This is a genomic window from Vibrio sp. RM-41-2B (assembly GCF_024744415.1).
Taxonomy (GTDB): domain Bacteria; phylum Pseudomonadota; class Gammaproteobacteria; order Enterobacterales; family Vibrionaceae; genus Vibrio; species Vibrio diabolicus.
This window is the reverse complement of the sequence record NZ_JAMQWD010000005.1, coordinates 173,015-288,357: the sequence shown is the minus strand read 5'-3', so window position 1 is coordinate 288,357 and position 115,343 is coordinate 173,015. Positions and strand designations below refer to the sequence as shown.

Genomic DNA, 115,343 nt, shown 5'->3' with positions numbered 1-115,343 from the left:
CAGCCGCGTGGATCATGGTGTTCGCTGTGTTGAGGATGAAGCATTAGTCGAGTCGTTAATTGAAAGCAAAATGCCACTGACGGTATGTCCATTATCGAACCTTAAATTGTGTGTATTTGACGATATGAACGATCACAATATTGTCGAGCTACTGCGCAAAGGGGTCGCTGTGACAATTAATTCGGACGATCCGGTATACTTTGGTGGTTACATGACAGATAACTTTTTAGCCGTCAACAACGCACACCCAATGAGTAAGAATGAACTAGCTCAATTCACAATGAATGCGATTGATGCTAGCTTCATCGATAATGAGTTGAAAGCGAAGTATCGCCATCTCGTTAGTCAATACGTAAGTCAGCATGAAGCGTTGTAATAAAGCCATCAGTGCTACATCTTGGGTCAAACACTTAGGTGCTAAAACCTTACAAAAGCTCTGTGGTTAACCGCATTTATAAGCGCTAGACTGAGAAAGCTAAACTAGCACACAAAAAGGAATAAAATCATGATTCAACAAGGCCAAGCTCTACCAGTTGCGACTCTAAGCGAATTGACTGCCGATGGTATGGTTAACCACGACGTGACTGAGCTGTTTGCAAACAAGAAAGTCGTACTCTTCGCTGTACCTGGCGCATTCACCCCAACGTGCTCGGAAGCTCACCTACCAGGCTATGTGGTATTAGCCGACGAGTTGAAGGCAAAAGGTGTTGATTTAATTGCGTGTGTTTCTGTAAACGATGCATTTGTGATGCAAGCTTGGGGCGAAGCTCAAAACGCTTCAGAAATCCTGATGTTGGGTGATGGCGACGCAAGCTTTACTAAAGCATTAGGTCTTGAAATGGATACCGGCGGCTTTGGTGGTATTCGCTCACAACGCTACGCTATGATCATTGAAAACGGCATTGTGACCAAACTTAACGTTGAAGAACCAAAAGAGTTTGAAGCAAGCAAAGCAGAAACGATTTTAGCGGCGCTTTAAGCTTACCCTTAGATACAAAAAACGGAAGCCATTGCTTCCGTTTTTTGTTGGCTAACGCATTCTCACAACACTCGTTTGTTGCTTACGCTGCATTTCCGCAAAAGTCAGCACAAATGGGGATGACTGCTTTACGCGGCTCGGCAGTGAAGAAAGCGCATTGTAGGCATCCTGTTTCGTTTTAAAATCGCCAACAGTTACCGTATACCAACGCGTGCCTCGGCTGTTTTTCCAGTTAACCCAAACCGGATGCTTAGGATCGATATAACGAATGTAATCTTTCACATCTTTTTCTTGCTTTAGCGCGAGTACCTGCATCGTGTAATGGTTTGGGTTTAAATAACCATACGCATCCTGAGAGGTCATTACTCCAACACATTGGCCACTATCGACCTGCTGCTGGTAAGGCATAGCGCAGCCCATGAGCGATAAAATCAATGTCAAAGATAAAATCTTGTGCACGTGTCACTCCATTTTTGTTCTAGTTTCTTTTTTCTCGCACTCAAAAACACAAAAACGCTTCTAATTAGGCGAAAATAGACCCACACGAGAAGATTCGATGTTTTAGCGCAACGAGTATTCCAAAAAAGTAAGGCGACCACGTTGGCCGCCTTAGTAAATTGATTTAATAGAACAATAACAAGATAGAGTGATAATGGCAGAAGTTAGCTGTTTTTTAGAGCCAACTCGCGACCAATTGCTTAAACCAGTCTAAAATTCGCTTGAATAAGCTGCCTTCTTCCACCGATTCCAACGCTACAAGTTCGGCTTCATTCACAACTTTACCTTCGACTTTGTAAAGCACTTTACCAACCACTTGTTGCTCAGAAATTGGCGCTACCAAATCGCCATTATATTCAACTTCAGCTTGTAGCTTTTTCACATCCCCTTTTGGTAAAGTGAGATAAACGTCATTGGCAACGCCTACTTTAAGCTCATCTTGTTCGCCCATCCAAATTCGAGCGTTCGCAACTTCCGTTCCTGCCTCGGTTGGCATTACCGTATCGTAAAAGCGGAAGCCATAACTTAACAATTGCTTGCTTTCGGATTCACGGATATTCTCACTTTTCGCTCCCATTACAACAGCAATCAAACGCATATCACCTTGAGTCGCTGAAGTCGCTAGACTATAACCAGCACCGCTCGTATAACCAGTTTTCATGCCATCAACATTCATACTGCGATCACGAAGCAAGCCATTGCGGTTATATTGCGTAATACCGTTGTAGGTAAACGAGGTTTCGCTATACAGTGGGTAGATGTCAGGTAAGTCACGAATAATAGCCTGACCCAACTTGGCAATGTCATAAGGTGTTGAATATAAACCGTCACTGTCTAGACCATGAGGGTTGGTGAAAGCCGTGTTAGTTAATTCAAGCTTAGCAGCCCAACTATTCATCAAGCTTACAAACCCTGATTCACTACCTGCGACATGTTCAGCAATGGCCACACTAGCATCATTACCTGATTGAACAACCAGGCCACGGTATAAGTCAGATAGAGAAACGGAAGTATTGACTTCAATAAACATCTTTGAGGAATCTGGGAAGTTTTTTGCCCAAGCATTTCGGCTAATGACGACCTCATCATCCAAAGTAATATTACCTGCGTTAATTTCTTGACCAGCCACATAAGCCGTCATTAACTTCGTTAAGCTCGCAGGATTTAGCCGTTTATGTGCATCACGTTCAACCAGCACTTTCCCAGTGTGAAAGTCCATCAAAACATAGCCACGAGAACTGAGTTCCGGTGCATTTGGCACAACCGTTGGTGCTGCATAAGCCAACGAAGATACAGCAGCGAACCCTGTAATTAACACTGTGTTTAATATAGTACTTTTTCTCATCATGACATCTTATCTTAGTAGCATTTAAGGCTTACAAACGGTACCCGAATGAATTCAAAGCGCAGGGTTACCTAGGTAAAGAGCGAGTATATTGAAACGGCGCTCAGTTACAGCCACCTTGTTACGATTAGTTACTTTTACTCAATGTTTGTCGAGAATAATGAGAGGTAGGTAGAGCTTTCGTCTAGAAAGATGAGACAAGAGGCGAGAAATCATGCCGTTATGCGATGTAATTAGTGTTAAGAGAAAAAACCGTACAAGCCAGATCTAAAACTAAGCTTGTACGGGAACAGATAGCTAAAAATTTTATCACTATCTAACTAGGGGCAACTAAGAAAATCTACAATTCAACTAATAATCCGAACTAATAATTTACTAATTAATACTTCATCTCGGTCATAACAACATAATAATTTATTGTCAGAATTTCAGATAAAAATAAAAATTTAATTTATATATAACCTAAATATTATCTATTACTAAACAGGAGAAAAGTATAATTTCCCTTTCTTAAAACTAAGGGAGGCTTTTTTCGATGCCTTTGAGTTTGTATCGTCATCAGTAAACTGAGTGTAACAATGAGGGATAAGGCATCCGGCTTTAGCGCGAAAAGATAAGCCACTGTTATTTAAGTTCACTCTCTGCTTTTTTATCACTAAAGACTTTAAATTTCGGTTACCTTCAGTTTGTATAGCAATTCTTTCACGTACCCCAACCCAGTACGACTCAAACGACGACATTATACATATCCTCTTTCATGGTATAAGCAGTTGTAATTAAACATTGCTCAAAGCTAGATGTAGAATTCAGTAAATTATTTAAATTTTATTTATCTATAAATTTTGATTTAAATAGATTAACCCGCACATTCCACACAAAATAAAAGGTTATGTCAAAGATTAATTATCATTAAGTTTATTTATATTAGATATAAAATTAAGTTATAAATTTAAGGTTATCTAAAGTATAAATTTTTAGAATGTCATCAGCTAATAGTTAATAGAAATACAGAGGGCTTGTTGAATATGAAAACGACAAATAGAAGCAAAGAACCATCTATAGATTGAATAATCTTCAACGGGGTTACAATTCAAATAAAAGTAGCGCATCTAGTAAGATGCGCTATGGATTTGATCAGTTTTGGAGTATGAGTTCGGATGAAAACAAACTTACTTGAAGTGACTGAGCCAAGTTTGCTTATGGTTTAAGCTTCAATACCTTATCAATATCTTCTGCGCTGTGACGTTCAGGTAACTGCTCCCACTCTTCTCCCCATGAGCGATTCACAATACGACCACGCTGGACAGCTTCTCGCTCATCAATCGCTTTCGCCCAACGCACAACGTTTTTATAGCTTTCTACGTCTAAGAATTCAGCCGCATCGTAAGCACGACCCAGTACAAGGTTGCCGTACCATGGCCATGTTGCGATATCAGCGATACTGTACTCATCGCCACCTAGGAATTCATTGTTTGCGAGGCGCTTGTCTAATACATCTAACTGACGTTTTGCTTCCATTGTAAAACGGTTGATTGGGTACTCGAACTTCTCTGGTGCGTACGCGTAGAAGTGACCAAAACCACCGCCTAGGTATGGCGCAGAACCTTGCAGCCAGAATAACCAGTTCATTACCTCAGCACGCTTAGCGCCTTCTTTTGGTAAGAAATGATCAAACTTCTCTGCTAGATAAAACAAGATGTTGCCAGATTCAAACACGTTCACTGGCTCAGAACCCGAACGGTCAACCAATGCCGGAATTTTAGAGTTTGGGTTAACAGCTACAAAGCCAGAACCAAACTGGTCGCCGTCACCAATCTTGATCAGGTATGCATCATATTCTGCTTCTTTTACGCCTGCCGCCAGAAGCTCTTCAAACATGATCGTTACTTTCTGGCCGTTTGGAGTCCCCATGGAATAAAGTTGGAATGGGTGTTCCCCAATAGGCAATTCTTGCTCATGACGAGCGCCTGAGTCCGGGCGGTTAATGCTCGCCCACTGGCCACCGTTTTCGTTATCGTTTGTCCAAACTTTTGGTGGAATGTATTCGTTAGCCATTGTTATCCCTTATTGTGTTTGAATGCATTATCAAACTGGCAAACTCAGTGCGCCAGCAAGCATGATGAAGTAACCCACCGCATTCGATAAATGGGCATACCCAAGATATTAGGCCGGAATCTTCAAATAAAAGCCCTGACCTTTCACTTAATTAGAACCTTTGGTTATGGGATTTTCTTTCACGCTATAAGGAAAAACGTTGTGTTAATGTGAGTTAGGTTCGAGATGCTAACAATAATGAGTAAGCCCAACTCGGCGGCGAACCTCTATTTGGGGATTTAGAACAACCGCTAAACTTTAGAATTACCAAGAGCGAAGTGGTGTTAGACACCTTAGTTCAAACAACTTACGTGCGTGATAGGCAGTTAAGTTAGATAGTTAGAAAGAAAAACGCCCTTCACTAAATCAATGAAGGGCGTTTTAATGTATTCGAAACCGTTACTTAGCTGATTCAAACAAACCAGTGATGCCTTTCAAAGGGAAAAGCCTTGCTTGCTCCAACCCTTTCAACGTTACCTTATTGAGGTCATCAATAAAGAAACGACTGGTCATCGTGTGTTTGCCACCATTAATAAAAATCTCGATGACAGAGTTGTCGATATATATATCAATCGTCTGCTTAGCGTCCAATCTTGGTGCTTTTCGAATGCCACCAAATTCTTCTGCGTACAAATGAGACATGTGACGACGGTCCAGCATAAACTCGTGCTCTGTCGCACTAAAGACGATGTTGTCACCTTTGAGGTTACTCAGCTCAAGTTCAAAGCCATCGCCCACAAGGTCTAATTGGATCAAACAACTGGTGCTTTCCAGTGTATGGGATTGTGCAAAGACCACCTCTTCTTTTCTCAAACTCTTCAGCTCAGGGAGTGGAGTTTGAACAAGAAAACCATCTTTCAACGTTAGTTCTCTAGGAAGAGACAACATTCCTGCCCACTGGTGTGTGACCGATGGCGTGTCGATTTCTGGCAACCCTATCCATGCAATAAGAATGCGACGCCCACTCTCATCTAAATAGGTTTGTGGGGCGTAGAAATCAAACCCATAATCTGGCTGTAAAATATCTTGGTGGTTTTCTAAAGTCATCGACTCTAGGTTCAACTGATCACCCACGATATACGCGACAGAATAGATGTTTTTGAAATCATAAGGATTACTACTGCTCACGCCCTGTGGCGAAAACAACATCACCGACTGACCATTAATCTCAAAGAAATCAGGACACTCCCACATGTACCCAAGGTCAGAAAACTTGGTCTTGATAGGACCTTTATGCTGCCACGTTTTCAAATCTTTGCTTTGATAGAGCGCCATTGAGCCATGCTCGGTTTTGGTTTGAGCACCCACCACCATCAAATAGTCGTCGCCTTTCTTCCAAACTTTTGGGTCACGAAAGTGCTCCGTGTAATGTTCGTTCTCAATGACTACACCGTGCTTTTCAATGCTGCCGTCTGAATCCATGGTGGCAAAACACTGTGTTGGGATTCGATTCCAGTTTTGGTCACGCTTGTTGCCAGTAAAAAATAGCAAAACCTGGTTGTTTTCCACCAAAGCGCCGCCCGAATAGACACCATGTGAATCGTAGTCTTGGTCAGGATGAAGACCCACGCCATGATCAGTAAAATGGATGAAGTCTTTAGTAGAAAGGTGATACCAATACTTCATTCCATGGACTGGTCCCACAGGCGTCCACTGGTAAAAGATGTGGTGCTCACCATTGAAATAGCACAGCCCATTTGGGTCATTTAACAGCCCAAATTTAGGGGCGATATGAAAACTAGGAAAGCCTTTATCTTGCTGACGTGAAAGTGTCATTTCTTCGATATCACACTGAGGGATTTGCTCAAGTCGGCGATATCTTTGCTCTACAGTCCAACGGTTGTTTAAGCTCATAATTTTTCTCAACTGAAATTGGATCTGAAGATCATTGCCCAATAAATCGCAGCAATTCTGTCTGGGTCGGAAGCGCGGTCATTGCGCCTTTTTGCGTCGTCGCTAATGCACCACAGCCATTTGCCCATTGAATCGCAGAGCTAACAACAGGATGATTTTTCCAATCGGCATGCCGAGACAGACATGCAAGTAGCCCTCCGACAAAAGCATCACCCGCACCTGTGGTATCAATCGGACTAACGACTTGACCAGTGATCAGCTCACTCTGGCTTTCAAAGACGCGCCAAACGCCTTTCGCACCTTGTGTCACCAAGACCAAAGCAATATTCAAAGCGGCTATTTGTTGTAAACCCTGTGCTATCGAAGTTGAGTCAGTTAAGAACAAAAGCTCTTCTTCAGAGAACTTAACCACGTCAGCCATCGCTACAGCCTTCATCACGACAGCTTGGATTTCTGATTGATCTTGCCACACTTCATCACGCAAGTTAGGGTCAAAGCTAATGAAACCACCAGCGGCTTTTGCTCTTTTGATCGCCTCAAATGTGCTGCTTCGACTTGGCTCATTTGCCAGTGAAATCGAGCAAACATGTAGCCAGTCACCTTGCTTAAAGTTTGGGATGTCTTCAACAGACATAAACTGATCAGCGCTCGGTTTTACCATAAACGTAAAGCTGCGCTCACCTTGATCGTCTAAATCCACCACCACTGTTGATGTTCTTTGCTCAGGATCTTTAACGAGAAACTCCGTGCACACGCCCTCTTGATCCAGCGTCGATTGCATGAAGCGACCAAATGAGTCATCCCCCACACGTCCAAAAAACGCACTCTTACCAGATAGACGAGCAATTGCTACGGCGACATTCGCTGGTGCACCACCGGGACATTTGAGTAAAGAAGTCTCAGATTCCGGTATTAGATCGACAACAGCATCACCAGTTACCCACACTTGATTCATCTTGCTTACCTTAAAATTAAAGCCCTGATAGTCCAACGTGTTGAACACCTTCACTACCAAGTAAAAATTGAAAAAGGCTAGCCAAGCCATTAGTGCTTGGCTAGCACCCCAAACATTTAGGAAAAGAAGTGGATTTTGGGGGACTCCACCCTTAAGGAGTTCAGATTAAGCCGTTGCTTTTTTACCGACTTTAGCGCGGTCACGCATACCAAGAACAATGGTGAGAACAAATGCGGTCAAGAACGCGATCACCATACCCGCGATGTAGTAACCAATCTTATCCGGCGTGATGGAAATGATGCCTGGAAGACCAGCTGCCCCTAATGCCTGAGCTTTCACATTAAACATTGTGATGAACGCACTTGATAACGCCGCAGCGCAAACTGCCGCAATAAATGGGTAACGTAGTTTTAAGTTAACACCAAACATGGCTGGTTCTGTAATACCCAGCAAACCCGTGACACCCGATGGAATCGCAATACCTTTCATCTTCTTATCTTTACTCATCACGCCCACCGCCAACGCTGCAGCACCTTGAGAAACGTTAGACATCGCCGCAATAGGAAAGATAAAGGTGCCGCCTGTTGTCGCAATATCCGCAAGAAGTTGCGTTTCAATCGCAATGAAACTGTGATGCATACCGGTAATAACAAACGGAGCATAGATAAGACCAAATACCGCACCACCAACAAAGCCAGCTGTGTTGTATAGCCAGTTCAGACCATCACCCAATAGGAAACCGATATCACGCGTGAATGGACCGACGACAGTAAACGTCAATAAACCCGTGATGAAAATCGCAAGTAGCGGCGTTAAAAGGTTATCTAAAACAGAAGGAATAACCTTGCGCAGACCCAACTCAACCTTCGCAAGAATGAATGCCGATACCAAAACCGGTAACACTGAACCTTGGTAGCCCACTTTTTGAATTTCAAAGCCAAGAATATTCCAAACCGGAATGTTGCCAGATACCGCAGCCCCCCCGAAGCCCCACCCGTTAAGTAATTCTGGGTGGACCATCAACATACCTAACGCCGCCCCTAAATATGGGTTACCGCCAAACTTCTTACTGGCTGAAAATGCCAGCAGAATAGGCAGGTAAACAAACGGAGCGTTCGCAAACGTGTTGATCATGTTCGCCAAGTCTGTCAGTCCTGGGTTGGCATCAATCAAAGATTTGCCATCAATAAACAAGCCTTGAGCAGTCAATAGGTTATAGATACCCATCAACAAACCGCCAGCGACGATTGCTGGAATGATTGGGACGAAAATATCAGACAGCCCTTTCACCGCGCGCTGAACGATGTTTTGTTTCTCTGCGCCAGCAGACGCAACGTCGTTGGTGGACATTTCACTCATCCCCGTCAACTTCGCCATTTCTGCATAAACTTGGTTTACGATGCCTGATCCAAAAATGATTTGGTACTGACCCGCAACTTTGAACTGCCCTTTTACCCCTTCAAGGCTATCAATCGCTTGTTCATCTATTTTTTGCTCATCTGCAACGGCAAGGCGTAAGCGTGTCGCACAATGCGCAAGTGCGGTGATGTTGCTTTTACCACCTAATAGAGTTAACAACTCTTTTGCTACTGCCGGATAATTCATTTCATACCCCATTGGATTATTATCTGAGCTTGCGAAATTTTCGGGAACGTTTGCAAAACAGATTTTTGCTCAATAAAACCAAATGATCAAAGATAAAGCAGAAAGAATGTGAGAATGATCGTCAAATTCTCTCCCTAAGAGCAGTATAGGAGGTTAGAATCGCTACTTATCAAAGAGCTTTTCATCTTCTCTTTGCAAACAATCCCAAAAACGAAAAACAGAATGGATAGGAATAATGGCGAGTCTGCATGATGTCGCCCGTCTGGCTGGCGTATCAAAATCAACAGTGTCACGGGTTATAAACGATGAGTATGGCGTAAAAGAAGCGACAAAACAGAAGGTCCGCCAAGCAGTAGCGGAGTGTGGCTATGTGCCGAACCAAGTCGCTAAAGATCTAAAATCTCAAAAGACCAATCTGGTTGGTGTCATCGTTCCTCGGGTTTCCTCTCATGCCACATCCCAAGGTGTCGATGGATTAACCGATGTCCTTGAAAAAGCTGGGAAACATGTCTTACTTGCTAGCACTCACCAAGCCCACGAAAAAGAACTAGAATATATTCAGATCTTTAACCAAAAACGGGTTGAAGGGATCATTCTTTACGCCACCCACCTCGATTCCAAGCTGGTCAAAGCAATTCAAAACTCAGCGGTCCCAGTTGTGCTCGTCGGTCAAGATGGTTCCATGTTTAATATTCCAAGCATCATTCATGATGACGCACGAGTAGGGTTTGAAGCGGGAAATAGACTGGTTGCAAAAGGTTGCCAAACCATGGGCTTTATTGGCGTACAAGGTGACGATATCGCGGTAGATAAGCAACGCTCTGAAGGATTTGTTCAAGCGCTGCAACACCATGGTTTTGAGCTCGCCTTCCATGCTCGTGGTGACTTTACCATCGACTCTGGCTATTCATTGGCAAAACAACACTTAACAGAGAACCGTAATCTAGATGGCTTGTTCTGTGCGACAGACCGTATTGCTATCGGTGCGATGAGAGCGATTCAAGAGCTCGGGTTAACACCGGGTAAAGACGTTTTAGTGCTAGGAGTTGGTGATGATGAGCTCGCATCAGTGTGCACCCCAACCTTATCAACATTTAACTATGCATTTGATAAAGCAGGTGAAAATGGTGCGAAACTGTTGCTAGATAGAATTGCCAACAGAAGTTTTGAAATGAGTAAGATGGTGCTAACCTTCAAAACAATTGAGCGTCAGTCCTGTTAATGAAAAAGCGCCAACTGAAATCAGTTAGCGCTTTTCTTATTACTCTTTGTCGGTTAGAGCCCTTTAGAACCAAGTTTCCATTTGCAGTGCAAACAGAACTTCACCACCATCACCCATCGTTGCAACGCCCGCATCCTGGCTAATCGAGTAGCCATTCAAGTCTTCGCTCCAATCAACGTAGCTAACAGCAAAACGTAGCTCCGGACGGTCAAAGAAACCTGCTGCGGTAGACATCTTAAGCGTTGGTGCAATTGTCGCTTTGTAAAAACTGCCACTTGCTTTATCAATCGCATTGTCTAGGTCCATGTATTGGTATGAGCCTTCATAAACCATCTCAAAGTTTTGCGTAAACTCTTGCGCTAAGCGGATGTTGAACGATGCCCACGTGAATTCATCATTTTTAGCAAAGCGATCTTGGCTGTGTTCTGCTAGCAACGCAGGTGCTACACGCCAGTTGTCGCCGATGCGTGTTACACCATAACTGAACAAACGTACGGCTTTTGCGTCTTCTAGCAAATCACCGTTTGAACCAATGCCTTTAAGTTCCGCACCCAGTCCATCACCCATCAAAATACCAGTTTTAGAGAAGCCTTCACTCATGCCAAAGAAGGTATCGCCATGGTAGGCAAACATCGCATGTAAACCTTTGTCCGCTGCACCTTCTACGCGATCATTGTTATCAGCAGACGTCATGCCGCTCAGCATCAATTGCCAATTACCAAAGCGGTTGTTCATTGTCGCGATATAGTTTTCAACATCCGTTGACGAGCTATCAATCTCACCAAAATCACGACCATAGATCGAGAAGTTTGCTTTCCACGAATCGCTCATTTGGACGTCATACACGCCAGCACCAGTACCAGATAAGAAAACGATATCCGAGTCAAAGAAGTGAATGTCAAAGTTATCACGGTCAAATCGTTTACCTGCCCAAAAAGTTGCGTCAGCAAACGCACTTGATTCAGAGAACATGCTCAACTTGTTTAGCTCAGCATATACCTGACGAACGTTTAATTGACTCTCGCTCGCCGTCCATTCGTTATTGGTTTCCGTACTATCTGCCAACATGATTCGGAACAAAGCGCTGGAGCCATCATCTGCAAAGCGTTTGTGAATAAGGTTTGCTTCCACATAATGATCATCCTCAACCCCTAATCGTCCAATTGGAGCGCCAATAGCACCAGCTGCCGTCATGTAAGGACCAGTACCCACTGCACCATTCAGATCATCATTAATGAGCAGCCCGGAACGAGCGTAGCCATGAAACTCAAAGCTTGAGGCTTTCTCATTTGCTTCTGTGGATACTTTTTCTGTCTGTTCAAGTCTCTGTTCTAATTCATTAATTCGCTTTTCAAGAGCGTCAACATCTGTTGTTGCGAATGCAGGTGCAGTAACCAGCCCAAGCGCTACTGCCATCGTCAAAGTGTGTAGTTTCATTTCCATAGTCTCACGTAAATTTATACTTAGGTTATTTGCAAACGTTCCCAATAAAAATTGCAAACTTATGGTGACTTTAAATGTCCATCTAAAGCCTGAATTTCAGAGCGCTCAGATACAGAGCGTCTCTACCACTTTTGTCAATGGGGCGATAATATATAAAATTTTCGGGAACGTTACCGCAAGGAAGCGAATTTGTTACTTCTATCACGTTCAATTGTGTTACTTACATAAAAATCATTAACCAGCGCACAGTTAAATTATTCGTTCTAGCGGAATTAGTTTGAAGATATCAGGTTGTGAATGGGAATTTGATGTTCGCGTGAGGGAATGATAATCACTCACTTCCCCAATCTACTTGGTGACGACGCACCTCTAGAAGATCAGCGGCTAAGCTTGAAAGTGACTAAGAGCGAAGCGGATCTCGATACCTTGGTTCAAACGACATAAAAGGCTTTTAACGCCCTGTTGAGGTGATCAACGCAATACTGATGCTGCCGCATAACACCTCAACCACTAAAACCAATGTATAGTGAAAATGCCACGCGTTGCAAATCACTCTAAATGCTTTGTTATGTGCTAATTTAATGCAGCCACTTGTTATTTAGTACCTTATAACTTGAACTAATTAGTAGCATTGTTGGTGGCATTGTGCTGTCTGTAGGTACAGGAAAAATCACATCGTATACCGCAACTTCTACTGGCTCCATTTGGTTTGCCTTCATGTAATCTTCAGCAGCCCCGTCTTCAACCTCTTTACGATCGTTAGAGTCAAACGCCCTAACGTGAAGAAACTTCTCTTACTCTACTAAGGCCTTTGAAACATCTTTCTTTATTGAATACTCCAACAAGACTGCCGTTTCAATCAATTTTTCTCTCTAAAACAACGTGTTAAAATAGCTGATTATACAACGCATTAATTATGGGGATGAAATGAAAATATTTGTTATTCTGGGTTTAATTGCAGTAGCGTTCTACTTTTACACCAGTGGCGATGAAGACAAAATTAATAATCTTAGATCTGTAGAGTTCAGCGCCAAAAATAGGATTCTGACGATAGCAATAGATGATGATAGAGACTTGCAAACAAAAATCAGAGTGGACGATAAAATAGAAGAAGCAGTGCTCCTTAATCAGGTGATAGATAAAGGCAAGTCAATCTACGCCGACGGTAACTATCTTTACCAAGGCCGATGCCAACACGTTCAATTAGAATGGCAAAAAGGTGAGTTGTTCTTACCGAAATACTACAAGGTACTTTTGAATGAAACCTGTTAAAAAAGTTAGTGTTAACACACCCACTTTTTCCTAGTTTGTTAACCAAAGATATATGCTGTTGTCAGAGGGCTTTGATATGACTGATTTGCTAGGTAAGTTAGCGTAGGATTCAGAACATCATTTGGTTCTCAATTTCTTGCATGGCAATAGCGCGGCCAACTTCGAGAATCCATCGAATCATGCTCGTTGGACCACCGCCAACTGCGTACTCTAGACTAGCGTTAAAAAACGCTTCTAGAAGGCTCAAAGCTTCGAATACCTTAAGAGCACCCTCATACATGTGATAGTAAGTATAAGCTACTTCATCGGTAAATCTAAAGCCTGAAGGCGGTCTAAATATAGTACAGTTGTTGCCATAAATATTACGATTCCCGATCTTACGGAATAGCTCCATAAGGCGCAAAAACTCTGCATCTGCCTCTTCACCTGAAACTGAGCTCTTAGCTTTCACCATCTCTACTTTTCAGCAAAGCTAATACTAATACCAATCACATCATCGTATTTCAGATAGGTCATTTTTAACGGTTTTAAAAACTTCTTCGAGCATTTTTATTCCTTATTTTTGTGGGTTAAGTTGTTCTAGAAAGTTAAAACCAATTACGTCGAGACTTGTAACAAGCACTGTCTGCATATACAGTAATTTTATAAAGAAAGTTGCGATAAAACGAGCTAAATTGGAATGGGGCAAAAACGCGCCAGCAGCGCAATTAACGTTACCCAACAAAACGCCCTTCACATAAGTAAAGGGCGTTTGTTATTTGATGTTTTGATTAGCGAGTTATAACACCAACCCACCATCAATCTTGAGCACTTGTCCGGTTATAAACGCACTTTTATCAGACGCTAGAAACGCAACGCCATTCGCAATGTCTTGCGCCGAGCCCATGCGTCCCAGAGGCGTTTTACTTTCCATCATTTGAATGACTTTTTCAGGCAAGCTCTTTGTCATGTCGGTAGCGATAAAACCTGGAGCAACACAGTTGACTCGGATTTGAGCGCCTTTTCTTGCTAACTCTTTCGCCCAGCCTTTGCTCATCGCTATCACGCCACCTTTACTCGCGCCATAATTACTTTGACCAATATTGCCATCCGTTCCCACGATAGACGAAATACTGACAATACTGCCTGCGCCTTGCTCTAGCATGACAGGTGCAACGCGCTGGGTGAGTAAAAACACCGCTTTTAGGTTCACGTCGATAACGCTGTCCCAGTCTTGCTCTAACATGTCTGGCAGCAGTGCATCTCTCGTTATCCCGGCGTTGTTGACCAGAACATCAATGCGTTGATGTTTCGCGACGATGCGGTCGACCACTTCACTTACCGCTGCGGCCTCACAGAGATTCACTTGATAACTTGAAAGGTTTGGCGACTGACTCCACTCCACAGGCGAGATATCTAGTCCCACGACGTGGAATCCATCTTCGAGTAATTGATCGCAAATGGCCTGCCCTATACCGCGAGCAGCTCCTGTAACGACGGCGACTTTTTCGTCTTTCATCTTGGTCTTCCTTAAATGTTGAGAGTACAAATTCGCTTGTATCCCTAGCGTTTTTTGTTTTTATGCCTAGTCGCGCTACAGCTGCGCTTCTCATACGCAGGGTCTTTTATATCTTATAAAAACTATAGAAACAGTCTGGGAGTCGGATGTGAACTAATCAAGGCAACTTGATGACTATGGCAAGCTCAACTTAAGAAAGTGTGTTGGAAGGAGCAAAGTTACACGATTGGAGGACTTGGATAGAAAAGTATTGATCTGATGACTCAAATACTACTTCATCAGACCAATATTACTTGTCTCTTAATCTCTTACAAAAGCTGGTTTTGTTATTTTCACCAGAAAAGGTTGAAGCAAAAGATTAAACAACATTCCAGTAATAAACAGGGTGATCACAATACTCGCACCACTTGGTAAGTCGTAGCGAGCCGATGCGGCAATACCCGATAAAATCCCAACAATACCGATGCTGATACTGGCGACAAAGAATCGAGTTCCCTTCAATGCTGCCGCACATAAAGCTGGAATAACCAACAAAGCAAATTCTAAATAAATGCCGGTTAACTTGACCGTAATGGGCATCAGGATAGCAAAGATCAGATAAAAACCACTACCACACATAAACGCAGGTTTTAACCAAACCAATAGCAACATCGCAGCGGTAATGAGTGCCAAAGGCCAAACGTCTGCCCAAGTCGCCCATAACAGTTGCCCATTAAGAATGCCTTGAATAAAGTCTCCGCCGTGTGGGTCTTTGCTCACCAGCAGGATCGCCAGCGATGCAGACACCACAAACAAGCTGCCAATCATGGGCTCTAAATGTTGCTGGTATCGTTTCTCCATTAAGGCAATCAAACCGCAAAGCATCAAAGACATAACCCAAGGGCCAATCATTTCACCAAAGAATGAGCCTGAGAACAGCGCGTATTGGCTCAACCAGTAGTGGCTTAGTGCTGCCCCCAATGCCGCAACTTGCGCCACCGCCAAATCTATAAAGATGATCTGACGATTAAGAACTTGTTGCCCCAGAACGATGTTGCCAACTAACGCAATTAAGCCACACAAAACCGCAGGTAAAAGCCATGCATAATCTGCCATGACTTAGATCTTCACTGGAACGGGTGGCACTAACACATCCAGTAAATCATCAATGACCTGATCGTACATCTCATCCAAGCTTTCACCCTCAGAAACGGTCAATGGCAGTTGAATCACAGGTTTGTCAGTATGCTCCTGCAACCAGTTCGCTGGACGCTGATCCTGATGAGAGGAGTAAACAATCGCATCAAAACTGTCGGCATCTAACTTGGTAAGTGATTGCAGGTGAGATGTGGTCGGTGAAATGCCCGGTTTAGGTTCGAGATCGGCAATCTGCTTCATTCCGAGCCAATCGTACAAATAACGATACATCGCGTGATAACCGACAACTTGCTTACCCTTTAAAGCCGCACCTTTCTCATTCCATTCATTGAGCTTTTTTTGCCACTGCGCGCGAAACTTCATACCATTAACTTGGTAACTTTGCGCGTTGTCGGGATCAATCGCTTTTAAGCGCTCCGTTACTTTGCGAGATAATGGAATCATGTCATTTGCCGCAAATTGAACATGTGGGTTTCCGTGCGCATGGATATCCCCCATGCTGCGGTCAACATGCTCATGAGGGTCCAACATACGCACGAAATCGGTCGCATAAATCATGCTTTGAGCACCATTTTGAACAGCACTATTGCCACTTCTATTTTGAAGCATCGGCAACCAACCTACCTCCAACTCAGCGCCAGAGCACATCGCCATGTCAGCTTGGCGCATCTTGGCAATTAAAGACGGACGAGCTTGAACATAATGCGGATCTTGCTTAGCCGTGGTTGCTGAGTAAATGGTGGCGTTTGGGGCATGACTTTCAAGAAAAGCTTTCCATTCAGGCTCACAAACGAAAATGTTGAGAGCCAAAGCAGGCGAAGAGATGATGGCAGATCCCGCCGCCATCATCACTAAACTGCATTTACTTATCGCAAGTTTAGAACGCATGTGCACCGTGCGCTCCAAATGTCATCACGTATTGCAGAGTAAACACATTGTCTGTTTCGCTGTCTTGGTTATCAATGCGAGTGTATTGCGCACGGATCGTACCGAAATGAGAAGAATCCCATGCGATCATCGCATCCATCTCTTTATCATTCAGTGCTGTGAAATGCATATGATCGCCGTGTGCGTGGCCATCATAGCTTTCTGCTTCGCCGTAGCGTAGGCCTGCAGACCAACTTGGGTTGAAGCGGTAAACGCCCGAAACATAGTATGCGCTTAGGTTGTCTGGTGACTCTGCATCGTTCTTGTATTTGCTGTCTACTACACCGTCTAACAACATGTATTCCGCAGATAGCGTGAAGTTGCTGTACTTGTAGTTACCATCTGGTGCCCACTTCCACACAAAATCTGCGCCGTATAGGTTCGCACCCGTTACAGCCGCAGCGTGGCTGTGGTCATGTTCTTCTTCGTGACCATGACCATGGTCGTGATCTTCGAATTCTTTAATTTTGCCATTTTCGTTACGCAGGTAGCTTAAACCAAACTGCCAACTTGAAGATTCAGAGAAATCATTACCAAGCTTCATCGTTGTCGTGTAAACACCAACTTTAGAGCCATCTTCAACAGAAGACATCTTGTTGCCGCTTAATGCTTCTACACCAAACTTCACGTAAAGATCGGTTGGCAGAACGATGTTTGCGCGTACACCGTCATCATAGTAATGCGAACCAAGGAAAGTACGATAAGCAATTGGGCGTTCAACGAAACTGTCAGTGTGCATGTGTTGATTGTTGAGGTAACCGAAGTCAGATAGGAATCGGCCCGCGCGCACGTTTACACCGTATGGCAATGCCAAAGTTTCGATGAATGCTTCTTCAAGCTCTAATTCTGTCTCTTCGCCATGACTTTCAAGAACAGCGGTCAACGCACCGTGAAACTTGTCGTCAATATTTGATGATAAGTTCAATTCCGTATGGCCTAGACCAAAGCCTTCTTCGCGCTCAGAATTATGACGTTGACCATCTTGGTAGTAGCCATCAACAACAACACCAATCTGTGGGTTCGATAATGTATCGGCAAAAACAGGGGACGCCAAAATGCTACCGATCGCGAGAGAAACCAATTTCTTATTCACTACTTCTTTCCTTTTGTTATGTTATAACATTTAATTTTGAGATGTTATAATATAACAATTATCATTACACAAGCAGAAATTTAACTCGGTTCCGACTGCTAGCTCGTATTCAATCCCTGATTTTGACTATCCACAAGTGAATCAATTGATGTTTTTTATACGTATACTATTGAGAGTCAATCATTAGATAAGTAACGGAATTTCAGTATGTTGAATATGGATTTCTCGAAAAGAATCGTGATAGAAACGGGTGGACAGAAGTGGATCGCCAGCCCTTCCAAAGGCGTGTGGCGTAAACCTTTGGAAAGAGAAGCCAAAGAATCAGGACACACCACCAGCGTAGTGAAGTATGAGCCAAACTCGCACTTTTCGACTCATCCTCATCCTCACGGAGAAGAAATATTAGTGCTCGAAGGAGTGTTCTCTGACGAACATGGTAACTACCCTGCTGGAACCTACTTGCGTAACCCTCCTGGAAGTCAACATGCGCCCTATAGCAAAGAAGGCTGTGTGATTTTAGTTAAACTAAATCAATTCAATTCTGATGATCTTGAAACAGTTCGCATCAACACGAACGAAGCGAATTGGTTACCTGGCATTGGTGGGCTGAAAGTCATGCCATTGCATGATTTTGAGCATGAACATGTCGCATTGGTTAAATGGCCGAAAGACGAGAAGTTTCAACCACACCGTCACTTTGGTGGTGAAGAAATTTTTGTGTTATCGGGGGAATTTAAGGACGAGCTAGGAACCTATCCTCCCTACTCTTGGATACGCAGTCCGCATATGAGTGAGCACTTTCCTTTTGTAGAGCAAGAAACGATCATTTGGGTAAAGACAGGCCACCTGCCACTCCAAGCTCCTGCTCAGCAATCCTAATGTTGGAATACTTGGCATCATCCCTTGAAACTAAAATCGGCTCGTAGATTACGAGCCGATGATCATTGCGTCGCTAAGAGCCCATAATTCTCGAGTGGAGCCAATCCTTGAGCTCAGCTCGATTATGTTTTAACACGTTCATTTCGTGATCATCAATCGGGCTTCCTTGCAGTTCTAGTACGCGGATTTCCTTATCTAAAGCATTGTAGTTTTTAACGGTTTCAGCAAATGATGCATCGTTTTCGGCAAGCTGAGTAATGGTATCCAAATGTTCTGGGAATTCATGAGTTAATGAGTGATTTTCACCTAACATAGAGACCTCTTGGCTAGAGTTATTGATGTATATCTCCGCTCATTTTTTGAGCGACACATTCTTAACCATAGCACTTCATTGAGCACAATATCGTCGATTTGAGCACACTTTTACTGAACGTCTTAATGATGGTTCGTCACTGTTTTCGACCCGGTAACTCCGCTCATTGTTATTCTGTATTTTGTCAATAATCAGCTACATTTAATACACTTCTCATAAAAAGGTACATCTAATGAACAGCATGAAAATTGGCCTAATCAGTGCATCAATAGCCGTTGCACTTATTGGCTGTAATTCAGACAGTGACTCTGTCAGTACAATGACTCCTGTTACTTTGTCTGTATCAGATGCCCCTATTGATGACGTATCAGAAGTGGTGATCACATATAACAAAGTTGCATTTCTTCCTCTTGATGGTGGCACACCACAAGTATTCGATGTGTATAAAACAAACGAAGAAGGCAATTTGGTCGACGAAGATGGTAACCCCCTTCCCGATGGTGAAGATCCACTCCCACTAAGTGTTAACTTACTCAACTTCCAAGGCAGTGACGCGCAGGAATTGGTAGATGATGAACCGATACCAACTGGTAATTATAAACTCTGCGTGTTTGCTAATGATGGCGATCATCCAAACTACCCATCGTATGTGATTGACGAAGCGACAGGAAATCAAATCCCACTGACCGTCAAAGGTGATGGTGCTTGCCCACAAGGTGTCGGAAAGGATCCTGACTCTGGAGTACTGTTCTTTAACAACACCTTTGTAGTCAACCCTGACAATAATGAGTTCGTAGTTGAATTTGATCTGCGCCGTGGCTTAAAAGACGGAACAGGCCAAAACGAAGGCTACAGCATTCAACGCACCTCCGTCACTTTAATTAACACGGTTACAACGGGGGAGATTCTGGGTGATGTCGCAACATTGACCTATCAAAGCTGCGAAACGGATACCCCAAGTGCAAATGGATATTCGCACGCGGTCTACTTATATCAAGGAAATATCGCCGAAGAAAACATGGGGCCATTTGCCGGCGCAGAAGGCCAAGCAATGCCAATCGCAGCAGCGAACGTGGTTCAAGACGTTGATGATGCAAATTACGAGTACGAATTCGGTTTTGTAGAACCTGGTACTTACTCGGTCGGTTATACCTGTACGGCAAATGACGATTCTGAAGAAGGTATTGTCGCTGGCGAAACTTTCAGCATTTATCAATCAACTAGCGGACTTAACGTATCCGTTGGTACTGATACAGACGCAAACTTTTAAGATCCCCTAGAAATGGCAGAGTCAGCACAAGCTCTGCCTTTTCTTCATGGCGCTCTTGGTCAGTTCTTTGCTCACCATAAACCGACTCACACGATAATACGTTCATTTTCATCCTTAGAAGAAGCTAATGGGCAGATAGAAATCCAGCTCAAACGCCTCATCATGGCTGAGAAAGTGATTTTTATGATAATGGACATAAGCGGGTGTAGAACGCTGTTTAAAGCCAGAGTTAGGCAACCACTTCTCTAGTACCATACTCAGTTGAGGAAGAAGCTCACCATATACGCCCGTTAAGCGAAAGACGGCATGTAAACCGCCTGGGATGGTCATTTGATTCACGACGCCGCGCACTTTGAGCGGCGTATCAATCGCCATACAAGCCACATAACGACACTTGTCGAGTTCGACCCAAGCAGGATTGGAGTGATGCAAGCCGTATTGAACCGAAAAGTCCCGATTCTCAGAACTTGCCCACGCTTTCAAAATCAGCCACGCGTTGCGAATGGAACGGCTATAACCCTCATGCCGTACATACGCCGCAAAGCGTTGTGGAACCTCCATAATTTTAGGTTCTGGCAACTCGCGTTTAGCAACACGATGATAACCCGCTGCTACTTCCGGATCCTTCAAATACGGTTTTTCTGCGACTTGTAAATCATGCTTTCTCCACGCACCAGGTGACATAGCGAACGTCGCTTTAAACGCTCGGCTAAAAGAAGATACCGAGCTAAAGCCGCACTTGTTAGCAATGTCTAACACCGATGAGCTGGTATCAAACATCAGTTGGTTGGCGGCGTATTCCATTCTTGTACGGCGGATATATTGATGGATGGACTCCCCCACTACATCTTTAAAAATACGATGGAAGTGTTGTTCAGAATAGGCTGCTACATCTGCTAGCTCTTTAGCCGATAACTCTCTGCTAATGTCCTGATGAATGTAAAACAACACGTCATTGATTCTGGAAACTTGTTGATGGCTCACGGAGTAAACTTTCGCTCAAATAGCATAAATGGACATATTTAACAGCATAAATGGACACACTAAGCTTGGCAATTTACCTATACTATTTCTGACATAAAAAAAGACAATTACGAGAAGCACAGCACATGGAAATCGCACAGTCATTACAACAAACTAAGTCATCCTACATTCGAGAGATCCTCGCAGCAGCGAGCGATAAGAACGTCATTTCTCTTGCGGGTGGCTTACCGGACGAAAAAACCTTCCCGATCGACTTAATGAAACCGACGCTCGAAAACCTCGCGAACATGCCAGAGGTATTTCAATACGGCGCAACAGCAGGCTACGCACCGCTACTTAACTTTTTGACCGATTATTACCAGCTACCAGAATCTCATTTGGCGATGATCACAACGGGTTCTCAGCAAGGGCTAGATTTGATTGCGCGTGCGTACGTGAATCCGGGCGATAAAGTGGTGATGGAAGCACCAAGCTACCTTGGTGCTATGCAAGTATTCGGTTTAGTGCAAGCCAACATCGTGACCGTTTCACAAACCGAGTGTGGCCCAAACCTTGAAGAACTTGAGCAATGCTTTGCTACGCAGCAACCGAAAATGTTCTACGCCGTGCCCGATTTTCACAACCCAACGGGCGTATGCTGGGCGCTAGAGACTCGCCAAAAAGTTGCCGAGCTTTGTATCCAATACGACGTGGCATTCATTGAAGACGCACCATACCGCGAGCTGCGTTTTTCTGGTGAAGCGCTTCCACTGGTTTCGGACTTCTGCCCACAGCACTCCATCGTATTGCGCTCTTTCTCCAAAATAGCTTCACCAGGCTTGCGTATTGGTGTAGTTACGGGCAAAAGCAGCTACCTTGAGCCACTCATCAAAATTAAACAAGGTGCCGATCTGCACTCTAGTATTCCTATGCAAGCTTTGCTGCATGGTCTGCTGCAACATGACAACTTCGAAACGCACATTTCAACCATCTGTGCGCTTTACAAATCACGTTACGATGTCATGTTTGCTGAGCTGCAAAAACAGCTGCCAGAAAGTTGCGTACTCAAACCCGTCGATGGTGGCATGTTCGTTTGGGTCGAGATTCCAGAATGCGACACCTTCGAACTGGCGAAGACCCTTCTCGCAAACTGGGTTGCCGTAGTGCCGAGCCCGGTATTTTATCCGGAAGGTTCAAAGGTAAAAGCCGCTCTGCGTCTTAACTTTACCAATGCCACACCAGAAGAGCTGACGACTGCTGTCACTCGACTTGCGGATGTACTCAACGCTTTGTAATTGAGCGCATACGTTAGAATCTGCCTTTGAGATTCGAAAAAGTCTCAAAGGCAACATCAAAAAAGTTCCCAAAAAAAATTTATATTTTTCTCTCAAATCAACTCTCTACAGTAAGTGCCTGTTTTCTCTTGATCCTCTCTCTCATATAAAAATGAGAACCTAATCACGTATTTGATGGTTAGAAAAGTTACGTCTATCTTTCAAACAAAAGACATCAACTTCGCAGCATTAATGTTCTCAATTTCAGACACTTTACTCAGTCGTGGCTTAGCGATTGAGTAAACGACTAGAAAGCATCTGCGGGCATACCCACTACGAAGGATTGACCAGAACCATTCTGAATGTCGCGAGCCAGTCTTTTGATTGGCAATTACGTCAGTGAATCGCACCAAATGACAGAGGGGTTATCAGGATGAACACTCGAACCACGACAGGACTCGTCACCACTGGCTGGTCCGTTATCTTTTCACTTTTTACCGCATTCGCCGCGTATGCGAATACGTCTCCAAACTGTAGTGATGTTTTAGCGGGCAACACAACTGCCGTATCGCAAAAAATGATGGTTTTACTGGGCGAAGACATCACTAAATCCAACCGCATCACCACAGTGATTCCAGCCGAAAACAATCCATTTGTGACCGAAGCACTGGTCTCGGTTTCCAACGATGTGTCACCCAATGGACGTTTGCCACAAAAGACATTGGAAGAGATCAGAAAAGTACGCTCAGATTTAGAAAAAGCCGCACAGGAAGTGAGTCGATTACAAGGTACTTTTGAAGTCGCATTTGTTAGCTTGATTGATGGTTACTGCCAGTTCTCGAACCACGAACTTACTCAGCATGCCAAAATCGACTTTGACCATTTGGAAGGTCTCACGTTGTATTCAATCCCCGCTTTGCTAGCAATGGTGGATCAATCTTACGCCATGGCAGAAAATAGAATTGCTAGCGAGCAGGAACAGTTAAGCAACATTGAGAAAAAACAACAGAGACAGAAACAGCAAGCCAGTGCTGCCGCAGCAGCGCGTTACCAAGACGGTAACGTGTTGGTGAAAGTCGAGAATTTTGATGGCTCTAATGTGACGTTTTCCGTCACTAACGTCGGTTCACAAGGTTCATTACAGCCAAACTTCAACACGTTTAATGCCTATCGCACCGAAAGCGGAGAGCTAGTGTATAAATCGGAGTCTTTGTTGAACTTAGCAGATACTGCGGGTAATACGCTTGAAACCATGGGAATCGCAGAGCTCTCATCACGAGGGGGAAACAACTTGTCAATCTCTCCGGGTGAAACCCGAAAATTCGTCACCAGTATCGCGTCAGAAGTCGCACCACACGCACAGTTAAGCTTAGAGTTCCCGGCCAAAGTATTAAATACCGAACAAGACTTCACGCTGTCATTTTCTGACACGACGGCTGTGGCTACAGCGAACGTAAATTAACTGAAAAGTGCTCATCACAACGCGCACAGACGTAAACTTGTTGTTTGGCAGCAAACTCAAAGACAGGCACATTTCGCCTGTCTTTGCTTTCGGAAAAGTAAAATTATGGCTGTTTGCACTTATAAGCATTGGCAAACATAGTAACCGATGTGGAGAAGTCCAACGGCTCATATAAATACAATGTATCTGCGCCCAAATCTGCCGCTTTGATGCGCATTTGGTTTAACGTACCCCAAACCATGTCTTTATCTGCGTGCAGCCAATAATCATAAAAGTGCCCTTCCGAGCCAATTACCGTTCCCATTAGCTCGCAGTTTTCAATCGCATTCACGTTGTCCCAAAGCACTTGGACTTGCTCAGATTCTTGGGTCGGGAACGTCACACATCCCGTCAATGATGCCGCTAACGCAAGACACATCACTCGCTTTTTCATAGTCATATCGCCTAAAAATTATTTAGATGGCGGATTTTATGAATTGCTTATGTGATGACCAACAAAATATTTCTATCGCCCCTTTAAATAGAAATAATGGAAGCGCAGAAAACTCTAAAGGCAGCGTATACCGCTAGTAATTACATGGTATCTAAGATAAAACAGTAGCGATAATATACGGATGAGGGATAGAGCTTGGTTTCTAAAAATAAGCTAATTCGCTATACGGCTACGGAAGTCGCTGATGCATTTGAAAAAGAAGATGAGCTCATTAAACAAGTTCAGTCCAACCAACTCTCGCAAGTGCTATTACTTTGGCAAGTAAAAAGCCCGACGCTCGTGCTTCCCGCAGGTAAAAAGTGGCCTATTTCTAACGAGTTAGAACATGCGTTAAATGCGTCTGGCTGGAAACTCTTTTCCCGTAAAACTGGCGGTGCCCCCGTCCCTCAAGTACCGGGTATTATTAATCTATCACACATCTATCACTGGCCAGACGGTGAGCCTTACGACATCAAGAAAGCGTATCTCGATTTGTGTGCGATTTTGACAGTTTTCTTTGAGCAACTGGGCGTGAAAGTAGATGTCCATGCTACGCCTTATTCCTACTGCGATGGCGAGTACAACCTCAACATTGGCGGGCAAAAAGTCGTGGGAACCGCGCAGCGTGTTTTACTTAAAAAAGGCGGTGGACAAGTGGTATTGTCACAAGCATGCATTCTGATTGATGCCGACGTCGAGAAGATTGTCGAACCAGTGCGAATGTGTAATCAGCTTTGTGGTCATGACGATGATATTCGTGGTGATGTCCACACACCGCTCTTCCATCATATATCTGACCGCCCCTCGATAGATTCACTCTTTCAGCAACTGACTAGCGCGTTTTTAATGCATGCTAAAGGCAACTAAAGGCGCGTTAACAACCAAAATAAAAGGAGCTTTTCGCTCCTTTCCTACTCAATCAACCAACGTTAAAAGCGAACTTCCACTTCGACCCCTTCAATCCATCGACTTTTTTCCAACGGCTCATCAAAGCTCAGTGTGACTTTTAAATAGGCAGGCTGCCCTTCAAATGGGCTTTGAAGTTCTGAAGGCAATTTGTTCACAACCTCAACCGGCTTCGATACCGTCGCATTAAACTTTCGACCATCAGGAAATACGACTTTTGCTTTGGTTTCCATATTGCTGTATTCGAGGTATTTAGGATTTAGAAAAGCCGTAATTTCAGGTGTCACGTTGCGAGCAATCGTGAGCAATGGCGTATTTTCCGATACATTTTGCCCCTCATGCACATGAATATCGAGTACACGACCGTTCATAGGAGAACGGAAGGTGAGATCTTCTTGTTGAGCACGCTTTACTACCAGCTCACGCATTAAAGAACGATACTCTTGTGTCACTGGACCAGCCAACTCTAACTCTTCCAAGTTACGCATCGCATCCACATAAGCAATTTTCTGACTGCTTAACTGATTACTCAGTGAGTTATTCACACTCACAATAGCCGCGTAATCCACCTCAGACACTTGCCCTTTCTTTCTGTAAAGGTCGTATTTTTTCTGAATATCACGAACCTTCTTCAAGCCTTCGGCTGAGCTTTCAATAGCACTTTTGTATAGCTCATCAGTACTTTGCACCTGATTTTTAGACAGTTTCACCAGCTCATCTTTAATGAAATCAATCTCTTTATTCAACGCATTATCTTTTAACAACAGCAGCGCTTGATCCTGAGTCACTTCCGTACCGACATTCACAGGCACTGGCCCAACAATGGCAGAGCGAGTTGCCGTCACCGTAAGTGGATGTGACGTGATAATGGCAGGCGCCGTCACTAACACTTGCGTTCTAAACAAGTAATAAGCCATAAACAAAAGCGGACTGATTACAATCGCTAAAATCAAGTACCAACGGAGACGATAACCGCCACGCTTTGCCTGTCCGTAGACGACTTTCATCCCGTTCTCAGACTGCGGTTTGTTTTTCTTATCTAAGTGAAAGTTAACTTTCATACTAAAACTTTTTACCTCGCTTCAATACCCACCAAGGTGCCATACTCGACTCTTCATGACTTCTCCTCACAACTTCATTAACCATTGAGAAAGCGGTAATCAAACGCATGAAAAACTGGTAGACAGGGTAAAGAAATAACCATTTCGCTGACTTCAAATCCTCTTTTTTTCTCTCTGATACAAGCCCAATGTAGACAACAAAAATCAGAGCAGATAAGAAGAGGTAGACAAAATAGAGCATTAGCATCAACGCCAATACAAATTTAAGTGGATAGACAATCACCATGTACACGCTAAATATCACCACAAGCAGCGGCAATAAAACGTTTTGAATCACGCCATAAGCCAAAGTGAATAAGAAGTTTCCCCAACCAAGTAACCGTGGAGACAACCCTTCATTGTGTTTACGCAAAAACAAAAACAATAAATCGCCATCCCAACGCAGCCGCTGCAATACCAAACCTTTCAACGTATCTGGCACATCAGTATGGCCGATGGAGTGCGTCGAAAAGGCCAATTTATTATCAGGGTAACGACGTTTGTATTGCTTCAAGCGCATGGTTAAGTCGAGATCTTCTGCGGTATGCGTATCCCAGCCCCCCACTTGCTTAAGCAAGTTCTTCCGAAACGCTCCGAAGGCGCCAGAAATGTTATTGAGCACTCCCCATGTCGCCATCCCCGTTTTACCGGCTTGCATCGACAGCATGTACTCCAAGGATTGCATTTTGGTCAACAAGTTGGCGTTGTGGTTGCGAACTCTTAACGCACCACCGCTCGCAATCACATTTTTATCCGCAAACTGTTTCATCATGGTGAAGACCATGTCGTTATCGAAAGACGTATCTCCATCCACGTTAATGACGATTTCACCACTAGCCATTGATAAGCCGGCATTCAGTGTTGAAACCCGGCCTCCTCGTTGCCATTTGGGCAACACGCGCACTTTACGATTACGAACGCCTGCATGCCTTTTCTCACCATTTAACGCGGCTTGATAGGTATCTTGGTTTTGTACCGCCCCATCAACCACAGCAAGTACTTCAATATGACCTGGGTAAACTTGCTCAACTAACGTATCGATAGTGATCCCAATCGCATCACCTTCACCATAACAAGTAATAACGAAACTCACTGAAGGAAACCGCTTTAATTCTGGGTCTTCTTGCGCATATGACCAACGAAATATCCCTGTTAGCACCAGCAAATATAGAGGTAGCTCGATAATGATCATGACGGGAAACAGCAATAGCCATAACTCTTCGTTGTGAAGTAGCATACCTCGAAGATAGTAGAGCAGAACGAGACTATCTTGCAGCATAAATCTCACCCATCAGCGATTCCATCCAAACAGAAACACCGTCTTCAATGATCGGATCGGGCAGGTCCCAAGCAAAGACATCCAACTCAAACTCTTCGTCTTCAACAAGTTCACCCAGATCCGATAATTTTTGCTGTAAAATGGACAGGCTCGCGTTGGTCGTATTTGGCATTAGGACAAGCAACACATCCTGTTTGTACTGACAACAGATATCGGTATCTCTAAACAAGCTGCTAAGACGACGCGTCAGTTGATCCATCAATGAGAACAATTTTGCATCGCCATATTGCTTACCGTATTCATCGATCGTCGGTAAATGCAGTCCAAGTAGAAGGTGCTGTTCTTTGTGTCTCAGCGCGACTTTATTTAACCATGCAAGCAAATTTTGGAAAAAGCTGACTTCCACTTTGCCTTTGATCGAGAGTTCAGGAGCTTGAATGGACTTACCGTGTTGGAAAATGTATTCACCCACTTCACCAAGTCGATATTGGTAAATTTTACGGACAACAAGCTCTTCAACTTTGATCTTTGAGTCACAACTTAAACATTGACTGATCGTCGCCGCTTCAACAAATAAACTGGAGCAACTATTACAAACGTGGTTTTCAAGCGGGCGATCATAATCAACGCCGATATGGCGCAGCTGAGTCAAACATTTGGGGCACTCGAGCTTTCCACGGCGCTGAAAGCTGTGTTGTTCACCAACATGGCCACAAGTGAAGCAGTGCAAAGAGCTTTGAGAGTCGATATCGATGCTGCTGCAATCCGGGCACACCTCTACATAATTCAAGTGCCCGCTATTACATTGAGAACAAACACGAATTCTGTCGATCAGTACTTCCGCTTCTAATACTCCGCGACCTTGCTCTGAGAGCACGTATCGATAAGTCGAATAAATATCAGGAAAGAACATATCGATGATTGGGTACGAATAAACCGACATAGACTCTAAGCTTTTTAAAGCAGTCACTCTTCGCTGACGATTGACCCCAAGCCAACCAATCAAAGGGTCTAACACTTCCGGTTCATCAATGGCATCGAGCTTATTTTGAATAGATCGCCAAATTTTTATTGATTCTCTAACTTCAAATACACCGTCGGTAACGCATCGAGAATAAGGGGTTTCCACGGAGACATAAACCGCCCAAGACCAACGCCCTTTCTGCTGATAAAACGCTTTCAGAGCAGTATCTATTTGGTGTGGATCTTGATAAGCAATACACACCATGCCACCGAGTCCCGTTGCCACCTCATCAATATGATTAACCAAAACCATATCTTCAGCTAACTCACTGACAGGCTGTTCACCAACCCAGTAGAAATTGTTATTTATTGACGACATTTTATTAGTTCTCACAACCACAAAATTAATTCATAACATCAGAAATATAGAACTTGCAGTAACAAAGCACTCTAGGTAGACAAGCCTTGCCACCGTCAAATACAACAATAGAACAAATATTTAGAGAGCTTTAACTCAGGCAGTAAAAGCAGAAAGATCTCTGAATAGAGTGTGAAGGAGGCCGTGAGTAGAGAAATCGGATAGCAAAGCGCATAGTACAACCTTTTGTTAGCAAGCTGGGATAATAGTGCGATTTGATGCTGAATGAGATCCTTGCATTCACATCAAGCTCATTGTTTTATATCAGTCGATTCCTTTCTGCTCAGCATTTAACCACACCGACATGTATCAAATCTGAGACTTGGTAATACTTTACTAATTAATTTCCATTAAAATTGAGTGGCAAAACACTGAATAACATTCAATCATTCTGATTATTTATCAAACAAGTATTTTTAAGCCGTTTGAGTGATTAATAATCACCATTTGTCTCGCTGTTTTTTCCGAAAGAACACGTAACACATTCAAACTACAGAATGAATCTACGTCACTTTTCTATGCTCTTTTTTGTTCAAAAAAGAAATGAGATCCAGTTCAAATATTTATCCATAACAGAATTAGTTGAAGCCAGCGCGTAAAAGCCTCAGAATGTCGCACTTTTCGTACCGATTTGTTTTCGGCGCGTTGTTATCTAACTCTACAATTGAGAATCATACATATGGGTTTTACCTCTTTAGGTCTATCTGCTCCAATCCTTAAAGCTATTCAAGAAAAAGGCTACGACACCCCTTCGCCAATTCAGGCAAGAGCAATTCCTGCTATTTTGGAAGGGAAAGACGTAATGGCAGCAGCGCAGACTGGTACAGGTAAAACTGCAGGCTTTACGCTACCGATTCTTGAGCGTTTATCGAACGGCCCTCGCGTTCGTGCTAACCAAGTTCGTGCACTTATCCTAACGCCAACACGTGAGCTTGCGGCTCAGGTGCAAGAAAACGTGTTTATGTACAGCCGTCACCTTCCACTAAGCAGTGCAGTTGTTTTTGGTGGTGTGAAGATCAACCCGCAAATGCAGCGTCTTCGCAAAGGTGCGGATGTGTTGGTCGCGACACCAGGCCGCCTGATGGATTTGTACAACCAAAATGCAGTGAAGTTCGACCAACTGGAAGTGCTAGTACTGGACGAAGCAGACCGCATGCTGGATATGGGCTTTATCCGCGATATTCGCAAAATCCTAGCCCTGCTACCAAAACAGCGTCAGAACCTACTTTTCTCGGCGACTTTCTCGGATGAAATCCGCGACCTTGCGAAAGGCTTGGTGAACAACCCGGTTGAGATTTCCGTTAACCCGGCAAACTCGACGGCGAGAACGGTTGAGCAAAGCATCTACCCAGCAGACGTGAAGAAGAAAGCACCGATGTTGGTTAAACTGATCAAAGACGGCGATTGGAAGCAAGTGCTGGTGTTTACGAAAACGAAACACGGCGCAAACCGTCTGGCGAAGTTCCTGATCGAACAAAACCTACCGGCTGCTGCCATCCACGGCAACAAGAGCCAAGGCGCGCGTACCAAAGCACTGGCGGATTTTAAATCGGGTGAAATTCGTGTGTTGGTCGCGACGGACATTGCTGCGCGCGGTATCGATATTCCTCAATTACCGCAAGTGGTGAACTTTGAGCTACCTAAAGTGGCAGAAGACTACGTTCACCGTATTGGTCGTACTGGCCGCGCGGGCGAAGTAGGTAAAGCGATTTCACTCGTGTGTGCGCTAGAAGCATCTGAGCTGTTTGCGATTGAACGTTTGATTCAAGAAGTGCTACCACGTAAAGAGTTGGAAGGTTTTGCGCCAACCAATGTAGTGCCAGAATCTAAACTGGATACTCGCCCAATCAAACCGAAAAAACCTAAGAAGCCGAAAAAACCAAAAGCACCAAATGCTGCAAGTGAAAACGCCCCAGTAACCGAAAAGAAAGCAGGCAATGGTGCAAACAAACCTAAACGTCGCTTCAACGGTGGTAACAACGGCAACAAAAACAGCACCAACCAAGGCGGTGCGGGTAAGCCTAAAGGCAACCGTGAAGGCCAAGGTCGCGCAAACAGCAAGCCAAATGGCAATAAACCGAGTGGAAATAAACCAAACGGTAATATGAGTGGCAACGCTGGTAAACCGTCTGGTAACCGCAAGCCAAACAATACTAAGCCTGCAGGAAACAAACCATCAGGTCAGCGCCGTAAACCTCGTCCGCAGGCGGCAAACTAATCTGTAAACGGCCCCGATAGCAAATACAACAAAGCCGCTGATAATCTCAGCGGCTTTTTTTCTTAGAACACAGTTTTTTAGAACACAGCTTTATTAAAACAGCCTACATTATAGGTGTGATTCGAATATCTGCGATTTGCGCTTCGTTCTTTTCACCCTCAATACCACCAGCGTAGATGTAGGTTTCATTCGATGTGAGGTAACTCATATTGAAGTGATCCTTCAGCGCGATCTGATAGGTTTTCCCCTGCTCCAACGCCACTTCAATTGGCGTTGAGTAACGCATACCTTGGTTTTCACCAATATGGCCCATCTGCAAATAACCTTGACCAACCACTTTGCCTGCATCATCCAATACCTCTAACAATTTCAAGGTATTAGTGATGCCAGTATTAAGTTGCCCTAGGTTATTGTTGTACCAAGCATCGAACTGGTAAGTACCCGTTACAGGAGCTGTAAACGACTCTGCACCTTTTACGATGCCACTCTCTTTGCTCACCGTAACCACTGAGACATTGTCTTTGAGTGGCTGATATTCGCCATCAAGTTTGATGCGGATCTCTTCACCGACACAAACCGGCTGGCTTGGGTTAGAACGGAAGCCTTTATCGTTAATGCTTTCAGCCAAATAACAAGCAAAACCTGTTGGCGTATCGGAATAAGATTGAGCAATCACGTTCTTTTGAATCAGCTCGCCATTGCGATACAAGTTCACGTTGTACTTGCTCGTCACATCAATCGAAACCGAATTATCAACGCTTGTTACCACCAATGTTGGCTCTTGCGGAGAATAAACGCGGCTATCTTCACTCACATACGGTTTCACACCAGAAACTAAAGTAATGCTGCTATCTGCATTCACAAGCGCGCCCAGTGTCACGTGGAAATGCCCCTCTTCGTCCATCGTGACATTTTCAACTGGGTAGTAGCCTGTTTCATCTTTGCTTACTTCAGGCAAGTCAATCGTTACCGAGTAGTTCTTTCCTTTGAAGGCAAAGTTTTCCAACGTGATTTGTTCAGACTGAGCCAACAAGTTATTGCTCACCCAACTTGTGATAAATGGCTTCACTTCCAACTTACCTGTTTCGGTATGGATGCCGAATAGGGTCTCTACCACCATGTTCAAGTAGCCACCCACAGACCAAAGCTGACGCTGAGAGTTAATCACTGGGCCATCCAAGCTCGGATCTTCGCCATGATCACTATGGATGATGAATGACTTACCAGAAAGCCACTCTAAGTTTTCCATGTTGGATAAATTGGTCGCCGTACCACGAACCAACGATTGAATGGCATTGTTCGCTGCAGCTACGTTTTGTGTTTGATGCGCGGCACGCAAGCTGTACGCGGTAACAAATGGCCAAATTGCGCGGTTATGGTACACAGGCACGTCCGGTTGTTGAGGGAAATAAACCGGCACGCCAAACTCACTGTGTGGGTAATTGGCCATGATTTGTTTCGCCTGCGCATCACTTGCCACACCACTGATGATCGCAAGTGCTTCGCCCAACATGTCATATTTGTCGACCGCGATGTCTTTGCCATTATCAAACAAATAACTTACGTACATACCGCGTTCGGCATTCCAAAACTGCTCGTTGATAGCGTTTTTTAACTGCGCAGCCCATTCAGTGTATTTGACCGCGTTGGTTGAATCGTACTTCTCTGCCAACTTAGCCGCGAGCTGAATCGCGCGGTAGTGAACCACGTTTGTCGATAACGCTTTGCTGCTACCAATCGCATTGACATCGTTTGGCGTCCACGTTGAGTAAGTTTGCTCACGCCAATCGAGGAATGATTGCTCACCAGTGTATAAACCGGATTTCGCATCAAAAGCCGCCAGGCGATCGGCTTCAAGTGTATTACTGATAGCTTTATATGCGCGCTCAGCAAACTGGTTGTACTCTTCTCCATCCAATGCCGAAAGTAAGCGTTCTGCACCAAGCGCCCAAGTCGTGCGGTCGGTACTGATTGGCCAGCTACCGCCAGTGCCCGTGTCTTGCACAATCTGCTCGCCATCGTATTGCTGATCGGTCGTATCGCGGAAAGCGGACAATTTGAAATTCAAACCATTTCGCACGCGAGTTGGATTCATCAATGCAAGCGAAAGGTCTGCTGCGTACGCCAAATCACGCGTCCACACGTAATGCCACTTCGCGCCCGTCTCAAAAACTTCCGCTTTGATTGGGTTGTTGTAGTTGTAATTGCCGTCTTTGATTTCAGAAACGGCAAGCTGGTCTAGCTCTTTCATCGTCAACGCAAACAACGCGTCAAACGCGACATCACCCGACACCACTCGCGGCCCTGTTTGTTCATTAATCACTAAGCCTTGGTCGAGCGCATCACGCAATTCTGTCGTCGTTGAAATACCAAATTCACGCAGCTCAGCTTTAGGATCTTTCACCGAAAAAATCACGGTATCACTCGAGTCATCGTAATTGGCGAACAGTTTCACTTCTTTGCTCTGATGCCCCTCATGCACCATTGCAGGGTCGAGAATCGCATCAGAGTAGTATTTTTCCGCTTCTTCTTGTGTTGCTTTCGTCACAGTCATTGTCGCGCGACTTTCATCGGCAAAGCTCACAGAAAACTTGTAATACCCTTTGTCTTCAAACGTGATCTCAGAGTTGCAATCATCGTTCATACACGCTTCATTCGTGTCTGGTTTTGGCAGGTACTCCTGAGCTTTATCGAACGCCGCGGGCTCCTCAATGTAGGTGTATTGGATCTGCCAACCCGGATCAGCAATCTTGAACTGATTACTACCTCGAGCGACGCGCAGTACGGTTTCGTACTCGTTATTCCCCAAATAGTTTAGCTTGGCATGCTCTGCCGTGCCCCAATCCCCATTTAAACCACGTAAATATAAGTCGGCTGAAATAATTGGTTTGTCGACCGGCACAGGCGCATCAGAGGAATCTGACCCACATCCAGCAAGACCAATACAAGACGCGACAGCAAGCGCAATAAAACTCGGTTTCATGTTCATCCCTTAGATTGTTGTTTTGGCGACAGTCTAAAGAACACCCTTTTGAGGGGAAAATAGGAAGTCAGGAGCGAGCTATAGATAACATCTATACGTCAGACCCCAACAGTGATGTAGATCTATGAAATGCGCATAATTTCAATCAAATGAGATTACAGATTTGTGATTTATAAATGAAATTGTGCAAAATACCCCTCGTTCTTAGAGGGGAAGAAAATGGACAAATCTCTGCAGCAATTTTTACTGGTTGCACGCTGCCAAAGCATCAGCGCTGCGGCAAGAATGGCAGGGTTAAGCCAGCCAACGGTAACAAGCAATTTAAAGAAGCTGGAAGAGAATCTCGGCGTGACGCTGTTTGAACGTCACCCTAATGGCATGGTGTTGACCGAATACGGGCGCATCCTCTATCGCCATAGCAACGCGATGCAGCATGAATACAACCAAATGATGCAAAGCATTGATGAACGGAAACAATACCAAGTCGGAAAAATTAAAATGGGTACTGGCGATGCGTGGTGGCCACTGTTCGTCAAACAAGCACTCAATGAACATCTGACCAAGCAGCCTTCGGCATCTACGCACGTCGAATTTGGCAATCACTTAGGCTTGATGGATTCATTAATCAACGAACAGATTGAATTCTTCATCGGCCACGAGATTGTCGGCTTGTCGTCTAAATGCGATGTTACGTTTATTCCGCTATTTCAAACGGTTGATGCCTATTTTGTTTCCCCAAACCATCCACTGCTAGGGAAAACCGTCACCGAAGAGATGCTGCACGAATACCCCGCTCTTTCGGTCACTTATGACGCTAAGAAATTCGCTCACGTCATCGATAACCCAATCCCGAAACAAAATGAACGCGAAAGGCAGCAACTGGATGACCGACCGACTTACGAAGTGGATTCTCTGCTCGCCAGTATTGATGTACTGAAAGAAAGCGTCGCGGTGATGTCTTATACCCGCCATCTGCAACCGTATTTGGAATCTTTTGGCTTACGATGCTTAACCATGGAAAACGAACCAAACCCTGGCACCGTCGGGATTTATCGCCACCGCCGAGAAACCTCGGAATCGCATCTAGATCTGATTGCTGGCATTACTCAGCGCGCTAAGTTGCTCAACTAGAAAGTCCAAAAACAGGCGAACTCTTTTCGGTTGATATTGGCGGCTTTGATAAATGACATGCAGATCCGCTTCAGCGCCTTGCGAAAAGGCGCTGAAGTTTTTCATATACCCATCCAAAACCGTTACTAAACGTTGTTGTTTTAGGTCTTGCTGAATATCTAAAATCGATTTCAACGCAATCCCCGCACCGTCCAACGCCCATTGTCGAATCACTTCACCATCATCAGAAAAGCGCTTTGGCGTGACCGTGATCGTTTGGTGAGACTCTTCATCTTTAAAGTGCCACGTTTTTAATTCTTCATTGCTGCGCACCATGGCTAAGCAGCGATGATCCGCGAGATCTTGAGGACAGTTTGGGATACCTTGCTTCGACAAATAATCAGGTGACGCGCACAGCACGCGTTGACTCGATGCCAGCTTGCGCGAAATGAGATTACTGTCCGCTAACTCGCCGTAACGAATCACTAAATCGAGCCCCGATTCAGCCAAGTTCGACAAATTGTCATTAAGATAAAGATAAGGCGTCACATCTGGATATCGCTCAGAAAAAGCCGACACCATCGGCGAAATAATTTGTTTGCCAATATCTCGTGGAGCTGAAATTTTCAACGTTCCGCGCACTTGCGAAATACCCGTTTGCAGCAAGTTTTCCGTCTCTTTCACGCTATCAATGATGTTCAGACAAGCTTGATGGTACATTGCCCCGGCGTCCGTGAGTGATACATGGCGGGTACTTCGATTGAGCAGCTTTACGCCATAGCGTTCTTCTATCGCTTGCAGCCTTGCCGTTACCGTCGCCGGAGATAAACCTAACTCCCTTCCCGCCGCTGCCAGACCTTGATGTTTAACGATGCTGACAAACAACGTCATATCCGAAAACTTATCCATCTTCGCGCCCTTATTATTTGGAAAAACTGAACAATCAATTCAGATATTACCCAATTATCAAATTAAGTCGAATCCATATACTGACCCTATCGACATTGTTTAGACCCAGAACGTTATGTGGCAGGGAAAAGTTAAACGCCGTAACGCTGTTCAACGCACAACAACACGCCCTGCCCAGCCAAGAGATAGGAAACAAAAAATGAAACTGTACATTTATGAACATTGCCCCTTTAGCGCCCGCGTCCGTTTTGTTGCAGGCATGCTGAATATTCAGCTCGACGTCATCAACATTGCTTATGACGACGAGAGCACCACCACAAACATCATCGGCGCAAAACAAGTTCCTCTTTTGATCAAAGACGATGGTGAAGCCATGGCGGAAAGCTTAGACATCATCAACTACTTCCTTGAATTGGCATCTTCCAATGAAAGCAGCCAACCCTCAGCACCGGTTTTAGACTGGCAAAAACAAGCGTTTTTACCGCTACAAAAAGTCGGGTATCCGCGTTGGTCAAACATGACGTTACCGGAATTTGCAACAGAAACCGCTAAACAAGCATGGCGTGCAAAAAAGGAAACCGAAGCGTTAAATTTTGAAGCTTTGATTAACGATACACCTGCGATTGCGAAAGAAGTCGCCGCTTTGATAGAACAAACCAAACCCTTGCTCAACCTAAGTTCAGAAAAGCAAACGTCATTGGTTGATCAAGCCATTATGTTCTCCATTCTACGCGGTTTTTTCAGTGCGCCCGAAGTGCAATGGGATCCAGCCGTACTTCACTGGATGGCAACCGCTCGTAAAGCGACCAACGTGCCAGTACTTATCTAAGGAGCGCAACATGAAACAAAGACCAAATAAGCTGTTTGAACCAGCTCAACTGAAATCGTTGTCACTACAAAACCGTATTGTCATGGCACCAATGACTCGCGCACGCACCACTCAGCCGGGCAACATCCCGAATGAGATGATGGCAACGTATTATCAACAGCGCGCTTCTGCCGGGCTGATCATTTCCGAAGCCACACAAATTTCGGACGATTCTCAAGGCTATTCGTTCACACCTGGCGTTTACACCGATGCGCAAGTGGCGGGCTGGCAAGGTGTGACCCAAACGGTCAAATCACATGGCGCAGCGATGTTTTGTCAGCTATGGCATGTGGGCAGAGTGTCTCACCCAACATTCCAAAATGGTGAACAGCCTATCGCGCCATCTGCGCTCGCTCCGGTAGAGACGCAAGTTTGGATTGCGGATGAACAAGGCAACGGCAATATGGTCGACTGTGTTGAGCCACGCGCCATGACACAAGCGGATATCAACCGAGTTGTCGGTGATTTCGCGAACGCAGCCAAACGCGCCATTGAATCGGGTTTTGATGGTGTAGAGATCCACGGCGGGAATGGGTATCTGATCGATCAGTTCTTAAGAACCAACTCAAACCATCGAACAGACAACTACGGCGGTTCACGAGAAAATCGTATCCGTTTTCTTATCGAAGTAGTGGAGGCAGTTATCGCCGCTGTTGGTGCGCATCGAGTTGGAGTGAGATTGGCACCATTTATTACGTTTAAAGATATGGACTGCCCAGATATCGTGCCAACAATCTTGGAAGCATCAAAACAACTGCAGGATCGTGACATCGCCTACTTGCACTTGTCCGAGGCTGATTGGGCCGATGCACCAACGATCCCAGAGACGTTCCGAATCGAACTTAGAAAGCGCTTTCGCAACGCTATCATTGTCGCAGGTCGCTACGATCCTCAACGAGCAAACGAAGTGTTAGAGAAAGGTTACGCGGATCTTGTCGCATTCGGACGGCCGTTCGTAGCAAACCCAGACTTAGTCTCTCGCTTGCAACATCACCATCCGTTGGCAGAACTCGATGGCTCAACGTTGTTTGGCGGAAACGAACGAGGCTACACCGATTACCCTGCTCTGCAACAGGAATGCGCAGAACAGGCCTAACAAAAAAGCCCCAACCTAGCAGCTACGGTTGGGGCTGTCACCAAACTAAAATTGGTTTTAGCTAGCTTAATCTGGCTAAGAGTTAAATCACTTCTAACGCGCCGCGGCGCCAAGGTTCGATAACGACTTTGATGTGGTCATTTGGCGTCATTAACTGTCTAAACGCATCTTCCACACCATCGATTCCCACTTTGGCGGTGAGCATTTTCTGCCAAGGCAACTTATGTTCGGCAATCGCTTGTAGGCATTGCTCAAACTCGTGCGGTTGGTAGTAGTAAGAGAATCTCAAATCGAGCTCTTTTACCGTAGCGTACGCGTAGTTAATGATTGCGGGTGTCGTATGGATACCCGAGATGACGATTCGCGCTCGGGCAGGAGCGCGGCGCATAAAATCGTCAATCAAGGTATGCTTGCCCACACACTCATAAATGACCAGACGTGAGTTCATCGCGTACTGCTCACCAACGGCGATCTCGTCTTCCTTGGTCGGGTTGATCAATCGATTTGCGCCAAACTCGCTAGCAAGTTGCAGCTTCTCTTCCTGAAGGTCGACCGCAAGAATATTGCTCACACCGCGTTGTTTCAGTGCAGCAATCACCGCCAGCCCTATAGGGCCGCAACCGACAACCAGCGCTGTGTCTTCCGTTTCGATTTCACTGCGATTGACCGCGTGCAAACCGACCGCCAGTGGTTCGGTCAATGCCGCCGCCTCGGACGGCATTTCGTCGGGCACTGGCAGTAGGAGAGCTTCATCAAGAAGGAAATACTCAGAGTAAGCGCCGTAAGTACCCGGAGTGACACCAACGCCTGCGCCATTTTGGCTGAGCAACATCGGCACAGAGGTGACTCGGCTACCGACAGGCAACGTTTGCTGCGTATCGGCACCGTATTCGACAATTTCCGCACAGAATTCATGTCCCAACATCACTTGAGCGTGCTCACCTACTTTATCAGGCATCAACCCGAGCTGGTAGAATACATCAAACACCTCATCCGCGTGTCGAGTAATGTGTAGGTCGGAGCCATAAATCCCACAGGCGAGACTACGAACCAACACTTGTCCCGCTGCGGGTTTGGGGATTTCGACTTGCTTCAGGCGGACACTACCATCCTGCATTACGATACTGTTCATCTGTTGCATGGGGTTACTCCGCTAGCTCATCACTCAGGGCAGCAATCGCACCCGGTTTGATATAGCGCGCAGTGAAGCCTTGCGCTTTGGCAGCGGCAACCACCACTTGCTCAATCCAACCTGCATCCATGATGTTGATAAAGTTACCCTCTTCGTCAAAGTTAATGTTCGCACCTTGGATCACCATAAAGCCATCTGCGCCACCCGACTCTTCTGGACAGTGAAAGGTATGAATCGAACCGCCCGGCTCATATAAGTAGCTACCAGCGGTTTGGACTTGGTCTGGATACTCGATGTAGTGCCACGCGCCACTCAGTGTATAGAAATGCACCACACCAGTATGGAAGTGCTTAGGCAGAGTCACGCCCGGTTTGAACTTGGCGCGAATCACCCACGTACCATTTTCTGGGTCAAGAAACAGCGGGTAAACATCAACACCCGGTAGCGCGTCTTTAATGATCGACTCTTCATTAGTATTAAGAGTTAATAGGAAATCTTGATGCTGAATAACTTCTGGTAATGACATAACTTACATCCTCACTATTGCTGTAATTTGGCGTGCTCGCCTATTCCATCTATCCCATGAGCGGGTACTTAAAATTCTCGAAACCGTCAGATGCGCTAATGGTGCAGCCGTTGATACAGTTGGCTTTCTCGCTGACAAGAAACGCTACCACGTTGGCAATCTCTTCTGGTTGCGTGAAGTTTTGGCGCATCTGTTCTTTGCGGATGTGGTTCCACAAGCCGATCTCTTCGTATTGCCTTAACATCGGAGTATCGACACGTCCCGGAGCGACGGCACACACACGAATATCCAGAGGCGCTAACTCTAGAGCGGCGCATTTGGTCATCATATCGACTGCGGCTTTACTGACGTTGTAGGTAAACGTCATCTCGGAGGCCATTTGGGCGTAAACGGAAGAGGTATTGAGGATCACGCCCGGTGTCCCTTGCGCTTGGAATTGTCGTCCAGCGGCGAGAATGCCATAGTAAACGCCGTTTTGGTTGACTTTAGAGATAGGCTCAAAGTCGGCGATAGGATCATGTTCAAGCAGAGGTTTCGGTGCGCCGATACCTGCATTGTTGACCATGATGTCAAGTGAGCCAAATTGTTCGACCGCGTACCTCACCATGGCTTCGACTTGTTGGTAATCGGTGACGTCCGCAACAAAGGTTTCCAACTGCTTAGAGCCAAAACTTGCGTACATTTGCAGTGATTGATCTGAAATATCGACAGCAAGCACTTTGGCTCCTTGCTCTCTTAGCTTTGCAATAATAGCTTGCCCAATTCCACCCGCAGCGCCAGTCACGATGGCAGTTTTATTGATAAGTTCCATACAGCTTCTCATCCATGCGTTGTTGTTATCGAAATGTAACTTAGATCAACTCACTGGCACTCACTTGACCCTTTACGAAGTAAATTTGATACATTGCGATTTACAACCTGTTAACATTTAAAAATCGAGACATGTATATCGTACGAAGTGGCGCTGCCGATAAATTTGATAGCTTGGTTTCAGAATTAGGTCAGAATCCGCAAGAGATAATGGCCGCTGTTGGCCTGTCTGCCGCGCAGTTTCGCGATCCCGATACCTATCTCGCCTACCCTAGGTTGGCTGAATTACTGGAAGAAGCGGCTGCTCGTTGTAAGCAACCGTTGTTTGGTGCGTTACTCGCCGAGCGCCAAAACCTGCAAAGTTTAGGCGATTTGCCGATGCTGGTTTCTCGTGCTGAAACGGTCGGTGATGCATTGGCGCGGGTGAATGATTATCTCTATTTGCATTCGTCAGGCGTTACTCTCAACATGACGCCACAAGATGATTGGGTACGATTGTCGCTCAATATTGATGTGAATAGTGACCGCGGTATTGCGCAGTTGATGCAGCTAAGTGTGTCACACTTAGCCATGTTTATCGCCAGTTTGCTCGATATTGAAGCAAGCCACTTCGCGCTACATTTGACTCAACACGCAACATTGGAAGTAGAGCAAAGCAAGTTTGCCCAACAGAACAAACTGCGTTTTGGTGATAAGTTTGACGGTGTATTGCTCAAAGCCAACCTGCTCAACGCTAAGAATCACCAAGACGAAGACGCACTGGATCGCCACTTTCAACAGCACCTCAAGTATTTGCAAACCCGCTATCCTAACAATCTGAGTGATCAAGCAGCGAATATGATTGGTCGTTTGTTGTCGACCGGAGAATGCAGCGTGGAGCGCGTTGCAAGAGCATTAGACCTGCATCCGAGAATGCTGCAAAACAAGTTGAAACAGCAGGAAACAAGTTATCGACAGTTGTTACAACAAGTACGACAGGATTTCGCCGAGCAGCGTTTAAGTGAGAATATTCAGAGTATTACCGATATCGCATTGCAACTGGGCTATGCAGAAACTGCGGTATTCAGCCGCCACTTTCGCAGTTGGACAGGAAAGTCGCCCAGCCAATGGAGACTGGAGAACAGGATAAGTTGAACAGTTTGAGAGCATAGATAAAAAGCCGCTGATATTCAGCGGCTTTGAGCGTTTAGTCGATACTATCGAAACGCTAGATCACGTAAGAAAAGTGAAATCGAAGGGAAGAAAATCAGCATCACGGAGACCAAAAGCAAGATGAAGACAAACGGTGGCGTGCCGCGAATCACTTCCACATAAGGGCGTTTAAACACGGCAATCGCGGTAAAGATATCGCAGCCAAACGGTGGTGTTGCAGAACCTATCGCAGCTTGCAAGGTCACGATGGTGCCGACCAGTACTGGGTCAATGCCAGAGGACTTAATCACAGGTGCAAAGATAGGGATCAAAATCAGCATCACTACGATTGGATCAACGAACATACAACCAATAAAGAACGCAATTGAAATAACGACCAGTAACTCGGTCTGCGAAAGATCATTAATCCCGATCATACCCAACAATTCTTGCGGGATCTGGGCAAATGAAATTACCCAAGAAAAAGCAGCCCCTGCTGCGACTAAGATAAATACCACCGCGGTAACCATGCCCGTAGAAAGCGCGATTTCGCCAAGCTCCTTCCATTTCACTTTACGGAAGATAACCATTTCTAATAACACAGCGTACAACACCGAAACCGACGCCGCTTCGGTAGGGCTAAATACTCCAGCATAAATACCGCCAACAGTAATGATCGGAAAACCAAATGGTAAAACCGCTTTACGTATTGTGGTCCAACGTTCTTTCCAGCTGGCTCGCGGGGCATTTTCTACAGAGCTTTTACCTGCATAAAAATAACAGTAGGCAGAAAACATCAATAAAATCACGATCGCCGGTCCAATACCAGCAATAAACAGCTCAGCAACCGATGTTCCAGACACCACACCATAGATGATCATACCGATACTCGGTGGAATAAGGAGCGCTAAGTCAGAGGCGTTAATAATCAAAGCCAGAGCAAAACTGTCTTTGTAACCATACTCCAACATTTTCGGTCGCATAATAGAGCCAACAGAAACAACGGTGGCTTGTGTAGACCCCGATACCGCACCAAACATCGCACAGCTAAGCGATGAGGTGATCGCCAGACCGCCACGAACGTGCCCAACAAACGCCATTGCGACATCTAGCAAGCGCGTTGCTGCGACGCCTCGGGTAATAATTTCTGCCGCGAGAATAAACATCGGTACTGCGATCAACGCAGCGGGTTTGATGCCAGCAAGCATTTGCTGGATCATAAAATCTGGCCCCAAGCCAAGAAAAACAATAAATCCCAACATGGTCGCCGCTAATAGCGGTACCAACATCGGAAAGCCAAAAGCCAACAACGTGATCATCGTTGCAACAAGAGCGGTCGTCATAGCGCTTTCTCCTGCTTAGTGGCAGAGCCGATGCCATCTGGTCGAGATGAGCGTGAAAGCTTTGTCAGCGTTATGAAACGTTTGATATGGCGACCACCCACACGCGCGAACTGAACCGTGCTAAAGAAAAGGCCAATCGGTGCGATTAAGTACACCCAACTCAAAGGTACTTGCATTGCAGGAGAAAGACGCCCCATTTGGCTCACCTTGCCAATGTATTGCCACGAATACCAAGTTAGCACCGCCACCAATGCGGCGGTGAGTAAATAAATAATGCCGTTGGCTAAAGTTTGTATACGCTTTGGAAGCATATCGGTAAATGCCGTCATACGGATATGGCGAGATTGGCGGGCAGCATAACTGCAACCAATAAACGTGACGGCGATAATGAGGAAATAATTGAGTTCTTCTGAAAAGTAGATGCTTTGGCTAAAGAGGTAGCGCCCTAACACGTTAGCAATTGAGTTCAACGCAATAAGAAGCACCGAGCCAATGAGCAGTGCCGCCTCCGATTTCTGTATATATTTATCTAGCCACTGAAAAATCCCTTTCATCCGCGCTGCTCCTGATCAACAAAAATGTTAATGAAACGTTATCTTTTTCATGACAATCAAGTCAATCAGGTGAATAAGAAAGATTTTCTGAACTTGGCGCTTTCGCAGAAAAAATTGGTCAGAGCATACTGCTCAGACCAAAAAGTGAGAGGTTGGAGGGTTTGTATCGAGAATTTCTGCAATCACAGATAACCCATGCTTAATGTAGCCTCGATTAGTCTCTGCTCCCAAACTGATTCGCACGTAAGGCATTGGCTGATTAGTATCGAGAACAAAAGGTTTATACCCCGTGATCTGCACCCCAGAACGCTTAGCCGAAGCGACCAGATCATCACTGCTCCACTGCTCGGGTAACCTCAACCAAATGTGCTGACCATTCGGGTGTGAGCTATAAACATGCCCTTCTAAAGTGGCTTTTGCTATTCGCTGGCGCTTGGCAAATTCATTGACTTGAAATCGAATAAGTCGATTTAATGTACCGTTCTCGATCCACAAATGAGCGACTTCAAACGGTAGCGGGGTCGCAGACCAACTCGTCGCAGCTAAACGGCCAATCGCATGCTGCAAAAAATGACGTGGGACCGTTAAATAGCCCGTACGCATACCTGGCGCTACGACTTTGGTTAAACTGGTGACATAAAAAGCCTGCTCGGGTAACAGTGCAGCGAGAGGTGGGACACGATTGGGCTCTAGTGCCCCATACACGTCATCTTCAATCACGTAGATATCATACTGTTTCGCAATATTTGCTATCGCCTCTCGGCGCACAATATCCATATGCGCACTATTCGGATTGGCCATGCTCGGTGTGCAACACAGCGCCTTGATTGGTTTGTGTTTACATGCCCATTCAAATGCATCCGGCGTGATACCAAACTCATCCATCTCAAGCGGCTGTAACTTAAATCCAAGCATTCTCGAGCGAGAGATCAAGCCATGATCGACTAAGTGGCCACAAGCGACTAAATCACCGTGTTCAACAACGGTGCTTAAAGCCAAGGTCAAGCCATGGCATGCACCATTTGTGAGTAATATTTGATCGGTACCAACGTCTAACCCTTGGCTACTGAGAAATCGCGCTCCGGACTCAATATGATGAGGCTGACCTGTTACTGGCTTTGCTTTACTGATCAAACTGCGATTGTTTGTTTGCCCAGCAATTTCCATTAACGCCTGATTAAAAAGCGTAATGTGCCGATCGGTTACTACCGGATGAGCGATCGACATATCAATTTCATCCGGCGTTTCTTTCATCTCTTGCGTCAGCATGAACTCCGTGTCCGTGCTTTCATCCACAAAGCCTGATTTTACAAACGTACCGTTTCCCACCCAAGACTCGAGCGCACCTTTTTTCTCTGCATAACCATATGCATGACTGACGGTTTGTACGCTCACGCCAATTTGCTCCGCAAACTCACGATGTGTGGGTAGTCGAGTACCGGGTTTTAGGTAACCACTGCGGACACATTCGACAAGATAATTGCCAATGGAGATGTACTTAGCGGTGCCTGGGCGAATGATCGGGTTCAAAGAAATTGTCATGACACAATATTTTAATTGATTCATTTTTAATGCTCATTGTAACTTCAATTTAACAAATGGCGAGTTTTTAGCCATCAAATGCGGTGTAATGCACAAAAATGAGCCACAATTGTAATGATTGACATGAGAAATATAGATTCAACAAACATGTTAAATGGCATCGTTTAATCCAAACCCAGCCGCAGTGGTGAGTTGCAATAGTTTTTAAACGCAGGTCTGGCTGACCTGGTGGAAGGTAGAAATACCTCAACGTCTCCGAAGGCCCATAAGGCGTCGGATTTTTAACAAGGAGAAAATATGAGAGGCGTTGCTTTGCATTTTACACTGGATGAATTCCAGGACCGATTAACAAAAGTTCGGCAGTCGATGGAAGAACGAGAGTTGGATGTCCTTATCATTCACGATCCTTCTAACATGGCATGGCTGACTGGTTATGACGGTTGGTCTTTTTATGTCCCACAATGTGTCGTTGTAGGATCATCTGGCGAGCCTGTTTGGTTTGGGCGCTGCCAAGATGCCAATGGGGCATACAGAACTGCGTATATGTCGGCAGAAAATATCACCTACTACCCAGACCATTATGTAATGAATCCACCATTACACCCAATGGATTTTCTGGTAGAAGCGGTACTCGCCCCGCGTCTTTGGGATCGCGGCCGTATCGGGGTGGAAAAAGATAACTATTACTTTAGTGCCACCGCTTACGAGTCACTCACCACGCACTTGCCGAATGCTCAACTTCTCGATGCAACCGGGCTAGTCAATTGGTGTCGCGCCGTTAAATCTGATCAAGAACTAGCTTATATGTACCGCGCAGCTCGCATTGTTGAAAACATGCATCGCGTCGCGTTCGATATGATCGAGCCAGGATTGCCGAAACATCACCTTGTCGCCGAGATTAACCGCCAAGCAGTACTTGGGCATGAAGATCACTTTGGCGATTACACCGCGATCGTACCGCTTTTGCCATCTGGTTCTGATGCTTCTGCACCTCACCTAACGTGGGACGATAGACCTTTCAAAAAAGGCGAAGGTACTTTTTTCGAAATCGCTGGCGCGCATCGCCGTTACCATTGCCCACTCTCTCGCACTATTTTTCTTGGAGAACCGGACGACAAATTCAAACGTGCAGATGAAGCATTAACTTTAGGTCTCGAAGCAGGCTTAGAAGTCGCAAGACCAGGCAATACTTGCGCCGACATCGCCAACGCATTGAACCAAGTCCTCGATAAAGCAGGATTCTCACGTGAAGGCGCCCGCTGTGGTTACCCAATTGGTCTGAGCTACCCTCCTGATTGGGGCGAACGAACCATGAGCTTGCGAGACACCGATAAAACCGTATTAAAAGAAGGCATGACATTCCACTTTATGCCGGGGCTATGGTTTGAAGATTGGGGGTTAGAAACCACCGAAAGCATTGTGATCACCCGTGATGGTGCAAAAACACTGTGTGATTTTCCACGCCACTTATTTGTTAAACACTAATTTTTCAAACCGTAAGTTCTGTTGAACTAGGCTTAAGAACAAAAAGGACTCGATATGCAAAAGAACTCGATCACAGCCACCGTAGACTTTGACCGAGAAGGCGTGCAGCACGGCTTTTTAGCGCTGCCCTATTCCCATGATGACTCCGCTTGGGGAAGCATCATGATACCTATCACCGTGATAAAAAATGGTCACGGGCCAACGGCGCTGCTTACTGGCGGTAATCATGGTGATGAATACGAAGGTATTACCAGCCTGCTTAAATTGGCAAACTCGCTTCAAGCAGAGCAAATCCAAGGTCGCGTCATTATTGTGCCAATGATGAACTTACCTGCGGTACAAAATGCCTCGCGCACATCGTCTATCGATAAAGGGAATTTAAATCGCAGCTTTCCCGGAAACCCTGTAGGCTCAGTGACCGAAAAAATCGCGGATTACTTTACTCGTTACTTAGTACCCATGTGCGATTTTGCGTTAGACATTCATTCAGGTGGTAAAACGTTAGACATCGTGCCTTTCGCCGCAGCCCATCGCCTCGACAACCTCGATCAAGAAGAAGCATGCATCTTAGGTGCAAAGCTGTTTGGCGCACCTTACACCATGATCTTGCTCGAAATGGACGCCACCAGCCTGTACGACACCGCAGTGGAATCTCAAGGCAAAATTTTCGTCACCACAGAGCTCAGAGGTGGCGGAACCAGCACTCCAGAAACCATCGCTTATGCCGACCGTGGTATTCGTAACTTCTTGCGTTTTTCGGGCAACTTATCAGGTGATTACGAAAAACCAACCCTGCCAACTAGGTTGCTTGATATGCCCGATGCAAGTTGCTACGTGCAAAGCCAGCACAACGGTATCACCGAATACTTATTTGAGCTTGGCGATACCATCAAACAAGACGATGTACTGGCAAGAATCTATTCAACCGAGCGTACAGGGAGCGACCCTATCGAATACAAAGCGCAGCGCAGTGGGATTTTTGCTGCACGTCGTTTCCCAGCCATGGTCAACATTGGTGACACGGTCGCCGTAATTGCCGAAGACTGTGGCGAATTAAACTAACTCTTATTAGGGCGTATTGACCTTTCGCGGTTAAATTTTGTTCGAGGTAAAATCGTTTTAGGCGCGGCGAAGACTATGCAGCCTAGTCATTCTAAGCAAATGGTCTTCAACAAAGCATAAAACGATTTTTGCGGGGGCGCCTAGCTCGAACCCTTCGGGCAGCCTTTGTGGTTCATTTCTACTGCGTTATCGGCTTTTTATGTAGGCCACCCACAAATCGCTGCAAAAATCAGCTCGAAAGGTCAACACGCCCTAAACACGACACAACATCGGGTCTGGTGTATCACCTGCCGTTGGTGAATTGACTCACAAACTGATTAAGGAAGAAATGGATGAATCCGATGAAACACAGCTACCTAACGAGTGCCGTACTGATCGCAGCCAGCTTTGCCACCAGCAATGTTTATGCAGAAACGTGGAAATTCGCTCTAGAAGAAGTCAAAGGCTCGGTGCAAGATGCTTATGCGCAAGAGTTTAAAAAGCGCATCGAAAATGCAACCGATGGCGACGTCACAGTGGAAGTCTATCCATACGGCACATTAGGTCAGTCAGAAGATCTTACCGAGCTTACTGCGAACGGTATTATCCAATTTACCAACGCATCGCCAGGTATTTTTGGTTCATTCGTGCCCGAAATGCAGGTTTTCTCCATCCCTTACCTTTTGTCGCAAGACAATGATGTGAATAAAAAAGTGCTGAGTTCAAGCCCTACTATCTATGACACACTCGGCGGAAAGCTAGAACAGAAAAACCTCAAACTTCTCACTATGTATCCAGAAGGTGAAATGGTGTGGACGACCAACCGTGAGATTCGTTCTCCAAAAGATTTTGATAACTTCAAAATACGCGTGATGGCATCGCCAATGCTGGTTGAGGCTTATAAATCGTTTGGAGCCGACCCTACGCCTTTACCCTACTCAGAAGTCTATGGTGCTCTGCAACTTAAAATGATCGATGGTCAAGTAAACCCCGTTTTTGCTATCGAAGAAATGAAGTTCTACGAAGTGAACGACTACATGATCTGGGCAGGACAACAACAATTTACTACGACTGTCATTACCAACAACAGTTGGTTCGAAACCCTTCCACAAGACCGCCAAGATCAGGTCAATAAAGTCATCGCTGGTATGACTGACTTTATATTTGAAAAACAGGATGAGTTTAACCAAAAACGTCTTGAGCAAATTAAGCAAGCAAAACCAGATATGCAGATGATCAAACTCGACAGTGACGAACGTGCAGCATTTAAACAAGCCTCTATGCCAATGCGGGACAAATACATCGAGCTTACAGGCGACAGCGGTAAAGCGGTGCTGAGCTCACTGGAACAAGAGTTCAATCAATAACAGAAAAAGGAGTGGCCTTCGGGCCACCTTATAGCGGTTGACCAGTCATCAACTATTCTGAACTGATTGGTATTTTACAGGGAGACCAATTATGCGCCTCGATCGCTACGACGTAAAAATTCTACAAATACTTCATGACAATGGCCGTATTACCAAATCTCACCTTGCCGAGGCCATTAACCTATCCGTGAGCCCTTGCTGGGAGCGTGTCAAAAAACTGGAAGAAGCAGGCATCATTGAAGGCTACGGGGCAAAAGTAAATACCGATGTTTTGTTCAAACGAACGTCGGTCATGGTTGAAGTTACACTCAAAGAGCACAGCGCCCAAGCGTTCAAACGTTTCGAGCAACTGGTTCAACACTCACCAGAAGTCACTGATTGTTATGCCACAGGCGGCGGTGTCGATTACATCCTCAAAATTCAGTCGGAAGATATTGATCAATATCAGCGGCTTATCGACAACTGGTTAGAGTCAGAAGTGGGCATTGAGCGCTACTTTACTTACATCGTGACGAAAACAATCAAACGTGATGCAGGCACATTAGAAGTGAACCAAAACGCCTTGTTCTAAAAGGGAAAACACGCTTAAAAGACGACCAGAAAAATCACCATATCTGACGGTGTGGAAAAGAAAGTTTTGATAGTTTAAACCTCGGCATCAGAAATTATTTCGCTCACTTCTCCATTACAGTTTAACTATGGACAACGACGCTGGGAGAAGGACTCATGACAGCACTGCACAGCTTACATGCTGAGGAATTAAAAGCCTCGCACGACATGATGGCGATAATGAAAGACGTACGTTTGGTGAGAGGTTTAGCGTACGTAAATGGCAAATGGGTAAGTGGTGACCAATTTCATCCGGTGGATAATCCAGCGGATGGGACGGTCATAGGCTACATCACCAAGCTATCTCAGCAACAACTCTATCAAGCGATTGATGAAGCCGACCAAGCCTTTCGTCAATGGCGAAAAATGCAAGCAGAAGAACGCGCTGAAATTCTCATGCGTTGGCACGATCTGATTTTAGAATCAAAACAAGATCTTGCTCGTTTGATGGTTATGGAACAAGGCAAAACATTAGGTGATGCTTTGGGTGAAATCGACTACGGCGCATCCTTTGTTCGTTGGTTTGCAGAGGAAGCACGCCGCAGTTATGGCGAAACCATCCCAAGTCATATTCCGAATGCGCAGCTATCGACGGTACGCGAACCGATTGGTGTCGCAGCACTGATTACACCATGGAATTTTCCTAATGCAATGGTCACCCGTAAAGCCGCCGCAGCATTAGCGATAGGCTGTCCGGTGCTCATCAAACCTGCCAGTGAAACGCCTTTCTCCGCATTGGCCTTGGCAGAATTAGCAGACCGAGCCGGCTTTCCACCTGGTGTATTTAACGTGATTACTGGCGATGCGTTGATAGTGTCACAAACCTTGTGTCACTCCGATAAAGTCAAAGCGCTCTCGTTCACAGGTTCAACTCGAGTGGGTAAGTTGCTGCTGCGCGACGCGGCACAAACCGTGAAGAAATGCAGTATGGAGCTCGGTGGTAATGCCCCTTTCATCGTGCTGCCAGATATGGATGTCGAGCAAGCAGCCAAAGCCGCCGTCGATGCCAAGTTTCAAACCGCAGGACAAGACTGCTTGGCCGCAAACCGTATTTTCGTCCCTGAAGATAAGTACGAAGCGTTTTTGGAAGCGTTTGCCAAAGAAATGAGCCACATCGTTTTAGGCAATGGTTTAGATAAAAAAACCACCATGGGGCCGCTGATCAATCGCGCTGCGGTGGATAAAGCGCATGATTTGGTGCGTGACGCACTCGACAAAGGCGCGCGATTGGTAGCGGGATACCACCAGCCCGTACCAGGCGAAAACTTCTTCGCGCCGACATTGCTGGCCGATGTCACCCCTGATATGGCGGTGTATCGCGAAGAGAATTTTTGTCCTGTGGCAGGCGTGTTGCCTTACCAAGACTTAGATACCGTGATTGAAATGAGCAACGACACTGAGTACGGCTTAGCTGCCTATGTTTATGGTCACGATATTCACCAAATTTGGCGCTGCATGCGTGGTTTGGAGTTTGGCATGGTGAGCGTGAACTCCGTCAAGATGACTGGCCACCCTATCCCATTTGGCGGTGTTAAACAGTCAGGGCTTGGACGAGAAGGCAGTCGTCACGGCTTTGAAGAATACAGTGAAATCAAATACTGCTGCTTAGGCGCTTTACCAACCGTCAGTGGCAGTTAAGGCACGAAATATGGATATCCAATTATTCGAGGAGAAGGATCATGAGCAACAAAACCAAACAACTTTTAGAGATCGACCGTCAGAGAGTATTTCATGCCTCAACCCACCTGAAGCAGTATGCGGCTGGGGAGCTTTCGGGAAGAATTATCTCGAGCGGAAGCGGAATACGCATCACCGATTCAGAAGGCATCGAGCTGATAGACGGCTTTGCCGGGTTGTATTGTGTGAACATTGGCTATGGCAGGACTGAAATGGCCGATGCTATTTATGAACAAGCCAAAGAGCTGGCGTACTACCATACTTACGTCGGTCATACCAACGAAGCACTGGTGACACTGTCAGATCGCATCATCAAAATGGCGCCTGAAGGCATGAGTAAAGTCTACTACGGCATGTCAGGCAGTGATGCGAACGAAACTCAACTTAAGTTGGTGTGGTATTACAACAATGCTCGTGGTCTATCAGAGAAGAAAAAAATTATCTCCCGTGATCGCGGCTACCATGGTTCAAGTATCGCTTCGGGTTCAATGACAGGGTTGCCTCTGTTCCACGCACATTTTGATTTACCGCTTGAGCGCATCAAGCACACCATGGCGCCGTATTACTATCGTCGTGAAGACGAGAGCATGTCTGAGCTTGAATTCTCTCAATATTGTGCGGATCAACTCGAAGCGATGATCTTGGAAGAAGGCCCTGAAACGGTGGCAGCGATGATTGCAGAACCAGTGCTCGGTACTGGTGGTATTGTGCCACCACCAGAAGGATACTGGCAGGCGATTCGCAAAGTACTCGACAAATACGATGTACTCTTGATTGCGGATGAAGTGGTCTGTGGCTTTGGCCGCCTCGGCTCCGATTTTGGTTCGCTGCACTACGACATGAAACCGGATCTCATCACGGTAGCGAAAGGGTTAACCTCTGCGTATCAACCGCTATCTGGCGTGATCGTCGGTGAACGAGTTTGGAGTGTGCTAGAAAACGGCACCGACCAATGGGGCGCTATCGGACACGGTTATACCTACTCCGGTCACCCAATGGGAGCGGCAGCAGCGAACTGCAACCTCGATATAATTGAACGTGAAGGCTTGGTGCAAAACGCAGCCGAGGTCGGCGCTTACCTGCAGCAACGTATGGCGGAGACGTTTAACGATCATCCATTGGTCGGTGATACTCGTGGCGTTGGCTTGTTGCATGCGTTGGAGTTTTCTTCAGACAAACTCCGCCGAGCACACTTTGATCCAAACTTGAAAGTGGGTCCGCAAATCGCGGCGGCCTGTTTAGAGCAAGGCTTAATCGCTCGCGCCATGCCACATGGTGACATCCTCGGCTTTGCTCCACCGCTTATCGCGAATCGTAATGACATCGACACTATTGTCGACAAAGCGCACCAAGCGGTCAATAAAGTGATGGATAACCTCGTCACGTCTAAACAGTGGCAGCCAAAATAGCCGCGAATTAACCAACTCACAAACCTACCAATGATTACCGCCCCCTCTGACCAAATTAGAGGGGGCGGTCCTAAGAGACGTACTAGATGGAAACACAAGCAATCTTTGCCGCAAAGAAAGCGATTAACGGATTAGTCAGTCGCACACCATTACTTCACTCACCACTGTTATCGCAACAATATCAATGTGAAATTTGGTTAAAACTGGAAACACTACAACCTATTGGTGCTTTTAAATTGCGTGGAGCGACTCATGCCATGAACAAACTGAGTGAGGAACAAAAACAACATGGCGTCGTCACTTGCTCTACTGGTAATCACGGCCGTGCCGTGGCTTATGCTGGGCAACGACTAGGAGTCCGCACCGTGATTTGTATGTCCAATTTAGTGCCACAAAACAAAGTCGACGCAATTAAAGCATTAGGCGCAGAAGTTCGAATAGTTGGTCAAGCACAAGACGACGCGGAGCGAGAAGCATTGAGGCTAACAGAAGAAGAGTCGATGACCTATCTCTCACCATTCGAACACCCAGACATCATCGCCGGACAAGGGACCATTGGGCTAGAAATCATTGAAGATCTTCCTGATGTCGACGTCATTTTCGCCGGGCTATCTGGCGGCGGATTGATTGGTGGTATTGGCTTAGCCGCAAAATCAAACAGCAGCAAAGTGAACGTGTATGGCGTTTCCATGGACAAAGGCGCTGCGATGGTAGAAAGCATTAAAGCAGGAAAACCAGTACAAGTTGAAGAGCACGAATCGTTTGCTGACAGCTTAGGTGGCGGCATAGGTTTAGACAATCGCTATACCTTCAAACTCGTGCAAGAAGTCATGGATAAAGCGTTTTTAGTCAGTGAACACAACATCGCCAAAGGCATGGCAGATATTTTCGATGCAGAAAAATTTGCCGTAGAAGGCGCGGCCGCAGTGGGGCTTGCCGCCATTCACCAGCATCAACTGGACTTACGCGGTAAGAAAGTCGTTTTGGTGCTCAGTGGAAAAAACGTCTCTTCAGACACTTTTGAGACGGCATTAAAAATTGGCCGCCAAGTCAAAGAATAACCGAGGTCGTGCGAATGAAAATCTATAATAAATCTCAGATAGAGCAAGCAACTCAGTTAGATCTTAATGCGTTAGCGGCCGTGGAAAATGGCTTCAAAGCGCTTGGGCAAGGCAACGTCACTATGCCTCCGATTCTTAGTATGGCAATCGAAGAGCATAACGGCGAAGTGGATGTAAAAACGGCGCATATCAAAGGTAATGAGCGCTTCGCGATAAAAATCAGCCCAGGTTTTTTTGATAACCCAAAACTGGGACTACCCAGCCTAAATGGTTTGATGGTCCTCTTTAGTGCGAAAACAGGGCTGGTTGATAGCGTATTGTTTGACGAAGGGTATCTAACCGACATTCGTACTGCTCTCGCCGGCGCTATCTCCGCGAAATACCTGTCGAACTCAGAAGCATCCAAAATTACGGTTATTGGCAGTGGGCTTCAAGCAGAACTCCAAGTCGCTGCGATAAAATTAGTTAGGCCAATCTCCCAAGTGAACATCTGGGCAAGAGACAACACAAAATCGCAGGCTTACAAACAACGCATGGAGCAACGATACGATCTATCCGTATCCGTACACTCCTCTATCCAGCAAGCATGCCAAGAAGCCGACATTATTGTCACGACAACACCATCAAAAGAACCTTTGCTGAATTGGGAAGATATCCCATCAGGAGCACACGTGATCGCTATGGGTTCAGACAGCCCTCATAAACGTGAACTTGCCACGTCAGTCATTCTAAATGCTGAGCATCTGGTGGTTGATCGAATTAGTCAGTCAGAGTCGCTTGGCGAGTTACGCAGTGTAAATAAACCGCTCACCCGTAGCCTAGTCGAACTTGGCGACATCATTTGCGGCAAACACCCCTACTCAAGGCGTGTTGACGATGTTTCGGTATGTGATTTAACAGGGACTGGCGTTCAAGACACCGCAATCGCTGACTATACCGCTCAACAACTCACCAGCATTCAATCCACGATGTAACTTATTCCCTGTGACTTTGGCGGTGGGCAACCACCGCACTTTTTGAGGGCCGTAACATGCCAGAGCTCTGTACGTTTCAATCTTTAACCACTCAGTTTGATTTTTCGGCGGATGTATCCGCTTATCAACGTTCAATCGGACTCATTCAACTCGCGACCGACTATGTGCTAGAAAACGAATGGCGCGAGCATTTACCCGCAGATGTTCGCTTATACACTTCACGCTTTCTCACCACAGGTACTGTTGATCCTCTGCACTTAACAGACATGCAAAACAGTATCCGCGAGTGTGTACGCACCATCGTGCCAATGTGGCCAATCAACATCATGGCGTTTGGCTGTACGTCAGCTACTGTGCTCATTGGCTCCGATCAAATCACTGATTTAATTCGTCAAGAGAGACCCGAAGCCATAACAACTAACCCTTGGCAAGCCGCACTGAGAGCGCTTGAACACCATCAAGCTCAAAGAATCGTTATGCTGACGCCGTATACTAATGACGTCAATCACCCACTTTATGAGTCCATGACCGAACATGGCATTGACGTTCTGGCCTTTGGGTATTTCAATCTCGACTACGATCCCCATATCCCAACCATTGGAGGACAAGACGTAGAAAATGCCTTAGCGCAGCTGCTTGAGTCGATTGATTGCACTGTGGACGCGGTATTTATTTCATGCACGAACATGCGAGTCATGCATCTACTGCCTTATTTCTCAAGCCGCTTTGGTATTCCTGTACTAAGCTCCAACCAAGTGATGCTTTGGGACGCATTGCGTTTGCTTGAGTCCGATAATTTCTCCGACGTGTCATCATCGCCCTTTCCTTGCTGATAAGGACTCGCTAAAATGCACAAAATTGCGCACTAACTGGATGAAACATGGCAAAACTTACCCTTCAAGAACAAATGCTGAAAGCTGGCTTAGTTAATGAAAAGAAACTAAAGAAAGCGAAGAAAGGCTCTAAAAAATCACGCGTTCAAGCACGCGAAGTAAAAGCGGCGGTTGAAGAGAATAAACGCCAACAGTTAGAGCGTGATAAACAATTGAGCGAACAGCAAAATGCCGAGCGTTTGAATAAAGAGATCAAAGCGCAAATCAATCAATTGATTGAGATGAACAAGATCGACTTAAAAGATGGCGATATTAAGTATAACTTCACCCATGGCACCTTGGTTAAGTCACTGTATGTTGATGCTCTCATCCGCGAACAGTTGATTAAAGGCATTCTAGCCATTGCGATTGTCGGTGAAAGCTACGTTGTCATTCCACGCGGAGTAGCGAATAAAATTGCTCAACGTGATGAGTCCGTCATCATCGAACAGAAAGAACCAGAATCGGACATTCCAGCAGAAGACGACCCATACGCAGATTTCGTCGTGCCAGATGACTTGATGTGGTAACAACAAACAATAGATGCATCAACGAAAAGAGCCGCTGATATAACATCAGCGGCTCTTTTTTTAATAGAAAAAATACGCTTCAGAAATGATGTGCGTTATTGCTTACTTAGTAGTAAATTCACACCAGATGCGGCTAAAAACAGCGAACATCCCCGATTAAAACGTTTCGCCATTTTTGGATTTGAAAACCAATGTCTAAGGTACAAACCAAAAATCGCGTAAATTGAAATGGCGACCATTTCTAAAATCAAAAACGTGGAGCCAAGGGCAAAAAACTGCTCTTGAACGTTGGCGTTCACGTCAACAAACTGCGGCAAAAATGCAGTAAAAATAAGAATCGCCTTCGGGTTACCGGCGGCAAGCGTAAACTCTTGTTTCGCAAGCCCTGCATAGTTGCGTGAGTTAGTTAACTCAGAGATCGGGCTCGAGTCAGAACGCCAAAGGTTGAATGCAATCCACAATAGATACAACGCACCCACCAGCTTTAACGCTAAAAACAGCATTTCTGATGTGTACAAAATCACTGCCAGCCCAGAGGCAGACAACGCGATCATGCCAGAAAATGCGGTAATACGCCCTAAACTAGCGACAAACGCGGCACGAAAACCGTAACAACGCGCATTATTCATTGCCAATAAGTTGTTTGGGCCTGGAGTCATATTCAGAGCAAAGCAAGCGGGAATAAAAAGGAGGAGCTTCCAAATATCCATGATAAAAAATGGCCTTAATTTTTAGTAATAGCCCGCACCGTAACATTGGCTGCTAGAATGAGTAAATAAAAATTCTACGCTAGAGCATTTCCGCTTCAAACCGAGCTGCTCTGGCTTGCGCAATCGTACAGTGCGTTTCTGTCATCAACTCCGCCAAGGTGATATTTGGGTTTTGCACCACCAACCGAATCAGTTTTTCTTCTAACGGTTCCAGTTTGTCCTGATGAACGGATAACCCTTTCTCCAACTTATTCATCACAAACCTTAGCTCTTCACACTGCCCTGCTTTTAGCTGATCAAGTAACGCTTTTAAGTTCAAAGCTTCTCCAGAAACTTGCCAATGACGAGAGCGCCTAACTCGCTTAACGTCACACCCGCAATCCGCCGCAATGACTTTAATGCGTTTAGCATTCTCACCGCCAATGCGATGAATCAGAGAGGGCAGCGAAACAATAATGTTGTCATCGTTCATCCGTTACTCTCCCACCACTGACACATTATCTCCAACCCAAGTGAGTAGCTGTTTGGCGGCTTTGGAGAGTACCTGATTTTGGCGCACAATGTAGCCGAAATCGGTGTTTGGAAAACTAGGCAAAGGCGTGATCTCTCGGGAAAGCGTTAACCTCGGATCAAGAGAGAAATCCGGCACAATGGCGGTCCCAAATCCTGCTTCTGCCCAATCGATTTGTGCTTCCACACTGCCCACTTCCATCACACGATGCTTAGGCAGATTTAACTCAGGTAAAGATGCATCTATCAGCTCACGGGTTCGCGTGTCGTGCCCTAGTAGAATCAGCGTCTGGCTCTCTTTTCGATTGTCCTGCCACTCAAAAATGTTATCGCCAAACGCACACCAGTGAATTTGAGTGAGAGGCGTAAAATGCAGCGGTTGACTCTCTTTTTGTGCGATAACAAAGCCGATATCGGCACGCGCACTTTTCACCAAATCCACCGCTTGAGAAGACGTGGTATTGAACAATGCCAAGTCGATACCCGGGTATTCACTTTTGAATTGCTGGAACGGTTTGATAAGCAGTAAACGTGAAACGATATCGCTCGCCGCAATAGAAAGCGTCCCCTGCGTAAGATCGTTGATGGCATTGAGATCCGATTGGCAAATTTGCAGCTCATTGAGCATTCGCTGCGCCGTATCTAACAAACGCTTCCCCGCCTGCGTCAGCTGTACAGGATTTCGCTCAATCAATTTCGTGCGCGTGGCCTGCTCCAACTGCTTGATATGCAAACTTACGTTCGGCTGCGTCATGTGCAGTTCCGTCGCTGTTTTGCCGAAATGTTTTACCTCTGCAAGAGTTACGAAGGTTCGCAGCCAGTTCAAATCTAACATTGTCAATTCCGATATGGGATTCTTATCAAGTTAATGAGTATAATTAATTTCTCTTATTATGGCGAACGCCTTAAGATTTTTGCATCTGTTTTTGGAGATTAAATTATGTCGTCTATCGTTGTTGTGGGTGCAAACTGGGGTGATGAAGGCAAAGGCCGCATCGTTGACTTTTTGGCAGAGCAAGCTTCTGCGAGCATTCGTTTCCAAGGTGGTAACAACGCGGGTCATACCGTGGTTAACGACCTAGGTACGTTCAAGCTGCACCAGCTACCAAGTGGCGTTTTCAACCCAGACTGTTTGGCAGTATTAGGTCCGGGTATGGTTATCAGCCCTGCGTTGCTGTCTCAGGAGATTGCGGAAGTTGAAGAAGCGGGCGTAAAAGTGAATATGTGCATCTCTGATCGCGCAACACTGTGTCTACCTCTACACGCACTAGAAGATACGCTAGAAGAACAACGTTTAGGCGACAAAGCATACGGTTCAACTCGTCAAGGTATTGCACCTGCGTACGGTGACCGCGTAATGAAGAAAGGCATCCTTGTTGGTTGGTTGAAGCAACCAGAAGTATTGGTTGAACGCCTTCAATTCATGATGGATTGGAAACTTCCGCAACTGCGTGCGCTTTACCCAACATTCGAGTTTGAACAAACCGCTGAAGAAATGGCGAACTGGTTGCTAGAGGTGTCTGCACCTTGGCGCGATTCAATTTGCAACGTAACGCTGCCTCTAAAAGAGCTACAAACAAAAGACAAAACACTGTTGTTCGAAGCGCAGCTTGGTGCGGGTCGTGACCTTGTTTACGGTGAGTACCCTTGGACAACATCTTCTAACGTTGTATCAATGTACGCGGGTATCGGCAGTGGTCTTCCAGCACTTCGTCCTGAACGCGTTATTGCGGTTGCAAAAGCATTCAGCTCATCAGTAGGTACTGGTACGTTGATCACTGCAATGGAAGAGCAAGATGCTTTCCGAGAACTTGCAGGCGAGTTCGGTGCAACTACAGGTCGTCCGCGCGATATGGGTTACTTCGACGCAGTCGCTACGAAGAATGGCGTTGAACTGCAAGCCGCAACTGAAATTGCACTAACGAAAGTAGACTGTTTGACTGGTCTTAACGATCTGAAAATCTGTGTTGGCTACGAAGGCGACCACAGCGAAAACCCAATCTGGCCTCAAACTGCATCTCTTGCGCCAATCTACGAGAAGATGGAAAGCTGGAGCGAGGACATCACAGGTTGTCGTAAGTTTGAAGAGCTTCCAGTAGCAGCACAGAAATACGTTCTACGCATTGAGGAACTGATGGGCGTACCAGTAAAAATGGTGTCTGTGGGTCCTGGTCGTGAACAAATGATTATGCGATAAGATGTGAATTAACACATCATTGGCAAGCGGCTTTTATCTGTTCCGGGGTAAAGCCGCTTTTTTTTTACACTGTAAACTTTGAAGAAATTGCACTTCTCAATTCGTGTTTAGTAACCTAATCGCGCCTCCCTTCCCTCTTTATTTCCCAATCAATAGATTAGAGCATATAACGCATTATGCACGTTATTAGTACATCTCACTTGTTAAAGAAGCACGTTATTTAAGTTAATTGTTTGAATTAATGTTCTTTAACTGATTGCTTGATCACGATCTTCATCTGCAATTTGTTGAACTAGTGCTCAAAAAATCTAACCCGCTGTTTTTAGGATAGATGAGTTCCCCAACATCCAACCTAATAGCAGGTGATTCCTATGACGAAAAATCTTTTCCGCCTCAGTACGATAACTCTCGGTTTATGCATCAGTTCGTTCTCTTTTGCGCAATCCGATCTTCCGAACATTAAAATTCTTGCCACTGGCGGCACCATAGCAGGCGCAGGTCAATCTGCGACAGAGTCAAACTACACCGCAGGTAAAGTCGGTGTCGAATCATTGATTTCTGCGGTACCTAGCATGACCAACATTGCAGATATTTCCGGAGAGCAAGTGGTCAGTATTGGTTCACAAGATATGAATGATGAGGTATGGCTTAAATTAGCCAAACGCGTCAACGAACTGCTCGCTCAAGATGATGTTGACGGTATCGTCATTACTCATGGTACCGATACATTAGAAGAAACCGCTTACTTCCTTGATCTGACCGTCAAGAGCAAAAAGCCAGTTGTGATCGTCGGTGCAATGCGTCCTTCCACCGCAATGAGTGCTGATGGCCCAGTTAATTTATACAACGCCGTCGTGACAGCCACCGATGAAGATTCTGAAGGGCGCGGCGTGTTAGTCGCGATGAATGACACTATATTCGATGCGCGAGACGTAACTAAAACAAACACCACTTCCGTCAGTACTTTCCAGTCACCTAACTTTGGTCCTATCGGTTACATTCATAATAGCGAGGCCAAATATCAACGAAGCCCAGAGCGTAAACATACGACAGAAACCCCATTCGATGTATCAAAACTCAACACACTACCTAAAGTAGGCATTGTTTATAACTATGCAAATGCGTCGAGCTTACCAGTCAAAGCCTTTGTGGATGCGAAGTTTGACGGCATCGTAAGTGCTGGTGTCGGTAATGGTAACTTATACCACACGGTCTTTGATGAGTTAGAAAAAGCGAGCAAAGATGGCGTTGTTGTTGTAAGGAGCTCTCGCACACCAACCGGCTCAACCACTTTGGATGCTGAAATTGATGACGACAAATATGGCTTTGTTGCCTCAGGCACACTAAACCCACAAAAAGCACGTATCTTACTGATGCTGTCACTGACTCAGACCAAAAACTATCAAGACATCCAAAAGATGTTCCAATACTATTAATTCTGTGTAAGGCATCTTTAGATGCACAAGAGGAGGTGTTACTCGCCTCCTCTTGCACACGACGATGTTGGCGCCCCTGGTTAACCAAACAAACGGCGTTTCATCCCTGCTTTTTCAAGAATACGCGTTGTGATCTCTTCCACAGAGAGAGAGGACGTATTGATATATGGGATCGCCTCTCTTCTAAACAACGCCTCTACGGTGTCTAGCTCCAACTTACACTGCTCAGTACTGGCGTAATCACTTCCAGACAAACGATTTTCACGGATTTCAGTCAAGCGCTCGGGATCGATAGTCAGCCCAAACAACTTATGACGATGGATCTCAAACTCAGGTAACAAACGCATCATCTTCACATCTTCCGCAATGAACGGATAGTTCACAACACGTAAACCAAATTGCATCGCCATGTACAAGCTAGTCGGCGTTTTTCCGCTGCGCGATACTCCCAGCAGGATAATATCGGCTTGTTCCAACCCTTTTAGCGTGATGCCATCATCATGCGCCAATGTATATTCAATGGCCGCGATACGGTCGAAATAGGTATCGGAATCTTTCCCCACACTGCGAGAACGTTGCAACTTGGGTTTTGGCGCCATCTGAATGTCGTCTTGCACTTTCTGTACAATGCTTTCCAACACATCGTAGCTGTATGCAGGCGCTTCCAGCAGCATTTCACGTACCTCTGGCACCACGATAGAGAAAAACACCAGAGGTTTGACGCCATTGCGTTGGTAGGAAGTTTCAATTTCTTTGACTACGTCAGTAGCTTTGTCCTGGCTTTCTACAAACGGAAAGGTTTTTTCGTTAGGAATGAACGGAAATTGACCGAGAACAACATGCCCTAATGTCTCACATGTTATCGCCGTACCGTCAGAAACATAGAACACATCACGACTTTGGTTATTTATTTGCATTTCTGTTTAATTTTTCAAAATCTTTTGAGTAGGATGGTACACATAATATTAATAAATCAGTTTGGCTTTCAGTTAGGTTCACCACAGCTTTAAAAATTCTTTTGAATTTTTTTTCAGCCAGAACGTAATCGTTTGCCTTTGATATCAATCTAAATGAAGCAATGTATGGTCAAAGTGTAATAACAGCCAACATGCGATTGTTTAGAGCGATTTAAGTCCCCCTACTAAGCTGCAATGTTTCTGGAGAAAGACATGCAAAAGAACACCCTCTGGTTCAATGGCCTATCCATGGATGATGTCGACAAAGTCGGCGGTAAGAATGCTTCACTTGGCGAAATGGTTTCTAACCTAGCGAACGCAGGCGTTTCTGTACCAAATGGTTTTGCGACAACCTCATACGCGTTTAACCAATTCCTTGACCACGAAGGTTTGGATGAGCGTATTCACCAATTACTTGATGAACTAGACGTTGAGGATGTGGAAGCTCTGCGTAAGACAGGTGCAACCATACGTCAATGGGTATTAGAGGCCCCTTTCCCTGCGGACCTTGAACAAGAAATCCGTGAAAACTACCAAGAACTGATTGAAGGCAACCCTGAGCTTTCTGTTGCAGTTCGTTCGTCTGCTACGGCAGAAGACCTGCCTGATGCTTCTTTTGCTGGTCAGCAAGAAACGTTTTTGAACGTGAAAGGCATCGGTGCAGTACTAGAAGCAACTAAGCACGTTTACGCTTCTCTATTTAACGACCGTGCGATCTCTTACCGTGTACACCAAGGTTTCGACCATCGTGGTATCTCACTATCTGCGGGTATCCAACGTATGGTGCGTTCAGACAAAGCTTCTTCGGGTGTGATGTTTACGCTTGATACTGAGTCTGGTTTCGACCAAGTTGTCTTCATCACCTCTTCATGGGGCCTAGGTGAAATGGTCGTTCAAGGCGCAGTAAACCCTGATGAATTCTACGTTCATAAGCCAATGCTTGAAGCGGGCGAACACCCGATCGTTAAGAAAACATTTGGTTCTAAGTTGATCAAAATGATCTACTCTGACAACCAAGAGATCGGCAAACAAGTTGATATCGTTGATACTTCTGATGAAGAGCGCAACACGTTCTCACTGAACGACGAAGAGATCAAAGAGCTCGCCAAACAAGCGATGATCATCGAGAAGCACTACCAGCGTCCAATGGACATTGAGTGGGCAAAAGATGGCATCGACGGCAAGCTGTACATTGTTCAAGCTCGTCCTGAAACCGTATGTTCACAAACGGAACAAAACGTGATTGAGCGCTACGAGCTACAGAACAAAGCAGATGTTTTGATTGAAGGTCGTGCCATCGGTCAACGTATCGGTAAAGGTGCAGTGCGTTTGGTTGACTCTCTGGACCAAATGTCATTGGTTCAGGAAGGTGATGTGTTGGTTACAGACATGACTGACCCAGACTGGGAACCAGTGATGAAGAAAGCTTCTGCTATTGTTACCAACCGTGGCGGACGTACTTGTCACGCAGCAATCATTGCTCGTGAACTCGGTATTCCTGCAATCGTTGGCTGTGGCGATGCGACAAGCAAGTTAACCGATGGTGCAACCGTGACCGTATCTTGTTCTGAAGGTGAAACGGGCTACGTTTACCAAGGTGAACTTGAATTTGATGTAAAACGCTCTTCTGTTGATGAACTGCCACTGCTACCAACAAAAGTGATGATGAACGTGGGTAACCCTGATCGCGCGTTTGACTTCGCACAAATTCCAAATGAAGGCGTTGGTCTTGCTCGTCTTGAATTCATCATCAATAAGATGATTGGTATCCACCCGAAAGCATTACTTAACTTTGATGCACAAAGCGATGAGCTAAAAGCAGAAATCACTCAGCGTATTCGTGGTTACAAAGATCCTATCGATTTCTACGTAAGCAAACTGACAGAAGGTATCGCAACCATTGCTGCGGCATTTTGGCCGAAACGCGTTATTGTTCGTATGTCTGACTTTAAGTCTAACGAATACAGCAACTTGGTTGGCGGTAAAGCATACGAACCGCATGAAGAAAACCCAATGCTTGGCTTCCGTGGCGCATCTCGTTACATTTCTCCAGTGTTTGAAGACTGCTTCGAGCTAGAAACTCAAGCAATCAAACGCGTTCGTAACGAAATGGGTCTGAAAAACGTTGAAATCATGATCCCATTTGTGCGTACACCAAGCGAAGCAGCATCAGTGATTGATTTGCTAGCGAAGTTTGATCTGCGCCGTGGTGATCAGGGTCTTAAAGTCATCATGATGTGCGAACTGCCATCCAACGCGGTCCTTGCCGATGAGTTCTTGAAGTACTTTGACGGCTTCTCGATTGGCTCAAACGACATGACTCAGCTAACACTTGGACTTGACCGTGACTCTGGCGATGTCGCACATCTATTTGATGAGCGTAACCCAGCGGTTAAGGTGATGCTTCAGATGGCGATTGATGCAGCAACAAAAGCAGGCAAATACGTTGGTATTTGTGGTCAAGGCCCATCAGACCACGACGACCTAGCGGAATGGCTAATGGATCAAGGTATTAGCTCTGTATCACTAAACCCAGATACGGTTATCGATACTTGGTTAAAACTCGGTAAAGTTAGCAGCAAGTAACACACGATAAACTCTAGCCCTCACACTCCCCTTGTGAGGGCTTTGTTATTCACACGTCATTTCACAATCAGTTCGTGATTCCTCTCTCAAGTTCGTCATTTAGTCAATTTCATTATCAAAGTCTGATGACCTAAAATGAATGGTATATTGATAACTCCAGAGAGAATTTGATGAACAAGCCTATCGCACTCCTTACTACATTGATGCTCCTGGCATCCCCTGCTTATGCCGATTGGGATGAAATTTCCAATAAAATGTCTGAGCTTGGCGACGCAGTTTCTGATACTGCACAAGATGCTTGGGACGACACCAAAGCGTTTTCAAAACAAGCGTGGCAAGATTTCACGAACTGGTCCGAGGAAGCAATCAATACCGCGGGCGAGTGGACAGAAGCTAGTATCGAGAAAAGCAAAGAATGGATAGATGCAGCCGACAAGAAAATTGATGAACTGATGGAAGGCGACACGCCAGAAGAAGCTCGCCAAGCCGTAGACTTAATGGCGGATAGTGCTTTGCTCAAGTTGTTTAATGAAAAGCCAGAGGCCAAAGCCATTTACGACAACGCTTACGGCTACGCGGTCTTTGATTCTCGTAAATTGTCTTTATTGTTTCACACCAACTCAGGGTCAGGTGTCGCTGTCAATAAGGAAACAGAAAAACGCACTTATATGAATATGTTTGGTTTGGGCGTCGCACTTGGGGCTGGCGGCAAGTTTTACCAACAAGTGATTCTGTTTGAGAACAAAGAAGACTTTGACACTTTCGTCAACGAAGGATGGGAAGCGACCAGTGAAGCCTCTGCTGTAGCTGGCGAAGATTCTGAGCAACTTTCAAAGCAATTTAACAGTGGCGTCGCCGTTTATCAGTTGAATGCAAAAGGCTTGCTCATCGATGCCAACGTGTCTGGTTCTAAATATTGGGTTAACGAAGAGCTCACCAACTCGCAGTAACGCATAGCAACTAATCGCTTAAATAGAACGGTTGTTATGCACCCTTATCAATAAGTTAACGTAGCTATGACTCCTCAAAACTGAGTACTTGTGCAACTTTCTCATGGGAAGTCACCAGAAGATGGTGACTTCCCTTTCTCGTTGGATGGCTTTTCGTTATGCTTGCCCAAAACCATCTGCGATTCGGTATCCCATGCCTGACAATAACTTTAATAATCTGCTGGCAGAAGCAATTTCTGCTCTTAATACGCCTAACTTTACTCCTAAGCTTATGCGTGTCATTCGCACTCTTTTTCATTTTGATTGCGCGGTTATTTTAGGTTATCGAGAAGGTAAACATCCTATTTATCTCTACGACTCGATTGAGAACGAGCGAGAATTACTTTTTCAACGCTACCTTACTGACTCATTTCAAAATGACCCTTTTTTTCTCAAACTAAACGAGACAAAACAACAAGGCATATTTACGCTCAAAGACGTGGCGCGTAAAGGCGTTGACTTCACCTCATACTGCGAGCAGTTCTACCATCAGACAGGGTGGAAAGACGAACTGAGCATGCTAGTCGAAGTCGAACCTGGCCGTTGGGTCATGCTGTACTTCGGGTATATGAATGATGGAAAATACTTTTCTCAGCAACAAATCAATAAGATAAAGCCCTATTTCCCGATAATTCAGTCGCTTTGTCAGCAGCATTGGAAACAAACGGAATTTACCTTTTCTGAGCCTGTTTTTGCACAGAGTGCTTATTCTGGCAGTATGCGATTAGCCATTGAGCAAGCTTTAGCAACGTTTGGCGTAGAATCACTCACCCGTCGCGAACAAGAGGTGGCTTCGCTTCTCGCTCAAGGGTTTGACACCAAAGAAATTGCCGCGCGGTTACACTTAGTTCAAGGCACGGTCAAAAATCATCGAAAGCGAATTTACTCGCAATTAAATGTGTCTTCATTGAGTGAGTTATTCCAGCTTTTCCTCAATCACCTCATTCTCCATTCAAGATAAAAAACTGTCCCTTAAGGGATATATCGAGAAAAGGTGTCGCGTTTTAGTCTGAATGTAACAACCACTAAGACAGAAAAAAAGAATGACGACACCATTACTGCAAGATTTACAAGATCGTGGCTTGATTGCACAAGCCAGCGATTTGGAAGAAATTCAGACACTTCTCTCACAGCCACAAACCGTTTACTGCGGCTTCGATCCTACAGCTGGCAGCTTGCATATCGGCCACCTCGTGCCTTTGATTATGCTTAAGCGCTTTCAAGATGCCGGACACCAAGCTGTTGCCTTGATTGGCGGTGCAACGGGCATGATTGGCGACCCAAGCTTTAAAGCGACTGAGCGCAGTCTGAACTCAGAGGAAATCGTCTCAGGCTGGGTTAACGATCTTTCTAATCAAATTCAGCAGTTGATGAACCACCAACTGACCAAGCCGATGATCATGGTGAACAACGCTGACTGGATGAAAGCGATCAATGTGATCGACTTCTTCCGCGATGTGGGTAAGCACTTCTCGATCAATACTATGATCAACCGAGAATCGGTAAAACAACGCCTGCAACGCCCTGACCAAGGTATCTCCTTCACCGAATTTAGCTACGCTCTGCTGCAATCGTACGATTTTGCCGAGCTAAACCGTCAATACGGTTGCCGTTTGCAAATCGGTGGCAATGACCAATGGGGGAACATCGTCAGTGGGATCGATTTAACTCGTCGCCAAAATGGTGAGCAAGTATTTGGCTTAACTCTGCCGCTGATCACCAAATCCGATGGCACCAAATTTGGCAAAACTGAAGGTGGTGCAGTATGGCTAGATCCTAGCAAAACCTCTCCTTACGCCTTCTACCAGTTCTGGCTTGGCGCAGAAGACGCCGACGTTTACCACTTCTTGCGTTACTACACGTTCTTGAGCTGCGAAGAAATTGCCAGCATTGAAGCGCAAGACCAAGCAAGCCAAGGCAAGCCACAAGCACAACGTATTCTCGCTGAAGAAATGACGCGATTTGTTCATGGCGAAGACGGCCTATCTAGTGCCGAGCGCATCACTCAAGCACTGTTCAGCGGTAATGTGCAACAACTGAGTTTGGGTGAATTAAAACAGTTGGAGTTAGATGGTTTACCAAGCATTGAGAGCACACAACAAGATTTGGTTGAACTATTGATTGAGTCGGGCTTAGCAAGCTCGAAACGTGTTGCGCGCGAACACATCAGCAACAACGCCATCAGTGTAAACGGTGAAAAAGTGTCGGCTGATAACCCGAGTTTAAGCTTCCCACTGTTTGACCAATACTGGTTACTGCAACGCGGTAAAAAGCACTTCTGCCTCGTAAAGCGTGCCGCTTAACAAAGCATCGGAGTGACACCTCACAAGGCAAAGTGATATAGCGAGTTAACTGACAAGACTTTATAAGGTTAGCTCGCTCTAGTATCGGCTGTGCATACCAAAATGATGAGACATTCCATCTTCCATTCGGCCGCCTTTCCAGCCACCAGCACCGAATAAATTAAGCACATCTTGAGCGGTATAATCGGCACCAGAAAAGAAATCATGCGCCACATCAGAGCGGATGGCTTGCAACTCTGGTTGGTTTTCCAAATCAAGATCTTGCGGATTCGCATATAATGCCAACGCAATTTTTTGTTGGCACGCGCTTAACTCGCTGGTGCTCGTCTTTACCTGACCAACCGAAAAGTACTCACGACTGCCGTATCCCACCACCAATCTGGTACTCATTAGTTTAATCACTTTCTTAATGCGGCGACGTTGTATAAATCTCAACATGTTTTGTTATTCCTGTATTAAGTTGGCTATGGTCGTATTCTTTTGTTCGAATTAAAACACTCTGTTTTATCCGCGAAATTTCTCTAGCGCTTTTCGCGATGATCGGTTGTATAATACGATTCTGAAATATTTTGTTACGTTACCTCGGTAACCCCTGAGACTGCAACATGAACAACAGCAGATGGGTCGGCTTTATAGGCGGCACGATTGTCTTACTTAGTACCTTTATCCTCTTCGGCTCTTCCGTCCACTCTGCTTGGTACCGAATCCCTGCGGAAGCCATTCATGGTATCGCCTTCACTCTGGCTTTTGGTTTAGGGTTAAACAGCCTACTGGCGTACGCGACGGCAATGATTACTCTTGCTGCACTATTCTACATTGGCTTTGTCGTTAGCTATCGGGTCCATCAGAAACTTAAATAGTCTTCTGTCTCAACCTGAGCTTAATAACGGATACTTGGTAACTAAAAAGGGAGCAAACGCTCCCTTTTTAGTTGTCAGCATGTAGATGTTCTATACCCGCTTTAATCATTAAGGTGGTATACCCTCAACGACTGCTGCATACCTGAAACATGCTCACCTAAATACTCAACCGTCATTGGAACGTTGACCAACAGAGTAAAACTGGAGTCACTGAATCTTCCATCAGCATCACTCTCCAAATGAACAAAAAACGCAGGCTTATCCGCAATCAATGTAATTCGCCTCCCTTCAATAGAGACACCAATATTGGCTTTCGCTATCGGCAAGGTTTTTAGCTCGTGAGTACTAAACCATGTGTTGCTTATTCTGTCTTCACCAATTTGCGCTTCAACATAGAAGAAGCCTGACGTAAGTTCATCCTTCTCGATCAATTCATCCAATTGCCACAAAATCGTATTGCTGTCTGCTATGACCGTTTGTTCTAAGCTCCAACATTGCTTTTCTTCCCCTTGCCAATCTACCCACTTGAGCAGTGCGTTGACGCTTGCGGGCTCTTTGGCATCATTGAGCAAATGCAGGCTCAACTTGCCTGTATGCTCGGAAAATACCAAATACTGCGGCGCAAAAAAGCGTTTTGCATGGTAGTGCAACTGCTTCCAACGACCACTGTATTCCAAGCTAGACCAAGAACTGACAGGCCAGTTGTCGTTGAGTTGCCAGTACAGCATGCCGCGGCAAACTGGAGAAATGGCACGCCAATGATCGCACGCAATTTTGATCGCGATTGCCTGCTGAACTTGGCTTAAATACAGCATGTTCTCGAATCCAGAGGGAAAACGGAAATAACGCGTGAACATCTCTGTGATGATACTGTTACCACGAGGATTCTTCTGATGTTGTTCAAAGGTTAGTGACGTTATATTCCAATCTTGCTCCGGGACAAACTGCTTAACTTCTGCAAAAGATGGCCAAGATTGAAAACCAAACTCAGAGCAAAAACGAGGATTCACGTCAAGGTAGGCACTGAATGATTTTCCTGAATGCCAAACGTCCCAAAAGTGCATATCGCCTTTACTATCATCATGCCACGCGTCACCGAAATCCAGTTCACCATTACACGGGGAACTTGGCCAGAAACGACGAGCGCTATCGTGCTCAGTAGTCACCTGCTCAATCATGCGGTTGAGGCGATCGTAGTTAACCGTGTATTTGACTTTGTTGTGCTTGGATTCTTCATACCAACCAATGGCACCAATCACTTCATTGTCACCACACCAAAGTGCTATTGATGGGTGCTCTTTAAGCCTAGGGATTTGGTATCGAAGCTCATCTTCGACCTCTTTTAAGAAGTCATTATCAGATGGGTACAGTGAAGATGCGAACATCATGTCTTGCCACACCAACAAGCCAAGTTCATCACAAAGGTTATAAAAGGTTTCACTCTCATACTGACCACCGCCCCATACCCGAATCATGTTCATGTTAGCATCAACCGCACTTTGCAAAAGGTTGCGATAACGTGTTTCGCATTCTCGCCCCGGCATTGCGTCAACAGGGATCCAGTTGGCACCTTTGGCATTAATTGGTACGCCATTGACGATGAATTCCATCGCAGAGCCATGTTCATCAGCTTGGTTATTTAGGGTTAACTGACGCAAACCAACGTTGCGCGTTAACTTTTGCTCTCTGCAAGAAATGGTAATGGGGTAAAGATAAGCTTCGCCATAACCCGATGGCCACCAGCGTTGAGGCTCCGAAATGTGGAACTGGCAATGATAGTGACCACTTCCTTTTGTTTGAATGCATTGACGCTCACCATTAAATTCAACAATCAGTTCATGGCGTTGACTGTCCGTTTCCACTTCAACTAATACATCAAGAAACACACTCTCATCGGCTTGCCATTGCTGCTCTGTCGAAAAGCCTTTGAGCCAAAGCTCATTCACAATGTCGATTTGAATGGGGTCGTAAATACCCGATACCATCAAACAAATGCCCCAATCCCATCCTGAATGACATTGCGTTTTTCGGATCAAATTCATATGCGGAATTTGATTATTTCCCATTGCGGAAGGGATTGGGAAAGGCAATTTTTTAGCACGTTCCACACCTTCTATATCGACTCTTGCGAATTGAACAAGAACAGTATTTATGCCCTGTTTTAAATAAGGTTTGATATCAACTCGTTGTTGAGTAAACATGTTGCTGCAAGTTAGTGCTAACTCACCATTAATATAGAAGGTTGCCAAGGTATCGACACGAGTTAGCGTCATCCAAACTTGCTTGGCAGACAACGTAAACGCGTCGACTTCAAACTCACGCGAGATATGCCACTCACACTCTTCAATCCATCGAACTTTGTTTTCATTATCGGCAAAATAAGGATCTGGAATCTGCTCTGCTTGTAAAAGCGCCGACACATTATCGCCCGGAATAAACATTGGAATTTCAAGATCGGGACGCTGTGGCGAGATAAGCATCCACTGCCCGTTAAGTTCGAAGTGAGCCATTGAGTTAAACCTTAGCTTGGGAAAAACATGTTTTCTCAATGTAATCCTGATAATCCCATACAAAAACAAGGGAAATGTTAATTACATACGAAATGCGGTGCATTTCACGTAAAAACTCTTTCTTTTGATCTCTACCCAAAAATCAGCAACTTGGCTAACCTGTTAAAAATTAATCGAAATCTAAGGTTATATTTGCAACTTCGACATGTTAACATCATCGGCTTTTTGAACATCCTCACACTTTTCGTCGAAACGATGTGAGGGGAAATGCACGGCTTCATAGCCCTAAAAAGCGAAGTAATTATGTCAAATATGACGAATGCCGCCTCCCACACAGCGCCTATTCAGGATGCTGACTATTCTGCTATTCATCCCCCATCTCTACTCAAGCGCCTCGAACTCACCAATCCTGTCTTTTGGTTAAGTGGTAGCTTCCTCACTCTATTCGTTTTACTTGCCCTAACGAATACCGACTCTCTAACCGCAATGGTTAACACCGGCTTCGGCTTTGCTACTAAATATTTCGGAGCTTACTGGCAAGTACTGCTTCTTCTGAATTTCCTAATTGGTTTGGCTCTTGCGTTTGGTCGCACTGGTTATGTGCGTCTAGGTGGTCTAGCGAAACCTGATATTGATAACTTTAAGTGGTTGTCAATCGTACTCTGTACTCTACTTGCAGGTGGTGGTGTGTTCTGGGCCGCTGCTGAGCCTATCGCGCACTTTGTGACTGCTCCGCCTCTATACGGGGAAGCCTCACCGAAAACTGCCGCAATCAATGCCCTATCTCAGTCTTTTATGCACTGGGGCTTCTTAGCTTGGGCGATCCTTGGTGGTCTATCTTCCATTGTCTTAATGCACTTGCATTACGATAAAGGCCTGCCTCTTAAGCCGCGTACTCTGCTTTACCCTGTGTTTGGTGATAAAGCCATTAAAGGCTGGATTGGTGATGTTGCTGACGCATGTAGCATCATTGCAGTAGCAGCAGGAACCATCGGTCCTATCGGCTTCTTAGGTTTACAAATTAGCTACGCGCTAAATTCATTGTTTGGCCTGCCAGATACGTTCGTAACGCAAAGTATGGTTATTATGGCGGCGATCCTGATGTATACCCTTTCCGCACTGAGCGGTTTGAGCAAGGGTATTCAAATCGTCAGTCGTTACAACATCATTTTGTCTGTACTATTAATTGGTTACATCCTGTTCTTCGGGCCGACAAGCTTTATCGTTGATGGCTACGTGCAAGGCGTTGGTCGTATGGTGGATAACTTCTTCCCTATGGCACTTTACCGTGGTGATACAGGCTGGCTAAGTTGGTGGACAGTATTCTTCTGGGGTTGGTTTATCGGTTATGGCCCAATGATGGCGATCTTTATTGCTCGTATCTCTCGTGGTCGTACAATTCGCCAATTAATCATGTCTATTAGCATCGCGGCACCGCTGATTACTTGCTTCTGGTTTAGTATCGTTGGTGGCAGTGGCCTTGCGTTTGAACTTGATAACCCTGGTTTGATTTCATCTGCGTTTGAAGGCTTTAACTTGCCTGCAGCACTGCTAGCGATTACTGGTGAATTACCTTACCCAATGATCATTTCGGTTCTGTTCCTGATCTTAACGACAACATTTATCGTGACGACGGGTGACTCGATGACTTACACAATCAGTGTAGTGATGACGGGCTCAACAGAACCAAACGCAGTGATTCGCTCGTTCTGGGGTCTGATTATGGGTATTGTCGCTATTGCGCTTATCTCAATGGGCTCTGGTGGTATTTCTGCATTGCAGTCTTTCATTGTAATTACTGCCGTGCCTGTGTCTTTCATTTTGCTGCCAAGCATTTGGAAAGCACCCGGCATTGCAAGCAGAATGGCGAAAGAGCAAGGCCTCGTTTAAACCGCCTCTCTAACCAATATGCGAAAAAGAGCCCTTCATTGGGCTCTTTTTAATTCTGCGCTTTATCCTACGCTATCAATGCGAATCATCACTGCATCTGGACGCCAATACTCGAATTCGCAGTCCATTAATTTGCCATCTTGTTTGTAGTTTACTCGACGAATTTTCAGGACGGGTTGTCCTTCAGCTAGGTTCAACGCCTTAGCGACATGAGCAGGCGCTGACGTTGGAATCACATCAAAACGAGAGCGCTTTGTCTCGTAGCCATACTTCTCACGATAAATACCTGTCAGTGACATGGTGAGGTTCTCGGACAATATACCTTCAAACAGTGCTGCTTTGAGTATATTTTCAACAAACAATACCGCTCGCCCATCAATAAAACGTAACCGTTCAATCACATAAATTGGGGTAATTCGCTCAACCTCTAACGATTTTGCATACTCACCTGCGGCCATTTCACTTCGTACGTTGAGTAATTTGGTTTCCGCAATACGATGCTGCTCTCTAATCATTTGATGGAAGTGAGAACGAGACAACGGGTTATAACAGATCCGCTCTGGAGATACATACCAACCACGACGCTCTTCTCGATAGATCAGGCCTTCAGTTTCTAAAGACACCAACGCATCTTTGATAGTGATTCGAGTCGTAGAAAACAGCTCACTGAGCTCCCTTTCTGATGGCAGTTTTTGTCCTTCAGACATGATGCCGGAAAGAATCTGCTGCTTTAAGCTGCTTCTAATTTTTCCTAATTGGGTACCAAATTGGCTGGTGCCTGTCGCTCTCATTCTGATCTAGTCCAACGATAATTTGGATGAACAACATAAGGCGTGTAAGTAACAAAAATATGACATTAATCAACAGAACACATATTGAGCGTATGAAATATAAGTGCCATAGAAATTAATAAAAACTGTCAAATTACTTGCTCTAAATCGTCACATTCCATCCATAGCATACAAAGCGAACTTACTGACCTAGTCCAGAAGGATGGAGACAATGAAAACTTTGCTAAGTCGTTCAATTACTGCACCAGCGGCAATCATCGCGGTAACGCTTGCAGCACCAACAGTAGCGAAAGAAGCCGATATTGAGTCATTGGTTACCGCAGCACAAAAAGAAGGGGCGGTTTACAGTGTAGGTATGCCTGACAGTTGGGCGAACTGGAAAGACACTTGGGCTGATTTAAAGTCAAATTACAACCTTAAGCACCAAGACACGGATATGAGCTCGGCTCAAGAAATCGCAAAATTCGAAGCTGAGAAGAAAAACGCGACCGCAGACATTGGTGACGTAGGCTTTGCCTTCGCACGTGTAGCGGTTAAAAAAGGCGTCACTCAGCCATACAAACCAACAACTTGGAATGACATTCCAGATTGGGCAAAAGACGAAGATGGTCATTGGGCACTTGCTTACACTGGCACTATTTCTTTTATCTCCAACAATAACCTCGTAAAAGACGCGCCAAAAACGTGGGATGACCTATTAAAAGGCGACTACAAAGTGACCGTAGGTGACGTCGGCGTAGCAGCACAGGCAAACAACGCGATTCTCGCCGCAGCGTTCGCCAACGGTGGGGACGAATCCAACCTCAAGCCTGCGCTCAAGTTCTTTTCTGAACTCGCGAAGCAAGGTCGTCTTTCATTTACTGATCCGAACATCGCCAACCTAGAAAAAGGCGAAGTGGAAGTGGCGATCATGTGGGACTTCAATGCGTTGAACTACCGCGACAAAATTGACCGCAACCGCTTTACAGTGAGCATTCCTCAAGATGGCTCTGTGATTTCTGGTTATACAACCATAATCAATAAATATGCGAAGAACCCTAATGCAGCAAAGCTTGCTCGTGAGTACATCTTCAGCGATCAAGGGCAAATCAACTTAGCAGAAGGTTATGCGCGTCCAATCCGAACCAACATCACACTGCCTCAAGCAGTGCAAGACAAGCTAATTGCTAACGACCAATACAGCAATGTTCACCCAGTGACTGACTTCTCAGCTTGGGAAAAGTCCGCGCGTAAGCTGCCACGTCAATGGCAAGAAAGTGTCTTAATCCACCAGCAATAAGAGTAAGTCGTTATGAGCAATAAGGTCATCCTTGTTGTTCTAGATGGACTGAACTATCAGGTAGCCCGTGATTGCATGGGCTACCTCAATGGTCTTCTAGAACAAAGTCGTTCCCAACAAGAAACTCGCGCAACGCTTTATCCTGTGCAGTGTGAGCTGCCCTCTATGTCTCGCCCACTTTATGAGTGCATTTTAACGGGCGTTCGCCCTGTAGAAAGCGGCATCGTAAACAACAATATCGTTCGTCTATCCAAACACGATTCCATTTTCAGTTTGGCAAAAGCCCAAGGCAAAGTGACCGCTGCGGCTGCCTACCACTGGGTAAGTGAGCTTTATAATCGCGCACCATTTGAACCTGTTCGCGATCGTTTCACGCATGATGAAACCTTGAATATCCAACACGGCTGCTTTTACCATTGGGATCATTATCCTGATGAAGCCTTGTTCCTGGATGCAGAGTATTTACGTCGCAACTATCAACCTGATTTCTTACTGATCCATCCGATGAATATCGACGATACAGGACATAAGTTTGGCCTAGACTCTCGTCAATACCGCAATTGTACGCGAGGTGCAGACATTATTCTTTCCAACTACATCGAACAATGGCTTGCTGATGGGTATCAAATCATTGTGACCAGCGATCATGGCATGAACAACGATCTTTCTCATGGTGGGATTTTACCTGAAGAGCGAGAAGTTCCCCTGTTTGTCATTGGTGATAAGTTTACCCATCAAGATTGTCATATTAAGCAAACTGATATTTGTGGCACCGTTTGTCAATTGCTAAACCTTGACCACACGAAGCCATACACTCAGGAATTGTTAGCACTATGAGCAGTTCTGTCCTCTCCCCAAGCTCTAGCGAATCACGCTCAAATTTGGCAAGTACTTGGTTAAAGCGCTTTAACCCAGCCATTTGGTTAGTGCCTTTCGCGCTGTTTTTCTACCTATTTCAACTCGCACCTATGATTTGGGTACTGTTAAACAGCTTTATCTACGATGGCGAGTTTGCCTTAGATAACTACATTGAAGTGCTCGACTCCGCCTTTATGATGCAGGCGTTTGGCAACAGCTTGTGGTTAGCTGTGTGGTCGAGCATTTTTGGCTTAGCCATTGCGACTTTGTTGGTATCTTCTCTACGCAGAGTCGATTCTAAAGTCCGCGACGGTGTGATTGCGTTTACGAACATGAGCAGCAACTTTGCAGGCGTACCTTTGTCATTCGCTTTTATTATTATTTTAGGCACCAATGGGGCAATTACCCTTTTGCTCAAGCAGTATGGCTTACTCGGTGATTTCGACCTTTATGGTAAATGGGGCCTACTGGCCATTTATATCTACTTCCAAATCCCGCTGGCGGTGTTGTTGCTCTACCCTGCGTTCGACGCGTTGAGTGATGATTGGCAAGCAGCCGCTGCGCTACTAGGTGCCAAAACATCACAGTATTGGGCGAAAGTCGCTCTGCCAGTGCTCTCACCAGCCTTGTTCGGTACCTTTATTATCTTAATAGCCAACGCGATTGGCGCATATGCGAGTGTTTATGCGTTGACCTCCGGTAACTATAACGTCATCACAATTCGAATCGCGAGTCTGGTATCGGGAGACCTGTTCCTTGAACCGAATCTCGCCGCTGCGATTTCGGTGATTCTAATGGCGTTACTTGCCTTTATCACAGTGATTAACCAATGGCTCATTTCGAAAAGCTATGCAGGTAGGAAGTAGTCATGCACAATGTTAATACTCGATTCCATAAAACGGTGGTTTACTCCATTGTTGGGATCATGCTCATCCCGATTTTAGCGACCTTTGTCTATTCGCTTTCATCACGCTGGGGCGCCACGGTGCTTCCGGATGGTTTCACTTTTGATTGGTACGTTAAATTGCTGACCGACCCACGTTTTTTGCAAGCGTTTGGGCGTTCGCTGTTTATTTGTATTGCTTCGCTAACCCTCAGTGTGCTTCTGGTTCTGCCAGCGATATTCGTGGTGTTTTACTACTTCCCGAAGCTCGATAAGCTCATGAACGTACTAATTTTGCTACCATTCGCTGTACCACCAGTGGTGTCATCCGTTGGCTTGCTTCAACTTTATGCTGACAGTGAAATATCTCTTATCGGTACCCCTTGGATTTTAATAGGCACTTACTTCACCATCGCGTTACCGTTCATGTATCGTGCGATTTCAAATAGCTTCGAAGCAATTAACCTCAATGATTTAATGGACGCGGCACACTTACTAGGGGCAAGCACAACCAAAGCGTTCTTGATGGTCATTTTACCTAACCTCAAAAAAGGGCTGATGGCATCGCTTTTCCTTTCATTTTCATTTCTACTGGGAGAGTTTGTGTTCGCCAATATTTTGGTCGGCACACGTTATGAAACCTTGCAAATCTACTTGTATAACATGCGTCAGACAAGCGGCCACTTCACGTCTGCCTTAGTGATGACCTACTTCCCATTTATTTTTTTCCTGACTTGGTTGGCAAGTCGTTTCAGCCGAGGAGTCAAACAATGAGCTACGTCACTGCGAAAAATCTGACTAAACGTTTTGGTGATAACACCGTATTTGAGGACATTCACTTTAACATCGAGCGAGGTGAATTCATTACGCTTTTGGGCCCTAGCGGTTGTGGTAAATCGACGCTACTTCGCAGCCTTGCAGGGCTTAACCCTGTCGATGGCGGCGAGATTTGGGTAAACGGAGAAGATATCACGCATCAAGTCCCGCAAGAGCGTGGTATTGGGATGGTCTTTCAATCGTATGCACTGTTTCCCAATATGACCGTTGAAGGCAACATTGCATTTGGCTTAAAAATGAAAAAGCTTGCGAATGATGATATTCGACGTGAAGTAGCTAAAGTCATCAAACTGGTGGACCTGGCAGGTAAAGAAAAACACTATCCGCATCAACTTTCTGGCGGTCAGCGCCAGCGTGTCGCACTCGCCCGAGCGTTGGTGGTGAAACCTCGTATATTATTGCTTGATGAGCCACTTTCTGCGCTTGATGCCAAAATCCGCAAACATCTTCGTCAGCAAATCCGAGATATTCAGAAAGAAATGAATCTCACCACTATCTTCGTAACTCATGACCAAGAAGAGGCGATGATTATGTCTGATCGTATCTTCCTAATGAGTAAAGGGGAAATTGTTCAAGCAGGAACACCTGAAGAAATTTATACTCATCCTGCTAACGAGTTTGTGGCCGGTTTCATGGGACACTACAACCTTGTAGAGGCCAATAAAGCCAAGCAACTCTTCAATATTGATACCGAATGGAAAGTAGCGATTCGCCCAGAGTCTATATATGTAAAAGAGCAAGGTCGTCAATATGATAGCCACATCTCAGCGCCACAAGTAGGTACGATCACCAACCACCAGCTTCTAGGTAATGTTATTCGCTATCAAGTGAACGTTGAAGAGTGTGAGCTCACTGTTGACTTGCTTAACCGCTCTTCAGAGCGCTTACTAGCGAATGGCAGCCAACTAGAGCTACTCTTTAACCTAAACGAAATTCAACCAGTGAGAGCCTAAACATGTCCAAACCTTTGTATGTTTTTGATATGGATGAAACCCTAATAAACGCTGACTGCGCAATGATTTGGAACGAGTTTATGGTTGAGAGAGGCATCGCGACTGATCCTTTATTTATTAAGGAAGATCAGCGTCTAATGGCCTTGTACTCCGAAGGCAAAATGGACATGGAAGATTACCTAGCATTCTCCATGAAGCCACTAGAAAACATGCCGATTGAAGAAGTAAACGCCTTGGTTGAAGAATGTGTTGAAAGCCATATTCTGACTAAACAGTTTCCTCAAGCTAAAACATTGATTGAGCAACTGTCTCGTGATGGTATAGATATGGTTATCATCTCTGCCAGCGTCACTTTTTTGGTGGAAGCCGTTGGTCGCCGTCTTAATATTCCAACCGCACTCGGCATCGATTTAATCGAGAAAGACAACCGTTATACCGCAGAAATCAACGGTGTCCCTAGTTATCGTGAAGGTAAAGTCACGCGCTTAAAACAGTGGCTAGAAAATCAGCCTGAGCCTTATTCTGAAATCCATTTCTATACCGATTCAATCAACGATTTGCCTTTATGTGAATACGCAGATTACACCTACCTGGTAAATCCATGCCCACGCCTAAAAGAACACGCGAATCGATCAAACTGGACACTATTACGTTGGAATTAGCCTTCGGTCTTTATAGCAATAAAGGGCAGCTAACTGCTGCTCTTTTCCTTTAATTGCCTGGTTATACGTGAACTCAAATTTGAGACCATCGAAAACTAAAACACATAAGTAACAAAATGGCGCGACTTGTGTCAAATTATTAAAAACAATGAAGATTTAGCAGCGTGATATGACAAGATTTATATAACTAAAATGGATAAATAAAGGGCCATCTATATCTCATGATGTATTCAAATTCGACAGTCAAGCATTCCAGGAACAATAGAACAACATATTCGCAATCCAGACTAACGATAATGAAAACATTGATTGAAGAATTAACATTTTAACAATCGTTGCAACAATGTTAACTTTAGCTCCGTTGGTCGCGCTGGTGGTAAGCCTCTCACCAAGCCTATTGTCAGTTTTATATGGACGTTCGACCACCTCCAAAATGAATAGACACCCAATTTGGTGCCCTTTATTACGCCCGCAGAGGAAATTCTTTGCGGGCTTTTTTCTTTAAGTTGAAAGTCAGAGCGCACAGGATCAATTCTATTTGGTCAATCTCTCTACCTTGGAGGTAGTATACGAATCAACAAGCGGAGACAACTCTAGTAACTCTAACACCTTTTTCTCAAAGGTTTCATCAGCACTTCTCACCCAATCTAAAAACTTTTTTTGAGCAAACATAGGCTCGATTTCGTATAAAAACTCGATACTAAAGTAAAACTCATTTTTGATATGCAAATTGTAAACTCTTCGATAGTCCCTCTTATACTCCAAGTTACCTTCTACGTATTTTGAGTACGTTTTCTCTCCAACATCAATAGCCTGGCATTTAATTGGGGGGTAGCCGCGAAGAAACTCTCCTACGAGAAATTCTTCTTTCGCTCTCTTTTTTTCTTCGCTTATCGGCTTTAATCCCCAGCGATGATTTGCGTAATCGATAGCATCATTCATCATCTCTGTATGATCTCCTTTCTTAGATCCTTCAGGAGACTCTAGAGCATGATAAAACTCCACATACTCTTTTTCTATGAATGAAGACAATTGATTGACGGAACTAATATCCTCATTGGCAGACTTGATCCTTAGCCTAATATATAAACCACCTTGTTTATTTATAGGTAATAGAGGGTTTAATATTTTTTTTTGAAATGAGAAATAAATAGAAGCCAATTTTATTAACTTTTCATGCCGTTCTTCTTTTGAGTCAACATCGAATTGTTTTAACTCCACAAGATCTTGGTATACATGCCCTTCATATATATTGTTCGGACACTCAAATGACAATACTAACTCATCTATCTGGAATACATTATGTAGCAAGTTTGAAAAATCTGGCTTTCCTCGAAAGCCATCTTTACAAGTTTTAATAAGGCCCATATTTCTAACTCTTATTCTTTAAATATGCATCAATATCTTTTAAACGTTTACTAGCCATATTAGTACCAGACATCATCAGTTGTCGTCGATAGGATTCAACACCAAAATAGGGTAATGTATGTGGGCTCTCTGTGACCTCTCCATTCATCACCAATCCCAAGAATTTACAACAACGAACGAGACTACTTGCCGATAATGGAGTTTGTCTCGCAGCAATATTTGGGACAATATCAAAGGGATTCGTTCGGGTTTTATTGTAGTTTATCTTCAAACCAAGATGCTGTGCGTTTTTTCCTATCTTCGTTGTATTGGCCCCTCCTGCGTGCACCACAACTTGTTGATTCAATAGTTTTAAGCTCGGATTCTTTTTCCTTACATATTCAAGCGCAGAGTTAAAAATAATGGCACCTTGACTATGTACTGTCCATTTCACTTGTTTACCCTGCTCTGCACATTGTTTCATTACTGCTGCTAGGTGTTGAGCATTGTGCGAAGTAAAACGAGTTTTGTCATAAACACATTCAATAAGATCCAGCTTCGCATTATCAGAAGGGTTGTGAAACAACGTATACTCTGTTGGCTTATCTTCTTTATATGCCACCTGCGTATGTACTCCCATCAGTGTCGCCGCTTTCTCATAATCATTCAGCATTCCATTTACCGTAGCATGAAGCGTATTGACTTGGTGAGTTACTTGAGCTTTAGTGTGGTCCCACTCAGCCAACAATAACTTTGCTTCGTCATTGTTCTGCACCCCATTATACTCACCATTTTTACCTGTTTCTTTCTTCACATGATACATTTGGGTTCTTTGATGTGAATGCTTAAAAATAGACTTACCATGCAATTGTCGATCAAAAGCTATATCATGAATTACAACTTTCCCGTCTCTAAGGATACAAGTTAATAAATAATGATAATTTTTGAAGGGATACCTAGTTCGAAATATTCGAAGCAATGGATTACGTTTGTGTCTAACTACAGACGGTGTGCTTGGGTTAGATGAAAGAAAATACATTTCTTTGACAACTTGCTTCTGATCATATTCATTCAGAGACGCAAGCATGATGAGGGATTGTCTTGATAAGTATAGTTTTTTATTGCTAAAGAGTGTAGCTGAAAGTCTCACTCTTCCATGTAAGAATTGTTCAATCTCATTAACCGACTTATTACTTAGCCCAATATAATCAAAAGCCTCTTTCCTTTCAATAAACTCCCAAGTCATTACGAATCCCTCTTCAAATAAAAGTGAGGCATATACTAAGGTATTATTAAGGTCAACAAGGAGACTAGATCTTTCTGAATTTCAAATATATAGCATCGCCTCCAATTTAATGAAATCAACAATTTTAAAAATTACATTCATCCCCATATCGATGATAAATCACTAGATATATACACCTATTGATACGAAGGTTAAGTGCCTTAAGTCACGTTTGAAACAAGAGACATTTAATCATGAACTACCAATTATTGGGGGAACGTACCCATAGATACTAATTATACAGTATACCTTTAACAAAAAAGCCAGCCTTAAAAGGCTGGCAAGTAGAGCAACAAGGTCAGTGCTTACTGCTAACTAGCACTGAACTCGTATTGGATTCATTTTCGTCTGTTAGTCTCTTTTATCGGCGGTTATGACTTGCTTGCTTTCTCTTTGTGGCACGTTACCTTTACTAACTGTTCTTGCTCATCTTTAATGTTTTTCACGATACGCTCATCGCGTGCGTGGATGGCATCCATATTCATTTGCTGAATATCTGCTACAGCTTCATGCTTCATTTCAGAAAAGTCCTGACGTAAATCTGAGCTCCACTCCTCTTTGTCTAAAGTGTTAGCAGCAGCGATTGGTGATGACATTACAACAATAAGACTTAGAGTAGATAGAAATACGCTTTTCATAATAAGCTCCTTGAGGATTAGCAGTTCGTTTTAGTTACAATTTATATATTGCACATACGATGCCAACTTTTATTTTGTTATTTTTCAATAACTTAACCAAGACCATATATTCATCATTATCTCCATCTGGTAAATTTCGCTAACCAAGTGTTAAATTAACCAAGGAAATCAAACACGCAAAAGGTATTCATAAAAAGAATAACTTATCAGGAGATTTTCTCGCTGTTCTTTCATCGAATAAATTACGTAACAACCCACTCTAGAACTGCTTTGAATCAAAATACAGAAATAAAAAAGCAGCCCGAAGGCTGCTCCTAATCATTAACATCAAGCTTGTTAACTCTATGTATTTACTTCAACGCTCGACGTCACTGGCGACTTTCTGAAACGATTGATAAAGCGATGAACAAACCCCTTAATCGATCTGAAAATATTTTTAATATCTTCAAGCATTAAATACAAACAAGGCACCAGCACTAAAGTCAGAACCGTTGCGTACAACACCGCAAAGCCCAAAGCTACAGCCATTGGTATGACAAAACGCGCCTGCAAGCTCGTTTCAAACATAATCGGCAATACACCCGCAAACGTCGTTATTGAGGTGAGCGTGATCGCTCGAAAGCGTGCACAGCCCGCTTCAACCACCGCTTGTTTGATGTTCATACCCTTTTCTCTCACTTGGTTTACGTAATCTGTCATAACTAGAGAGTCGTTGATAACCACGCCAGCAGCGGCGATCAAACCAAATGTCGACATCATACTGATATCCAAACCTAGCCAGAAGTGGCCCCAAATCGCCCCCGTCAGACTAAATGGAATGACTGACATTACAATCAAAGGTTGGGTATAACTTTTTAACGGTACGGCTAACAAGATGTAGACGATGATCATGCCTGCAATAAAGAACAGAATCTGTTCATTACGCTGCGCTGCTTGCTCTTCAATATCACCACCCAATTCCGTTTTCACACTCGGGAAGACTTGCTTCATGTCCGGTAAGATATTGTCGTCGATGACCTTCACGACTTCTTGAGGTTCAACCAATTCTTCGTCTATCGAACCATAGACATAAACGGTTTGATACCCGCCTTCACGTCGAATGCTACTCACGCCCGGCTGCTCGTTGATCTTCACCACATCACCCAGCATGACCTTCTTACCTGCTGGCGTGGTAATCACAGCGTAACGTAATGATGAAAATGCTTCACGTGTCAGTTGCGGGTAACGCACCATAACTTTGATTTCTTCACCATCACGAATAAGACGCTGTGCTTCACCACCGTAGAAGCTGCCACCCACTTGCTCTGCGATCATGGTGAGATCCAGTCCGAGATCGTACGCTACAGGCGCAAGAGAAAGGAGCACTTCTTTGCTTCCTGAATCAATAGAAGATGAAATATCGTATAACCCTTCTTCCTGCTGTAAACGCTCTATCAAGTAACGCCCAGCCTCGTTCAATTCATTAATATTAGAACCAAACAGCAAGTAACCAAACTCATCTCTGTCACCGCCACCCGCGCTCTGCTCGCGGATTTTGATGCTCTTCATTCCAGGAATAACTGGCATAGCTTCACGCCAACGTCGAGCAAGTTCAAATGTATTGAACGGGCGTAATTCCTCATCAACCAATGGCACCAAAACACGGCCTTCGGTACGGCTTCTGTTGTATGAAAGCACATCACGAATCATGCCTTGACCATGTTCTGCGATGGTCTCTGATTCAATTTTTTGCATCACACGTTCGATGGTCTTGAGAGCGCTGATTGTCTGCTCGCTTGAAACGGTATCGTTCATTTCAATAGTGATCGCAGGATAGTCAGTAGGCACTTTAGGGTTAGGGATCACCCGAACATAATTCGCGTTGATCAAAGCCGCGCTGATCAGCAGTAAACCGCAAAACACAGCAAACACTGTCCAGCGCCAATGCGTACATGTCGTGACAAAGTTACGATACGTACCGTTTACAAAGCCAAAAAAACGTTGGTTAAATCGGTCACGCCAGCCACCAGGTTTAACTGGCTTAAAGTGAGTATGTGCAAGGTGAGCAGGAAGGATTAACTTCGATTCAATCAAACTAAAGATCAAACAAAGAATCACAACACCCGCGATACCATAGAAGAAAGCACTATCAATACCGCTAGACAACAAGAAAGGGGCAAACACGGCAATTGTGGTTAAAACACCAAAAGTAGCTGGCGTGGCAACACGTTTTACGCCGCGAACCACATTTTCGACGCCACCGCCTTTTTCTTCAATTTCGCTGTAGGCGCTCTCTCCCATCACGATGGCGTCATCGACCACAATACCGAGCACCATAATGAAGGCAAAAAGAGATACGATGTTTACCGTGATCCCTAATGCAGGCATCATCATCACCGCGCCAAGAAAACATACTGGCAGCCCAATCATTACCCACATTGCCAAGCGAAAGCGCAAGAAAATGGTCAGCATGATCGCCACTAGAACTGCGCCTTGCAGCAAGTTTTTCAACATCATGTCGAGACGACCATTTAAATAATAGGTCGTATCCACTAAGACTTTGAGCTTAACGTCCTGCGGTAATGTCTTATTTTTTGCTTCGATATAATTACGAACAGACTCGGCAACAGGGATAATGTTCTGATCGCGAGTCGCTTCAACAGACATGTAGATCGCATTTTGCCCTGAGTACTCAAAGTAGCGCTCTTCTTCCGTAAAGCCATCTTTGATCGTGGCGATATCTTGCAGTAAAACCTTCGCACCATTTGCGCCAAGCTTTACAGGAATATTCCTAAATTCATCACCACGGTAGTACTGATTTTCAATCCTTACTGCGATCATCCCTGAGTTTGTTTTGACTTCGCCCGCAGAAAAGTTGGCAGAATAACGACTGATCGCGCTGCTGATATCGCTCAACGTCAAGTCGTATTTACGAAGAACGAGTGGATCAACTTCAATCGCTATCTCTTCCTCTGGTGCACTCAAATACACCAACATGACATTTTTGAGTTGAAGTAATTCATCCTCGACTTGCTTAGCAATGGGTTTGAGCTCTTCAAGCGGTCGGTCCCCAACTAACCCCATTTCTATCACATCTTGACGCCACTCAACTTGGTAGACATTGATCGGTTCCATACCGGCAGGTAAGTTGGATAGAGTATCAATGCGTTGATTTACATCATCCAAGACACGCTTGATATCAGCATTAACGTCTACCTCGATAGAGACATACGCGCTACCTCTAGAGGCCGTTGAGACCGTTTTTTTAATCCCGGTGACATCTTTAATCGATTCCTCAACCTTAACGAGAATGCTTTCTTCAATTTCTTGAGGAGAAGCACCAGGATAAGTCGCACGAACATCAATGTAGTTCACCTCAATGTTCGGAAACATCTGCCTTTGAATAAAGAGAAAACTCACCACACCCATGATGATGATGAACACCATCAAAAGGTTGGCAGCGACGGGGTTATTCGCAAAATAAGCAATTAAGCCCTTTTGTTTAGTATCTTCCATGACAAACTCCTACTTACTGTACGACGGTTTCGGAGTCGTCACTCTTTTTTGCGATTTGTACCGCCATGCCTTTTTGAGGGTACTCCGGCAAGGTAAGTACCAACTTATCACTTTGCTCTAAGCCTTCCCCCACGAGTAAAAACTCACCTTCTGCTCTCAAGACCGTTACCGTCCGAGGTTGAAGTTGATTCTCACCATTCACTACCCATACCGTGCGATTTTTGACTAATTCCTGTGGCAGGCGATAGATATGCTTTAGCTCCTTACCTGTGAAGCTCACTTCAACGTAGGAGCCAAATTTAATTGGAGGCTGCTGATTATCGACACCATATGGGTCAGCGATTTGAATGACCATGTTAATCATTCGGGTAGCGCTATCAATCATGCCTAAATCACGAACCACTCGACCTTCTCTAGTGGTAGAGAATACACCTTGCTGCGTCACTGTCGCAGTGAGCTCACCAATGGATTCGGGTAAAAATGCACTATCAAAACCGGCGATTGGTACGTGCACCTCCGCCACTTCAATGTTGTTTAGCGTGGCAACTCGAGAGCCCGATGTGACAAATTGACCAACACCAATATCACGCTCAACAACCAGCGCATCGTAAGGTGCAACGACTTTGCAATTTTCTAAATCTCTTTTTGCTCGTTTGAGTGCTGCTTGAGCCGACTTCACTTGCGCTTGCGCGCTCAAAACGTGAGGCTTACGTAAATACAGGTCTGTCACTTGCTTATCGCTCAGTCTCTTGGCCTGGCGTTTTGCCACTTCCGCTTTGGCTTGCTCCTCAATTAAGCTCGCACGTGCGCTAGCTAAATTGGCTTCGGCTTGCAAAACCGACGCTTCGTAGTTGTCACTTTCAATCGTGAACAGTACTTCTCCTCGTTTCACGATCCCACCCGTTACAAAATTAGGGTGCCAACTTATCACTTCACCACTGACTTGCGCGGAAAGGTGTGTTTTTTCAAAAGGGACTAACTCACCATGGCTGGTTATCACCACTTTATGATCGGTAAGAAAAAGAGAAGAAGCCTGAACGGTAGGCTCTGTAATGGCATCTTTGGTTGACTCTTTTTCCGGAGCTGTCGCGGCGATTGCGGCATATCCTGCATAAGAGCCACCAACGACAACGAAAGGTAAAAGCCAACGTAATACGGGTTTTGCTAACATCGAAAATCCTTTTTTATTGTTGTTTTCATCACCATGCTTTTATTAAATCTTTGACTCCCTGTAAGCATGATGGTGAGGGAATTACATTTGAATAGACGTCAAAGCAGCGCGTACCTTGCTTTTTCGGTTGCTAACTACAGAGTTATTGCCAATTCAAAGTTAATAAAATTAACAAAAAATTAACCAACTTCGCAAGTTGCCCTGACTTAACTCTTCTTTTGAATAGCAAGGGACGTGCCAGGCATTTATTTATTAAAATTCAAATAGTTATTATCACTCAACTATTTTAACCAGTGTGCTATTGGTCATAATCACCAGATATTAGTGATTATGACCAATTCAGACACAATCATAATTAAAATAAATGATTATCTGCGTTCAAAAAGGTGAACTTAATCCCGAGAACATGACAATTCATTGATTAATAGCCCGTTATCCAACCTTGTTGGATGCATGCTGCGGCAACTTAGGTCTATAATTTCTGATAAGTAACACTCTGTAAGACAAGGAAATGTACTTTGTTACATACACTCGCTAAGCTGCTCTTCCCTTCTTTATTCACAATTTTATCGGCATGTTCATCCGTGTCATTGAACGATCCCAGTGAAAAATCCACTAGCTTCCAACTTGGGTATCAAGGTGACTCTGTGCTTGCACAGTACTTTGAAGCTTACGGGAAAGACCCAAAGTCAATCACTGGCTTTTCTCCTTTAAATCAAGGACACGATGCCCTTCTTGCTCGCACTTCTCTAATCGAGTCCGCACAAAAAAGCCTTGATCTTCAATACTATATTTACCGTGGTGACGAAACGAGTCAGCTAATAACGTGGCGCTTGTATGAAGCTGCAAAGCGTGGAGTCCGAGTAAGGCTGTTGCTTGACGATATGCAAAAGCGAAACGATGACGTGATGGCTGCCCTCAATGCACATCCTAATATCGAAATCCGCTTATTCAATCCGCATCAGTATCGCGACTCCCGCTGGTTCGCACTTGCCAGTGACTTTGAACGTCTTAATCGCCGTATGCACAATAAATCTCTGATTGCAGACAGTGTTTCTGCCATTGTCGGGGGTAGGAATATCGGCAATGAGTACTTTTCTTTTGAATCACAAGTCGAATTTGGTGATTTTGATCTACTGCTCTATGGTGAGGCGGTACAACAAACTGCAGATCAGTTCGACCTCTATTGGAATAGCGCCTATGCGATACCAATGGAATGGATAACACCGGACTCACAGCAAATTACCGACCTGGCGATTCAAAAGCAGGTCGACAAACTCCAGCTAGAGGAAAAGTTCTCAACCGGCCGTTATGACTTCACTAAACTGGATATGTACCAAGCTCTCAAACAAGGCAATCTCAAGCTCTACTGGGGAGAAGCAAAAGTATGGTTTGACTTACCCGATAAAGTTGCGACCCGAGAGAGCCAACTTATTGATAATTTAACGGAGCTGGTTAAAAGTGTTGAACATTCATTTGTTCTTATCTCCCCCTATTTCGTCCCAACCGAAGTCGGCACTCAAGCATTGAGTAACGCGGCCAAGCGAGGCGTTGATATCACGATAGTGACCAATAGTCTCGCCTCTAACGACGTGTTTGCCGTGCATGGTTGGTACGCAAAATATCGAACAGACCTACTCGAAGCTGGGGTCAAGCTATGGGAAGTAAAAGCGAGCGCGAAACTCAAAAGCAAGTGGAGCCTCACGGGGAGCAGCAGAGCAAGTTTACACGCAAAAGCAATGACGATTGATGACAAAACTCTGTTTGTTGGCTCGATGAACTGGGATCCACGTTCAGCCGCTTTGAATACCGAAATGGCCGTTGTTATCGAACAGCCAGAATATGTGCAAATGTTTCTAGAACAACTGCCGAATCAATTGTCGAATAACGCCTATGCCTTAACTCTACGCGACGGAGACATTGTCTGGACTGACATAAAAACAGGCAAAGAATATGATTCTGAACCAGAGGCCGGAGTATGGCGAAAAATGGGCGCTTGGTTCTCCGGCATATTGCCAATTGAAGAGCAGCTATAACAATTGCCAATGTTTCAAAACCTCCCCGATAAAGCAAAACAAGAATGGGCACTAGATTTGGGGAAACACAATAAATACGAGGAAGTTCAATGTCAGCGCAATGGAACGAGTATTATCAGAAAATTTTAAACCAACCTCACCGCCCAAACGTGGAAAATGCCATAAACCTACTGAAACTCGAGAACAAAGTCGCTCTTGATATTGGCTGCGGAATAGGTCGAGACAGTCATTTCCTCCTCGAACAGGGGTTTAACGTTCACGCATTTGATAGCCATGAAGATGCAGTAAAAACTTGTTTAACACGCTTTGAAGGCCAGAAGCGTTTCTCAATTTCACAGTGCTGTTTTACTGAGTTTGACTACCCTCAATGCAGCCTGGTTATCGCGAATGCCAGTTTGTTCTTTTGCCCGGACGAAGGCTTTGAGCAAGTTTGGACCAAAATAGACAGTGCCTTACAACCTGGCGGTATCTTTTGCGGTGATTTCTTAGGAGTAAAAGACTCCTGGGTTGCATCAGAAATGCATCCGAACATTACCGCATTAACGAAAAAGGAAGTGGAAAGTTTATTCGCGGATTACGAACTCATTTCATTGAATGAAAGAGATGAAGACGGAACCACGGTAGTCGGAAGCCCAAAACACTGGCACATGTTTAGTGTGACCGCTCGCAAGCGCTAAAAGCGGTCTCTCAAGAAAGCAGCACTTCAAATAAGTGCTGCTATCAGAGATTAATTGACTGGATACACCACTTCAAAACGTTCCAAAACTAGCGTACGTTTCTCATGCCAATCTATGTTCAACTCATCGCATTCAGCTTTAAAAAATGCAGTATGCGCGTCACGCCACCAGTTTAAGGTTCTATCACCTTCACCTTCTGCGTAGGCAAACTCTGCGGTTACATCCTCATATTTGCATGTGCTGACATCAGTAATTCGTATTACACAAACGGGGTCCCCGTTCCAATTCGTGACGACTTGTAAATGGCCGACTTGTGGCATGGTTTCGCCATGCTCTCGATACCAAAGCTCCATGCTGCAAGAGGCGGTTTTCTGTCCAATTCGAACCAAATCGGCGCATACGTTGGCGTTGTATTCATCGGCACAATAATAGTCAGCACTAACTGATGGTACGACAGTTCTTTGTTCTGGTGATAATAATTTTAGATACTGCTCTAAGTAATCCTTAGCTCGCGCGTCCATGCTCACTCCATTAATCATAAATTCGCAAGGAGGATAAAAGATATCACGGCAAATAACCACCAGGAACAAACTGAAAAACAACAAGAATATGACTTTTACGTAGACGACAATTATTTCTTTTGTAATAACTTTGCTAAACGTTTGTGCTATTTGCTATTGTTGCATGGTCTATCTGTACTCTTCTCGTGAAAGGACGTTTTATGCGCTTATTTATTGGTATTTTTTTCTCGCTGATACTTTCCTTGCCGACAATGGCATCGGACGAAAAGTATTCAGAATCGGATCTGTTAGATAGACCATTAATGGAACGCTATATTTTAGATGAGCTAAAAGCACTGCGTCAGGACTATCAGAGCCTAGAAAAACGAATGATCACAGAGATCACCGACCGCGAGCTGACGGTTGCGGATAAATCGTTGAACTATGCCAACGTGACCGTAACCTACTTCTTCTACATCATCGCAGGTGTCGCATCGCTGATCGCCTTTGTAGGCTGGCAATCTCTGCGTGAGTTTAAACACAACACCAAAGAGATGGCGGATAAACGATTAGAAAAGATCGCCCAAGAATACGAGAAGAAATTTGTAGCACTGGAGCGAGATTTAAAACGCAAAACTCGCATTATCAGTGAAAACAATAAAGAAATTGAGAAAATCAACGAGATCCATAACTTATGGTTGCGTGCGCAAAGCTCACAAACACCAGAGCAACGTATTGAAATCTATGATGAGATCTTGCTGATTCGCCCAGGTGATTTAGAAGCGTTGACTTACAAAGCAGACGCCGCGATGGAAATCAACGAATACCACTGGGCACTGAGCATCTGTAACCGCGTACTTGAAGTCGATTACACCAATGGTCCGGCACTGTATCAACGTGCTTGTGCATACTCTCGTCTTGGCATTGAAGAGCAAGCCATTGAAGACTTGGAACGCGCTATTGAATACAGTCCATCTATTCGTGACTTGCTTGCCGAAGAGCGAGACCTCGAATTGCTGCATGGTAACGAGCGCTTTGAAAAGCTCTTACACCTAGCAAACGAATAATGGAATGAGCAGCATGAGTAGCCACTTTAATTTAGAAGACGCCAGCCAAGTGTTGGTTGGCGCTTTTGCCCTAGCCGTCCCCATCTCTTTTTCTGAAGAGGCGTGGCGACTGGGTGAAAGCTTGCCAATGGCAAACCTGCTCATGCTGTTAAGCCTTTCTGTCATTTTCCTCAGTTTTTTCGCCTATCAAAGCGTGTTCCAAAGCCACATAAAAAATCGCGTATCCATTTTTATTTTTCGTGTGGTTATCGCGTACCTCATTGCGGCCGTTGTGGTGGCGTTAGTTCTTTTCTGTCTTGATAAGCTGCCACTCATGAATGAGCCTTTGGTTGCGATAAAACGGGTCATTGTCATCACAATGCCGGCGTCAATGGGCGCGATCGTGGTGGACAGTTTCGACAAAGAATAGGAATAACACCTACTCTTCTAACGTTAAGTTAGAACCCGAGTGGTCTTTGCCTAACACATCTTCTGGGTTTCGCAGTGCGCAGGTTTCTAACGACAAACACCCGCAGCCAATGCATCCGCCCAAATCGTTTTGCAGGGCTTTGAGCTTTTGAATTTTTTGCTCCAACTGTTCATGCCAATGGCTCGCCATGACTTCCCATTGCTGTTTGTTTGGCGCTTGATGTTTCGGCAGCTCATCTAGCGCATGTTTGATTTCTTCTAACGACAACCCGACTTGCTGGGCCGCTTTAATCACCGCGACACGGCGCAAAACGCTACGGTGGTAGCGGCGCTGATTGCCTTGATTTCTCCAGCTCGAAATCAGTCCTTTTTGCTCGTAAAAATGTAGGGCAGATACTTTCACTCCAGAACGTTTTGCCACTTCTCCTACGCTGATTTCCATCCTTGACTCCCTGTGTATCAATTTTGTTAAAAAATGCTTTACCTCAAGTTTACTTGAGGTTTTAAAGTTGCACCATCTTAATTAACGCTAAACCCAGATGGTCTCGAAATAATGCGTTCGGAATGAACAAGTTGGTCGACAGACATAGCACCGTTATAAGTCAACGTTTTGAAATCTAAAGGGAACTTGAGGCAAACATAATGAAAAATAAAACTCAGCCGTACTTAGCAGGCCGCTTCTTCGACAGTATCTCCTCTGGCTTATTCATGATGGCGCTGCCATGGGTCATGCTTTCCGAACCTAACATGGGTACATTCGTCGCTTTAGTTTCTCTGAGCTGCACCGCGATTGCTTTTCTGGCAACGCCTTTCTTTTCCACTTTAGTTGACCGACATTCACGCAAAGTACTACTCGTGCTCAATCAATGGATTCAATCGGGCATGGCTTTGGTGGTGTTCATTGCTTATTGGTTGGGTTTTGAGTCCCACTGGCTGCTGGCTTTTGCGCAATTGGTGTATTGGGTTTCGAGTAATTTTGCATGGACGACCAACAACGCCTTCACCCAAGAAAATTATCAGCATCACGAATACGCAAAAATTTCGGGTCAGCAAGAAATTGTAATGCAATCCACGACCCTAGGAGCTGGTGCGTTGGGTATTGTTTTGCTTGAAATGTGGGGAATGAAAGAGTTTGCTTTGTTTGCAGCCAGCGCATCCGCTTTGGCGGCGATGTTTTATATTCTGACGCCGTATACCCAACAATTAAGGGTATCAAAATCTGTCGCTTTCATCGCACAACTCAAAGAGAGCCAACAAATATTCCGTCTCGAACCCCGCTTTTATGGCTTTATTCTGCTCTCTTGTCTCTCTTATCCTGCATTGACGTATTCGAGCAAATTGGTGCCGATTTGGTTTTCTGAACAAGGCATCTCTGGCGATTGGTTTGCAGGGTTCAACATCAGTTTTGGTCTCGGCTCGTTGCTAACTGGCTTCTTTGTCACCAAAGTGCTGAGTCGCGCCTCCCATAGCCACATTATGTTTGCTTCGATGGTCATGGTATCTCTGGCGTTTATCGGAATGAGTTTTGCGATAAGCCCTCTCATCATCTTGTTGTTTACGGCGCTGTTTGGCGTATTTAATGCGCTAAATCGCATTGCGAGAGTCAACTGGATGCATCACACCGTAGCGGTTCATCAACGAGGTCGTGTTGATGGCGGCATCAGCATGTTTTCCACCACCATTCAATCTCTCAGTTACGTCCTGATTGCGATGTTGAGTCATTACGAGCTAACACAATACGGTTTTGCAATAGCAGCTGTTGTCATGGTGTTAGCAGTGGTATTGATGGGATTACTCAGCCGAGACGTCGAGCCGTTTAACGACCTGCCCCTTCATGCAGCGGCAAAGTGAAGCATAGAAATTGAGAAGTTGAGAAATTGAAAAAGCGAGATAAGAAGATAACCAAAATCGTCTTCCTAATTTTCTACACCAGCACTTTTTTCCTCTATCGCTCATCAGCAAGGTTAGGTATTCTGAGGCGACCAACATGAGCAGAAGGAAATCGCAGTGAACTTAAGACAATTGGAAGTCTTTTACGCCATTATGCAAGCAGGAACGGTGTCTGGTGCTGCTCGCTTACTGCACGTTTCCCAACCTAATGTCACTCGAGTTCTCGCCCATACAGAACAACAACTGAGCTTCGCTTTATTTGAGCGTGTAAAGGGGCGTCTCGTTCCCACTCAAGAAGCCAAAGCCTTATTGCCAGAGGCAGAAAAGGTCTATCAACAACTCGGACAATTTCGCTCTCTGACCAACAAAGTCAAACAGGGAACTCAACATTTACGAGTCGGTGCCCCGCCTGTTTTGGCCGCACACTTGTTAGCGCCGACTGTCGCGTTGTTGTCGAAAGAGCACGGCATCTCCTTTGAGCTCTTAACGGCCAATCGCGATGAGCTGTGCTCCGGGTTGCTGAAACATGAATTGGATGTCGCCATCGCGTTCGGTGAAGAAACACCACCAGCGATCATGGGGCACGTATTATTGAAAGAAAACTTAGCACTGATCGCTCCTAAAAGCGCAGCGATACCCGTAGAAAAGACCGTCATTTTAGAAGAACTCATCAGTCACGATTTACCCATTATCGGTTTAGATAGTCGAGACCCTCTGGGCTTGCTGTTGCATCAAACCTTGTCAGCGCGTGACGAGCATTATCAACATGCCATCACCGTACGCAGCTACTCCGCGGCGGCTGAACTGGTGAAACACCAAGCAGGGTTCGCCATTGTAGACCCATGGACCGCAAAACAATATTGCCAAGATGATGCCGTATCCGTGCATGCTTTGGAGCCAAACATGTCCTTCTCTGTCTCTATTTTATTCGCAGAGCACACACCTCAATCCATTGCGACAAAGCAATTTATCACCGCCCTAAAACAACAGATGGTTTAAAGGTATAACTTGAAGTTATACCTGCCTAACAAATAAGCATTCGGTTTCCTAAATCAGTCTGGCTACATTAATGAGCAATAACAATGACGAAGGGAACCATCATGCAAATTGCTCAACCTTACCTACTCTTTCTTGGCGATGTAACCGATCCACTCGCAGCAAAAACCGCGCGTGGCATTTACCAATGGCGACCTGAGATTTGTCTTGGCCAAATCCGCCTGACGCCAGAAACCGTATCGCTTGGTTTAACCGACATGACACTACAACAAGCGCAGCAGCAAGGAGCAAAAACGTTGGTGCTTGGCACAACAAATCCAGGAGGCGTCATTCCCGAAGCTTGGCAAGCTACCTTACTTGAAGCGGCAGAAATGGGATTTGAAATTGCATCGGGCATGCACCAACGTTTGGCGGAGTTTGCTCCTCTTGCCGATCTAGAACAACGCGGATTAACCAAACTGTATGATGTTCGCCATTATGATGCCCCGCTCAAGGTCGGCAATGGCAAAGCTCGCGCAGGCAAGCGAGTACTTACTGTAGGGACAGATTGCTCCGTTGGCAAAATGTACTCCGCCCTTGCCATTGAACACACATTAAAGCGTAAAAACTGTCGCGCAGAGTTCAAAGCAACGGGTCAAACGGGAATTCTCATCTCAGGCAGTGGCATTTCAATTGATGCCGTAGTTGCCGATTTTATCTCCGGCGCAGTAGAAGCGATCAGCCCCGACTTCACTGACCACGATTGGGACATCATCGAAGGGCAAGGTTCATTGTTTAACCCTTCGTTTGCTGGCGTAAGTTTGGGCTTACTTCACGGCGCACAAGCTGACGCTCTGGTACTGTGCCATGAGATTGGTCGCCCACACATCCGCAACTTACCACATGCGAGCTTGCCAACCATTGAACAAACGATAGAAGCGAATCTGGCCGCTGCTCGCCTAACAAATCCAAAAGCTCAATTAGTGGGTATTTGCTTAAACACTTCGGCGATCAGCGAAGAAGATGCTGCCCAGTTATGCCAGGATTGGAGCGACAAATATCAGGTGCCCGTCACCGACCCTGTTCGTTTTGGCGTTGATGCGGTTGCAGATAGGCTTCTTACGATTTAGGAAACATTTACGGTTTAGAAAATAACTGCGGTTTAGGGAAAACTAGTGAGATGAAAATTCATGTAGAACCCGTCACGATTGCTATGGCGACACCATTTCGCATCTCTCGCGGCAGTCGGACAGAGTGCCACGTAGTCCGCGTGACAATTGAACACCGAGGCATGATCGCCCAAGGAGAATGCACGCCATACCCTCGTTATGGTGAATCGGTTGAATCGGTAATTAAGGCGATTTCTCACGCCGCGCATGAACTGCAAAGTTTGTACGCCAAAGGCGAAGCTGATGCGATGGCTATCAAAAGCCAGCTTCAATCGTTATTGCCCGCAGGAGCGGCAAGAAATGCATTGGATTGCGCGCTTTGGCATCTTCACGCGCTTTTGAACCACAAGCAGCAGGTTCACGACCTCTTTACGTTACCCGAGGCGATTGTGACGGCGATGACGGTTTCTATCGACACGCCGCAAGCGATGGCAAAACAGGCGCAAGCTTACCTTAGCCAAGGCGCAAAACTGCTAAAAGTAAAACTGGATGGTGACAACGTGATTGAGCGCGTTGCAGCAGTACGCGATGCCGCGCCGCACGCACAAATTGTCTTAGATGCGAATGAAGCGTGGCAAAACCTCGACCTCGCGACGGTATTTGATCAACTCGAACCGTTTAATATCACCATGGTCGAGCAACCGTTGCCACAAAACTGCGACGACGCACTCGCCAGCATTTCGCACCCCATTCCACTTTGCGCCGATGAAAGTTGTCACACCAGAGAGCAATTACATCAGCTGGTTGGCAAATATGAAATGGTGAACATTAAGCTAGATAAAACGGGCGGGCTCACAGAAGCACTATTACTAGCCGACGACGCCCAAAAACTCGGTTTTAGCCTCATGTCCGGTTGTATGTTGGGGACGTCGCTGGCAATGCGAGCTGCGTTACCTATTGCTGCTCAGGCGAGCGTTGTCGATCTTGATGGCCCGGTGTTGCTCGGACAAGATGTAACGCCGAGCTTGGTTTATCGCGACGGCGAAATCGTTCTTTCCAAATAGCCTAAACAATCCAGAGGTTTTGCTCCAAAAGTCAGAACCTCTGAGTTTATGATCTCGATTAAAAAACAATCAGCCCCATCATGAAATAAGTCACATAAATTATACGGTTATTACGGCATGCTAAGATTACAGTAGTCCAAGAAGGTGGTCTTATGCATCGAGTCATCCGGAAAATGACATGGAAGACGAATAGGCGGTAATCCCGCCCTACTCCAATGCAGTGCGTGGGTTTCTATAGCAACCCACTTCCTAGCAATTCGTAGGTTTTTCACGCCATCTTGCAAGGAGGCTCTATGCCTATCAACAAAATACGCAATATCGCTTTTGTCGGCCAAACAGGGACCGGTAAAACCACGCTGATAGAAAAACTGCTCTTCACCTGCGATGCCACGCACCATTTAGGCAGCGTAGAAAAAGGCGATACCGTTACCGACTTCGACCCTCAATCCATCCAATATCAACACAGTATTGAAGCAACGCCAGTCGCACTGCGCTGGAATAAACATCGGCTCAATATCATCGACACTCCGGGACAAAACGAGTTACTTGGCCGTACGATCAGCGTCTTTCCTGCCGTTGAAACATCCGCCCTTGTCATCGACCCTCAAACCCCACTAAACCAAACTTCCGATCGCTTATTCACCTTTGCTAAAGAGCAGCAAAAATGTCAGATGATCATCATCAATAAGCTCGATAACCACGGTAGTCAGTTAGAAAGATTGATGGAGAACATCGTTGAGCATTTTGGGGACCACTGCTTGCCGATCAACTTACCTTCGGCTGACGGGGAATCTGTAGTTGACTGCTATTTCGAACCAGAATTGGGACGAGAAACCTTACTTGCGACGGTAGATGAAGCTCATGAGACCTTGATTGACCAAGTTATCGAAGTCGATGAAGAACTGATGGAACTGTATCTGGAATAAGGTTCCGAACTCACCGCAGAGCAACTGCATGATCCATTTGAAGAAGCACTGAGAACTGGACATGTGATTCCGGTCTGTTTTGTCTCAGCACAAACCGGCGCGGGCGTCGAGCTTCTGCTTCGTACCTTGGCGGAGATCATGCCCATGCCAAACGAGGGTAACCCTCCTCTATTGGAAAAGAACGGCAAAAAAATCAAAGTAAATTGCGAAACCTTAGAGCACACCGTCGCACACGTGTACAAAGTCAGCGTCGACCCATATATGGGAAAACTTGCCTACTTACGTGTGTATCAGGGTGAAATCAATGCGGGCAGCCAGCTTTATATTGGCGAAAGCAACAAGGCATTTAAAGTTGGGCACTTATATCAACTGCAGGGCAAAGATAGAACTGAGATCCCTCGCGCGCTTGCAGGCGACTTCTGCGTTTTAGCCAAAGTGGATGATCTCGAATTCGATTCAATCGTTCATGACTCTCACGAAGAAGATGGTGTTCAACTTAAAACGTTGGACCTTCCTGACTCCATGTATTCTTTGTGCTTGAAGCCTCTTAAGCGTGGAGATGAGCAAAAATTGGGAGATGTGCTGAATAAAATCGCCAGTGAAGATCCTTCGCTGCGCATCGAACATCGCGCTCGCACCAACGAAACCATCATCAGCGGCCAAGGGGAGTTTCACCTCAAAGTCGCATTAGAAAAGATGGCGAACGTGTACAAGCTGGACGTCGAAACCTGCCAACCAAGCGTCGAATACTTTGAAACCATCACCAAACCTGCCGAAGGGCATTATCGACACAAAAAACAAAGTGGCGGTGCAGGCCAGTTTGGTGAAGTGCAATTGAAGGTTCGCCCACTCGAGCGCGGTGCCGGATTTAAGTTCATCAACAAAGTGGTGGGTGGTGCAATTCCAACCGCGCTTATTCCCGCGGTCGAAAAAGGTATTTTACAAGTACTCGAAGAAGGAGCGATTTCCGGCAACCCAATCAAGGATGTGGAAGTCACCGTTTATGACGGTAAATATCACTCCGTCGATTCGAAAGAAATTGCGTTTGTCATCGCAGGTAAGAAAGCCTTTTTAGATGCGATCAACAACGCTGATCCTATTGTGCTGGAGCCCATTGTCCAAATGGAGTTACACGTCCCAACCACAAACGTCGGTGACGTGTCTGGGGATTTGTCAGGTAATCGAGGATTAATAGAAGGCACCGAACCGATTGATGGCCAATTCACGTTGTTGAAAGCCAAATCGCCAGTAAACGAGTTGCAAGATTACGCTCGTCGATTGCGAGCTATCACGGGTGGTGAAGGCAGTTTTAGTATGACTTTAAGCCATTACGAGCCCGCGCCACCAGCAGTGCAAAAACAAGTCTGCCAAGGCAGTGCTCAACAAGGTTAATTCCCTGCGATTAAAATCAATCATACAAATAAAAAAGCGCCCTCATTTTGAGGGCGCTTTTAGGTAAATTAAAATTTATTTATCGAGAGACAAACCGATCTGACTGATTTTATTTTCAAACTCTTCGATGCTGTTCGCTTTGTAAGTCGGAGCACCGTTAAAGTAGCGCGGTTTCTCTGGCAGCATCGCATTTTTCAGCTCTTGTTCTTGATCGACATTGTCATGATAAACCGTTACACGATTTGGAATATCCTGCTTTATTACAGCCATATTGGTTCTCCTTGTTTAAATCGAATATTAAGCGTAGAACGTGGTTAACGATGCGTAAAAGCCACTGTGTAAAATTTAGACACTAGCGACAATTTTATACTCAAACCATTGCATTATTTTGTTTCAATGTTCTCTTTAAGTATTCTTGGAGCACACACCTTTCGCGTTTAAGGTAAGTGAAGGTTCCACCATCAAAAAACAGGATGTCTCATGTCAAGGCAAGAGCTTAACCAGATGGGCAGTGCCAAAGTTTATCTGGTAGAAAAACACGGCATTTCATTCATTGAAAAACAGCAGGTAGAACAGGTTGAGGTCGCTTTTTATCAACACCAGGCTAAACCATTCAATGAACTTGGCATTCTTGTACCTGAGCTCATTGATTACGATCACCAACAAAATACGTTACGAATCGAGTATATCCCGCACTCTGTCAATCAAGAATTCCTGCTTGAAGAGCCGCGCGTGATAGAACAACTAGCTAAAATACATAGACTATCTCCGACATCAAATGGTGTTTATCATCCTCATCAGTGGACACAACCTGCCACTTCCCAAGCTTTAAGCACGCTCAAACTAGACGCAAAAACAGAGCGGTTCTTCTATCAGCTACAAGAGCAATCCAGCCCGCTTTTCAACGCCAAAAATTTGATCTCTGGAGACACCAATGCCGGGAACTGGGGGCGACGAGATAATGGCGATTTGGTGCTGTTCGACTGGGAACGTTTTTCGACAGGGCATATCGCGATAGATTTAGCGCCACTAGTCAAGGGCATGGGCACATTCGAAGATTATCTTGCTGTGGCGCATACCTATACCAAGACGGCAAATCAAGGCGATGCGAGTAATTTAGCAAGAACGATTGCAATAGCTAAAACGTGGATGGTGGTAGAAGTGGTGAACATACTGGTCTCGAGACAGAACCCGCAGACCAGTAAATACATTGACTGGTTTAAACACACCTTACCGAAATGGGCAAAAGATCTTAGCGCTCAGATGACGAGTTAGGTTCGGATATTTGATACAAACGTCTTTCAGGCTCGGCACAAGAGGTTTCACAATTGCACACCTTATCAACACCGACATTATTCAATCCGCCACAACTCCCTTGAATACGCTTGTTGTGGAAAATGACGCCAAGCGACATCAACAAAATGATTGCGAGAAAACCAAGAAAGGTAAATAACCAAACCATATTAACCTGCCTTATTAGCCATCGTCTTTAGCCTAAGTATAGCAGGGCGAGATGTCACTTTAAGCAGCCCTGTTGGTGCTTTCGGTCTTGCCAGCAAGGAGGGTTTGGATTTTTTGCCACCACAACCACAGGAACCGCAACCGCCTTTTGGCTTGTGAGCATTTTTCTTATGATTGTTTGAGGGACGACCTTGAGACGGCTCAATGAGAGGCTCTCTTGGAACCGCAAGTACATCTTCCAATGAGCTACGGGTAGAAAGCCTGAATACTTGCGTGCCACTACGAAGTAATTTTTCTAGTGCGCGTTCACCGATATTTCGTACAAGTACAGCCTCCACATTATACTCTTGCAGAGACTGAACTAACTGAGACTTCGCATTGCAACCTGCTTGTGGCATCGAAGCAATGTTCGCTAAGTTTTTTAGCATACCGTCAGTATCAGAATAAATAGCAATATATGGTGCTTTAACAAAGTGGTTTGCCACCCGCTCACCATCATTAGGAATAGCATAAATCATAAGTTTGACTCCTCATCCGGAAAAACTAATGCATGACCTTCAACTAAACTTTTTGCGACTTTCAATCTTGCACTTTTTACTGTGTTACCAAAAGTTTGTCTAGAGACGCCCATCTGTTCAGCAGCTTGCTGCTGGCTAAGACCCTCTAAATCGGCCAAACGCAGTGCTTCTAGCTCTTCTGGTAATATGGCGACTTGCTCCAACTGATGAAATGGCACGCCATTGGGTTTGAAACAATGGTGTGCAGCACGTCCGCATATTCGTCTTTCTATCTTTGGTCTTGCCATCATTATCCCTCGAAAACACAGGGTCAAATTACGCCTTAAGTTGGCATATGCCAATAACATTTTTAGCATATGCCAATAAACTAAGTTTGCAAAAATCGACACGATAAATACGTAAGACATCAGGATTAATTAGACATCTAAAAATTTACAAACTTTGGTGACAAACGAGCAAAAAGATCAATTCTAATTATCTAGATAATAAAAACGTTAGTTTGCGCAGACTTTTCATACAAATACGCGCTAATGTATTCATTTTATTGGAGAAGAAAAACTATAATCCGATCAAATCATTCATTTGAACACTAATGATTATTTTATTAAAAGGGTGTCTACCTAAGTAACTATAAAGTGCAGGTCGACTGCATTGAAATGAGCCTAACGGGTAAAACAATAGATGGAGGACCTATCGAACCACCAATCATTACTTGGTCTACGATCCCAGCCATTCTTGCTGAATCACGTCTCTTGAGGGCACCTAGATATATCAGAAAAGGAAGTAAATATGTCTGACTCGAATTGGCTCAGCGAATTCCCAGAAATGGATCGCTCTGATCTTAGAGCGATTCGCAAAACACTCGATGGCGCCTACCGAGATTTCTCTCGTGAATATGGTGAACTTATCGAGTCTCTCTTTGATCCGCTCCTTTCATTTCTTGTCTGGTTTGAAAAACTGCTTATTTCAACACCTTGGGTCGTTGTTTTAGGCGTCTGCACCGCCCTCGTTTATGCCGCTAGTCGCTCTTGGAAACTGGCTATCGCATGTTTTGGCTCACTTATCCTGATTGGCTACTTCGGCATGTGGGAAGACACAATGCGCACGCTCAGTATTATCACGGTGTGTACCATGCTGGCAATCACACTCGGGATCCCTATCGGCATCGCCATGGCGCGCTCTAATCGTATTCAGTCTGTTGTGACGCCATTACTCGACGTCATGCAGACCATGCCAGCATTTGTGTACCTCATCCCAGTTGTTATGTTACTCGGGATCGGCAAAATTCCTGGCCTCATCGCAGTAGTAATCTACGCGATTCCACCTGTTATTCGTTTAACTAATTTGGGTATTCGTTTGGTGGATAAAGAAGTGTTGGAAGCCGCAACCGCATTTGGTGCCAGCAGTAAACAGCGGCTTTTTGGGGTCCAACTTCCGCTCGCAATGCCAACCATCATGGCGGGAATCAACCAAACGATAATGATGGCACTGTCGATGGTTGTCATCGCATCGATGATTGGGGTAAAAGGTTTGGGCCAGCCCGTTCTTAAGTCGATTACCAATCAATATTTCACTCTTGGTCTTTTAAATGGTCTAGCCATTGTCGCCCTAGCGATTCTTTTCGACCGCGCTTCACAAGCGTATGCGAAACGCACTCAAGCCCATCTAGGAGATTTAAAGCATGACTAGTCCACTTATCGAAATCAGCGGTCTGTATAAAATCTTCGGCCCCAAACCCAACAGCGTGATTGAGCGCGTCAAGTTGGGACATAGTAAAGAACACGTGTTGGCGGAAACGGGGCACACGGTCGGGCTAAAAGACATCAACCTCCAAATTAAAAAGGGCGAGATTTTCGTCATCATGGGTTTATCCGGTTCAGGTAAGTCCACCATGATTCGCCACTTCAATCGCCTAATCGATCCAACCATGGGACAGATTTTGGTGGAAGGGGTAGATGTCATGCAGCTTTCTAACAAGGAGTTAGAGCAGTTTCGTCGTCATAAGATGTCGATGGTGTTTCAACGTTTTGGCTTATTGCCTCATCGCACTGTTATCGACAACATCGCTTACGGTTTGGAAATTCAAGGAATAAGTAAAGAAGCGCGCTTAGAAAAAGCAAACGAATGGTTGGATACCGTTGGATTAACGGGTTATGAGAACCAGTATCCCGCTCAGCTATCAGGTGGTCAGCAACAGCGTGTGGGCCTTGCACGGGCACTGGCTACCGACGCCGAAATACTGTTGATGGACGAGGCTTTCTCAGCATTGGACCCTCTGATTCGGAGCGAAATGCAGGATCAGTTAATAGAACTGCAACAGCAGTTACACAAAACGATTGTTTTTATTACTCACGACTTAGATGAAGCACTGCGCCTTGGCGATCGCATTGCGATCCTTAAAGACGGTGAGCTTGTCCAACAAGGTTCACCAGACGAAATATTGCTACATCCTGCCGATGAGTACGTTGAAGCCTTTGTAAAAGACGTCAATAGAGCGCGAGCATTGACGGTTGAGACTGTGATGCAGCCACCTTCATATCACATTGCCGCTAAAACCATTGAAGAAGCGCTCAGTGAGATGAAACGTGTAAAACGTGATTATGCTTATCATGTGACCGATGCAGGCTATCAAGGCGTGATAACGCAACAAGGGTTACTAGACGCGACGAAGTTAGCTCAAACCCCAAGCTGGGATGATGATATCTATGAAGAAGTACCTATCATCTCTCCCCATTCAGCCATTGAGCAAATATTGACTGAAACCATGTCGTGCGAATACTCACTGCCCGTTGTCGATGAGCATGGCCATTTGAAAGGTGAATTAGAGCGTCGTACTGTTGCTGGTTTATTCGCTGATGAAGACAGCACAAAACGAAGCACCTCACGTTCAAACATCGATAAGGCCTCTTAACTGATTTAATAAAACAGCTCACAGCAATGTGGGCTGTTTTCACTATCTCTGCCCCCACCCCTCTAGATATTTATTTGTAGACTCAAGCTTGATATCCCAATCAACATTTACATTGTTCTGATTTTCCTGACAATTTCATACTCATATTCGGTTTTATTGACATAGATAGATCATTCTATTGCTTTTTGATGACGCAAATACCTGATAAATGTCTACTATTACTCTCATACAAAATCTTGATTTAAAGAGGGATAAAATGAAAAAAACAATGTTGGCACTAACAGGCGCGGTAATCATTCTTGCAGGCTGTCAAGATGAGAAACCTGCCGAAACAAGCGCAGTTGAAGTACCTCAAGCGACGGAAACTGAAGTCACCACTAGCGCAGAAGTTACTACAGAGACAATTGACACGCTGCCAGTAGCAGAAGAACAAGTCATCACTGAAGAAACATTTGTAGACTCTGAGCATAACGCACAAAATGCCCTTGACTGGAACGGCACATACAAAGGTACGCTTCCATGTGCGGATTGTTCAGGTATCGACATGACCATCACACTAAATCAAGATGGCACTTACGTACTTGAAGAAAGCTACCAAGACAAAGAAGACGGTCAGTCAAAGTCTGAAGGCCAATTCACTTGGGATGCAAACGGCAGCATCGTAACGTTGACAAACGAAGATGCGCCAAACCAATACTTTGTTGGTGAAAATGTACTTATGAAGCTAGACATGAATGGCGAAAAAGTAACAGGTGACCTAGCACCGTTATACAACTTAACGAAACAACAATAAGTTCGTATCGATACCTGATAAATAATCTAAATCCGAGCTACCCCAGCTCGGATTTTTCTTTCCATCGACGGCGGTTGTCTTTCTTATCTTTCTTATCTTTCTTATCTTCCTTCTCTGATCTTACATTCCGCTTCTTATCCTGATGGTTCATTACATTTCCATACGCTTTGCTGATAGAGGCTTACAACTTCATTTTGTACAGTGTTCAAAACAAATCAGAACAACTCGGAAAAATGATGAAAAAGACATTAATTGCACTACTAACTCTGACTGCTACTGGTTCAGCGGTTGCTGGTGATACTTATATTCGTAACGGTAACATCTACAACAATGAAGGTGGCTGGAACGCGGAAGTCGGTGTGGCTCATGGCAGCGATCTTTTCAAAGATCAAAAATACAATACAGCTCCAATTCTAAATGGCGGTTACCATGGTGACGACTTTAACGCCGATCTAAGTGGCATTAACTACCGCTTCTTCGGTAACACCAATGAATTAATCAACATGAGTGCTTACCTTGTTGGCAGTGGTGTCATGCGTGACGGTGATATTGCAAAGAGCCTGAAAGGCACGGATAAACGTCGCTTTGCTGTCGATTTAGGTTTGAACACTGACTTTACGTTAGATCAACACAATGTGATTTCAACATACCTTCAACATGATATCAGTGGTGCTTACAAAGGTTACTTAGCGGGCGCGACTTACTTCCACATTATGAACTTCGGTAGTGTTGATTTTGTTCCTTTTGCTAACCTAACTTATCAAAGTGAAGACTACGTAGATTACTACTTTGGCGTAAAACAACGCGAAGCAAATGCAAACCGCAAAGCGTACAAAGGTGATTCAACAGTAAGCTATGGTTTAGGCTACAAGCTAGTCATGCCAATCAACGATAACTGGCAAGTGAGCCAAATGACACAATACACTCGCCTAGGCAGCGGTATCAGCGATTCCTCGATTGTTGATAGTGCAAATCAATGGGTTGTTGGTGCGAGTGTGTCGTACAACTTCTAACTCTACATTCCACATAAAGCCATCATTGCGATGGCTTTATGTATTCATACTCTGTGCTCACCGTGTCGAAATATGCTAGTTAGAGTGAGCTATCCAGAGACGATGCAAATCGCTATAACCCGTATTTCTCACCTGAACACCGCGCACTTGCTGTGTTTTTGTCACCTCTTCATAGCCAACAAATAAAGGCAAATAAAGATACTGCTCTCGTAACGCTTTTTCTACGCCTAAAAGAGATTGTAAAGATTGAGCATTTGTCATGGCTTCGCGAATGTTTTCTCGATGGATCAACATCTGGCTTTGATCAAAACTAAAACGCAAACCTGTTGCTATCGATAGCCATTCAAATACGCCATATTCAAACGGCGCTTCCATGACTTCTTCAATTAGGAGCAAGTCCGCTCGATGTGATACGACTTCAGGAAAACTAATGTCATCAATAATGACGATCTCTAGCTCTAATCCCGTCGCCCGAATCACTCGGTGCAACCACTCAGAGTGACGAATTAAACTTGGTATCGTCCAGATTGGCTCAGCTAGCGCTACTTTACCTTGTAGCTTAGGCGTCACAATAGCCTCTGCTATTAGTAAATCTTGCTCTTGAGTCGCTAACTGAATGCTGTCAACGGCACTTTGCGCCTCATAGATTCTCTTTTGCGCATTGATGTAATCGGCGAGTTGATGCCAGTCTTCTTTTGCGAGATTAGAGTCCGCGCGCTCCCGATAGGTCAAATATGAAAATGCGCTGATTTTTTCCACTTCAACGTGATCAGAGGTTTGGTTAAAACTCAACATATTCAGGGTCTTAACATCACCATGAGACAGCGTAATTTGGTCTAATAATGCGCGCGCTGAAAAATATTCTTTGTGTGCTTGAAGAAGCATACTCTCTTGGTTCCAACCACTGATTTTAAATGGTCCGGTGCCTATGTGGTAAGAATAACCAGAACCGAAAGAAACAACATCTCGACAAAGAATAGAAGCGTGAGGAGTGGCTAGCATGTATGGAAAAAACATGTTCGGATGTTTCAATGTAATTTTTAAGCAGCTCGATGTTTCGGCAATCACACTGTCAATACACTGCCAGAGCTCGTGTACTGGTCCTTTTATTTCCTTAAGTCTTTCGATGCTCCAAACAACATCTTGTATGCTGAGAAGTTCGCCATCGTGACGATATATTCCAGGCCTCAACCATAACGTCATCACATTGCCTTCCATTTTCCACTCATGTGCTAGCGAAGGCTCAATGCCACCATTGGAATTTTGAGTCAGCAAAACATCATAAACACTTTTCGCCACATGCAGTTCAGTATGTCGATAAGTGTTCGCAGGATCGACCTTAGACACCCAAGGATAAGAGGAGATCAAAATAGCGTTATTTGACTCATTCAACTGGTTCACTTTTTCAGAGGCAATCGTCAGCGCCCTGACAGCACTTTGGCCGAACCAATCGATAAGTTTTGTTATCGAGTTCATTCTTCCCCGACCAAGCTCCTCAACCAAAAATTCGGTCATCGCTTGTTGAAGGGAAATAGTAATATTCAGACGGCTGGCGTTACTTCTGCCAATTGCAGGTTTCCAATCTACCCAACCGTAAGAGGCAAGCTTTTTCATCACAATAGAAACATTGCGCCTTGACGTACAAATTACCACTTCAAGCTCCGACAGCGTAACGAAGTGATATTGATGAGGTTCAAAGTGCTTTAACAGTAGATCCAGATACCTAAGATTGACATCGTTCACAAAGATTCCTAAGAGTTATTCCAAAGCAAAAAATAGCACAGGACGCTTAGCAACTAAACTTCCTGTGCTATATCTAAACATATTCAAAGCTTGGACTCAGCTCGACCAACAGAAGTCAAAAACGTGTACTAAGCCAAGAGGTAACTTGAATAAGTATTCTTAGAAACGGTAACTCATACCTACAGAGAACACGTTGATGTCAGCATCAACCGTTACTTTTTCATTACCAAATTTCGCAATGTCTAGCTCAGGCATCATGTATTCCCATTCAACTTGCAGAGCAAAGTTTTCTGTAATAGCGAACTCTGCGCCTAAACCGTACATGCCTGTCACAGTGCTGTCAGAAATGGTGGTATGGCCTGCGCTACCGTCAATCACAGAGTTGCTAATTTTGAATTCAGCATTGAAGTAAGAAAGACCAGCTTTAGCAAAAAGGTTGAAACGATCACCAATAGGTAGAGTCGCCTTTGGTTGAATCGATAGATACTTCATATCACCAACAGTAACAACTTTGCCGTCTAAAGCGTCGTAGCCACCAATGGCTGCTTCTAGAGAAATGTATTCGTTGAATTTGTAACCACCAAATACTTTACCTGAAAGGCTTGAGTCATCTTCAAGTTTAAGCTTAGTGCTAGCGTTGGTACCACCACCATTGATAGAGCCATTAACATCACCAAACGATGCTTGACCTACCGATGCGCCAACGTAAGGAGCTGCGTTTGCAACAGAACATGTTGCTAGAAGGGCTGTCATTAGCCATGTTTTTTTAAACATTGTATTTCACTGCCTGTTAATTATTGAGGTTGTGTTTTGCCCATCCTTAAGCACGTCATGCTATCCATTTCACTCGGTTTCAAAACCAAGTTGATGTTAATGAATAAAAACTCAATAAAACATGAAATATTTAAACACAACTTTGCCACTTTATTTCTTAATTATGACAATTTAGTCATTTTACAAGCACTGTTGCTTCAACCAATTGGTGAGTTTGATTATTTCCGCCTGCTTGGCTCGGCTCTTTTTATGAATAAAATAAAAGCTGTCCCCCGTCTCTAATCCATGAGAAGGGATATACACCAAATCATGCGCTTTATCTCTTTCATTGAGCATAAAATCATTCGCAAATGCGATGCCTTGGTCATAACGTGCAGCCTCAATTGCCAACAACATATGACTAAAATGTTGAACATCGACATCTTTTGGCAAAGTGTAACCACCCGCTCTGCACCACTCTGCCCAGTCTTTTCCTCTCTCACGATAAATAGAGTCTGTCGACAAAATAGGATATCGCCAAAGCGCTTCTGGAATGGGTTGATCTTGTAACTCTTTCCAAATTTTATGGCTGCATACCGGATACAGCGTTTCCGCGTATAACTTCACCGACATATAGTTGCGCTTTGGCTTCTCTACCGTGATAAAACAATCACCAACGCTATCTGTCTGCTCAGGATCACCAACAACCATATTGAGTGTCAGATCGATTTCCGGATGTAACCGCTTAAAATCAGACAAACGCGGAATAAGCCACTTTACGGCAAGCGAGCTATAAATCGCTAAACGTATGCTGCCTTTGTCCCCTTCTCTCACCTTTTGGCTGGCCATCGCAATAGAGCTAATTGCCGGGCTAATATCCTCTAAATAACGAGCACCAGTATCCGATAAAGAGAGCTTTCTTCCTTGACGAATAAATAATGACTCGCCCAAATAATCTTCCAATAATCGTATCTGATGACTAACGGCACTTTGCGTCACATTGAGCTCTTCAGCCGCAAGCGAAAAGCTAGAGTTTCGAGCGACAGATTCAAAACAGTGAACCGCTCTGAGTGGTGGCAATTTCATTATCTAAAAATCTCATACTTAAACTAATAAATATCACTTCACTTCATCCTATGACATCACCTACTCTTTGGCAAAGAAAGAGGAGAGGAAATAAGTGAAAGTTACATCGGTCGGCGCAGCTATGCTGCTATTAATTGTTGGGAATCTCATTGCGGTGCTTTCGGACTCTTTAATTAAAAGTGTCGGAAATGAAGTGCCTATTTTTCAGTTTGTCTTTTTCCGACAAATTTCCGCAGTGCTTTTCCTACTGCCCGTCTGCTTGCTGACAAAAAAGACTCATTTTCTTGAAGGATTTAAATGGCATGCTGTCCGCGCTCACGTGTGGTTGCTTGGTGCTATATTTATGGTTTTGGCGATTTCATCTTTACCGCTCGCAACTGCGAACGCAATCTTCTACGCCGCGCCATTAATCATGCTGCCGCTTGCCGCGATATTTTTTGGCGAACAGCTGTCTAAACAATCGGTCGCGGCTGCGATCATGGGCTTTGCTGGTGTGTTGGTCATCATTCGTCCAGATCAGATCGACTGGGCAGCGATTTCGGCTTTAGTTGTGGCTATTACCCTGGCAATCAATAACTTGCTCATTCGAAAACTGCCAAAAAATCAATCTGTCATGCAAACGTTATTGATGACAAACTTGGCAGGTATTCCCGTGGCTTTCTTACTTGTTCTGATCGAAGCGGAACCTTGGGACTGGAGTGCTTTCCCTGTCGCTGCTGGCTCAAGTTTGTTCATCATGATTTATGCGGCAACATGTGTGATCGCTTACCGCTCGATTGATAGCAACAAAATTGCCAGCGCTGAATACAGTGGCTTAATTGGTGCCGTGTTTGTGGGATTAATCTGGTTTGGAGAAGTGCCAGACATATTTATGGCTATAGGAACAATAATGATTGTTGTGCCGCTGGTTTGGCTTTCTAAACGAGAACGTCGCAAGAAAAAGCTGCAAGCTCAGCAAGAGCGAGAGCGAGAGCAACAAGAGGCGCACGTTACTTAAAATCGCGCTCTATCTCAAAGACTAAAAAAACCGAGTCGTAAGTACTCGGTTTTTTTATGTGGCTCTAATCCATTCTGATGTAAGCGACCACATGAGATAAAAACTGCCTTGCAAAACGATCATTAAACCGGATGCGATATTCATGATCGGCTTCCGATACTAAACGCCAACCTTCAGCAAAGTACGCTTTGATATCATCGACCGCTTCTTCTTCATTTTTGATGTGTTTCGCGTTCCACTGATAAGTGCAAGAGACAACCATCAGCCCGCCAACCTTGGTGGCTTCTTTTAGAGCGTTGATCACGCTAAGTGGCGACTCACATTGATCAACCACGTTCAAACATACGACTAAATCAAAGCTAGACTGGAGAGTATCGAGCTCAAAAGGCTGGTTAATTAGCGTCAAATCAACATGAGCACATTGCTGTACGATATCTCTATTCTCTACCTCTAAAGCGTTTAAGGTGTTCACATCGTGAAGATAAGTTAGCTCGACTCGTTGTTCTTCTATTAATAGTTGCTTCAAGCCATCCATCAACCTATTTGAAGGCTCCACAAGCGTCGCTTCTTTAAGGTTAGGTAAGCGTTGCACTAACTCATAATAGTTTCTTCCCAGCGCCGCGCCAACCTCAAGTAGGGAACACGGCTGAACGCCGCCCTCGAGTGCCGTCTGCGCAATAAAGTCAGCGACTTGGGAACAATGTGGTGATGACAAAAAGAGAGTGGGACTTGTTTTGAGCGACTGGTTATCGTCTCAATCTGCTTATCTTCGATGAACTTGTCGAACCATTGCGCTTCGAAATAACCAGCTAAACCGCGATCGGTCAGGTAAAAACCTTCCATGTTTTTTCCGTTCGTACTTTTAGAAAAGTGATTGTATCGAACGCTGAAATTAGCTGGTAATTCTGGCTGCACATTCCCGCGGGAAAATAGATGAAAATACCGCTTATGTGAAAAAGCCCTTTCATCTCAAAGATAAAAGGGCTTGTTAATTACTTCGGTTGAGGAGCTAGTTATTGCGGAAGAACAACTTTGCCATCTTGAATTGGGAACGTTTTTGTCGCTGGCTTGCTCGCTAAGCGAACCGTCGTTGGCGCACCTGAAACTTCGTAAGTGACGTCGTAACCCACTACTTTATCAGATGTCGTATATTCTGTATGACACTGTTTTTTAGTCGTTGTCACTACATCGCCTTGTTGCACGTTCTCCTGAATCTTACGACCCGTTAATGCACCAGCGATCGTACCAGCTGCAGTTGCAATCACTTTACCTGAGCCGCCACCGATTTGGTTACCCAATGCCGCGCCAGCTGCTGCGCCGCCGACCGTACCAATTATTTTATTATCATCCGTAGGAGCAACTTGCTCCGTTACTACCACGTCTTTACATACTTGGTGTGGATTTTTCACAGTTTCAGTCACCGCTTCAACCAAAGTAATGTTTGCTTGGGTTGGAGCTGGTGGCGTTTTGTCTTTACAGCCTGCTAGTACAGCAACAACTGCCGTTGCAATTGCGATAGATTTCATATTCATGATTTACATCCCAGTATGGTTTGCTTTGATGAGCGGTATAGTAAATCGCAATTAGGAAATCACATCAGGCGAAAACAAACCCTCTGTCATTAACGAGTAAAGAAACACTGTTTTATAAAAGGTACGTCAAGAAACACTCAACAGAATGTCAACTGATCTAAAACCGTATCATTACTGATTATGATTAGGCTTGATTAACCTATGAGGCTTATTTTTAAGCCAAGCTTAAAAACAGTTCGTCGTCGGTTAAATACTTATGACGGTGACTCAGGTTACGCACGTGCATAAACATAAAATCAGGAAAGCCAGGAGCAATAATGTTGTTTGGTTCCCACCATACACCGCCAACAAACACATATCGCCCTTGCTTGTCATCTTCGTGAAGGGGGTTATTAAGAGGAGAAGAAAACTCTGCGCGACAGCCTTCAACCACACAAACAATTTGTCCTTTAAAAAGGCCGATCACGCGCTTAACAAGATTTGCCTTGATGCCACATTTCCATGCCTGCCGAGTTGCCATCTCATAGCCATATTTTCGGATCGCTTTCTTTTGCAAATGTACTACTAGGTTCATTTTGACTCCTGATTCAAGCAATTACGCGAAGCCCAAAGTCATAAAAGCAGATGACGTCTATACCCGAGTGACCTCATGGTACATGGGAATAAACTACGTGATTAGACTGAGTTTAGTGTCTGATGAAAATACACCCTCCACGATGCTGTAACGTATCGATTTACACCAATCATAGGCACATAGCACATCAAAAAAAACAACCTCATTTTCGAGTGCTTTCCTACGCTGTATCTGGTTACTTCTGCGTATTACTATAACGAAATCACCCTCTACGTTTGTCTATATAAATTTGTCGTAACGATAGAGGGTGCTTATCAAGAAGGAGGGATAACGCCTACGCGTCGATGAGATAGTTTTGACCTTCAGTTTCTAGACGATCGATCAGTTTACGACACTCGTTTAAATCAAGAGGTTGCTCGAAGCGGCGCTTGAGGTTCATCAAAAAGAAGATATCTTCACACATGGCTTTCTCAGGTTCGTCACTGATTTTTGCGACTGGTGAACCATTGCACGTGACCATTTTGATCACGATAGAAAGTGGCTGGTAGGCTTCACCCTCTTTATTGACATAATCACCCATATCGTTCGCAAGAAAAGTACCGATACCAAAACTCACCTGAATACGTCCTTGGAAGTACTCGCAAATATCTAACGCTTGTTCGAAGTTAAGTCCGTCTGTAAACACCAGCGTTTTTGTTAACGGGTCTATATTAAGCGACTGGTAGTGTGCAATCATTTTTTCACCCCAGCTATAAGGACAACCACTATCGTGACGCACACCGAAATACGCGTTACTTAGCTCTTCATCAAAGTCTTTAAGGAAGGCATCAATACCAATCGTGTCGGTCAGTGCAATACCTAGTGCACCGTTAAACATTTTTTGCCAACGTTGCAAAGCCACTTTTTGCGAATCTCGCACATTCACCAGAGCTTGATGGCCCATAAACCATTCATGAGCAACGGTACCGATAGGCGTTAAATTCAGTTCTTTTGCTAAGTGGTAGTTGCTTGTTCCTGTCAAACATTCCGGCACTTCCTGGCACAAATATTCCAGCATAGTGCGCTGAGCTTGGAAGGAAAAACGTCGACGCGTCGACATGTCAGAAAATTTAAAGTTAGTGATGTTACGACGTTTTAGTTCCGACTTTAGGTGCCGAACTTTCTCTTCTAAAACAGTGGTAAATTGCGCAACAGGGATATCTGACCAACGCTGACGGCTACGAACTTCAGACACGATGCTCATGATGATCGTTTCGTACAAAATAGTATCTCGCCACAAACCATTGATAGTAATGCGTAACTGGCTTGAGCCATCAGCCATGGCTTTATTGTGGAAAGAGACATCACTTTGTGGATTGAAACGGAAATGGCGCAGTGCATCAACAAAGTCAGGATTCAGGTAAGGCGCGACACGCTTGATGTATTCGATTTCTTCTTGCGTAAATTGAATGTCTTGCAGTTTAAGAACTTCTGCTTTTACCTCTGGTAGTAGTTCAGAGAGATCTTCCTCGCTACGCACAATAAATTTGTATGACACCATCGCATCAGGGTAAAGCGCTGTTACTGCGCTCATCATATTGACTTTGTAGACATCAAAATCCAAAGCGCTTTGAATGATGCGGGAAGAAAATAGTTTGGTGGTCATTAGGTGCCCTTCTACACGCCCTTCCTGGGTATATAACTTTTTGTTACTAACTAATTTGCGTAAACAATAAACACCCATCTATAGTTTGTCAACTTTTGTTACTAACCACTCATTTTTATAAGGTTTTTCTGTCTAGAATTCGCACACAGATTGTGAATAAGTCAGATTCATTCGTAGATTTATACTCAAGGCGTACTATGAAGCACTACCGAAAACGTTTCGCACAACTCGTTACTTACCCATTGATTGACCACTTGTTATGCGCTAGATTACTTACAAATCAATATTAGGACCCAACCATGATCGTATCTGTCGACATTATTCCATTCAGGCTATCTGGCTGTGCCGATAAGGGATTGGAAGTGTTGTTGATTAAACGTTCAAATCCAAATCGGCCATACCATGGAGTCTGGGCACTACCGGGCGGATTTGTCTTTGATAAAGACTTAACCAGTGAAGGAGGACGCCCGGCCGATGAAAACTTTGAGGCGGCGCGCCGCCGAATTTGCCGCGAGAAAATCCATACTTACCCTCGTCACTTTAGTGAAGCTTTTATCGACGGCGATCCCAAGCGTGATCCAGAAGACTGGAGCTTAAACATTACGCACTACGCCTTGGTCGATCGTAACAATGTAGAGCAAATCAACAATGCAGGTGTA

Annotated in this window: 104 protein-coding genes and 3 pseudogenes (2 of these 107 running past the window's edge); 55 read left to right on the top strand and 52 right to left on the bottom strand. The window is 44.9% G+C overall.

Annotated features, from left to right (window positions below; translation table 11 throughout):
* Nucleotides 1–376 carry the final stretch of an adenosine deaminase gene (locus NB463_RS04750; RefSeq protein ID WP_104973475.1) on the top strand. The gene continues 638 nt to the left of window position 1, outside the view, so the window shows 376 of its 1,014 coding nt (coding positions 639–1,014); the start codon falls outside the window, past its left edge; its stop codon occupies nt 374–376.
* A 129-nt stretch (nt 377–505) separates the two neighbouring features.
* A complete protein-coding gene (locus NB463_RS04745) occupies nt 506–979 on the top strand; it encodes a peroxiredoxin (protein WP_005396331.1) in 474 nt (157 codons plus the stop codon).
* Between the two features lie 51 nt (nt 980–1,030).
* Here the strand turns inward: NB463_RS04745 and NB463_RS04740 are convergent, their stop codons facing one another.
* From NB463_RS04740 to yghU, 3 genes are all read right to left on the bottom strand, one after another.
* A complete protein-coding gene (locus tag NB463_RS04740) occupies nt 1,031–1,438 on the bottom strand; it encodes an SPOR domain-containing protein (protein ID WP_006741205.1) in 408 nt (135 codons plus the stop codon).
* A 214-nt stretch (nt 1,439–1,652) separates the two neighbouring features.
* The gene (locus NB463_RS04735) at nt 1,653–2,822 is read right to left on the bottom strand and encodes a D-alanyl-D-alanine carboxypeptidase family protein (protein ID WP_134646426.1); all 1,170 of its coding nucleotides are present in this window, start codon (nt 2,820–2,822) and stop codon (nt 1,653–1,655) included.
* Between the two features lie 1,197 nt (nt 2,823–4,019).
* A complete protein-coding gene (yghU, locus tag NB463_RS04730; RefSeq protein WP_258431934.1) occupies nt 4,020–4,877 on the bottom strand; it encodes a glutathione-dependent disulfide-bond oxidoreductase in 858 nt (285 codons plus the stop codon).
* Between the two features lie 254 nt (nt 4,878–5,131).
* On the opposite strand from yghU, the pseudogene NB463_RS23910 reads away from it, so the two are divergent.
* Nucleotides 5,132–5,251: pseudogene (locus NB463_RS23910) on the top strand (dihydrofolate reductase family protein); the annotation flags it as partial.
* 64 nt (nt 5,252–5,315) lie between these two features.
* Here the strand turns inward: NB463_RS23910 and NB463_RS04725 are convergent.
* From NB463_RS04725 to NB463_RS04715, 3 genes are all read right to left on the bottom strand, one after another.
* Entirely contained in the window at nt 5,316–6,770 is a 1,455-nt protein-coding gene (locus NB463_RS04725; protein WP_258431933.1) for a sucrose-6-phosphate hydrolase, read from the bottom strand.
* A gap of 31 nt (nt 6,771–6,801) precedes the next feature.
* Nucleotides 6,802–7,725, bottom strand: coding sequence for an aminoimidazole riboside kinase (locus tag NB463_RS04720; protein WP_053807577.1), 924 nt, complete (start codon nt 7,723–7,725; stop codon nt 6,802–6,804).
* 165 nt (nt 7,726–7,890) lie between these two features.
* On the bottom strand, nt 7,891–9,330 hold the full coding sequence (locus NB463_RS04715; RefSeq protein ID WP_005450218.1) for a sucrose-specific PTS transporter subunit IIBC: 1,440 nt from the start codon (nt 9,328–9,330) through the stop codon (nt 7,891–7,893).
* 235 nt (nt 9,331–9,565) lie between these two features.
* On the opposite strand from NB463_RS04715, the gene NB463_RS04710 reads away from it, so the two are divergent.
* The gene (locus NB463_RS04710; protein WP_053809414.1) at nt 9,566–10,552 is read left to right on the top strand and encodes a LacI family DNA-binding transcriptional regulator; all 987 of its coding nucleotides are present in this window, start codon (nt 9,566–9,568) and stop codon (nt 10,550–10,552) included.
* 63 nt (nt 10,553–10,615) lie between these two features.
* Here the strand turns inward: NB463_RS04710 and NB463_RS04705 are convergent, their stop codons facing one another.
* Nucleotides 10,616–11,989, bottom strand: coding sequence for a carbohydrate porin (locus NB463_RS04705; protein ID WP_257082178.1), 1,374 nt, complete (start codon nt 11,987–11,989; stop codon nt 10,616–10,618).
* Between the two features lie 584 nt (nt 11,990–12,573).
* Nucleotides 12,574–12,714 carry a hypothetical protein gene (locus NB463_RS04695; protein WP_181869518.1) on the bottom strand — a complete coding sequence of 47 codons (141 nt, stop codon included), beginning with the start codon at nt 12,712–12,714 and terminating at the stop codon, nt 12,574–12,576.
* A 208-nt stretch (nt 12,715–12,922) separates the two neighbouring features.
* On the opposite strand from NB463_RS04695, the gene NB463_RS04690 reads away from it, so the two are divergent.
* A complete protein-coding gene (locus tag NB463_RS04690; RefSeq protein ID WP_053809279.1) occupies nt 12,923–13,267 on the top strand; it encodes a hypothetical protein in 345 nt (114 codons plus the stop codon).
* A 109-nt stretch (nt 13,268–13,376) separates the two neighbouring features.
* Here NB463_RS04690 and NB463_RS04685 read toward each other — a convergent pair whose 3' ends face one another.
* The 5 genes from NB463_RS04685 to NB463_RS04665 form a co-directional block, all read right to left on the bottom strand.
* The gene (locus tag NB463_RS04685) at nt 13,377–13,721 is read right to left on the bottom strand and encodes a hypothetical protein (RefSeq protein WP_053809278.1); all 345 of its coding nucleotides are present in this window, start codon (nt 13,719–13,721) and stop codon (nt 13,377–13,379) included.
* A gap of 324 nt (nt 13,722–14,045) precedes the next feature.
* Nucleotides 14,046–14,765, bottom strand: a complete 720-nt coding sequence (locus tag NB463_RS04680; protein WP_053809277.1) for a beta-ketoacyl-ACP reductase — start codon at nt 14,763–14,765, stop codon at nt 14,046–14,048.
* Nucleotides 14,766–15,065: 300 nt separating this feature from the next.
* Nucleotides 15,066–15,860, bottom strand: a complete 795-nt coding sequence (locus tag NB463_RS04675; RefSeq protein WP_053809276.1) for a metal ABC transporter permease — start codon at nt 15,858–15,860, stop codon at nt 15,066–15,068.
* Between the two features lie 3 nt (nt 15,861–15,863).
* On the bottom strand, nt 15,864–16,790 hold the full coding sequence (locus tag NB463_RS04670; RefSeq protein ID WP_258431929.1) for a metal ABC transporter solute-binding protein, Zn/Mn family: 927 nt from the start codon (nt 16,788–16,790) through the stop codon (nt 15,864–15,866).
* Nucleotides 16,780–17,922, bottom strand: a complete 1,143-nt coding sequence (locus tag NB463_RS04665) for a hypothetical protein (RefSeq protein WP_258431928.1) — start codon at nt 17,920–17,922, stop codon at nt 16,780–16,782. Before NB463_RS04665 ends, NB463_RS04670 begins: the two co-directional genes overlap by 11 nt.
* A gap of 207 nt (nt 17,923–18,129) precedes the next feature.
* On the opposite strand from NB463_RS04665, the gene NB463_RS04660 reads away from it, so the two are divergent.
* Nucleotides 18,130–18,801 carry a cupin domain-containing protein gene (locus tag NB463_RS04660; RefSeq protein WP_258431927.1) on the top strand — a complete coding sequence of 224 codons (672 nt, stop codon included), beginning with the start codon at nt 18,130–18,132 and terminating at the stop codon, nt 18,799–18,801.
* A gap of 73 nt (nt 18,802–18,874) precedes the next feature.
* Here the strand turns inward: NB463_RS04660 and NB463_RS04655 are convergent, their stop codons facing one another.
* Nucleotides 18,875–19,114: a YdcH family protein gene (locus NB463_RS04655; RefSeq protein ID WP_005392770.1), complete on the bottom strand. Its 240-nt coding sequence runs from the start codon at nt 19,112–19,114 to the stop codon at nt 18,875–18,877.
* A gap of 232 nt (nt 19,115–19,346) precedes the next feature.
* Between NB463_RS04655 and NB463_RS04650 the strand changes: the two genes are divergently transcribed.
* Complete coding sequence (locus NB463_RS04650) at nt 19,347–20,384, top strand: DUF4382 domain-containing protein (protein WP_258431926.1); 1,038 nt, start codon at nt 19,347–19,349, stop codon at nt 20,382–20,384.
* Between the two features lie 114 nt (nt 20,385–20,498).
* Here NB463_RS04650 and NB463_RS04645 read toward each other — a convergent pair whose 3' ends face one another.
* The gene (locus tag NB463_RS04645) at nt 20,499–21,368 is read right to left on the bottom strand and encodes an AraC family transcriptional regulator (protein WP_006741415.1); all 870 of its coding nucleotides are present in this window, start codon (nt 21,366–21,368) and stop codon (nt 20,499–20,501) included.
* Between the two features lie 125 nt (nt 21,369–21,493).
* On the opposite strand from NB463_RS04645, the gene NB463_RS04640 reads away from it, so the two are divergent.
* Together NB463_RS04640 and NB463_RS04635 are read left to right on the top strand one after the other, a co-directional pair.
* Nucleotides 21,494–22,642 carry an aminotransferase-like domain-containing protein gene (locus tag NB463_RS04640; RefSeq protein ID WP_258431925.1) on the top strand — a complete coding sequence of 383 codons (1,149 nt, stop codon included), beginning with the start codon at nt 21,494–21,496 and terminating at the stop codon, nt 22,640–22,642.
* A gap of 412 nt (nt 22,643–23,054) precedes the next feature.
* The gene (locus tag NB463_RS04635) at nt 23,055–24,083 is read left to right on the top strand and encodes a hypothetical protein (RefSeq protein ID WP_258431924.1); all 1,029 of its coding nucleotides are present in this window, start codon (nt 23,055–23,057) and stop codon (nt 24,081–24,083) included.
* A 103-nt stretch (nt 24,084–24,186) separates the two neighbouring features.
* On the opposite strand, the gene NB463_RS04630 is transcribed toward NB463_RS04635, so the two are convergent.
* On the bottom strand, nt 24,187–24,516 hold the full coding sequence (locus NB463_RS04630; protein ID WP_005392758.1) for a DUF4156 domain-containing protein: 330 nt from the start codon (nt 24,514–24,516) through the stop codon (nt 24,187–24,189).
* Nucleotides 24,517–24,711: 195 nt separating this feature from the next.
* Here NB463_RS04630 and NB463_RS04625 point away from each other — a divergent pair, with 195 nt between their 5' ends.
* Entirely contained in the window at nt 24,712–25,422 is a 711-nt protein-coding gene (locus NB463_RS04625) for a lipoate--protein ligase family protein (protein WP_258431923.1), read from the top strand.
* A gap of 62 nt (nt 25,423–25,484) precedes the next feature.
* Here the strand turns inward: NB463_RS04625 and NB463_RS04620 are convergent, their stop codons facing one another.
* The 3 genes from NB463_RS04620 to NB463_RS04610 are packed head-to-tail and all read right to left on the bottom strand — an operon-like array spanning nt 25,485 to nt 29,182.
* Entirely contained in the window at nt 25,485–26,522 is a 1,038-nt protein-coding gene (locus tag NB463_RS04620) for an HlyD family secretion protein (RefSeq protein WP_074190450.1), read from the bottom strand.
* Nucleotide 26,523: 1 nt separating this feature from the next.
* A complete protein-coding gene (locus NB463_RS04615; RefSeq protein WP_258431922.1) occupies nt 26,524–27,840 on the bottom strand; it encodes a glycosyltransferase family 2 protein in 1,317 nt (438 codons plus the stop codon).
* Nucleotides 27,827–29,182 (bottom strand): diguanylate cyclase domain-containing protein, encoded by a 1,356-nt coding sequence (locus NB463_RS04610; protein WP_258431921.1) that lies wholly within the window; start codon nt 29,180–29,182, stop codon nt 27,827–27,829. Before NB463_RS04610 ends, NB463_RS04615 begins: the two co-directional genes overlap by 14 nt.
* Nucleotides 29,183–29,900: 718 nt before the next feature.
* Between NB463_RS04610 and NB463_RS04605 the strand changes: the two genes are divergently transcribed.
* Nucleotides 29,901–31,439: a DEAD/DEAH box helicase gene (locus tag NB463_RS04605; RefSeq protein ID WP_258431920.1), complete on the top strand. Its 1,539-nt coding sequence runs from the start codon at nt 29,901–29,903 to the stop codon at nt 31,437–31,439.
* Nucleotides 31,440–31,542: 103 nt separating this feature from the next.
* On the opposite strand, the gene NB463_RS04600 is transcribed toward NB463_RS04605, so the two are convergent.
* Complete coding sequence (locus NB463_RS04600) at nt 31,543–34,422, bottom strand: amylo-alpha-1,6-glucosidase (protein WP_258431919.1); 2,880 nt, start codon at nt 34,420–34,422, stop codon at nt 31,543–31,545.
* 219 nt (nt 34,423–34,641) lie between these two features.
* Between NB463_RS04600 and NB463_RS04595 the strand changes: the two genes are divergently transcribed.
* Complete coding sequence (locus NB463_RS04595) at nt 34,642–35,553, top strand: LysR family transcriptional regulator (protein WP_020841841.1); 912 nt, start codon at nt 34,642–34,644, stop codon at nt 35,551–35,553.
* Here the strand turns inward: NB463_RS04595 and NB463_RS04590 are convergent.
* Nucleotides 35,506–36,441, bottom strand: coding sequence for a LysR family transcriptional regulator (locus tag NB463_RS04590; protein WP_065645981.1), 936 nt, complete (start codon nt 36,439–36,441; stop codon nt 35,506–35,508). The two genes, NB463_RS04595 and NB463_RS04590, sit on opposite strands and share 48 nt — an antisense overlap.
* A gap of 199 nt (nt 36,442–36,640) precedes the next feature.
* On the opposite strand from NB463_RS04590, the gene grxB reads away from it, so the two are divergent.
* Nucleotides 36,641–37,270, top strand: coding sequence for a glutaredoxin 2 (gene grxB / locus NB463_RS04585; RefSeq protein WP_029825713.1), 630 nt, complete (start codon nt 36,641–36,643; stop codon nt 37,268–37,270).
* Nucleotides 37,271–37,280: 10 nt separating this feature from the next.
* Nucleotides 37,281–38,405, top strand: a complete 1,125-nt coding sequence (locus NB463_RS04580) for an alkene reductase (protein WP_258431917.1) — start codon at nt 37,281–37,283, stop codon at nt 38,403–38,405.
* An 82-nt stretch (nt 38,406–38,487) separates the two neighbouring features.
* On the opposite strand, the gene NB463_RS04575 is transcribed toward NB463_RS04580, so the two are convergent.
* From NB463_RS04575 to NB463_RS04565, 3 genes are read right to left on the bottom strand one after another with little or no spacing between them, the layout of a single operon-like run.
* Nucleotides 38,488–39,546 (bottom strand): zinc-binding dehydrogenase, encoded by a 1,059-nt coding sequence (locus NB463_RS04575; protein WP_258431916.1) that lies wholly within the window; start codon nt 39,544–39,546, stop codon nt 38,488–38,490.
* 4 nt (nt 39,547–39,550) lie between these two features.
* Entirely contained in the window at nt 39,551–40,063 is a 513-nt protein-coding gene (locus tag NB463_RS04570) for a 2,4'-dihydroxyacetophenone dioxygenase family protein (RefSeq protein WP_053809405.1), read from the bottom strand.
* Nucleotides 40,064–40,112: 49 nt separating this feature from the next.
* Complete coding sequence (locus tag NB463_RS04565; RefSeq protein ID WP_170892150.1) at nt 40,113–40,874, bottom strand: SDR family NAD(P)-dependent oxidoreductase; 762 nt, start codon at nt 40,872–40,874, stop codon at nt 40,113–40,115.
* A gap of 131 nt (nt 40,875–41,005) precedes the next feature.
* Between NB463_RS04565 and NB463_RS04560 the strand changes: the two genes are divergently transcribed.
* On the top strand, nt 41,006–42,007 hold the full coding sequence (locus NB463_RS04560) for an AraC family transcriptional regulator (RefSeq protein WP_170892151.1): 1,002 nt from the start codon (nt 41,006–41,008) through the stop codon (nt 42,005–42,007).
* A gap of 62 nt (nt 42,008–42,069) precedes the next feature.
* Here the strand turns inward: NB463_RS04560 and NB463_RS04555 are convergent, their stop codons facing one another.
* From NB463_RS04555 to ehuR, 3 genes are all read right to left on the bottom strand, one after another.
* A complete protein-coding gene (locus NB463_RS04555) occupies nt 42,070–43,347 on the bottom strand; it encodes a TRAP transporter large permease (protein WP_005392736.1) in 1,278 nt (425 codons plus the stop codon).
* Complete coding sequence (locus NB463_RS04550; protein WP_170892152.1) at nt 43,344–43,901, bottom strand: TRAP transporter small permease; 558 nt, start codon at nt 43,899–43,901, stop codon at nt 43,344–43,346. The genes NB463_RS04555 and NB463_RS04550 overlap by 4 nt, the downstream gene beginning before the upstream one ends.
* 132 nt (nt 43,902–44,033) lie before the next feature.
* Nucleotides 44,034–45,467: a MocR-like ectoine utilization transcription factor EhuR gene (ehuR, locus tag NB463_RS04545; protein WP_170892153.1), complete on the bottom strand. Its 1,434-nt coding sequence runs from the start codon at nt 45,465–45,467 to the stop codon at nt 44,034–44,036.
* A 273-nt stretch (nt 45,468–45,740) separates the two neighbouring features.
* Between ehuR and doeA the strand changes: the two genes are divergently transcribed.
* From doeA to NB463_RS04495, 10 genes are all read left to right on the top strand, one after another.
* A complete protein-coding gene (doeA, locus tag NB463_RS04540) occupies nt 45,741–46,928 on the top strand; it encodes an ectoine hydrolase DoeA (protein WP_005392731.1) in 1,188 nt (395 codons plus the stop codon).
* Between the two features lie 54 nt (nt 46,929–46,982).
* Nucleotides 46,983–47,990, top strand: a complete 1,008-nt coding sequence (gene doeB / locus NB463_RS04535) for a N(2)-acetyl-L-2,4-diaminobutanoate deacetylase DoeB (protein ID WP_170892154.1) — start codon at nt 46,983–46,985, stop codon at nt 47,988–47,990.
* 332 nt (nt 47,991–48,322) lie between these two features.
* Nucleotides 48,323–49,336, top strand: coding sequence for a TRAP transporter substrate-binding protein (locus NB463_RS04530; RefSeq protein WP_134645449.1), 1,014 nt, complete (start codon nt 48,323–48,325; stop codon nt 49,334–49,336).
* A 91-nt stretch (nt 49,337–49,427) separates the two neighbouring features.
* Nucleotides 49,428–49,907: an Lrp/AsnC family transcriptional regulator gene (locus tag NB463_RS04525; protein WP_006741393.1), complete on the top strand. Its 480-nt coding sequence runs from the start codon at nt 49,428–49,430 to the stop codon at nt 49,905–49,907.
* Nucleotides 49,908–50,062: 155 nt separating this feature from the next.
* A complete protein-coding gene (locus tag NB463_RS04520) occupies nt 50,063–51,583 on the top strand; it encodes an NAD-dependent succinate-semialdehyde dehydrogenase (protein ID WP_258431915.1) in 1,521 nt (506 codons plus the stop codon).
* A 41-nt stretch (nt 51,584–51,624) separates the two neighbouring features.
* Complete coding sequence (locus NB463_RS04515) at nt 51,625–53,031, top strand: aspartate aminotransferase family protein (protein ID WP_258431914.1); 1,407 nt, start codon at nt 51,625–51,627, stop codon at nt 53,029–53,031.
* Between the two features lie 86 nt (nt 53,032–53,117).
* Nucleotides 53,118–54,092, top strand: coding sequence for a hydroxyectoine utilization dehydratase EutB (gene eutB, locus NB463_RS04510; protein WP_006741390.1), 975 nt, complete (start codon nt 53,118–53,120; stop codon nt 54,090–54,092).
* Nucleotides 54,093–54,106: 14 nt separating this feature from the next.
* Nucleotides 54,107–55,066, top strand: a complete 960-nt coding sequence (locus NB463_RS04505; RefSeq protein WP_145534461.1) for a cyclodeaminase — start codon at nt 54,107–54,109, stop codon at nt 55,064–55,066.
* 56 nt (nt 55,067–55,122) lie between these two features.
* On the top strand, nt 55,123–55,899 hold the full coding sequence (locus NB463_RS04500; RefSeq protein WP_258431913.1) for a maleate cis-trans isomerase family protein: 777 nt from the start codon (nt 55,123–55,125) through the stop codon (nt 55,897–55,899).
* A gap of 47 nt (nt 55,900–55,946) precedes the next feature.
* Nucleotides 55,947–56,468, top strand: a complete 522-nt coding sequence (locus NB463_RS04495) for a DUF2058 domain-containing protein (RefSeq protein ID WP_006741387.1) — start codon at nt 55,947–55,949, stop codon at nt 56,466–56,468.
* A 95-nt stretch (nt 56,469–56,563) separates the two neighbouring features.
* Here NB463_RS04495 and NB463_RS04490 read toward each other — a convergent pair whose 3' ends face one another.
* The 3 genes from NB463_RS04490 to NB463_RS04480 all read right to left on the bottom strand — a co-directional run bounded on the left by NB463_RS04490 (nt 56,564) and on the right by NB463_RS04480 (nt 58,523).
* The gene (locus NB463_RS04490) at nt 56,564–57,178 is read right to left on the bottom strand and encodes a LysE family translocator (RefSeq protein ID WP_047008055.1); all 615 of its coding nucleotides are present in this window, start codon (nt 57,176–57,178) and stop codon (nt 56,564–56,566) included.
* A gap of 79 nt (nt 57,179–57,257) precedes the next feature.
* Nucleotides 57,258–57,650: a ribosome recycling factor family protein gene (locus NB463_RS04485; protein WP_047008054.1), complete on the bottom strand. Its 393-nt coding sequence runs from the start codon at nt 57,648–57,650 to the stop codon at nt 57,258–57,260.
* Nucleotides 57,651–57,653: 3 nt separating this feature from the next.
* Nucleotides 57,654–58,523: a LysR family transcriptional regulator gene (locus NB463_RS04480; RefSeq protein WP_258431912.1), complete on the bottom strand. Its 870-nt coding sequence runs from the start codon at nt 58,521–58,523 to the stop codon at nt 57,654–57,656.
* Nucleotides 58,524–58,628: 105 nt separating this feature from the next.
* Between NB463_RS04480 and NB463_RS04475 the strand changes: the two genes are divergently transcribed.
* Nucleotides 58,629–59,885 carry an adenylosuccinate synthase gene (locus tag NB463_RS04475; RefSeq protein WP_053808067.1) on the top strand — a complete coding sequence of 419 codons (1,257 nt, stop codon included), beginning with the start codon at nt 58,629–58,631 and terminating at the stop codon, nt 59,883–59,885.
* Between the two features lie 371 nt (nt 59,886–60,256).
* A complete protein-coding gene (ansB, locus tag NB463_RS04470; RefSeq protein ID WP_258431911.1) occupies nt 60,257–61,321 on the top strand; it encodes an L-asparaginase 2 in 1,065 nt (354 codons plus the stop codon).
* A gap of 80 nt (nt 61,322–61,401) precedes the next feature.
* Here the strand turns inward: ansB and ppsR are convergent, their stop codons facing one another.
* Nucleotides 61,402–62,238, bottom strand: a complete 837-nt coding sequence (gene ppsR / locus NB463_RS04465; RefSeq protein ID WP_005373820.1) for a posphoenolpyruvate synthetase regulatory kinase/phosphorylase PpsR — start codon at nt 62,236–62,238, stop codon at nt 61,402–61,404.
* Nucleotides 62,239–62,490: 252 nt separating this feature from the next.
* Between ppsR and ppsA the strand changes: the two genes are divergently transcribed.
* From ppsA to tyrS, 4 genes are all read left to right on the top strand, one after another.
* Nucleotides 62,491–64,863: a phosphoenolpyruvate synthase gene (gene ppsA / locus NB463_RS04460; RefSeq protein WP_258431910.1), complete on the top strand. Its 2,373-nt coding sequence runs from the start codon at nt 62,491–62,493 to the stop codon at nt 64,861–64,863.
* Nucleotides 64,864–65,033: 170 nt separating this feature from the next.
* A complete protein-coding gene (locus NB463_RS04455; RefSeq protein ID WP_258431909.1) occupies nt 65,034–65,813 on the top strand; it encodes a hypothetical protein in 780 nt (259 codons plus the stop codon).
* A gap of 193 nt (nt 65,814–66,006) precedes the next feature.
* Nucleotides 66,007–66,813 carry a response regulator transcription factor gene (locus NB463_RS04450; RefSeq protein ID WP_258431908.1) on the top strand — a complete coding sequence of 269 codons (807 nt, stop codon included), beginning with the start codon at nt 66,007–66,009 and terminating at the stop codon, nt 66,811–66,813.
* Nucleotides 66,814–66,895: 82 nt separating this feature from the next.
* On the top strand, nt 66,896–68,155 hold the full coding sequence (gene tyrS / locus NB463_RS04445) for a tyrosine--tRNA ligase (RefSeq protein WP_258431907.1): 1,260 nt from the start codon (nt 66,896–66,898) through the stop codon (nt 68,153–68,155).
* Nucleotides 68,156–68,233: 78 nt separating this feature from the next.
* On the opposite strand, the gene NB463_RS04440 is transcribed toward tyrS, so the two are convergent.
* Complete coding sequence (locus tag NB463_RS04440) at nt 68,234–68,593, bottom strand: DUF6559 family protein (protein ID WP_258431906.1); 360 nt, start codon at nt 68,591–68,593, stop codon at nt 68,234–68,236.
* Between the two features lie 167 nt (nt 68,594–68,760).
* Between NB463_RS04440 and NB463_RS04435 the strand changes: the two genes are divergently transcribed.
* Nucleotides 68,761–69,015: a hypothetical protein gene (locus tag NB463_RS04435; RefSeq protein WP_005373837.1), complete on the top strand. Its 255-nt coding sequence runs from the start codon at nt 68,761–68,763 to the stop codon at nt 69,013–69,015.
* Between the two features lie 101 nt (nt 69,016–69,116).
* On the opposite strand, the gene NB463_RS04430 is transcribed toward NB463_RS04435, so the two are convergent.
* Entirely contained in the window at nt 69,117–71,525 is a 2,409-nt protein-coding gene (locus NB463_RS04430) for a beta-mannosidase (protein ID WP_258431905.1), read from the bottom strand.
* Between the two features lie 303 nt (nt 71,526–71,828).
* Here NB463_RS04430 and NB463_RS04425 point away from each other — a divergent pair, with 303 nt between their 5' ends.
* Nucleotides 71,829–73,415, top strand: a complete 1,587-nt coding sequence (locus NB463_RS04425; RefSeq protein WP_005373846.1) for a BCCT family transporter — start codon at nt 71,829–71,831, stop codon at nt 73,413–73,415.
* 62 nt (nt 73,416–73,477) lie between these two features.
* Here NB463_RS04425 and NB463_RS04420 read toward each other — a convergent pair whose 3' ends face one another.
* On the bottom strand, nt 73,478–74,206 hold the full coding sequence (locus tag NB463_RS04420; protein ID WP_046873801.1) for a UTRA domain-containing protein: 729 nt from the start codon (nt 74,204–74,206) through the stop codon (nt 73,478–73,480).
* 211 nt (nt 74,207–74,417) lie between these two features.
* On the opposite strand from NB463_RS04420, the gene NB463_RS04415 reads away from it, so the two are divergent.
* The 6 genes from NB463_RS04415 to NB463_RS04390 are packed head-to-tail and all read left to right on the top strand — an operon-like array spanning nt 74,418 to nt 79,678.
* Nucleotides 74,418–75,485 (top strand): ABC transporter substrate-binding protein, encoded by a 1,068-nt coding sequence (locus tag NB463_RS04415; protein ID WP_258431904.1) that lies wholly within the window; start codon nt 74,418–74,420, stop codon nt 75,483–75,485.
* Nucleotides 75,486–75,497: 12 nt separating this feature from the next.
* On the top strand, nt 75,498–76,322 hold the full coding sequence (locus NB463_RS04410) for an alkaline phosphatase family protein (protein WP_145534429.1): 825 nt from the start codon (nt 75,498–75,500) through the stop codon (nt 76,320–76,322).
* Nucleotides 76,319–77,209, top strand: coding sequence for an ABC transporter permease (locus NB463_RS04405; protein ID WP_258431903.1), 891 nt, complete (start codon nt 76,319–76,321; stop codon nt 77,207–77,209). The genes NB463_RS04410 and NB463_RS04405 overlap by 4 nt, the downstream gene beginning before the upstream one ends.
* Before the next feature lie 2 nt (nt 77,210–77,211).
* Complete coding sequence (locus NB463_RS04400) at nt 77,212–78,000, top strand: ABC transporter permease (RefSeq protein ID WP_258431902.1); 789 nt, start codon at nt 77,212–77,214, stop codon at nt 77,998–78,000.
* Entirely contained in the window at nt 77,997–79,016 is a 1,020-nt protein-coding gene (locus NB463_RS04395; protein ID WP_258431901.1) for an ABC transporter ATP-binding protein, read from the top strand. The genes NB463_RS04400 and NB463_RS04395 overlap by 4 nt, the downstream gene beginning before the upstream one ends.
* Before the next feature lie 2 nt (nt 79,017–79,018).
* Complete coding sequence (locus NB463_RS04390; protein WP_258431900.1) at nt 79,019–79,678, top strand: HAD family hydrolase; 660 nt, start codon at nt 79,019–79,021, stop codon at nt 79,676–79,678.
* Nucleotides 79,679–80,212: 534 nt separating this feature from the next.
* Here the strand turns inward: NB463_RS04390 and NB463_RS04385 are convergent.
* From NB463_RS04385 to NB463_RS04365, 5 genes are all read right to left on the bottom strand, one after another.
* On the bottom strand, nt 80,213–81,046 hold the full coding sequence (locus NB463_RS04385; RefSeq protein ID WP_258431899.1) for a DNAase: 834 nt from the start codon (nt 81,044–81,046) through the stop codon (nt 80,213–80,215).
* 4 nt (nt 81,047–81,050) lie between these two features.
* Nucleotides 81,051–82,271, bottom strand: a complete 1,221-nt coding sequence (locus NB463_RS04380; protein WP_258431898.1) for an alpha/beta hydrolase — start codon at nt 82,269–82,271, stop codon at nt 81,051–81,053.
* Between the two features lie 410 nt (nt 82,272–82,681).
* On the bottom strand, nt 82,682–82,948 hold the full coding sequence (locus NB463_RS04375; protein ID WP_046873807.1) for a hypothetical protein: 267 nt from the start codon (nt 82,946–82,948) through the stop codon (nt 82,682–82,684).
* Nucleotides 82,949–83,290: 342 nt separating this feature from the next.
* A complete protein-coding gene (locus NB463_RS04370) occupies nt 83,291–86,443 on the bottom strand; it encodes an efflux RND transporter permease subunit (RefSeq protein WP_258431897.1) in 3,153 nt (1,050 codons plus the stop codon).
* A 13-nt stretch (nt 86,444–86,456) separates the two neighbouring features.
* The gene (locus tag NB463_RS04365; protein WP_258515969.1) at nt 86,457–87,614 is read right to left on the bottom strand and encodes an efflux RND transporter periplasmic adaptor subunit; all 1,158 of its coding nucleotides are present in this window, start codon (nt 87,612–87,614) and stop codon (nt 86,457–86,459) included.
* A 518-nt stretch (nt 87,615–88,132) separates the two neighbouring features.
* On the opposite strand from NB463_RS04365, the gene NB463_RS04360 reads away from it, so the two are divergent.
* Both NB463_RS04360 and NB463_RS04355 read left to right on the top strand, forming a co-directional pair.
* A complete protein-coding gene (locus NB463_RS04360) occupies nt 88,133–89,650 on the top strand; it encodes a phospholipase D family protein (RefSeq protein ID WP_053808079.1) in 1,518 nt (505 codons plus the stop codon).
* Nucleotides 89,651–89,739: 89 nt separating this feature from the next.
* The gene (locus tag NB463_RS04355) at nt 89,740–90,327 is read left to right on the top strand and encodes a class I SAM-dependent methyltransferase (protein ID WP_145534410.1); all 588 of its coding nucleotides are present in this window, start codon (nt 89,740–89,742) and stop codon (nt 90,325–90,327) included.
* A gap of 50 nt (nt 90,328–90,377) precedes the next feature.
* Here the strand turns inward: NB463_RS04355 and NB463_RS04350 are convergent, their stop codons facing one another.
* The gene (locus NB463_RS04350) at nt 90,378–90,848 is read right to left on the bottom strand and encodes an ASCH domain-containing protein (protein WP_258431895.1); all 471 of its coding nucleotides are present in this window, start codon (nt 90,846–90,848) and stop codon (nt 90,378–90,380) included.
* 200 nt (nt 90,849–91,048) lie between these two features.
* On the opposite strand from NB463_RS04350, the gene NB463_RS04345 reads away from it, so the two are divergent.
* Both NB463_RS04345 and NB463_RS04340 read left to right on the top strand, forming a co-directional pair.
* Nucleotides 91,049–91,894, top strand: coding sequence for a tetratricopeptide repeat protein (locus NB463_RS04345; protein WP_258431893.1), 846 nt, complete (start codon nt 91,049–91,051; stop codon nt 91,892–91,894).
* A 13-nt stretch (nt 91,895–91,907) separates the two neighbouring features.
* Nucleotides 91,908–92,303 carry a DUF2391 family protein gene (locus NB463_RS04340; protein ID WP_005373896.1) on the top strand — a complete coding sequence of 132 codons (396 nt, stop codon included), beginning with the start codon at nt 91,908–91,910 and terminating at the stop codon, nt 92,301–92,303.
* Between the two features lie 9 nt (nt 92,304–92,312).
* On the opposite strand, the gene soxR is transcribed toward NB463_RS04340, so the two are convergent.
* Entirely contained in the window at nt 92,313–92,744 is a 432-nt protein-coding gene (soxR, locus tag NB463_RS04335) for a redox-sensitive transcriptional activator SoxR (protein WP_005392679.1), read from the bottom strand.
* Nucleotides 92,745–92,944: 200 nt separating this feature from the next.
* On the opposite strand from soxR, the gene NB463_RS04330 reads away from it, so the two are divergent.
* From NB463_RS04330 to fusA, 5 genes and pseudogenes are all read left to right on the top strand, one after another.
* A complete protein-coding gene (locus NB463_RS04330) occupies nt 92,945–94,153 on the top strand; it encodes an MFS transporter (protein ID WP_258431892.1) in 1,209 nt (402 codons plus the stop codon).
* 156 nt (nt 94,154–94,309) lie between these two features.
* Nucleotides 94,310–95,191: a LysR family transcriptional regulator gene (locus NB463_RS04325; protein WP_257081041.1), complete on the top strand. Its 882-nt coding sequence runs from the start codon at nt 94,310–94,312 to the stop codon at nt 95,189–95,191.
* 101 nt (nt 95,192–95,292) lie between these two features.
* Complete coding sequence (gene dgcN, locus NB463_RS04320; RefSeq protein ID WP_258431935.1) at nt 95,293–96,297, top strand: N-acetyltransferase DgcN; 1,005 nt, start codon at nt 95,293–95,295, stop codon at nt 96,295–96,297.
* A 50-nt stretch (nt 96,298–96,347) separates the two neighbouring features.
* A complete protein-coding gene (dgcA, locus tag NB463_RS04315; RefSeq protein ID WP_258431891.1) occupies nt 96,348–97,340 on the top strand; it encodes an N-acetyl-D-Glu racemase DgcA in 993 nt (330 codons plus the stop codon).
* A gap of 293 nt (nt 97,341–97,633) precedes the next feature.
* Nucleotides 97,634–99,658 (top strand): annotated as a pseudogene (gene fusA / locus NB463_RS04310) (elongation factor G).
* Between the two features lie 75 nt (nt 99,659–99,733).
* Here fusA and NB463_RS04305 read toward each other — a convergent pair.
* Nucleotides 99,734–99,928, bottom strand: coding sequence for a hypothetical protein (locus tag NB463_RS04305; RefSeq protein ID WP_005392673.1), 195 nt, complete (start codon nt 99,926–99,928; stop codon nt 99,734–99,736).
* A 210-nt stretch (nt 99,929–100,138) separates the two neighbouring features.
* Between NB463_RS04305 and NB463_RS04300 the strand changes: the two genes are divergently transcribed.
* Entirely contained in the window at nt 100,139–100,933 is a 795-nt protein-coding gene (locus tag NB463_RS04300) for an aminoglycoside phosphotransferase family protein (protein WP_258431890.1), read from the top strand.
* On the opposite strand, the gene nqrM is transcribed toward NB463_RS04300, so the two are convergent.
* Genes nqrM through NB463_RS04285 form a run of 3 tightly spaced genes read right to left on the bottom strand, consistent with a single transcriptional unit; the run spans nt 100,911 to nt 101,924 of the window.
* Nucleotides 100,911–101,120 (bottom strand): (Na+)-NQR maturation NqrM, encoded by a 210-nt coding sequence (gene nqrM, locus NB463_RS04295; RefSeq protein WP_005392671.1) that lies wholly within the window; start codon nt 101,118–101,120, stop codon nt 100,911–100,913. The two genes, NB463_RS04300 and nqrM, sit on opposite strands and share 23 nt — an antisense overlap.
* A 1-nt stretch (nt 101,121) precedes the next feature.
* Entirely contained in the window at nt 101,122–101,637 is a 516-nt protein-coding gene (locus NB463_RS04290) for a NifB/NifX family molybdenum-iron cluster-binding protein (RefSeq protein ID WP_065646366.1), read from the bottom strand.
* On the bottom strand, nt 101,634–101,924 hold the full coding sequence (locus NB463_RS04285; protein ID WP_005392669.1) for a DUF134 domain-containing protein: 291 nt from the start codon (nt 101,922–101,924) through the stop codon (nt 101,634–101,636). Before NB463_RS04285 ends, NB463_RS04290 begins: the two co-directional genes overlap by 4 nt.
* A gap of 502 nt (nt 101,925–102,426) precedes the next feature.
* Here NB463_RS04285 and NB463_RS04280 point away from each other — a divergent pair.
* From NB463_RS04280 to ompV, 4 genes are all read left to right on the top strand, one after another.
* Entirely contained in the window at nt 102,427–103,326 is a 900-nt protein-coding gene (locus NB463_RS04280; protein ID WP_046873819.1) for an ABC transporter permease, read from the top strand.
* Nucleotides 103,319–104,548 (top strand): quaternary amine ABC transporter ATP-binding protein, encoded by a 1,230-nt coding sequence (locus tag NB463_RS04275; RefSeq protein WP_258431889.1) that lies wholly within the window; start codon nt 103,319–103,321, stop codon nt 104,546–104,548. Before NB463_RS04280 ends, NB463_RS04275 begins: the two co-directional genes overlap by 8 nt.
* A gap of 256 nt (nt 104,549–104,804) precedes the next feature.
* On the top strand, nt 104,805–105,341 hold the full coding sequence (locus tag NB463_RS04270) for a copper resistance protein NlpE (RefSeq protein WP_046873821.1): 537 nt from the start codon (nt 104,805–104,807) through the stop codon (nt 105,339–105,341).
* A 236-nt stretch (nt 105,342–105,577) separates the two neighbouring features.
* On the top strand, nt 105,578–106,354 hold the full coding sequence (ompV, locus tag NB463_RS04265; RefSeq protein WP_258431888.1) for an outer membrane protein OmpV: 777 nt from the start codon (nt 105,578–105,580) through the stop codon (nt 106,352–106,354).
* Nucleotides 106,355–106,429: 75 nt separating this feature from the next.
* Here ompV and NB463_RS04260 read toward each other — a convergent pair whose 3' ends face one another.
* The 3 genes from NB463_RS04260 to NB463_RS04250 form a co-directional block, all read right to left on the bottom strand.
* A complete protein-coding gene (locus tag NB463_RS04260; RefSeq protein ID WP_258431887.1) occupies nt 106,430–108,097 on the bottom strand; it encodes an ABC transporter substrate-binding protein in 1,668 nt (555 codons plus the stop codon).
* A 159-nt stretch (nt 108,098–108,256) separates the two neighbouring features.
* Nucleotides 108,257–108,871 (bottom strand): outer membrane beta-barrel protein, encoded by a 615-nt coding sequence (locus NB463_RS04255; protein ID WP_005373936.1) that lies wholly within the window; start codon nt 108,869–108,871, stop codon nt 108,257–108,259.
* Nucleotides 108,872–109,051: 180 nt separating this feature from the next.
* Nucleotides 109,052–109,936, bottom strand: coding sequence for a LysR family transcriptional regulator (locus NB463_RS04250; RefSeq protein WP_005392662.1), 885 nt, complete (start codon nt 109,934–109,936; stop codon nt 109,052–109,054).
* A 94-nt stretch (nt 109,937–110,030) separates the two neighbouring features.
* Between NB463_RS04250 and NB463_RS04245 the strand changes: the two genes are divergently transcribed.
* Complete coding sequence (locus tag NB463_RS04245) at nt 110,031–110,933, top strand: DMT family transporter (RefSeq protein ID WP_226420367.1); 903 nt, start codon at nt 110,031–110,033, stop codon at nt 110,931–110,933.
* 64 nt (nt 110,934–110,997) lie between these two features.
* Here NB463_RS04245 and NB463_RS04240 read toward each other — a convergent pair.
* The 4 genes and pseudogenes from NB463_RS04240 to pncB form a co-directional block, all read right to left on the bottom strand.
* Nucleotides 110,998–111,776: pseudogene (locus NB463_RS04240) on the bottom strand (class I SAM-dependent methyltransferase).
* Nucleotides 111,777–111,946: 170 nt separating this feature from the next.
* The gene (locus NB463_RS04230; protein ID WP_182033271.1) at nt 111,947–112,465 is read right to left on the bottom strand and encodes a glycine zipper 2TM domain-containing protein; all 519 of its coding nucleotides are present in this window, start codon (nt 112,463–112,465) and stop codon (nt 111,947–111,949) included.
* Between the two features lie 214 nt (nt 112,466–112,679).
* Entirely contained in the window at nt 112,680–113,039 is a 360-nt protein-coding gene (locus tag NB463_RS04225) for an acyl-CoA synthetase (RefSeq protein ID WP_258431885.1), read from the bottom strand.
* 334 nt (nt 113,040–113,373) lie between these two features.
* Nucleotides 113,374–114,684, bottom strand: a complete 1,311-nt coding sequence (gene pncB / locus NB463_RS04220; RefSeq protein WP_258431884.1) for a nicotinate phosphoribosyltransferase — start codon at nt 114,682–114,684, stop codon at nt 113,374–113,376.
* Nucleotides 114,685–114,983: 299 nt separating this feature from the next.
* Here pncB and NB463_RS04215 point away from each other — a divergent pair, with 299 nt between their 5' ends.
* A protein-coding gene (locus tag NB463_RS04215) for an NUDIX domain-containing protein (RefSeq protein WP_065646362.1) crosses the window boundary here: on the top strand, nt 114,984–115,343 show its 5' end (the start). Its footprint extends 366 nt past the window's final position; only the first 360 of its 726 coding nucleotides appear in the window; the start codon lies at nt 114,984–114,986; the stop codon falls past the right edge of the window.

What these genes read in the sequence shown, in the direction of transcription:
- NB463_RS04745 (WP_005396331.1), top strand. Translation starts at nt 506, where the DNA reads ATGATTCAACAAGGCCAAGCTCTACCAGTTGCGACTCTAAGCGAATTG.
- NB463_RS04735 (WP_134646426.1), bottom strand. Translation starts at nt 2,822, where the DNA reads ATGAGAAAAAGTACTATATTAAACACAGTGTTAATTACAGGGTTCGCT.
- yghU (WP_258431934.1), bottom strand. Translation starts at nt 4,877, where the DNA reads ATGGCTAACGAATACATTCCACCAAAAGTTTGGACAAACGATAACGAA.
- NB463_RS04725 (WP_258431933.1), bottom strand. Translation starts at nt 6,770, where the DNA reads ATGAGCTTAAACAACCGTTGGACTGTAGAGCAAAGATATCGCCGACTT.
- NB463_RS04720 (WP_053807577.1), bottom strand. Translation starts at nt 7,725, where the DNA reads ATGAATCAAGTGTGGGTAACTGGTGATGCTGTTGTCGATCTAATACCG.
- NB463_RS04715 (WP_005450218.1), bottom strand. Translation starts at nt 9,330, where the DNA reads ATGAATTATCCGGCAGTAGCAAAAGAGTTGTTAACTCTATTAGGTGGT.
- NB463_RS04710 (WP_053809414.1), top strand. Translation starts at nt 9,566, where the DNA reads ATGGCGAGTCTGCATGATGTCGCCCGTCTGGCTGGCGTATCAAAATCA.
- NB463_RS04705 (WP_257082178.1), bottom strand. Translation starts at nt 11,989, where the DNA reads ATGAAACTACACACTTTGACGATGGCAGTAGCGCTTGGGCTGGTTACT.
- NB463_RS04695 (WP_181869518.1), bottom strand. Translation starts at nt 12,714, where the DNA reads ATGAAGGCAAACCAAATGGAGCCAGTAGAAGTTGCGGTATACGATGTG.
- NB463_RS04690 (WP_053809279.1), top strand. Translation starts at nt 12,923, where the DNA reads ATGAAAATATTTGTTATTCTGGGTTTAATTGCAGTAGCGTTCTACTTT.
- NB463_RS04685 (WP_053809278.1), bottom strand. Translation starts at nt 13,721, where the DNA reads ATGGTGAAAGCTAAGAGCTCAGTTTCAGGTGAAGAGGCAGATGCAGAG.
- NB463_RS04680 (WP_053809277.1), bottom strand. Translation starts at nt 14,765, where the DNA reads ATGAAAGACGAAAAAGTCGCCGTCGTTACAGGAGCTGCTCGCGGTATA.
- NB463_RS04675 (WP_053809276.1), bottom strand. Translation starts at nt 15,860, where the DNA reads ATGGCAGATTATGCATGGCTTTTACCTGCGGTTTTGTGTGGCTTAATT.
- NB463_RS04670 (WP_258431929.1), bottom strand. Translation starts at nt 16,790, where the DNA reads ATGCGTTCTAAACTTGCGATAAGTAAATGCAGTTTAGTGATGATGGCG.
- NB463_RS04660 (WP_258431927.1), top strand. Translation starts at nt 18,130, where the DNA reads ATGTTGAATATGGATTTCTCGAAAAGAATCGTGATAGAAACGGGTGGA.
- NB463_RS04655 (WP_005392770.1), bottom strand. Translation starts at nt 19,114, where the DNA reads ATGTTAGGTGAAAATCACTCATTAACTCATGAATTCCCAGAACATTTG.
- NB463_RS04650 (WP_258431926.1), top strand. Translation starts at nt 19,347, where the DNA reads ATGAACAGCATGAAAATTGGCCTAATCAGTGCATCAATAGCCGTTGCA.
- NB463_RS04640 (WP_258431925.1), top strand. Translation starts at nt 21,494, where the DNA reads ATGGAAATCGCACAGTCATTACAACAAACTAAGTCATCCTACATTCGA.
- NB463_RS04635 (WP_258431924.1), top strand. Translation starts at nt 23,055, where the DNA reads ATGAACACTCGAACCACGACAGGACTCGTCACCACTGGCTGGTCCGTT.
- NB463_RS04630 (WP_005392758.1), bottom strand. Translation starts at nt 24,516, where the DNA reads ATGAAAAAGCGAGTGATGTGTCTTGCGTTAGCGGCATCATTGACGGGA.
- NB463_RS04620 (WP_074190450.1), bottom strand. Translation starts at nt 26,522, where the DNA reads ATGAAAGTTAACTTTCACTTAGATAAGAAAAACAAACCGCAGTCTGAG.
- NB463_RS04615 (WP_258431922.1), bottom strand. Translation starts at nt 27,840, where the DNA reads ATGCTGCAAGATAGTCTCGTTCTGCTCTACTATCTTCGAGGTATGCTA.
- NB463_RS04610 (WP_258431921.1), bottom strand. Translation starts at nt 29,182, where the DNA reads ATGTCGTCAATAAATAACAATTTCTACTGGGTTGGTGAACAGCCTGTC.
- NB463_RS04605 (WP_258431920.1), top strand. Translation starts at nt 29,901, where the DNA reads ATGGGTTTTACCTCTTTAGGTCTATCTGCTCCAATCCTTAAAGCTATT.
- NB463_RS04600 (WP_258431919.1), bottom strand. Translation starts at nt 34,422, where the DNA reads ATGAAACCGAGTTTTATTGCGCTTGCTGTCGCGTCTTGTATTGGTCTT.
- NB463_RS04595 (WP_020841841.1), top strand. Translation starts at nt 34,642, where the DNA reads ATGGACAAATCTCTGCAGCAATTTTTACTGGTTGCACGCTGCCAAAGC.
- NB463_RS04590 (WP_065645981.1), bottom strand. Translation starts at nt 36,441, where the DNA reads ATGGATAAGTTTTCGGATATGACGTTGTTTGTCAGCATCGTTAAACAT.
- grxB (WP_029825713.1), top strand. Translation starts at nt 36,641, where the DNA reads ATGAAACTGTACATTTATGAACATTGCCCCTTTAGCGCCCGCGTCCGT.
- NB463_RS04580 (WP_258431917.1), top strand. Translation starts at nt 37,281, where the DNA reads ATGAAACAAAGACCAAATAAGCTGTTTGAACCAGCTCAACTGAAATCG.
- NB463_RS04575 (WP_258431916.1), bottom strand. Translation starts at nt 39,546, where the DNA reads ATGCAACAGATGAACAGTATCGTAATGCAGGATGGTAGTGTCCGCCTG.
- NB463_RS04570 (WP_053809405.1), bottom strand. Translation starts at nt 40,063, where the DNA reads ATGTCATTACCAGAAGTTATTCAGCATCAAGATTTCCTATTAACTCTT.
- NB463_RS04565 (WP_170892150.1), bottom strand. Translation starts at nt 40,874, where the DNA reads ATGGAACTTATCAATAAAACTGCCATCGTGACTGGCGCTGCGGGTGGA.
- NB463_RS04560 (WP_170892151.1), top strand. Translation starts at nt 41,006, where the DNA reads ATGTATATCGTACGAAGTGGCGCTGCCGATAAATTTGATAGCTTGGTT.
- NB463_RS04555 (WP_005392736.1), bottom strand. Translation starts at nt 43,347, where the DNA reads ATGACGACCGCTCTTGTTGCAACGATGATCACGTTGTTGGCTTTTGGC.
- NB463_RS04550 (WP_170892152.1), bottom strand. Translation starts at nt 43,901, where the DNA reads ATGAAAGGGATTTTTCAGTGGCTAGATAAATATATACAGAAATCGGAG.
- ehuR (WP_170892153.1), bottom strand. Translation starts at nt 45,467, where the DNA reads ATGAATCAATTAAAATATTGTGTCATGACAATTTCTTTGAACCCGATC.
- doeA (WP_005392731.1), top strand. Translation starts at nt 45,741, where the DNA reads ATGAGAGGCGTTGCTTTGCATTTTACACTGGATGAATTCCAGGACCGA.
- doeB (WP_170892154.1), top strand. Translation starts at nt 46,983, where the DNA reads ATGCAAAAGAACTCGATCACAGCCACCGTAGACTTTGACCGAGAAGGC.
- NB463_RS04530 (WP_134645449.1), top strand. Translation starts at nt 48,323, where the DNA reads ATGAATCCGATGAAACACAGCTACCTAACGAGTGCCGTACTGATCGCA.
- NB463_RS04525 (WP_006741393.1), top strand. Translation starts at nt 49,428, where the DNA reads ATGCGCCTCGATCGCTACGACGTAAAAATTCTACAAATACTTCATGAC.
- NB463_RS04520 (WP_258431915.1), top strand. Translation starts at nt 50,063, where the DNA reads ATGACAGCACTGCACAGCTTACATGCTGAGGAATTAAAAGCCTCGCAC.
- NB463_RS04515 (WP_258431914.1), top strand. Translation starts at nt 51,625, where the DNA reads ATGAGCAACAAAACCAAACAACTTTTAGAGATCGACCGTCAGAGAGTA.
- eutB (WP_006741390.1), top strand. Translation starts at nt 53,118, where the DNA reads ATGGAAACACAAGCAATCTTTGCCGCAAAGAAAGCGATTAACGGATTA.
- NB463_RS04505 (WP_145534461.1), top strand. Translation starts at nt 54,107, where the DNA reads ATGAAAATCTATAATAAATCTCAGATAGAGCAAGCAACTCAGTTAGAT.
- NB463_RS04500 (WP_258431913.1), top strand. Translation starts at nt 55,123, where the DNA reads ATGCCAGAGCTCTGTACGTTTCAATCTTTAACCACTCAGTTTGATTTT.
- NB463_RS04495 (WP_006741387.1), top strand. Translation starts at nt 55,947, where the DNA reads ATGGCAAAACTTACCCTTCAAGAACAAATGCTGAAAGCTGGCTTAGTT.
- NB463_RS04490 (WP_047008055.1), bottom strand. Translation starts at nt 57,178, where the DNA reads ATGGATATTTGGAAGCTCCTCCTTTTTATTCCCGCTTGCTTTGCTCTG.
- NB463_RS04485 (WP_047008054.1), bottom strand. Translation starts at nt 57,650, where the DNA reads ATGAACGATGACAACATTATTGTTTCGCTGCCCTCTCTGATTCATCGC.
- NB463_RS04480 (WP_258431912.1), bottom strand. Translation starts at nt 58,523, where the DNA reads ATGTTAGATTTGAACTGGCTGCGAACCTTCGTAACTCTTGCAGAGGTA.
- NB463_RS04475 (WP_053808067.1), top strand. Translation starts at nt 58,629, where the DNA reads ATGTCGTCTATCGTTGTTGTGGGTGCAAACTGGGGTGATGAAGGCAAA.
- ansB (WP_258431911.1), top strand. Translation starts at nt 60,257, where the DNA reads ATGACGAAAAATCTTTTCCGCCTCAGTACGATAACTCTCGGTTTATGC.
- ppsR (WP_005373820.1), bottom strand. Translation starts at nt 62,238, where the DNA reads ATGCAAATAAATAACCAAAGTCGTGATGTGTTCTATGTTTCTGACGGT.
- ppsA (WP_258431910.1), top strand. Translation starts at nt 62,491, where the DNA reads ATGCAAAAGAACACCCTCTGGTTCAATGGCCTATCCATGGATGATGTC.
- NB463_RS04455 (WP_258431909.1), top strand. Translation starts at nt 65,034, where the DNA reads ATGAACAAGCCTATCGCACTCCTTACTACATTGATGCTCCTGGCATCC.
- NB463_RS04450 (WP_258431908.1), top strand. Translation starts at nt 66,007, where the DNA reads ATGCCTGACAATAACTTTAATAATCTGCTGGCAGAAGCAATTTCTGCT.
- tyrS (WP_258431907.1), top strand. Translation starts at nt 66,896, where the DNA reads ATGACGACACCATTACTGCAAGATTTACAAGATCGTGGCTTGATTGCA.
- NB463_RS04440 (WP_258431906.1), bottom strand. Translation starts at nt 68,593, where the DNA reads ATGTTGAGATTTATACAACGTCGCCGCATTAAGAAAGTGATTAAACTA.
- NB463_RS04435 (WP_005373837.1), top strand. Translation starts at nt 68,761, where the DNA reads ATGAACAACAGCAGATGGGTCGGCTTTATAGGCGGCACGATTGTCTTA.
- NB463_RS04430 (WP_258431905.1), bottom strand. Translation starts at nt 71,525, where the DNA reads ATGGCTCACTTCGAACTTAACGGGCAGTGGATGCTTATCTCGCCACAG.
- NB463_RS04425 (WP_005373846.1), top strand. Translation starts at nt 71,829, where the DNA reads ATGTCAAATATGACGAATGCCGCCTCCCACACAGCGCCTATTCAGGAT.
- NB463_RS04420 (WP_046873801.1), bottom strand. Translation starts at nt 74,206, where the DNA reads ATGAGAGCGACAGGCACCAGCCAATTTGGTACCCAATTAGGAAAAATT.
- NB463_RS04415 (WP_258431904.1), top strand. Translation starts at nt 74,418, where the DNA reads ATGAAAACTTTGCTAAGTCGTTCAATTACTGCACCAGCGGCAATCATC.
- NB463_RS04410 (WP_145534429.1), top strand. Translation starts at nt 75,498, where the DNA reads ATGAGCAATAAGGTCATCCTTGTTGTTCTAGATGGACTGAACTATCAG.
- NB463_RS04405 (WP_258431903.1), top strand. Translation starts at nt 76,319, where the DNA reads ATGAGCAGTTCTGTCCTCTCCCCAAGCTCTAGCGAATCACGCTCAAAT.
- NB463_RS04400 (WP_258431902.1), top strand. Translation starts at nt 77,212, where the DNA reads ATGCACAATGTTAATACTCGATTCCATAAAACGGTGGTTTACTCCATT.
- NB463_RS04395 (WP_258431901.1), top strand. Translation starts at nt 77,997, where the DNA reads ATGAGCTACGTCACTGCGAAAAATCTGACTAAACGTTTTGGTGATAAC.
- NB463_RS04390 (WP_258431900.1), top strand. Translation starts at nt 79,019, where the DNA reads ATGTCCAAACCTTTGTATGTTTTTGATATGGATGAAACCCTAATAAAC.
- NB463_RS04385 (WP_258431899.1), bottom strand. Translation starts at nt 81,046, where the DNA reads ATGGGCCTTATTAAAACTTGTAAAGATGGCTTTCGAGGAAAGCCAGAT.
- NB463_RS04380 (WP_258431898.1), bottom strand. Translation starts at nt 82,271, where the DNA reads ATGACTTGGGAGTTTATTGAAAGGAAAGAGGCTTTTGATTATATTGGG.
- NB463_RS04375 (WP_046873807.1), bottom strand. Translation starts at nt 82,948, where the DNA reads ATGAAAAGCGTATTTCTATCTACTCTAAGTCTTATTGTTGTAATGTCA.
- NB463_RS04370 (WP_258431897.1), bottom strand. Translation starts at nt 86,443, where the DNA reads ATGGAAGATACTAAACAAAAGGGCTTAATTGCTTATTTTGCGAATAAC.
- NB463_RS04365 (WP_258515969.1), bottom strand. Translation starts at nt 87,614, where the DNA reads ATGTTAGCAAAACCCGTATTACGTTGGCTTTTACCTTTCGTTGTCGTT.
- NB463_RS04355 (WP_145534410.1), top strand. Translation starts at nt 89,740, where the DNA reads ATGTCAGCGCAATGGAACGAGTATTATCAGAAAATTTTAAACCAACCT.
- NB463_RS04350 (WP_258431895.1), bottom strand. Translation starts at nt 90,848, where the DNA reads ATGGACGCGCGAGCTAAGGATTACTTAGAGCAGTATCTAAAATTATTA.
- NB463_RS04345 (WP_258431893.1), top strand. Translation starts at nt 91,049, where the DNA reads ATGCGCTTATTTATTGGTATTTTTTTCTCGCTGATACTTTCCTTGCCG.
- NB463_RS04340 (WP_005373896.1), top strand. Translation starts at nt 91,908, where the DNA reads ATGAGTAGCCACTTTAATTTAGAAGACGCCAGCCAAGTGTTGGTTGGC.
- soxR (WP_005392679.1), bottom strand. Translation starts at nt 92,744, where the DNA reads ATGGAAATCAGCGTAGGAGAAGTGGCAAAACGTTCTGGAGTGAAAGTA.
- NB463_RS04330 (WP_258431892.1), top strand. Translation starts at nt 92,945, where the DNA reads ATGAAAAATAAAACTCAGCCGTACTTAGCAGGCCGCTTCTTCGACAGT.
- dgcN (WP_258431935.1), top strand. Translation starts at nt 95,293, where the DNA reads ATGCAAATTGCTCAACCTTACCTACTCTTTCTTGGCGATGTAACCGAT.
- dgcA (WP_258431891.1), top strand. Translation starts at nt 96,348, where the DNA reads ATGAAAATTCATGTAGAACCCGTCACGATTGCTATGGCGACACCATTT.
- NB463_RS04305 (WP_005392673.1), bottom strand. Translation starts at nt 99,928, where the DNA reads ATGGCTGTAATAAAGCAGGATATTCCAAATCGTGTAACGGTTTATCAT.
- NB463_RS04300 (WP_258431890.1), top strand. Translation starts at nt 100,139, where the DNA reads ATGTCAAGGCAAGAGCTTAACCAGATGGGCAGTGCCAAAGTTTATCTG.
- nqrM (WP_005392671.1), bottom strand. Translation starts at nt 101,120, where the DNA reads ATGGTTTGGTTATTTACCTTTCTTGGTTTTCTCGCAATCATTTTGTTG.
- NB463_RS04290 (WP_065646366.1), bottom strand. Translation starts at nt 101,637, where the DNA reads ATGATTTATGCTATTCCTAATGATGGTGAGCGGGTGGCAAACCACTTT.
- NB463_RS04285 (WP_005392669.1), bottom strand. Translation starts at nt 101,924, where the DNA reads ATGGCAAGACCAAAGATAGAAAGACGAATATGCGGACGTGCTGCACAC.
- NB463_RS04280 (WP_046873819.1), top strand. Translation starts at nt 102,427, where the DNA reads ATGTCTGACTCGAATTGGCTCAGCGAATTCCCAGAAATGGATCGCTCT.
- NB463_RS04275 (WP_258431889.1), top strand. Translation starts at nt 103,319, where the DNA reads ATGACTAGTCCACTTATCGAAATCAGCGGTCTGTATAAAATCTTCGGC.
- NB463_RS04270 (WP_046873821.1), top strand. Translation starts at nt 104,805, where the DNA reads ATGAAAAAAACAATGTTGGCACTAACAGGCGCGGTAATCATTCTTGCA.
- ompV (WP_258431888.1), top strand. Translation starts at nt 105,578, where the DNA reads ATGAAAAAGACATTAATTGCACTACTAACTCTGACTGCTACTGGTTCA.
- NB463_RS04255 (WP_005373936.1), bottom strand. Translation starts at nt 108,871, where the DNA reads ATGTTTAAAAAAACATGGCTAATGACAGCCCTTCTAGCAACATGTTCT.
- NB463_RS04250 (WP_005392662.1), bottom strand. Translation starts at nt 109,936, where the DNA reads ATGAAATTGCCACCACTCAGAGCGGTTCACTGTTTTGAATCTGTCGCT.
- NB463_RS04230 (WP_182033271.1), bottom strand. Translation starts at nt 112,465, where the DNA reads ATGAATATGAAATCTATCGCAATTGCAACGGCAGTTGTTGCTGTACTA.
- NB463_RS04225 (WP_258431885.1), bottom strand. Translation starts at nt 113,039, where the DNA reads ATGAACCTAGTAGTACATTTGCAAAAGAAAGCGATCCGAAAATATGGC.
- pncB (WP_258431884.1), bottom strand. Translation starts at nt 114,684, where the DNA reads ATGACCACCAAACTATTTTCTTCCCGCATCATTCAAAGCGCTTTGGAT.